At 71.5% G+C, this 92,563-nt stretch carries 81 protein-coding genes (1 of these 81 running past the window's edge); 35 read left to right on the top strand and 46 right to left on the bottom strand.

The genetic code is table 11. The annotated features are described in order from the left end of the window. Positions 1-447: 447 nt before the first annotated feature. The 7 genes from ACYVNR_RS21660 to ACYVNR_RS21630 all read right to left on the bottom strand — a co-directional run bounded on the left by ACYVNR_RS21660 (position 448) and on the right by ACYVNR_RS21630 (position 8,669). Complete coding sequence (locus ACYVNR_RS21660; RefSeq protein WP_045187374.1) at positions 448-1,737, bottom strand: thymidine phosphorylase; 1,290 nt, start codon at positions 1,735-1,737, stop codon at positions 448-450. A 50-nt stretch (positions 1,738-1,787) separates the two neighbouring features. Then, positions 1,788-2,198 carry a cytidine deaminase gene (locus ACYVNR_RS21655; protein WP_045187376.1) on the bottom strand — a complete coding sequence of 137 codons (411 nt, stop codon included), beginning with the start codon at positions 2,196-2,198 and terminating at the stop codon, positions 1,788-1,790. Between the two features lie 135 nt (positions 2,199-2,333). After that, positions 2,334-3,884: an ABC transporter ATP-binding protein gene (locus ACYVNR_RS21650; RefSeq protein WP_461051026.1), complete on the bottom strand. Its 1,551-nt coding sequence runs from the start codon at positions 3,882-3,884 to the stop codon at positions 2,334-2,336. Further along, entirely contained in the window at positions 3,881-4,870 is a 990-nt protein-coding gene (locus ACYVNR_RS21645; protein WP_458802622.1) for an ABC transporter permease, read from the bottom strand. Before ACYVNR_RS21645 ends, ACYVNR_RS21650 begins: the two co-directional genes overlap by 4 nt. Before the next feature lies 1 nt (position 4,871). Continuing rightward, a complete protein-coding gene (locus ACYVNR_RS21640) occupies positions 4,872-6,014 on the bottom strand; it encodes an ABC transporter permease (protein ID WP_461051024.1) in 1,143 nt (380 codons plus the stop codon). 204 nt (positions 6,015-6,218) lie between these two features. Continuing rightward, positions 6,219-7,286: a BMP family lipoprotein gene (locus ACYVNR_RS21635; protein ID WP_461051022.1), complete on the bottom strand. Its 1,068-nt coding sequence runs from the start codon at positions 7,284-7,286 to the stop codon at positions 6,219-6,221. A 123-nt stretch (positions 7,287-7,409) separates the two neighbouring features. Continuing rightward, positions 7,410-8,669: an amidohydrolase gene (locus ACYVNR_RS21630; protein WP_082080650.1), complete on the bottom strand. Its 1,260-nt coding sequence runs from the start codon at positions 8,667-8,669 to the stop codon at positions 7,410-7,412. Positions 8,670-8,739: 70 nt separating this feature from the next. Between ACYVNR_RS21630 and ACYVNR_RS21625 the strand changes: the two genes are divergently transcribed. From ACYVNR_RS21625 to ACYVNR_RS21610, 4 genes are all read left to right on the top strand, one after another. Continuing rightward, the gene (locus ACYVNR_RS21625; RefSeq protein ID WP_461051020.1) at positions 8,740-9,474 is read left to right on the top strand and encodes a (2Fe-2S)-binding protein; all 735 of its coding nucleotides are present in this window, start codon (positions 8,740-8,742) and stop codon (positions 9,472-9,474) included. Between the two features lie 10 nt (positions 9,475-9,484). Continuing rightward, the gene (locus ACYVNR_RS21620) at positions 9,485-10,477 is read left to right on the top strand and encodes a pseudouridine-5'-phosphate glycosidase (RefSeq protein WP_461051018.1); all 993 of its coding nucleotides are present in this window, start codon (positions 9,485-9,487) and stop codon (positions 10,475-10,477) included. Then, on the top strand, positions 10,474-11,355 hold the full coding sequence (locus tag ACYVNR_RS21615) for a carbohydrate kinase family protein (RefSeq protein ID WP_461051016.1): 882 nt from the start codon (positions 10,474-10,476) through the stop codon (positions 11,353-11,355). The genes ACYVNR_RS21620 and ACYVNR_RS21615 overlap by 4 nt, the downstream gene beginning before the upstream one ends. Before the next feature lie 202 nt (positions 11,356-11,557). After that, a complete protein-coding gene (locus ACYVNR_RS21610) occupies positions 11,558-12,445 on the top strand; it encodes a DUF559 domain-containing protein (RefSeq protein WP_461051014.1) in 888 nt (295 codons plus the stop codon). 84 nt (positions 12,446-12,529) lie between these two features. Here ACYVNR_RS21610 and ACYVNR_RS21605 read toward each other — a convergent pair whose 3' ends face one another. Both ACYVNR_RS21605 and ACYVNR_RS21600 read right to left on the bottom strand, forming a co-directional pair. Continuing rightward, positions 12,530-14,122 (bottom strand): acyl-CoA mutase large subunit family protein, encoded by a 1,593-nt coding sequence (locus tag ACYVNR_RS21605; protein ID WP_461051012.1) that lies wholly within the window; start codon positions 14,120-14,122, stop codon positions 12,530-12,532. A 155-nt stretch (positions 14,123-14,277) separates the two neighbouring features. Further along, positions 14,278-14,775: a GbsR/MarR family transcriptional regulator gene (locus tag ACYVNR_RS21600; RefSeq protein ID WP_045187393.1), complete on the bottom strand. Its 498-nt coding sequence runs from the start codon at positions 14,773-14,775 to the stop codon at positions 14,278-14,280. A gap of 78 nt (positions 14,776-14,853) precedes the next feature. On the opposite strand from ACYVNR_RS21600, the gene ACYVNR_RS21595 reads away from it, so the two are divergent. From ACYVNR_RS21595 to ACYVNR_RS21575, 5 genes are all read left to right on the top strand, one after another. Further along, a complete protein-coding gene (locus ACYVNR_RS21595) occupies positions 14,854-15,807 on the top strand; it encodes an ABC transporter ATP-binding protein (protein ID WP_461051009.1) in 954 nt (317 codons plus the stop codon). After that, positions 15,804-17,408 carry an ABC transporter permease gene (locus ACYVNR_RS21590; protein WP_461051007.1) on the top strand — a complete coding sequence of 535 codons (1,605 nt, stop codon included), beginning with the start codon at positions 15,804-15,806 and terminating at the stop codon, positions 17,406-17,408. The genes ACYVNR_RS21595 and ACYVNR_RS21590 overlap by 4 nt, the downstream gene beginning before the upstream one ends. A 103-nt stretch (positions 17,409-17,511) precedes the next feature. Next, positions 17,512-18,597 (top strand): mannose-1-phosphate guanylyltransferase, encoded by a 1,086-nt coding sequence (locus tag ACYVNR_RS21585; protein ID WP_461051005.1) that lies wholly within the window; start codon positions 17,512-17,514, stop codon positions 18,595-18,597. Then, the gene (locus tag ACYVNR_RS21580) at positions 18,594-20,153 is read left to right on the top strand and encodes a glycosyltransferase family protein (protein ID WP_461051003.1); all 1,560 of its coding nucleotides are present in this window, start codon (positions 18,594-18,596) and stop codon (positions 20,151-20,153) included. Before ACYVNR_RS21585 ends, ACYVNR_RS21580 begins: the two co-directional genes overlap by 4 nt. 63 nt (positions 20,154-20,216) lie before the next feature. Next, a complete protein-coding gene (locus tag ACYVNR_RS21575) occupies positions 20,217-21,032 on the top strand; it encodes a GNAT family N-acetyltransferase (protein ID WP_458802600.1) in 816 nt (271 codons plus the stop codon). 6 nt (positions 21,033-21,038) lie between these two features. Here ACYVNR_RS21575 and ACYVNR_RS21570 read toward each other — a convergent pair whose 3' ends face one another. Then, a complete protein-coding gene (locus tag ACYVNR_RS21570) occupies positions 21,039-21,767 on the bottom strand; it encodes an O-methyltransferase (protein WP_461051001.1) in 729 nt (242 codons plus the stop codon). 49 nt (positions 21,768-21,816) lie between these two features. After that, positions 21,817-22,785: an SDR family NAD(P)-dependent oxidoreductase gene (locus tag ACYVNR_RS21565; protein ID WP_461050999.1), complete on the bottom strand. Its 969-nt coding sequence runs from the start codon at positions 22,783-22,785 to the stop codon at positions 21,817-21,819. Between the two features lie 120 nt (positions 22,786-22,905). Here ACYVNR_RS21565 and ACYVNR_RS21560 point away from each other — a divergent pair, with 120 nt between their 5' ends. From ACYVNR_RS21560 to ACYVNR_RS21525, 8 genes are all read left to right on the top strand, one after another. Further along, complete coding sequence (locus ACYVNR_RS21560) at positions 22,906-24,102, top strand: glycosyltransferase family 4 protein (protein WP_461050997.1); 1,197 nt, start codon at positions 22,906-22,908, stop codon at positions 24,100-24,102. 109 nt (positions 24,103-24,211) lie between these two features. Beyond that, the gene (locus ACYVNR_RS21555; RefSeq protein WP_461050995.1) at positions 24,212-25,057 is read left to right on the top strand and encodes a hypothetical protein; all 846 of its coding nucleotides are present in this window, start codon (positions 24,212-24,214) and stop codon (positions 25,055-25,057) included. Then, positions 25,057-26,988 carry a fumarate reductase/succinate dehydrogenase flavoprotein subunit gene (locus ACYVNR_RS21550; protein ID WP_461050993.1) on the top strand — a complete coding sequence of 644 codons (1,932 nt, stop codon included), beginning with the start codon at positions 25,057-25,059 and terminating at the stop codon, positions 26,986-26,988. The genes ACYVNR_RS21555 and ACYVNR_RS21550 overlap by 1 nt, the downstream gene beginning before the upstream one ends. Beyond that, positions 26,985-27,740 (top strand): succinate dehydrogenase/fumarate reductase iron-sulfur subunit, encoded by a 756-nt coding sequence (locus ACYVNR_RS21545; protein WP_461050991.1) that lies wholly within the window; start codon positions 26,985-26,987, stop codon positions 27,738-27,740. The genes ACYVNR_RS21550 and ACYVNR_RS21545 overlap by 4 nt, the downstream gene beginning before the upstream one ends. Before the next feature lie 194 nt (positions 27,741-27,934). Further along, entirely contained in the window at positions 27,935-28,588 is a 654-nt protein-coding gene (locus tag ACYVNR_RS21540) for a succinate dehydrogenase cytochrome b subunit (RefSeq protein ID WP_461050989.1), read from the top strand. Between the two features lie 3 nt (positions 28,589-28,591). Then, on the top strand, positions 28,592-30,613 hold the full coding sequence (locus ACYVNR_RS21535) for a fumarate reductase/succinate dehydrogenase flavoprotein subunit (RefSeq protein WP_045187411.1): 2,022 nt from the start codon (positions 28,592-28,594) through the stop codon (positions 30,611-30,613). An 11-nt stretch (positions 30,614-30,624) separates the two neighbouring features. Continuing rightward, positions 30,625-31,371, top strand: a complete 747-nt coding sequence (locus ACYVNR_RS21530; RefSeq protein WP_045187721.1) for a succinate dehydrogenase/fumarate reductase iron-sulfur subunit — start codon at positions 30,625-30,627, stop codon at positions 31,369-31,371. A 96-nt stretch (positions 31,372-31,467) separates the two neighbouring features. After that, positions 31,468-32,991: a D-alanyl-D-alanine carboxypeptidase family protein gene (locus ACYVNR_RS21525; RefSeq protein ID WP_461050987.1), complete on the top strand. Its 1,524-nt coding sequence runs from the start codon at positions 31,468-31,470 to the stop codon at positions 32,989-32,991. Positions 32,992-33,014: 23 nt separating this feature from the next. Here ACYVNR_RS21525 and ACYVNR_RS21520 read toward each other — a convergent pair whose 3' ends face one another. Genes ACYVNR_RS21520 through ACYVNR_RS21510 form a run of 3 tightly spaced genes read right to left on the bottom strand, consistent with a single transcriptional unit; the run spans position 33,015 to position 35,508 of the window. Next, positions 33,015-33,857, bottom strand: a complete 843-nt coding sequence (locus ACYVNR_RS21520; protein WP_461050985.1) for a class I SAM-dependent methyltransferase — start codon at positions 33,855-33,857, stop codon at positions 33,015-33,017. A gap of 46 nt (positions 33,858-33,903) precedes the next feature. Next, on the bottom strand, positions 33,904-34,974 hold the full coding sequence (locus ACYVNR_RS21515) for a YihY/virulence factor BrkB family protein (RefSeq protein ID WP_461050983.1): 1,071 nt from the start codon (positions 34,972-34,974) through the stop codon (positions 33,904-33,906). Between the two features lie 3 nt (positions 34,975-34,977). Beyond that, positions 34,978-35,508, bottom strand: coding sequence for a 2'-5' RNA ligase family protein (locus ACYVNR_RS21510; protein WP_461050981.1), 531 nt, complete (start codon positions 35,506-35,508; stop codon positions 34,978-34,980). Positions 35,509-35,647: 139 nt separating this feature from the next. Between ACYVNR_RS21510 and ACYVNR_RS21505 the strand changes: the two genes are divergently transcribed. Further along, a complete protein-coding gene (locus tag ACYVNR_RS21505; RefSeq protein WP_461050979.1) occupies positions 35,648-36,844 on the top strand; it encodes a glycosyltransferase family 4 protein in 1,197 nt (398 codons plus the stop codon). Next, positions 36,841-38,067, top strand: coding sequence for a glycosyltransferase family 4 protein (locus ACYVNR_RS21500; RefSeq protein WP_461050977.1), 1,227 nt, complete (start codon positions 36,841-36,843; stop codon positions 38,065-38,067). Before ACYVNR_RS21505 ends, ACYVNR_RS21500 begins: the two co-directional genes overlap by 4 nt. Positions 38,068-38,070: 3 nt before the next feature. Here ACYVNR_RS21500 and trpS read toward each other — a convergent pair whose 3' ends face one another. From trpS to ACYVNR_RS21485, 3 genes are all read right to left on the bottom strand, one after another. Then, a complete protein-coding gene (trpS, locus tag ACYVNR_RS21495; RefSeq protein WP_461050975.1) occupies positions 38,071-39,117 on the bottom strand; it encodes a tryptophan--tRNA ligase in 1,047 nt (348 codons plus the stop codon). Positions 39,118-39,159: 42 nt separating this feature from the next. Continuing rightward, on the bottom strand, positions 39,160-39,984 hold the full coding sequence (locus ACYVNR_RS21490) for an exodeoxyribonuclease III (RefSeq protein WP_461050973.1): 825 nt from the start codon (positions 39,982-39,984) through the stop codon (positions 39,160-39,162). 82 nt (positions 39,985-40,066) lie between these two features. After that, positions 40,067-40,612, bottom strand: a complete 546-nt coding sequence (locus ACYVNR_RS21485; RefSeq protein WP_461050971.1) for a hypothetical protein — start codon at positions 40,610-40,612, stop codon at positions 40,067-40,069. 231 nt (positions 40,613-40,843) lie between these two features. On the opposite strand from ACYVNR_RS21485, the gene ACYVNR_RS21480 reads away from it, so the two are divergent. After that, a complete protein-coding gene (locus ACYVNR_RS21480; RefSeq protein WP_461050969.1) occupies positions 40,844-41,881 on the top strand; it encodes a MauE/DoxX family redox-associated membrane protein in 1,038 nt (345 codons plus the stop codon). Here ACYVNR_RS21480 and ACYVNR_RS21475 read toward each other — a convergent pair. The 7 genes from ACYVNR_RS21475 to ACYVNR_RS21445 are packed head-to-tail and all read right to left on the bottom strand — an operon-like array spanning position 41,852 to position 49,563. Beyond that, positions 41,852-42,130 (bottom strand): hypothetical protein, encoded by a 279-nt coding sequence (locus tag ACYVNR_RS21475; protein WP_461050967.1) that lies wholly within the window; start codon positions 42,128-42,130, stop codon positions 41,852-41,854. The genes ACYVNR_RS21480 and ACYVNR_RS21475 overlap by 30 nt on opposite strands. Continuing rightward, positions 42,127-42,882, bottom strand: a complete 756-nt coding sequence (locus tag ACYVNR_RS21470) for a hypothetical protein (RefSeq protein ID WP_461050965.1) — start codon at positions 42,880-42,882, stop codon at positions 42,127-42,129. The genes ACYVNR_RS21475 and ACYVNR_RS21470 overlap by 4 nt, the downstream gene beginning before the upstream one ends. Then, positions 42,879-44,039 (bottom strand): glycosyltransferase, encoded by a 1,161-nt coding sequence (locus tag ACYVNR_RS21465; protein ID WP_461050963.1) that lies wholly within the window; start codon positions 44,037-44,039, stop codon positions 42,879-42,881. The genes ACYVNR_RS21470 and ACYVNR_RS21465 overlap by 4 nt, the downstream gene beginning before the upstream one ends. Position 44,040: 1 nt before the next feature. Then, positions 44,041-45,060, bottom strand: a complete 1,020-nt coding sequence (locus ACYVNR_RS21460; RefSeq protein ID WP_461050961.1) for a glycosyltransferase family 4 protein — start codon at positions 45,058-45,060, stop codon at positions 44,041-44,043. Further along, positions 45,057-46,211, bottom strand: coding sequence for a glycosyltransferase family 4 protein (locus ACYVNR_RS21455; RefSeq protein WP_461050959.1), 1,155 nt, complete (start codon positions 46,209-46,211; stop codon positions 45,057-45,059). The genes ACYVNR_RS21460 and ACYVNR_RS21455 overlap by 4 nt, the downstream gene beginning before the upstream one ends. Beyond that, positions 46,208-47,563 (bottom strand): O-antigen ligase family protein, encoded by a 1,356-nt coding sequence (locus ACYVNR_RS21450; protein ID WP_461050957.1) that lies wholly within the window; start codon positions 47,561-47,563, stop codon positions 46,208-46,210. The genes ACYVNR_RS21455 and ACYVNR_RS21450 overlap by 4 nt, the downstream gene beginning before the upstream one ends. Then, the gene (locus ACYVNR_RS21445; protein ID WP_461050955.1) at positions 47,560-49,563 is read right to left on the bottom strand and encodes a glycosyltransferase; all 2,004 of its coding nucleotides are present in this window, start codon (positions 49,561-49,563) and stop codon (positions 47,560-47,562) included. The genes ACYVNR_RS21450 and ACYVNR_RS21445 overlap by 4 nt, the downstream gene beginning before the upstream one ends. Before the next feature lie 126 nt (positions 49,564-49,689). Here ACYVNR_RS21445 and ACYVNR_RS21440 point away from each other — a divergent pair, with 126 nt between their 5' ends. Continuing rightward, positions 49,690-51,102 (top strand): tyrosine-protein kinase domain-containing protein, encoded by a 1,413-nt coding sequence (locus tag ACYVNR_RS21440; protein WP_461050954.1) that lies wholly within the window; start codon positions 49,690-49,692, stop codon positions 51,100-51,102. Between the two features lie 3 nt (positions 51,103-51,105). Here the strand turns inward: ACYVNR_RS21440 and ACYVNR_RS21435 are convergent, their stop codons facing one another. Both ACYVNR_RS21435 and ACYVNR_RS21430 read right to left on the bottom strand, forming a co-directional pair. Then, on the bottom strand, positions 51,106-51,375 hold the full coding sequence (locus tag ACYVNR_RS21435) for a hypothetical protein (RefSeq protein ID WP_458802553.1): 270 nt from the start codon (positions 51,373-51,375) through the stop codon (positions 51,106-51,108). Then, positions 51,372-52,262, bottom strand: coding sequence for a nucleotidyltransferase family protein (locus ACYVNR_RS21430; RefSeq protein ID WP_461050952.1), 891 nt, complete (start codon positions 52,260-52,262; stop codon positions 51,372-51,374). Before ACYVNR_RS21430 ends, ACYVNR_RS21435 begins: the two co-directional genes overlap by 4 nt. A gap of 67 nt (positions 52,263-52,329) precedes the next feature. Here ACYVNR_RS21430 and ACYVNR_RS21425 point away from each other — a divergent pair, with 67 nt between their 5' ends. Next, positions 52,330-52,968, top strand: a complete 639-nt coding sequence (locus tag ACYVNR_RS21425; protein ID WP_461050950.1) for a phosphatase PAP2 family protein — start codon at positions 52,330-52,332, stop codon at positions 52,966-52,968. Between the two features lie 8 nt (positions 52,969-52,976). Here the strand turns inward: ACYVNR_RS21425 and ACYVNR_RS21420 are convergent, their stop codons facing one another. Then, positions 52,977-54,038, bottom strand: coding sequence for a glycosyltransferase family 4 protein (locus tag ACYVNR_RS21420; RefSeq protein ID WP_461050948.1), 1,062 nt, complete (start codon positions 54,036-54,038; stop codon positions 52,977-52,979). A 105-nt stretch (positions 54,039-54,143) separates the two neighbouring features. On the opposite strand from ACYVNR_RS21420, the gene ACYVNR_RS21415 reads away from it, so the two are divergent. Further along, positions 54,144-55,325 (top strand): glycosyltransferase family 4 protein, encoded by a 1,182-nt coding sequence (locus ACYVNR_RS21415; RefSeq protein WP_461050946.1) that lies wholly within the window; start codon positions 54,144-54,146, stop codon positions 55,323-55,325. Here ACYVNR_RS21415 and ACYVNR_RS21410 read toward each other — a convergent pair. From ACYVNR_RS21410 to ACYVNR_RS21395, 4 genes are all read right to left on the bottom strand, one after another. Beyond that, positions 55,291-56,862 carry a lipopolysaccharide biosynthesis protein gene (locus tag ACYVNR_RS21410; RefSeq protein WP_461050944.1) on the bottom strand — a complete coding sequence of 524 codons (1,572 nt, stop codon included), beginning with the start codon at positions 56,860-56,862 and terminating at the stop codon, positions 55,291-55,293. The two genes, ACYVNR_RS21415 and ACYVNR_RS21410, sit on opposite strands and share 35 nt — an antisense overlap. After that, positions 56,849-57,802, bottom strand: coding sequence for a hypothetical protein (locus ACYVNR_RS21405; protein ID WP_461050942.1), 954 nt, complete (start codon positions 57,800-57,802; stop codon positions 56,849-56,851). The genes ACYVNR_RS21410 and ACYVNR_RS21405 overlap by 14 nt, the downstream gene beginning before the upstream one ends. 3 nt (positions 57,803-57,805) lie before the next feature. Beyond that, positions 57,806-58,780, bottom strand: coding sequence for a glycosyltransferase family 2 protein (locus ACYVNR_RS21400; RefSeq protein WP_461050940.1), 975 nt, complete (start codon positions 58,778-58,780; stop codon positions 57,806-57,808). Positions 58,781-58,844: 64 nt separating this feature from the next. Next, positions 58,845-59,945 carry a glycosyltransferase family 4 protein gene (locus tag ACYVNR_RS21395; RefSeq protein ID WP_461050938.1) on the bottom strand — a complete coding sequence of 367 codons (1,101 nt, stop codon included), beginning with the start codon at positions 59,943-59,945 and terminating at the stop codon, positions 58,845-58,847. Between the two features lie 41 nt (positions 59,946-59,986). Between ACYVNR_RS21395 and ACYVNR_RS21390 the strand changes: the two genes are divergently transcribed. Together ACYVNR_RS21390 and ACYVNR_RS21385 are read left to right on the top strand one after the other, a co-directional pair. After that, positions 59,987-61,096 carry a glycosyltransferase gene (locus tag ACYVNR_RS21390; protein ID WP_461050936.1) on the top strand — a complete coding sequence of 370 codons (1,110 nt, stop codon included), beginning with the start codon at positions 59,987-59,989 and terminating at the stop codon, positions 61,094-61,096. A 62-nt stretch (positions 61,097-61,158) separates the two neighbouring features. Next, a complete protein-coding gene (locus ACYVNR_RS21385) occupies positions 61,159-62,346 on the top strand; it encodes an acyltransferase family protein (protein WP_461050934.1) in 1,188 nt (395 codons plus the stop codon). On the opposite strand, the gene ACYVNR_RS21380 is transcribed toward ACYVNR_RS21385, so the two are convergent. Next, positions 62,330-62,929, bottom strand: a complete 600-nt coding sequence (locus ACYVNR_RS21380; RefSeq protein ID WP_461050932.1) for a hypothetical protein — start codon at positions 62,927-62,929, stop codon at positions 62,330-62,332. The two genes, ACYVNR_RS21385 and ACYVNR_RS21380, sit on opposite strands and share 17 nt — an antisense overlap. A 55-nt stretch (positions 62,930-62,984) precedes the next feature. Between ACYVNR_RS21380 and ACYVNR_RS21375 the strand changes: the two genes are divergently transcribed. Further along, positions 62,985-64,109, top strand: a complete 1,125-nt coding sequence (locus ACYVNR_RS21375; RefSeq protein ID WP_045187447.1) for an LCP family protein — start codon at positions 62,985-62,987, stop codon at positions 64,107-64,109. Between the two features lie 76 nt (positions 64,110-64,185). On the opposite strand, the gene ACYVNR_RS21370 is transcribed toward ACYVNR_RS21375, so the two are convergent. The 6 genes from ACYVNR_RS21370 to ACYVNR_RS21345 form a co-directional block, all read right to left on the bottom strand. Then, complete coding sequence (locus tag ACYVNR_RS21370; RefSeq protein WP_461050930.1) at positions 64,186-65,172, bottom strand: hypothetical protein; 987 nt, start codon at positions 65,170-65,172, stop codon at positions 64,186-64,188. Positions 65,173-65,288: 116 nt separating this feature from the next. Next, on the bottom strand, positions 65,289-65,930 hold the full coding sequence (locus ACYVNR_RS21365; protein WP_461050928.1) for an arsenate reductase/protein-tyrosine-phosphatase family protein: 642 nt from the start codon (positions 65,928-65,930) through the stop codon (positions 65,289-65,291). Continuing rightward, positions 65,888-66,493: a dTDP-4-dehydrorhamnose 3,5-epimerase family protein gene (locus ACYVNR_RS21360; protein WP_461050926.1), complete on the bottom strand. Its 606-nt coding sequence runs from the start codon at positions 66,491-66,493 to the stop codon at positions 65,888-65,890. The genes ACYVNR_RS21365 and ACYVNR_RS21360 overlap by 43 nt, the downstream gene beginning before the upstream one ends. Before the next feature lie 13 nt (positions 66,494-66,506). Further along, the gene (gene rfbA / locus ACYVNR_RS21355) at positions 66,507-67,385 is read right to left on the bottom strand and encodes a glucose-1-phosphate thymidylyltransferase RfbA (RefSeq protein WP_461050924.1); all 879 of its coding nucleotides are present in this window, start codon (positions 67,383-67,385) and stop codon (positions 66,507-66,509) included. A gap of 46 nt (positions 67,386-67,431) precedes the next feature. Then, a complete protein-coding gene (locus ACYVNR_RS21350; protein ID WP_461050922.1) occupies positions 67,432-67,674 on the bottom strand; it encodes a hypothetical protein in 243 nt (80 codons plus the stop codon). Positions 67,675-68,140: 466 nt separating this feature from the next. Next, a complete protein-coding gene (locus ACYVNR_RS21345; protein WP_461050920.1) occupies positions 68,141-69,484 on the bottom strand; it encodes a UDP-glucose dehydrogenase family protein in 1,344 nt (447 codons plus the stop codon). A gap of 71 nt (positions 69,485-69,555) precedes the next feature. On the opposite strand from ACYVNR_RS21345, the gene rfbB reads away from it, so the two are divergent. From rfbB to aqpZ, 4 genes are all read left to right on the top strand, one after another. Continuing rightward, positions 69,556-70,569, top strand: a complete 1,014-nt coding sequence (gene rfbB, locus ACYVNR_RS21340; RefSeq protein WP_461050918.1) for a dTDP-glucose 4,6-dehydratase — start codon at positions 69,556-69,558, stop codon at positions 70,567-70,569. Beyond that, positions 70,566-71,432: a dTDP-4-dehydrorhamnose reductase gene (rfbD, locus tag ACYVNR_RS21335; RefSeq protein WP_461050916.1), complete on the top strand. Its 867-nt coding sequence runs from the start codon at positions 70,566-70,568 to the stop codon at positions 71,430-71,432. Before rfbB ends, rfbD begins: the two co-directional genes overlap by 4 nt. A gap of 1 nt (position 71,433) precedes the next feature. After that, entirely contained in the window at positions 71,434-73,107 is a 1,674-nt protein-coding gene (locus ACYVNR_RS21330) for a hypothetical protein (protein WP_461050914.1), read from the top strand. A gap of 105 nt (positions 73,108-73,212) precedes the next feature. Further along, positions 73,213-74,025: an aquaporin Z gene (gene aqpZ / locus ACYVNR_RS21325; protein WP_045187468.1), complete on the top strand. Its 813-nt coding sequence runs from the start codon at positions 73,213-73,215 to the stop codon at positions 74,023-74,025. An 8-nt stretch (positions 74,026-74,033) separates the two neighbouring features. Here aqpZ and ACYVNR_RS21320 read toward each other — a convergent pair whose 3' ends face one another. Continuing rightward, positions 74,034-75,350, bottom strand: coding sequence for a DUF1501 domain-containing protein (locus ACYVNR_RS21320; protein WP_461050912.1), 1,317 nt, complete (start codon positions 75,348-75,350; stop codon positions 74,034-74,036). An 8-nt stretch (positions 75,351-75,358) separates the two neighbouring features. Continuing rightward, positions 75,359-76,921: a DUF1800 domain-containing protein gene (locus tag ACYVNR_RS21315; protein ID WP_461050910.1), complete on the bottom strand. Its 1,563-nt coding sequence runs from the start codon at positions 76,919-76,921 to the stop codon at positions 75,359-75,361. Between the two features lie 155 nt (positions 76,922-77,076). On the opposite strand from ACYVNR_RS21315, the gene ACYVNR_RS21310 reads away from it, so the two are divergent. The 5 genes from ACYVNR_RS21310 (at position 77,077) to ACYVNR_RS21290 (ending at position 85,930) form a co-directional block, all read left to right on the top strand. Continuing rightward, positions 77,077-77,727, top strand: a complete 651-nt coding sequence (locus tag ACYVNR_RS21310) for a SatD family protein (protein ID WP_461050908.1) — start codon at positions 77,077-77,079, stop codon at positions 77,725-77,727. After that, positions 77,724-78,581 carry a hypothetical protein gene (locus tag ACYVNR_RS21305; RefSeq protein WP_045187472.1) on the top strand — a complete coding sequence of 286 codons (858 nt, stop codon included), beginning with the start codon at positions 77,724-77,726 and terminating at the stop codon, positions 78,579-78,581. Before ACYVNR_RS21310 ends, ACYVNR_RS21305 begins: the two co-directional genes overlap by 4 nt. A gap of 189 nt (positions 78,582-78,770) precedes the next feature. Further along, a complete protein-coding gene (locus tag ACYVNR_RS21300) occupies positions 78,771-83,357 on the top strand; it encodes a beta strand repeat-containing protein (RefSeq protein ID WP_461050906.1) in 4,587 nt (1,528 codons plus the stop codon). Between the two features lie 340 nt (positions 83,358-83,697). Then, positions 83,698-84,687: a malate dehydrogenase gene (locus ACYVNR_RS21295; RefSeq protein ID WP_461050904.1), complete on the top strand. Its 990-nt coding sequence runs from the start codon at positions 83,698-83,700 to the stop codon at positions 84,685-84,687. Positions 84,688-84,859: 172 nt separating this feature from the next. Continuing rightward, positions 84,860-85,930 (top strand): acyltransferase family protein, encoded by a 1,071-nt coding sequence (locus tag ACYVNR_RS21290; protein ID WP_461050902.1) that lies wholly within the window; start codon positions 84,860-84,862, stop codon positions 85,928-85,930. Between the two features lie 7 nt (positions 85,931-85,937). On the opposite strand, the gene ACYVNR_RS21285 is transcribed toward ACYVNR_RS21290, so the two are convergent. The 6 genes from ACYVNR_RS21285 to ACYVNR_RS21260 all read right to left on the bottom strand — a co-directional run. Then, positions 85,938-86,258, bottom strand: coding sequence for a DUF3017 domain-containing protein (locus ACYVNR_RS21285; RefSeq protein WP_461050900.1), 321 nt, complete (start codon positions 86,256-86,258; stop codon positions 85,938-85,940). Between the two features lie 14 nt (positions 86,259-86,272). Next, positions 86,273-87,127 (bottom strand): bifunctional methylenetetrahydrofolate dehydrogenase/methenyltetrahydrofolate cyclohydrolase, encoded by an 855-nt coding sequence (locus ACYVNR_RS21280; protein ID WP_461050898.1) that lies wholly within the window; start codon positions 87,125-87,127, stop codon positions 86,273-86,275. A gap of 58 nt (positions 87,128-87,185) precedes the next feature. After that, entirely contained in the window at positions 87,186-88,397 is a 1,212-nt protein-coding gene (locus tag ACYVNR_RS21275) for a glycosyltransferase family 4 protein (protein WP_461050896.1), read from the bottom strand. 173 nt (positions 88,398-88,570) lie between these two features. Next, complete coding sequence (locus ACYVNR_RS21270) at positions 88,571-89,830, bottom strand: NAD(P)/FAD-dependent oxidoreductase (RefSeq protein WP_461050894.1); 1,260 nt, start codon at positions 89,828-89,830, stop codon at positions 88,571-88,573. Between the two features lie 307 nt (positions 89,831-90,137). Further along, entirely contained in the window at positions 90,138-92,153 is a 2,016-nt protein-coding gene (locus tag ACYVNR_RS21265) for an ABC transporter ATP-binding protein (RefSeq protein ID WP_461050892.1), read from the bottom strand. Beyond that, on the bottom strand, positions 92,150-92,563 hold the 3' portion of the coding sequence (locus ACYVNR_RS21260; protein WP_461050890.1) for an ABC transporter ATP-binding protein. Its footprint extends 1,482 nt past the window's final position; the window shows 414 of its 1,896 coding nt (coding positions 1,483-1,896); its start codon lies off the right edge, out of view; it ends in the stop codon at positions 92,150-92,152. Before ACYVNR_RS21260 ends, ACYVNR_RS21265 begins: the two co-directional genes overlap by 4 nt.

Genomic DNA, 92,563 nt, shown 5'->3' with positions numbered 1-92,563 from the left:
TGGCATCGATTTTTGACACGCTGTTGAGTTCTCAAGAATCGGACACACACCATCAACCACCTCCACGAGGAGGCCTCCGGGGCAACCCTTCAAACTTACCCGCCTCAAGCTTGGGAGTCAAACCCGCGAACCAGCCTTCAGATCGTCCGGATCGACCCGCTTGGAATCAGCGGTTCTGCCCATCGAAACCGTCCCGATCACTCGGGTCTCGGCTCCAGGGCCGTCCGAAACCTTACCGGATCAACCGGAGTGCTTCGGACCGTTCTCGTTCAGCCCCGGGACCGGCCAGCTTCGCTCGGTGATCTCTCACCGCCGCGGTGGCGTCCGTTCCTCCCTGTCGGGCTGACGAAGAGAACATTAACCGAGCCCTCGCGGATGACACAAATCCGCCTGCTCACATCCCCCGCTCACCGGCCCCGAAGGCCACTGACCTGCGGAAACGTCGACTCAGGACACGCGGTCGATGACGATCGGCGGCAGGTCGGGCCGCGACCCCTCGGGTGCGATGGTGAAGCCACCCTCGAGCGCCTCCAGCGCCCGGGCGAACCGCTCCGGCTCGTCGGTGTGGAGCGTCATCAGCGGCTCGCCCCCACGCACCGTCGCGCCGGGCTTGTGGTGCAGCTCGACGCCGGCGCCGGCCTGGACCGGGTCCTCCTTGCGCGCCCGGCCGGCGCCGAGCCTCCAGGCGGCGACACCCACAGCGAGCGCGTCCAGCTGGACGAGCACCCCGTCGGCCGGAGCGAGCACCTGGTGCGTCTCCTTCGCCGTGGGCAGCTCTGCGTCCGGGTCGCCACCCTGCGCGCGGATCATGCGTCGCCAGACGTCCATGGCGCGCCCGTCAGCGAGCACGTCGGCAGGGTCGACGTCGTCCTTGCCGGCGCCGGCCACCATCTCGCGGGCCAGAGCCAGCGTCAGCTCTATGACGTCGCCGGGCCCGCCACCGGCGAGCACCTCGACGGACTCGCGCACCTCGAGGGCGTTGCCGGCCGTGAGCCCGAGCGGGGTCTCCATGTTGGTGAGCAGCGCCACCGTGTGCACGCCGGCGTCCTTGCCCAGCCGCACCATGGTCTCGGCGAGCTCGCGCGCCTGCTCCAGCTCCTTCATGAACGCGCCCGAGCCGACCTTGACGTCGAGCACGAGCGAGCCCGTGCCCTCGGCGATCTTCTTGCTCATGATCGAGGTGGCGATGAGGGGCACGCAGGACACGGTGCCCGTGACGTCGCGCAAGGCGTACAGCTTCTTGTCGGCGGGGGCGAGCCCCGTGCCCGCGGCGCAGATCACGGCGCCGACGTCCTCGAGCTGGCGCATCATCTGCTCGTTCGTGACGTCGGCGCGCCACCCGGGGATGGACTCGAGCTTGTCGAGGGTGCCACCGGTGTGGCCGAGGCCGCGACCGGAGAGCTGCGGCACCGCGACCCCGCACGCGGCCACGATCGGGGCCAGCGGGAGGGTGATCTTGTCGCCCACTCCCCCGGTCGAGTGCTTGTCGCTCGTCGGGCGCGAGAGGCCCGAGAAGTCGAGCCGCTCGCCGGAGCGGATCATCGCGTCGGCCCACCGCGCGATCTCACGGGGGTTCATGCCGTTGAGGTAGATCGCCATCGCGAGCGCAGACATCTGCTCCTCGGCGACGACGCCTCGGGTGTAGGCGTCGATGACCCAATCGATCTGGGCGTCGGACAGCTCGGCCCGGTCGCGCTTGGCGGAAATGACGTCTACGGCATCGAAGGCTTCGCTCACCGGACCATCATGTCCCAGCGCGACCGCGCCCGGACCACCGACGGGTGCGTTCAGCCCTCGGCGCGACGCAGGTTGTCGGGACCGAACGCCTGGGGCAGCACCGCCGACATCGGCAGCACCCCCTCGGGCGTCATGAGCAGGCAGTCCGGGCCACCGTTCTCCCACAGCAGCTGTCGGCACCGGCCGCACGGCATGAGGGCCTGACCGTCGCCGCCGACGCAGTAGACGGCCGTGAGCAGACCACCGCCCGTGGCGTGCAGCTCGGACACCATGCCGCACTCGGCGCAGAGCGTCACGCCGTAGGCGGCGTTCTCGACGTTGCAGCCGGCGACGACCCGGCCGTCGCCCACGAGCCCGGCCACACCGACCCGGAAGTGCGAGTAGGGCGCGTACGCACGCTCCATGAGCTCGACCGCGCGCACGCGCAGCGACTCCCAGTCGACGTGCGCCCCGGCGGCCATGGGGGCGTCGTCGGACCCCGCCGGCCCGACCCCGGCCGTATGCCGCCCCGCTGGCTGGGCGGCATACGGCTCGGTGGTCGGTGACCCGGCGGGTGCGGTGGCGTCGGGCTCGGCTCCCTCGGACACGGGTGGCACCTAGTGGTCACCCGCCATGAGCCGGCCGATCTCGGTGCGGTCGGCGTCGCTGCCGGGCATCTCGGCGACGACCTTGCCGCCGTGGATGACGGCGATGCGGTCGGCGAGCGAGAGCACCTCGTCGAGCTCGGCGGACACGAGCAGCACCGCGGCGCCCTCGTCGCGGGCGGCGACGATGCGGCGGTGGATGAACTCGATGGAGCCGACATCGACTCCGCGGGTCGGCTGGGCCGCCATGAGCAGCTTGGGCCCGAAGCTCATCTCGCGCGCGACGACGACCTTCTGCTTGTTGCCACCCGAGAGCGAGCCGGCCGGGGCACTCACGCCCGCGGCCCGGATGTCGAACTCCTGGAAGAGGGCCTCCGCGTTCTTGCGCACCTCGTCGAAGTCGCGCACGAACCCGTTGGCGAACGGCTTCTCGGAGAACCGGTTGAGCACGAGGTTGTCGGCGAGCGAGTACGAGGCGACGAGGCCGTGTCGCTCGCGGTCCTCGGGGATGTGGCCGACACCCGCGACGTGCGTGTCGTGGGGGTTGGCCTTGGTGATGTCCTTGCCGAGCAGGTCGATGCGGCCGGACTGCGGCGGCCGCATGCCGGCGATGGCCTCCACGAGCTCGCGCTGGCCGTTGCCCTCGACACCGGCCACGCCGACGATCTCGCCGGCTCGGACGTCGAGCGAGAAGCCGTCGACGGCCCGCAGGTTGCGGTCGTCGAGGACGACGAGGTCCTTGATCGACAGCACGTCGCCGCCGGGCGTCGCCTCGTCCTTGTCGACCCGCAGCACGACGTCGCGACCGACCATCATCGTGGCCAGGCCACGCGCGTCGGTGTCGGCCGTGGCCACCTCACCGACGACGGCGCCCTGGCGCAGCACGTAGACACGGTCGGCCGCTGCGAGCACCTCGCGCAGCTTGTGGGTGATGAAGACGATCGACGTCCCGCTCGCCGCCAGCTCCTTCATGACCGAGAGCAGCTCGTCGGTCTCCTGGGGAGTGAGCACGGCGGTCGGCTCGTCGAGGATGAGCAGGTCGACCCGGCGCGAGAGCGCCTTGAGGATCTCGACGCGCTGCTGCGTGCCGACGGGGAGGTCCTCGACCTCGGCGTCGGGGTCGACCTTCAGGCCGTGCTTGGCCGAGAGCTCGCGCACGAGCTTGCGAGCGCCCTCGATGTCGAGGACGCCCCGGCTCGTCGTCTCGTGGCCGAGGACCATGTTCTCGGCCACCGTCATGACCGGCACCAGCTGGAAGTGCTGGTGCACCATGCCGATGCCGCGGCGGATGGCGTCGCGGGGGTCCTTGACCGGCGAGGCGTCGCCCTTGATCGTGATCGTGCCCTCGTCGGGCTTGACCAGGCCGAAGATCTGCTTGACCAGCGTCGACTTGCCGGCACCGTTCTCACCGAGCAGGGCGACGATCTCGCCCCGTCGGACGTGCAGGCTGATGTCGCGGTTGGCCCGGACGGTGCCGTACGACTTGGACAGCCCGGCGATGTCGAGCAGCCGCTCGGCCTCCTGCTGCGCCTCGTGCTGGGCCGTTGCGGTGGGCTGGCTCATGAGCCCTCTCCCTTCACGAACGGCTGCCCGACGGCTCCCGGTGCCCGCACGCGGCCGGCGGCGACCGCCAGCACGACGAGGGTCAGGAGGTAGGGCAGGAGGGTGATGAACTGCTGCGGGATGTTGATGACGCCCTGCAGCTGGGACGCGAGCGCGTTGGTGAAGCCGAAGAACAGCGCCGCCGCGAAGACACGGAGCGGTCGCCACCCGCCGAAGATGAGGATGGCGAGCGCGAGGAAGCCTCGTCCGGCCGTCATGCCTCGCTCGAAGCCGGCCGTCGCCTCCATGGAGAGGAAGGCGCCGGCCGCGCCGGCGAAGATGCCACCGATGGTGACGTTGACCAGGCGCATCCGGATCACGTCGATGCCGGCGGTGTCAGCGGCCGATGGGTACTCGCCGATGGACCGGGTGCGCAGGCCCCACCGCGTGCGGAAGAGGGCGAAGTGCACGACGGGGACGGACAGGAGGGCGAACAGCGCGATCGGGCCGGTCTGGAAGAACACGTCGCCGATGAGTGGGATCTGCGAGAGCAGCGGGATGTCCCACTGCGGCATGTTCGCCGAGAGGACCTTGCCGGGCCGGTAGAAGAACGACGTGAGGCCGGTCGCGACGATGTTGATGACGACACCGGCGATGATCTGGTCCATCAGGCCCTTGACCGTGGTCAGGGCCAGGAAGGCACCCATGACGATGCCCGAGAGCATGCCGACCAGGATGCCGACGACGAGCGAGCCGCTCGCCGCCGCGGAGAAGAAGGCGGCGAAGGCGGCGACGAGCATCTGGCCCTCGATGCCGATGTTGACCACGCCGGACCGTTCGCCGACGACGCCCGTGAGGGCGCCGAGCACGAGGGGCACGGCGAAGAACCACGCGCCCTTGAACATCGACGTCGCGACGTTCTCGTTGACGGCGTGGAAGATGAAGGCGGCGACGAGCAGGACGACGATCGAGCCGGCCGCGACCTGGTTGCGCTTGAGCCACTCCATGTCAGGACCCCCAGCTCGTCGCGAGCGCGGAGGACTTGGCGGTGTGCCGGCGGAAGATCAGCTTGGCGATGATCGGCAGCGACACGAGCAGCAGCGTGATCGCGAGGAGCATGTCGACGATCTCGGGCTGGATGCCGGTGTTGAACATGAGGTTCGACGATCCGGCACGCAGGGCGCCGACGAGCAGCGCCGCGGGGATGGTGCCGAGCGGACTGGAACGCGCCAGCAGGGCGATGGTGATGCCGTCGAAGCCGAGCGACCCGGCGATGCCGTCCTGGTAGCGGTACGGGTCGATCCCCAGGTACTCGACCGAGCCGGCGAGCCCGGCGAGGCCACCGGCGATCGCCATCGCGAGGACGATCATCCCGCTCAGCTTGATGCCGGCGTACGAGGCGGCGTGACGGTTGCGACCGATCGTCTCGAACTGGAACCCGAGGGTCGTGCGGCGCAGCATCCACGCGACGGCGAGCGCGAGCACGAGCGCGATCGGCAGGCCGATCGGCACGACGCCCAGCGGCACGAAACGGGAGGCCTCGGGCGCCTGGAAGGACGCCGGGTAGGCCGACGAGGGGTCCTTGAGGGGGCCGTTGACGAGGTAGTCGATGAGGCCCGCGGCGATCGAGTTGAGCATGATCGTCGAGATGACCTCGTGGACGCCGCGGGTCGCCTTGAGAGCACCGGCGATCGAGGCCCACATCGCACCGGCGAGGATGCCGGCGACCATCGCGACGATCGCGACGACGACGCCCGGCGCCTCGCGCACGGCGTGCGCCGTGGCGGCGGCGGCGATGGCGCCGGCCATGAGCTGGCCCTGCGCGCCGATGTTGAAGAGGCCGACGCGGAGCGGGATGACGACCGCGAGACCGCAGAGGATCAGCGGCACCATCTTCTCGAAGGTGCCCTGCAGGCCGTCCGCCGTCAGGAAGGAGTACTTGAAGAGCGTCTCGTACGCGAACGTGGGGTTGACGCCCTGGGCGCGGATCAGGACCGCGCCGATGGCGAGCGCGGCCACCACGGCCACGAGGGGCACGATGATCGACTGCTCGCGGACGAGGAGTCCCAGCACTCCGGTGGGTGGCGGCGGTGCGCCGCGCTCGGGCACGACCGGCGGCGGTGTCGCCTCCGTGGTCGGCTGCGTGGTCACGGCGCCGTGGTCGGCGCCTGACGGCTCATCTCTCGGATCGGCCATCTCGGACCTCTCGACTCCTTGTCTGGACCTGTGTCTGTGGTGCACGCCGTCTCACCGGCGCAGAACGACGTCGAGCGGGTGCCCCTGTGGAGCACCCGCTCGACTTTCGTCATGACGGGACTCTAGTGCCCACCCCGTCAGGGGTCATTCGGTTGCGGGTCAGCCCGCCTTGTAGCCCGTCGCCTGCGAGCCGTCCTCGAGCTTCTTGACGATGTCGGCGACCTTGGTCTTCACGTCGGCCGGGACCTTGCTGTCGAAGTCGTGGAAGGCGGAGATGCCGGCGGTGCCGAAGAAGTTGCCCGGCTTGATCGTGTTGCTCTTGATCTGCTTGAGCAGCTCGCCGATGCCGTCCTTCTCGTGCTTCTCGGCCGAGGTGATCAGGCACGGGTGCGCGGCCGGCAGGGTGTCCCACTGGTCGAGGTCGACACCGATGCAGAAGATCTTGTCGCCGGCGCCGGCCGTCTTCGCGGCCTCCTGGAGCGCGCCGTTGCCCGTGTTGCCACCGGCACCGAAGATGAAGTCCGCGCCCTGCGCGAGCATCTTCTTGGCCTCACCGGCACCCCACACGGGGTCGTTGAAGGCGGTGTTGCCGGCCGGGTGGTAGACCTTCGAGACCGTGACGGACGGGTTGGCGGCCTTGGCGCCGTTCTCGTAGCCGGCGGCGTACGCCTGGGTCGGCGGGATCTCCTGGCCGAGGACGACGCCGATCTTGTTCGACTTCGTCATGAGACCGGCGAGGTAGCCGGCGGCGTAGCCCGCCTGGTCCTCGTGGAAGATCAGGCCCGTGACGTTCGGGACGACCGGGTCGGCCTGGAACTGGTCGAAGCCGATGAACTTGGTGTTGGGGTACTGCTTGCCCGCGGCGCGGGTCGCGTCACCCATGAGGAAGCCGACGGTGACGATGACGTCGTACTTCGCGTCGGTGAACTGCTTGATGTTCTTCGCGTAGTCCTTGGGGTCGGTCGTCTCGACGAACTTCGTCTGCGCGCCCAGCTCGCCCTTGACCTGCTCGACGCCCTCCCAGGCGGCCTGGTTGAAGCCCTTGTCGTCGACCTTGCCGACGTCGGTCACGAGGCCGACGCAGAACACCTCAGCGCTCGAGCAGTCGCCCGAGGCGGCGGTGTTCGTGCCCCCGCCGCCGCCGGAGCCGGTGGACGGGCCGGTGGACCCACCACAGCCAGCGAGTGCGGCGACCAGTCCGGCCGCGACGACCGCACTCAACTTCACATGTGAACGCAAGGCGCTCTCCTTCAGTCCGACGGGCCGACGACGACATCGGCCCAGATAGCACGGAACTGTAGACCCCGCCACGACAAGATCTGAGCGCCTCAACGCAAGTCGCAGGAAGTGTTATCGATCCGCGACCGCGCTCAGCGGAGAGACGCCGCCGAGGGCCGGCGTGCCGGCCAGCTGGGCCGCCGCGGAGAACACGACACCGGCCAGAGTGCGGGCTCCGACGACGATCGCGCCCTCGTCGATGACGAGGTCGCCGCGGTGCAGGTCGTAGGTCGGGCCACCCGGCGAGCGGGTGCCCAGGCGGGCCATCGCGCCCGGGATGTGGGTGAGGTACCACGCGAAGTCCTCGCCGCCGAGGGACTGCGGGGTCGGCGCCACGAAGGCGCCCGTGCCGGTCACCGCCGCGGTCAGCGCGTCGATGCAGCCGGCGTCGTTGACGACGGGCGGCACGCCCTTGGTGATCGACACCTCGGCCTGGACGGCATACGGCCTGACGACCTCGTGCACCACGGCCTCGAGGAGGCGCTCGACGCCCTCCCAGATGCCGGCGTCGAGCATGCGCAGCGTGCCGCCGACCTTGCCCGAGGCCGGGATGACGTTGTGCGCGCCGCCGGAGTGGATGGAGCCCCAGACGAGCGCGGCGCCCGCGCGGGGGTCGAGACGGCGCGACAGCACGGCCGGCACGTCGGTGACGACCTTCGCGAGGGCGTACGTGAGGTCCTGCGTCAGGTGCGGCCGTGACGTGTGGCCGCCGCGGCCCGAGAGAGTCACCTCGACCTGGTCGGCGGCCGCGGTGATGGCGCCGACGCGCAGGCCGACCTGGCCCGCGTCGAGGTTGGGGTCGCAGTGCAGCGCGAAGATGCGGTCGACGCCGACGAGCCCGTCCTGCGCGACGACGTCCTCGGCGCCGCCGGGCATCAGCTCCTCGGCGGGCTGGAAGACGAGGCGCGCACCGATGCCGGCGTCGACGAGGCGGCTCTCGGTCGCCTTGAGCGCGAGGGCCGCGCCGAGCAGGGCGCTCGTGTGCACGTCGTGCCCGCACGAGTGGCTGACACCGTCAGTCTGCGAGGCGAAGTCGAGCCCGGTCTGCTCGCGGATCGGCAGCGCGTCGAGGTCGGCGCGCAGCGCGATGCGGTGCTCGGGCTCGGGGGCGCCGAGGTCGGCGACGAGACCCGTACCGCGCAGCCGGCGCACGGCGATGCCCGCGCGCTCGAGGCGCTCGGCGACCACTGCGGTGGTGCGCACCTCGCCGCGGCCGAGCTCGGGGTGGGTGTGCAGGTCGCGGCGGATCGTGACGAGCTCCTGGGCGTGCTGCTGGACGGTTCGGGCGACGGCCTCGAAGGGCAGCGAGAGGGAGCGGTCGGTCACGAGCACGGGATTCTAGCGAGAGGATGGTCGCGGTCCCCGCCGAACCGGTGGCGACGGCGAGGCGGGAGGGGACCGCGTGGAGGTCGAGCGACAGCACGATCGGGTCGACGCCACCCTCGACGCCACCCTCGACGCACCCCTCGGTGCGGACGCCGTGCGGCACGTCGTCGACCGGGTCGACCGCGCCCTGCCCTTCACCACCGCCACCTGCGCCGGCTCGCCCGCCACGGTGTGGTCCGGCGACGTGCTCGCCCACGTGCGCGCCGGCTCGGACCCGCTGCGGCCGTGGCGCGACGCGCTCGGCGGACAGATGTCGCAGCGCCACGGGGTCCCGGTGCGGCCGCACGTGCCGGCGGCCTTCGTGCTGCAGTGGTGGTGCGAGGTCGCCGCCACTCCCCTTGCGTATGCCGCCGCGCTCGGTCCCTGGGTCCTTGCGCCGTCGCCTGCCGGGCTGGGTTTCGAGCTCGCGGTCGGTCTCAACCCGCACCGGGTCGTCGTCGCGCCGGACCGCACGTCCCTCACGGCCGAGGCCGACCCGGCCCGGCGTCTGGAGCTCTGCCGGACGGCATACCTCGGGCTCGTGTCGGAGGTCGTGACGGCATACGCCCCCGACGTCAAGATGAGCTCGCGGCAGCGGTGGGGCGTCGTGTCGGACATGTGGGACACCGCCGTGCGGCTCGCGCACGGCGCCGCCGGCGAGGGCGTCGGGCCGGAGCCGACGCGGGTGTCGTGCTGCTTCATCTACGCGCTGCCGGGGATGCGGGAGTGCGCGGCCTGCCCCCGCAGCGGCCGGGGCGCCTTGCGTCACTAGGGTGGCCGCCATGTCTGCGCACCTGCCGCACCTGCCGCACCTGCCGCACCTGCCGTCGTCAGATCTCGTCGTCGTGCACGAGGACGTGCGTGACGCCCTGGACGCCGGCGTCGGTGTCGTCGCCCTCGAGTCGACCATCCTCGCGCACGGGCTCCCCCACCCCGACAACATCGAGATCGCGGCACAGATCGAGGACGCCGTGCGTGCAGGCGGCTCGGTGCCCGCGACGATCGCGGTGCTCGACGGCGTGGTGCACATCGGCCTCGGCGCGACCGAGGTCGAGCGCATGTGCACCGATCCCGACATCGCGAAGCTGTCGGTGCGCGACGTGGGCGTCGCAACGGCGCTGGGGCGGTCGGGTGCCACGACGGTGGCGTCGACCTCGGCCCTGGCCAACCTCGCCGGCATCCGCGTCTTCGCGACCGGCGGCCTCGGCGGCGTGCACCGGGGCGCCTCCGAGACGTTCGACGTGTCGGCCGACCTCGGCGTCATCGCCTCGACCCCCGTCCTCGTCGTGTGCGCCGGGGTGAAGTCGATCCTCGACGTGGCCGGCACCCTCGAGACCCTCGAGACACTGTCGGTGCCGGTGCTCGGCTACCGCACCGACGCCTTTCCGGGCTTCTACCTCTCGGACTCGGGCCAGCCCGTGCCGTGGCGGGTGCAGTCGGCAGAGGAGGCCGCGCGGGTCGTCGTCGCGCGCGACCGGCTCGGCACCGACGCAGCCGGCGTCGTCCTCGCGAACCCGCTGCCCGCCGACCGGCAGGTCGACCGCGACCTGCACGACCGCCTCGTCGCCGAGGGCCTGGCGCTGCTCGAGCGCGAGGGCGTGCACGGCAAGGACGTGACACCCCGCCTGCTCGAGTTCTTCCACGACAACTCCGGTGGCGAGTCGCTCCGCGCGAACGTCGAGCTCGTGCTCGCCAACGCCCGGCTGGCCGGCGAGGTCGCCGCCGAGGTCGCGCGGCTCTCCGGTCCCGGTGGCGACCGGGACCTGCAGGCATGACCGCTCGTCCGGTCGTCGTGGTCGGAGACGTCGGGCTCGACGTCATCACGAGGCCCACCGGCGAGATCCAGTGGCACTCCGACACGCCCTCGGCCGTCACGCTCGTGCCCGGTGGCGCCGGCGGCAACTCGGCGTCGTGGCTCGCCGGGCTCGGGGCCTCGGTGACACTCGTGGCCCGCGTCGGTGCGGACGCCGCGGGGTCGACGTGCCGACGAGAGCTCGAGGGCTCGGGTGTGACGTGCGCCTTCGCCGTCGACCCGACGCTGCCCACGTGCATGGTCGTGATCCTGCTCGACGCCCACGGCGACCGCACGATGTTCCCCGACCGCGGCGCCAACAAGGCGTTCTCGGTGGACGACGTCGACCTCGCGTCGCTGGGGCTCCCGGTCGACGGGCCACGACCGCACCTGCACCTCAGTGGCTACGTGCTCTTCGACGCGGGGTCGCGAGCGGCCGGGCTCGAGTCGCTGCGCCAGGCCCGTGAGCTCGGGTGGTCGACGTCGGTCGACCCGCAGTCGCCGGCGCTCATCGAGCGCGAGGGCGCCGGCACGTTCCTGTCGTGGGTGTCCGGCGTGGACCTGCTGCTGCCCAACGAGAGCGAGGTCGCGGCGCTCGGCGGGATGGGCAAGATCCTCGAGCACGCGAGCGAGGTCGTCGCCACCTACGGCGCGGCGGGCGCGCGGTGGGTCGGCCACAGCGTCGACGTCTCTACCGAGGCGCCCCACGTCGAGAACGTCGACGCCACCGGGTGCGGCGACGCCTTCAACGCCGGCCTGCTGTCGGCCTGGCTGCGCGGCGAGGACCGCGCTTCGGCGCTGCGTTCCGGGGTCGCCGCCGGGAGCGCCGCGGCCGCCCGGGTGGGCGCCCGACCCACCTAGGGACGGCGGTCCCGGCCGGACGGCATACGGCGTCGGTCGCGGCGCGGTCCCTCGTTCCGGCTGGAGAACCGACGGACCGCCACGAGCCGAGGTATGCCGCGTGCTTCGTGCGCGACCATCCGGGAGGTCCGTCGTGGTGGCGGTCCGTCGGTCCTGTGGAAGACCCCGACCCGGCCACGGCTCGCTCGGGCAGCCTGACGCCATGGACGTCGCCACGGTTCTGGCGCAGTGCGGTGGCACCGCGCGCTGGTCGCAGCTGCGGCCGGTCGTGCGCCGACGGCAGCTGCGATGCGCACTCGCTGACGGAAGCGTCATCCGTCTGGGGCGGGGCCGCTACGGACTGTCCAGCCTGCTGGCCGCACGCGTCACGGCCGAAGGGCTCAGTGCGACGGCGTCGCATCTCACGGCCGCCCTCCACTGGGGATGGGCGGTCAAGCACGAGCCTGACCTCGCCCACGTCACGCTGCCGCGAGGCCGCAAGCTGCGCGCGCCGGCGCGGACCGGGGTGGTGCGCCACTGGAGAGACCTGGCCGCGGAGGAGATCGTCGACGGGTGGGTGACCAGCCCCGCGCGAACCGTCATCGACTGCTGCCTCGACCTGCCGTTCGACGAGGCGCTCGCCGTGGCCGACTCCTCGTGGCGTGCCGGCCTGTCGCCGCTCACCGTCCGAGACCTGGCGCTGCGATTACCGCAGCGGCTGCGGCGGAAGGTCGCGAGGGTGCTGCAGCACGTGGACCGCGGAGCCGCCAACCCGTTCGAGTCGGTGCTGCGCGCCCTGTGCCTGCAGGTCGAGGGACTCGGCGTCGTGACCCAGCACGTCGTCAAGGGGCGCGGCTTCTTCGCCCGGGTGGACCTTGCCGACCCGGCGTTGCGCATCGTGATCGAGGCCGAGGGTTTCGAGAACCATGGCACCCGGGACGCGTTGAAGCGCGACTGCCGGCGCTACACGGGGCTGGGAGCACGTGGCTGGGTGGTGCTCCGATTCACGTGGGACGAGGTGATGTTCGAACCCGACTACGTGCTCGATGCACTGCGTGAGACCGTCGCCGTGCGCCGACCGACCGCCACGAACCTGGCGACCGCCTCCTAGCCGTGCTCAGGACCCGGCCGGCGCGGAAGTCGTGGCGGTCCGTCGGCTCAGGCACACGGCATACGCGGGCGTATGCCGTGTGGGTCAGAAGGTCTCGCGGGGCTGGTAGGTGCCCCACACCTCGCGCAGCGCGTGGGCCACCTCGCCGCCGGTGGCCCGGGCCGCGAGCGCCTCCTTCATCGGGTAGAGCACGTTCTCCGTGCCACGGGCGGCCTCCTGCAGCCGGGCGAGCGCGGCGTCGACGGCGGACTGGTCGCGGTCGGCGCGCAGCGCCTCGAGGCGGGCGCGCTGGTCGGCCTCGATCGTGGGGTCGACCCGCAGCGGCTCGTAGTGGTCCTCCTGGTCGAGGGTGAAGCGGTTGACACCGACGACGGTGCGCTCGCCGCCGTCGATCTCGAGCTGCACGCGGTAGGCGGAACGCTCGATCTCGGACTTCTGGAAGCCCTGCTCGATCGCCGCGACGGCCCCGCCCTTGTCCTCGACCTGCTGGATGAGGTCGAGCACGGCGGCCTCGATCTCGTCGGTCATCGACTCTACGACGTACGAACCGGCAAACGGGTCAACGGTTTTCGTCACGTCGGTCTCGTAGGCGATGACCTGCTGGGTGCGCAGCGCGAGGCGCGCGGCCTTCTCGGTGGGGAGCGCGATCGCCTCGTCGAAGCTGTTCGTGTGCAGCGACTGCGTGCCGCCGAGCACCGCGCCGAGGCCCTGGAGGGCGACGCGGACGAGGTTGACCTCGGGCTGCTGGGCGGTGAGCTGCACGCCGGCCGTCTGGGTGTGGAAGCGCAGCATCATCGACTTCGGGTTCTGGGCGCCGAAGTCCTCCTTCATGATCCGCGCCCAGATGCGTCGAGCCGCGCGGAACTTCGCGACCTCCTCGAGCAGCGTCGTGCGGGCGACGAAGAAGAAGGAGAGCCGGGGCGCGAAGTCGTCGACGTGCAGCCCGGCGGCCTGGGCGGCGCGGACGTACTCGATGGCGTTGGCGAGGGTGAACGCGATCTCCTGCACGGGCGTCGCGCCGGCCTCGGCCATGTGGTAGCCGCTGATGGAGATGGTGTTCCAGCGCGGCATCTCCTTGTGGCAGTAGGCGAAGACGTCCGCGATGAGGCGCAGCGACTCGCGCGGCGGGTAGATGTAGGTGCCGCGGGCGATGTACTCCTTGAGCACGTCGTTCTGGATCGTGCCCGTGAGCTGGTCGCCCGCCACGCCCTGCCCCTCTGCGACGAGCTGGTAGAGCAGGAGCAACGTCGAGCCGGGTGCGTTGATCGTCATCGACGTGGAGATCTTGTCGAGCGGCAGCCCGTCGAAGAGGGTGCGCATGTCGTCGAGGCTGTCGATCGCGACGCCGACCTTGCCGACCTCGCCGTGCGCGATCGGCTCGTCGGAGTCGTAACCCATCTGGGTCGGCAGGTCGAAGGCGACCGACAGGCCGCCGGTGCCCGCCTTGACGAGCTGGTGGTAGCGCTCGTTGCTCTCCTTGGCCGTGCCGAATCCGGCGTACTGGCGCATCGTCCACGGCCGGCCGGTGTACATCGACGGGTAGACGCCGCGGGTGAAGGGGTAGCTGCCGGGGGCGCCGAGCTTGGCCTCGGGGTCGAAGCCGGCGAGCGCCGAGGCGTCGTAGACAGGCTCGATGGGCAGGTCGGACTCGGAGCGCGCGCCAGTGCTGTCAGCCATGGTGCCGAGCGTATCGGCGCCCGGGTCGGCGCCCGCCCCCCGCGTGACGAACGTCGCCGATCTCACGTCACCGAGGGCGTATGCCGCCGGGCGGGCTCCTGGACCAGGGTGGCGTCGGGTGCCGGTGAGGCGGCATACATCGGCCTCTCGACGGGTCAGGGGTCGACGGGCCAGTCGGCGGTGATCTGGGCGCGGCGGCGCTCCCAGCTCGCGTGCATGGTGGCCATCTCGCGGGCGATGTGGTCGAGGAACTCCACCGACACGGCGAGCCGGCGCCCGGCAGCGCTGCCGACGCCCCCGACGGCGTCGAGCCCGGACCGGACCGAGGACTCCATCTGGCTGAGCAGGCGGTCGCGGCTCAGCATCGCGTCGTGCCAGGCGTCGAGGTGCACGACGTAGACGTCGCGCCGCGAGCCGCGCTCGCGCTCCTTGCCGATGAGGTGGGTCTGCGTCAGGTACTGGACCGCACCGGACACGGCGGCAGGGCTGACGTCCAGCGCCTCGGTGAGCTCGAGGGCGGTCATGCGGCCGTCGTCGTCGGCGAGCAGCTGCGCGAAGACCCGCGACGCGAGCCGAGGCATGCCGGCCTCGGTCAGCACGTTGCCGAAGCGCTCGACGTAGGCGGCCACGGCTCGCTCGTCGCGATCACCCATCGTCACTCCTTCGTCGGTCGGCTGCGTCTTGCGCTCATAGTATTCAGGAAAACGTGAATCCTGTGTACCGTCGATCTCATGACCTCCGCGATCCAGGTCCACGACCTGCGCAAGACGTTCGGCCGCACGGTCGCCCTCGACGGACTCGACCTCGAGGTGTCGGCCGGAGAGATCCACGGCTTCCTCGGGCCGAACGGCGCCGGCAAGTCGACGACGATCCGCATCCTGCTCGGCCTGCTCCGCTCCGACGGCGGCACCGCCACGCTGCTCGGCGGCGACCCGTGGCGCGAGGTCGAGACCCTTCACCGTCGCCTCGCCTACGTGCCCGGCGACGTCGCGCTCTGGCCCAACCTCACCGGGGGCGAGGTGATCGACCTTCTCGGCAAGCTGCGCGGCGGGCTCGACGAGAAGCGCCGTGCCGACATGCTCGAGCGCTTCGACCTCGACCCGACGAAGAAGGGCCGCTCCTACTCCAAGGGCAACCGGCAGAAGGTCGCGCTCGTCGCGGCCCTGTCGTCGGACGTCGAGCTGCTCATCCTCGACGAGCCCACCTCGGGCCTCGACCCGCTCATGGAGGCCGTGTTCAAGGAGGCCGCGCGCGAGCGCCGCCGGCAGGGCACGACGATCCTGCTGTCGAGCCACATCCTCAGCGAGGTGGAGTCGCTGTGCGACCGCGTGAGCATCATCCGCGAGGGGCGCAACGTCGAGTCCGGCACGCTGGAGCAGCTGCGCCACCTGTCGCGCACCACCGTGGAGGCGACGCTCGAGCGGCCCATCAGCGCCGACCAGCTGCACGCGGTGCCCGGGCTCGCCGACGTCTCGGTCGCCGACCACCACGTCGTGTGCGCCGTCGAGACCCAGCACCTCGGCCAGCTGCTCGCCTTGCTGGGTCAGCACGGCATCAAGACCCTCACGAGCGCTCCCCCGACGCTCGAAGAGCTCTTCATGGACCAGTACCGCGCCAGACCCGTTGCAGCACAAGGCAGTTTGGCTGGACCCAGCTCGACGGCCGAGGCGGCGACGACGCGATGAGCACCTTCGCCGGCACCGGGTCGCTCCTGCGCCTCGCCTCGCGCCGCGACCGCCTGCTCATCCCCGTCAGCGTGCTCGCGCTCGTGGCCTTCGCCGCGGGGTCGGCCCAGGCCACGATCGACCTCTACCCCAGCCTGTCGAGCGCGCTGGAGATCATCCGCCCGCTCGTGGCCAACCCGGCCAGCGTCGCGCTCTACGGCCCGATGACCAGCCTGACGCTCGACTCCTTCGCCGTCTTCAAGTCGGTGCTGCTCGGTGGCGTCTTCGTGTGCCTGCTCGCGTACATCGTCGTGCGGCGGCACACCCGCACCGAGGAGGAGGCCGGCCGGCTCGAGCTGCTCGGCGCCGGCGCCATCGAACGACGGTCACCGCTGACCGCCGCGCTCCTCCTCGGCACCGCGACGGTGGTGGCGACGTCCGCGCTCACCGCCGCGTCCCTCGCCGCTGTCGGACTCGATGCCCGCGGCTCCTTCGCCTTCGGGGTCTGCTGGCTGGTCATGGGGTTGTCGTGGGTCGGGATCACCGCGGTCGCGGCCCAGCTCACCGAGACCACCCGCGGCACGGCCGCCCTCTCCCTCGGCGCCCTCGGGGCCGCCTTCCTGCTGCGCGCCCTGGGCGACACCGCCGGCGACGACAACCCGGTGCGGTTCCTCACGTGGCTCTCGCCCCTCGGCTGGGGCCAGAAGGTCTCGCCCTACGGCGACAACCGGCTGTGGCCCTTCTGGCTCGGCCTCGCCGCCTTCGTGCTGCTCGTCGCGCTCGCCTACCGCCTGCGGGAGCGCCGAGACCTCGGCGCCGGCCTGCTGCCGAGCCGCCCGGGCCGACCACGCGGCTCGATGCGCAGCGTCGGCGCGCTGACGACGCGGCTCGCGCGCGGCACCCTGATCGGCTGGGGCGTCAGCGCCGTCGTCATCGGGTCGGTCGTCGGCTCGATCGCCGCGAACCTCGAGTCGCTCAACGGATCCGACACCACCCTCGACCTGCTGCGCAAGCTGTCGGGGGCAGCGGGCGCACAGGTGGAGCTCATCGACGTCTTCTTCACGACCGAGCTGCACATCGTCGCGCTCGCCGTCGCCGCCATGGGCATCTCGATCGTGACGCGGCTGCGGACCGAGGAGACCTCGTTGCGCGCGGAGATGCTGCTCACTACGACATCCCGCCTCGCCTGGGCCGTCTCGCACCTGCTCGTCGCCCTCACCTCGACGACCGTCGTCATGGCCCTCGTCGGCCTGGTCGCAGGAGCCGCCGACTCCCAGCGGACCGGCGACGTCGCGGCATCCGTCGGCCGGCTCGTGCCGGCAGCTCTCGTCACGGTGCCCGCCATCTGGGTCTGCGTGGCCGTGGCGCTGCTGCTCGTCGGCTGGGTGCCGCGCCTCACCGGGCTGTCCTGGGCTGCCCTCATCACCTTCCTGCTGCTCAGCGAGCTCGTCCCGGTGCTCGGTCTGCCCGACTGGATGATGAACCTCTCCCCCTTCGGCCACGTGCCGTCGATGCCGGCCCAGGAGGGGCGCGTGCTGCCGCTCGTCCTGCTCGTCGCGGTCGCGGCCGCCGTGGCGGCGGCAGGGCTGGCAGGCCTGCGCCGTCGCGACATCCACGCCTGACGGCATACGCCCGAGGACGTATGCCGTCGGCCGCCCACCCACGTCACCCGCCGGTCGCGCGCGTTCCACCGGAGCGCGCGCCACCCATCGGTACGGTGTGCGCATGACCGACATCCCCGGGCTCTGGGCCGTCATCCCCGCTGGGGGGTCCGGCACCCGGCTGTGGCCGATCTCGCGCCGCCACTCCCCCAAGTTCCTCCACGACCTCACCGGGTCGGGCCAGTCGCTCCTGCGCGAGACGTGGGACCGCCTCTCCCCGCTCGTCGACGACCGCATCCTCGTCGTGACGGGCGCCGCCCACGAGGACGCAGTCCGCCGCCAGCTGCCGATGCTCGGCTACGACGCGGTCGTCGCCGAGCCCTCGCCGCGCGACTCGATGCCGGCGATCGGGCTCGCCGCCGCGATCCTCGAGCGACGCGACCCCGAGGCGATGATCGGCTCGTTCGCCGCCGACCACGTCATCCGCGACACCGAGGCATTCCACCGCGCCGTCACCGAGGCCGCGGCGCTGGCGCGACGTGGCGAGCTCGTGACCATCGGCGTCGAGCCGACCGATCCCTCGACGGCCTTCGGCTACATCAAGGTCGGGGACTCGCTCGGGGTGGACGAGGCGCCCAGCGCCCGCCGCGTGGAGGAGTTCGTCGAGAAGCCCGACCGTGAAACCGCGACCCGCTACCTCGCGACCGGCGAATATCGTTGGAACGCCGGCATGTTCGTCGTCGGCGCCACAACACTGCTCGAGCTGCTGGCGGTCAACCACGCCGACATGGTCGACAGCCTGCGCATCATCGCCGCCGACCCGCGGCGGATGCGCGACCTGTGGCCGTCGCTGCACAAGATCGCGATCGACCATGCCGTCGCGGAGCCGGCTGCGGCTGCCGGCCGGGTGGCGGTCGTGCCGGCATCGTTCGGCTGGGACGACGTCGGCGACTTCGCGTCGCTGACCCGACTCGTCAGCGAGTCGGCGCTCCCGGGCATCACGGCGATCGGGCCCGTCGACGACATCGTCGCCATCGACTCGACCGCGACCGTCGCCACGGGCGGACGTCTCGTGGCCCTCATCGGTGTCGACGACCTCGTCGTCGTCGACACCCAGGACGCACTGCTCATCACGCGCCCCGACCGGGCCCAGGACGTCAAGAAGGTCGTCGAGATGCTGACTGCGCAGAACCGCACCGAGCTGACATGACGTCCGCTCCGCGGGCCCCCGAGGAGACGCACGACCGCGAGGCGTCGCGCCCGCGAGCCGTGAAGGTGACGTCGATCGCGCTCGCCGCGGTGCTCGCGACCGCGATGAGCGCGGTGCGCCTCGTTCCCAGCCCGCAGTCTGATGACCACGGAACCTATGCCAGTGTGGCCGAGCGCCTCCTGAGCGGCGACCGCCTCTACGTCGACGTCTGGGACAACAAGGACCCGGTCTTCTACTACGTCCTCGCGCTCGGGCGGTTCGTCTCGCCGCTCGCCGACTACGCCGTCGAGATCCTCTGGGCGCTGCTCGCGTGCTCCGCCGCATGGTCGCTGGCACGCACGTCCGGCCTCGGCCGGAGCTGGGCCGCGCTGATGGCCGCTCTCGCCTCCGTGGTCCTGACCGGCCCGGCGTACGTCCCGGGCATGACCCACCTGCCCGGCGTCGCCCTCACTCTCTGGGCCGTCGCCGCTGCCACTCGCCGGCAGTGGGTCCTCGCCGGTGCCGTCGTCGGGCTCGTCGTCCTGACGAAGGTCACTCTCGTCCCGGTCGCGGCGGTCGGCGTGCTCACGTGCGTATGGCACCACCGGTCGTGGACCGGCGCCGTGCGCACCGCCCTGGCCGGGCTGACCGCTCTCGCTGCCGGGATCGGACTTCTCGCCGTGCGTGACGAGCTCGGTGGTTGGGTCGCGAACCTCAGAGCCAACCTGCTCTACGCCGACGGGGAGGTCTTCTCGTCCCGCCACGGCGGCCCCGTGGGACACCTGCTGCGGGCGTTTCCGGAGGGTTCCCCGAAAACCGCCCTCTTCACGGTGGTCGCCGTCGTCGCCGTGATCGTGTGGGCCGGGGTCCCGGCCTGGAAGGAACGCGCGCCCCGGCCGCTCGACGTGACCGGTGCCGACCTCCGAGTCCCGGCACTGCTCGCATCGCTCACCCTCAACACGTTCGTCGCGAGCCTGCTCGTCCTCGGCGCGACTGCCACGTGGCCGCACCACGGCCAGACGATGAGTGTGCCCGCGGTCGTCGCACTCGTGCTCGCCACCACCCTGCTCGGATCGCGCGGCGGGCTGGGTGCGGCGAGCAGTCGCGGCCTCGGGCCTCCCACCCGGGTCGCCGCGGCGCTCGTCACGGCGTATGCCGTCGGCGGGGCCCTGCACCCGACCTTCTACGTCCAGGCGACCCGCGAAGCCCCTCTGGCGCTCGCCGCCCTCCAACAGGAGTCGCCCGCGAGCGCCCTCGTCGCGTCGCTGCCCGAGGTGCGCACCTACGCCCGGGTCGGCTCCAACGACACCGAGGCGCACGCGCTCGGCCTCCGAGGGCTCGTCCTCGAGTGCCCGCGGTTCCACCAGTACGCCTTCATCGAGTCCGCGGCGATCCTGGGCTCGACCGCCACCTGCCTGCACGGGGCCGACGCGCTGATCATCGACGACTCGGCCGTGCCGACGGAGGGTGCCTCCTCCTGGAACGACTACATCGAGCGGGTCCGGGTGCTCGTGTCGACCGGCTACGACTGCGTTCCCTCGACGGGCGCGCAGGTCTGCGTGAGGCGCCCGACCTGAGGCGTGCGCGTCGATCTCGTCGTTCGCTCCACGGACGACGGCGGCCGGGTCGACAGTGGACCCATGACCTCGATGCTGCCCGACGAGGGCGAGTACCTGACGAACGGCTGGGAGGACGACCTCCCGGCCGCCGACTCCCTGGTGCGGCAAGGGGTGCTGGCACACGTGTCGTGGGCGCGCGCCCTGACGAAGGCGGCGCGGGGCCACTTCGCCCAGGGACACGGATGGTGCGCCGGTCGGGGTGGCGGCGCGAGCGCCCTGCTCAACTGGGCGATCGTGACCTGCCCGCCCCGCAGCTGGACGGCGACCATGTCCGCCCTTTCGGCGGCATACCCCGACGGCGTCTCCGCAATCGTCATCAGCCCGTTCCCCGCGCCCGACCTTACGGCGCACGGTTTCGAGCTCGTGGGACACCCCCCGCTGATGTTCCGGCCGACCTCGGCGGGCACTCGGGCTCCGACCACCCAGGTGGAGGTGCGGCAGGCGACCACCCCCACCGAGCTCCGGGACGCGGAACGCGTTCTCGTCGAGGGCTACCCCATGCCGGACATGGACGACCTCCCTCCGGGCGACTTCTACCGACCGGACGTCGTGGGTGCCGCGACCCGGGTCTTCGTCGGCTATCTGGACGGACGTCCCGTCGCCACGTCGGCGGCGCACTCGGCGGCCGGGGTGACCGTCGTCGAGAACGTCGCGGTGCTCGGGAGCGCCCGCGGCCGGGGTGCCGGCGCGGCGCTCACGTGGGCCGCGACGACCACGTGGCCCGAGCAGGGAGCCGTACTCATCGCCAGCGACGACGGCCAGCCCGTCTACGAGCGGCTCGGTTTTCTCCGCATCGAGCGGTGGACCTGCTGGCTGAGGACGGAGTCGCCTGCGTGACGGGGCTCAGCCCCTGGGCTGACGCGGCGACGGGTCGAAGTAGGCCGCAAGCCCGGGGGTCAGACGGACGACGGGAAGCTGCAGCTCGTCGACGGCCCTCACGACACCGGGCCACCCGGGTTCGTAGTCGTCCCAGAGAATGACCCCGCCCGGTCGCAGCAGCCGGAGTGCCGCCTGCGAGTCAGCCCGGGCGTTCTCGTACTCGTGGCCCGCGTCGACGAGGACGAGGTCGACCGCGCCCTCCCACGGGGTGTAGTCGAAGGTCGTGCTGTCTCCGAGCAGCTGGGTGATGCGACTGGCCTCCGGGGTGTCGCGGAACCGGGAGCCGACCTCTCCCGCGCCGGCGTGCGTGGCCTCCTGAGCGACCGATGCGAGAACGGCAGACTCCGGTGGCAGGTCCAGCGTCAACACCTCAGCCTCCGGGGCGGAGCGAGCCAGCACGTGCGTGGTGGCGCCGTCGAACGTGCCGATCTCGAAGATCCGGTCGGGCCGGGTCATCTCGACCACGGCGCTGATGCAGTACTGCTCGAGAGGGTCCATGTTCGACCGTCGATAGGTGACCCGGCCGACGTCGATCGCGCGGTGCTCGAGCTCGGGGAAGCGTTCGAACAGGGACCTGAACGGCGCGCGAGGGCGCACCTCGAGACCTGCGCTCAGCCAGTCTCGCCGGAACTCACGGTCCTGCAGCCGGCCGGCGAGAGCCGCAAGGGCGCGCCGCCAGTACTCGAGATCCATGCGCCGGAGCATAGGTGAGGCCGCCGCGCGCCGAGCTCCTTTCGCCGGATCAGGACGTGGACAGCGCCTGGCGGGTCGCGTCGTCCACGAACGTCCTGAACTGCTCGACCTGTTCGTGCGTCTCGACCCCTACGGGCGCGTAGTGCGTGGGTCGTCGTCGGCGGTCGTGCCAGAACCCGCCGGTGCCGGTGACGTCTGTTGTGGCCACGAGCCACACCGCCGTGTCGGCCCCCTGGTCGGCGTCGCGCAGCAGCGGTCCGGTGAGCGCCGCGAAGCGCGGCAGCGACTCCGTGACGCCGGGCGTGGCCGCCCAGCCAGGGTGCATCGAGTTGACCCGGATCCCTTCCGCAGCAAGGTCGCCCGCCCAGAGCTCGGTGAGCACCAGCTGCATCCGCTTGGTGCGGGCGTAGGCCGTCACTCCGGAGTAGTCACCGCTGGTGTACTCGGGGTCGGCGGCGTCGAGCCGCTGCCCGTAGGCGCCACCCGAGGTGACGACGACGACGCGGCCGTCGGCGAGCGCCGGTCGCAGGGTCTGGGTCAGCACGTGCGGCCCGAGCACGTGCGTCGCGAGGGTGAGCTCGTGCCCCTCCGGGGTCGTGCTGCGCCGCGGCGGCATGACCCCGGCGTTGTGGACGACGGCGTGGAGGCGCGGCACGTCGGCCATGAAGTCACGTGCGAACCGGGCCGTGGCGGCGAGGTCGCTGACGTCGGCGACGTGGACGACCACCTCCGCGAGCGGCTCCCGGTCGAGCAGCGACGCTCGAGCCGTGTCGAGCCGCCCGGCGTCACGGCCGGTGAGGTGGACCGTCGCGCCCAGTCGCGCGAGACCCCGCGCGGTGGCGAGTCCCAGCCCCCCGCTCGCGCCGGTGACGAGGACGTGGCGTCCGACGAGCGCACCGGGGGCCGGGTCAGCCGGCCACCAGGCTCGCCGCACTGCGGGACCGATCTTCGTGTAGCCGAGCACGAGGGACTTGTCCATCAGCCAGTCGACGGCCGCCGCTGCCTCACCGAGAACCATGCGCCCACCCTAGGCGTGCCCAGCGGAGAACGCGGCAGTGCACGAGGCTGTCACCGGCACGTCACCGGACACACCCCGAGCCGTCGCCCGGTCACCGCCCTGGATCGACAGCGTGGAGACGTGCGAGTCGCCATCGTCACCGAGTCGTTCCTGCCGAGCGTCAACGGCGTCACCACGAGCGTGTGCCGGGTCGTCGAGCAGCTGCGGGCACGAGGTGACGACGTCGTCGTCGTCGCGCCCCGGTCCCGGGCGGCGCGCCTGGGCGGCTACGGAGGGGCAGACGTGCACCGGGTCGCCTCCCTGCCCGTGCGCCAGTTCGACGTCGGCCTGCCGACACCCGAGATCGAGAGGGTGCTGGAGGACTTCCGTCCCGACGTCGTCCACGTCGCGAGCCCCTTCGTGCTGGGGGCGCGCGGCCTCGCGGCCGCGCGCGCTCTCGACCTGCCGACGGTGGCGGTGTTCCAGACGGACATGGCGGCCTACGTGCGCCAGCACACGCCCGGCGCGGCAGGCACCGCGGCCGCCGCGACGACGTGGCGCTGGATCCGTCGAATCCACTCGTGGGCCGACCTCACGCTCGCGCCGTCGTCGGCCGCACTCGCCGACCTCCGGGCGCACGCGGTGCCGCGGACCGCGCTCTGGGGCCGGGGAGTCGACGCCGCCCTCTTCAACCCCGCCTGGCGGCAGGACGCGCTCTCCCGCGCGCTGCGCCGCGAGCTGGCCCCGGAGGGTGAGCGCCTCCTCGGCTACGTCGGCAGGCTCGCCCCCGAGAAGGAGGTCGAGCGTCTCGCCGCGCTCGCCGACCTCCCCGGGACCCGGCTCGTCGTCGTCGGCGACGGCCCGTCGCGCGACGCCGTCGGCGCCGCGCTCTCCGAGGCGGTCGCCGCCTCCCCCTGCCGCCCGAACCGCCCACCCGCCTTCCTCGGGTCGCGCCACGGCGACGACCTCGCGAGGGCGTACGCGTGCCTCGACGTCTTCGTGCACACCGGCACGGCCGAGACGTTCGGCCAGACGATCCAGGAGGCCGGCGCGAGCGGCCTACCCGTCGTCGCGCCCCGGGCCGGCGGCCCCGTCGACCTCGTCACAGACGGCCTCAACGGCTACCTCTTCGAGCCCGACGACCCGGACGACCTCAGGCGGCAGGTGAGCCGGGTGCTCGAGTCCCCCTCTCACGCACGGGAGCTCGGCCGCCGCGGGCACGAGCGCGTACGCCACCGGTCGTGGTCACACGTCGTCGAGGGCCTCGTCGGGCACTACGAGGACGCGATCGCGTCTCGGGCCCACCGGCGGAGCAGGGTCCAGACGCCAGCGGCCTGACTGGCCGCCGCCCCCGCAGGACGGCCTTGGGGCGAGTCCACCCATCTGTGACGCACGTGACACTAGAGTGGCCGAACGCGCCCAACCAACGACGGTGGAGGTTCGCACGATGAGTGGTACGACGCTCGACCCCGGGTCCCGATCAGGTGGATCCATGGCCGGAGGCGTCGGATCACCGGGTCGGGCGCAGATCCCGTGGCGCACCCTGAGGGGCGACCGCTGGTGGTTCCCGCCGGCGGTGACGTTCACGCTCATCGTCCTGTGGCTGCTGTACGCGCTCGTGCGCACGTCGATGCAGCGTGACTACTTCGTCGCGACGTACCACTACCTCACGCCGTTCTACTCACCCTGCGTGACGGCCTCGTGCCACCCCGACGCGCGCCACGTCGGCACGTGGCTCGGTGAGATGCCACCGCTCGTGCCGTACGCGTTCTTCCTCCTGCCGATCCTGCTCGGCTTCCGCCTCACCTGCTACTACTACCGCAAGGCCTACTACCGAGCCTTCTGGCTGTCGCCGCCCGCCTGCGCCGTGGCCGAGCCGCACGCGAAGTACACCGGCGAGACGCGCTTCCCGCTGATCCTCCAGAACGCGCACCGCTACTTCTTCTACGCCGCGGTCGTCGTGTCGGGGATGAATACGCTCGACGCCTTCGACGGCTTCCACGGCAAGGACGGCGGGGTCGGGGTCGGCCTCGGCACGATCGTCATGCTCGCCAACGCCGCGTTCCTCTGGCTCTACACGCTGTCGTGCCACTCGTGCCGACACCTCATCGGCGGGCGCCTCAAGCACTTCTCCAAGCACCCGCTGCGCTACCGCGCCTGGACCATCGTGTCCCGGCTCAACACCCGGCACATGCAGCTGGCCTGGACCACCCTCGGCACCCTGCTGGTCACCGATCTCTACATCGCCCTGGTCGCGTCCGGGGCCCTGACCGATCTGAGGTTCTACAACTGATGGCAGCGGAGCTCGAGACCCACGACTACGACGTCCTCATCGTCGGCGCCGGCGGGGCCGGCCTCCGGGCCGCCATCGCCGCCCGCGAGGCCGGACTGCGCACCGCCATCATCTGCAAGTCCCTCTTCGGCAAGGCGCACACCGTCATGGCCGAGGGCGGCATCGCCGCGAGCATGGGCAACGTCAACAGCCACGACAGCTGGCAGGTGCACTTCCGCGACACGATGCGCGGCGGCAAGTTCCTCAACTCGTGGCGCATGGCCGAGCTGCACGCCAAGGAGGCGCCTGACCGCGTCTGGGAGCTCGAGACCTACGGCGCCCTCTTCGACCGCACGCCCGACGGCCGCATCAGCCAGCGCAACTTCGGTGGGCACGAGTACCCCCGCCTCGCCCACGTCGGCGACCGGACCGGCCTCGAGCTCATCCGCACGATGCAGCAGAAGATCGTCTCGCTGCAGCAGGACGACCAGCGCGAGTCGGGCGACCCGGAGGCGCGGCTCAAGGTCTTCGCCGAGGTGACGATCACCGACCTGCTGCAGGACGAGACCGGCACGATCGCCGGGGCCTTCGGCTACTTCCGCGAGTCGGGCCGCTTCGTCCGGTTCAACGCTCCCGCAGTGGTGCTCGCGACGGGCGGCATCGGCAAGTCGTTCAAGGTGACCTCCAACTCGTGGGAGTACACCGGCGACGGCCACGCCCTGGCGCTGCGGGCCGGATCCACCCTCGTCAACATGGAGTTCATCCAGTTCCACCCGACCGGCATGGTCTGGCCGCCGTCGGTCAAGGGCATCCTCGTCACCGAGTCGGTGCGCGGCGACGGGGGCGTGCTCAAGAACTCCGAGGGCAAGCGCTTCATGTTCGACTACGTGCCCGACGTCTTCCGGGGGCAGTACGCCCAGACCGAGGAGGAGGGTGACCGCTGGTACACCGACCCCGACAACAACAAGCGCCCGCCCGAGCTGCTCCCCCGGGACGAGGTGGCGCGCGCCATCAACTCCGAGGTCAAGGCCGGTCGGGGGTCACCACACGGCGGGGTCTTCCTCGACATCGCGTCGCGGCGCAGCCCCGAGGAAATCCTCAAGAAGCTGCCGTCGATGCACCACCAGTTCAAGGAGCTCGCCGACGTCGACATCACCCAGGAGGCGATGGAGGTCGGGCCCACGTGCCACTACGTCATGGGTGGCGTCGAGGTCGACCCCGACACCGCCGCAGCCGCAAGGGTGCCCGGCCTCTTCGCCGCAGGTGAGGTGTCGGGAGGCATGCACGGGTCCAACCGGCTCGGCGGCAACTCGCTGTCCGACCTTCTGGTCTTCGGCGCCCGCGCGGGAGCCGGCGCGGCAGCATACGTCCGGGGGCTCGGCGACGCCCGCCCGAACGTGCCGCAGTCGGCCCTCGACGAGGCGGCCACGACCGCGCTCGCGCCGTTCGAGGAGGAGGGTGGCGAGAACCCGTACACCCTCCACCAGGAGATGCAGCAGACGATGAACGACCTCGTCGGCATCATCCGCAAGGCGGAGGAGATCGAGGCCGCCCTCACCAAGCTCGAGGAGCTCAAGGAGCGGGCGAAGCACCTGACCGTCGAGGGCCACCGGCAGTTCAACCCCGGCTGGCACCTCGCGCTCGACCTGCGCAACATGCTCGCCGTCAGCGAGTGCGTGGCGCGAGCAGCCTTGCTGCGACAGGAGTCCCGCGGCGGGCACACACGCGACGACTACCCGAAGATGGATGCCAGCTGGCGCGGACGCAACCTCATCTGCTCGACCGAGGGCGACGGCATACGCGTGGAGGAGCAGCCGATGCCGCCGATGCGGGGGGACCTGCTCGACCTCTTCCAGCGCGACGAGCTGGCGAAGTACCTCACGCCCGAGGAGCTCGCCGCGGTCGGGGCCACCGGAGGCGCGACAGAGGCGACGGACGGGAGCGGGTCATGAGCTACGACGCGAAGTTCCGGGTGTGGCGCGGCGACGCGAGCGGCGGTGAGCTCGTCGACTACACGGTCGAGGTCAACGACGGCGAGGTCGTGCTCGACATCATCCACCGGCTCCAGGCCACCCAGTCCGGCGACCTCGCCGTGCGGTGGAACTGCAAGGCCGGCAAGTGCGGCTCGTGCAGCGCGGAGGTCAACGGCATCCCGCGGCTCATGTGCATGACCCGGATGTCGACGTTCACCGAGACCGAGACGGTGACCGTCACACCGATGCGCGCCTTCCCCGTCATCCGCGACCTCGTCACCGACGTGTCGTTCAACTACGAGAAGGCCCGGCAGATCCCGGCGTTCGCGCCGCCCGAAGGCGTGGCACCGGGCGAGTACCGGATGCAGCAGGTCGACGTCGAGCGCTCGCAGGAGTTCCGCAAGTGCATCGAGTGCTTCCTCTGCCAGAACACCTGCCACGTCGTGCGCGACCACGAGGAGAACAAGGAGGCGTTCGCCGGGCCTCGCTTCCTCATCCGTGCCGCCGAGCTCGACATGCACCCGCTCGACGCCCGCGACGACCGGGCCGACTTCGCCCGGGACGAGCAGGGCATCGGGATGTGCAACATCACCAAGTGCTGTACCGAGGTCTGCCCCGAGCACATCCGGATCACCGACAACGGCATCATCCCGATGAAGGAGCGCGTCGTCGGCAAGCGCTACGACCCGCTCGTGTGGCTCGGCAACAAGATCGGCCGACGCAAGCCCTGAGGGCGGTGACGGAGCATTCTCTCGATTGGGGGGTGAGCCGCAGGTCACAGTGGAAATGGTCACACTCACCCCGTACCGGAGGGTAGGCGGGCGATCCGGCTCGAGCGCGGGGATAAGGTTCCTGCGTGGCGACAAACACTCTCCCGGTCAAGGGATCGAACAGACCTGCTTCGGTTCGCCGGACCACCGTCTTCATGAAGCTCCTCATGGCGGGCTCGGGCGCGCTCTTCGTGTTCTACGTGCTGGCGCACATGTACGGAAACCTCAAGATCTTCGCCGGGGTCGAGGCGTTCGACGAGTACGCGCACCACCTGCGCACGATGTTCACGCCGATCCTGCCGTTCGGCGGCTTCCTGTGGCTCTTCCGCATCGTCCTCGTGGTCGCGCTCGTCGCCCACGCGTACTCCGCGTTCTACCTGTGGAGCCGCGCCCGCGGGGCCCGCACGACGCGCTACGTCGCCAAGGAGGCGGCCAGGGCGACGGTCAAGAGCACGGCGATGCGCTGGGGTGGCGTCGCGATCCTGCTCTTCCTCGTCTGGCACCTGCTGCAGTTCACCATCGTGAAGTTCAACGTCGGCGACGACGTGGTGGGCACCAGCCCCGGCAAGCTCGTCATCAGCTCGTTCCAGGTGTGGTGGGTCGTCCTCATCTACGTCCTCGCCTTCGTCGCCCTGGGCATGCACCTGTGGCACGGCGTCTGGAGCGCCACGCAGACCCTCGGCTGGGCCGGCAGCGCCCGGGCCCGCAAGCGCGCCAAGCTGGCCGCCCTGGTCATCGCGTTCGTCACCTCCGTCGGCTTCGCCCTGCCGCCGCTCGCCATCCTGTTCGGAATCGTCAAGGGGAACTGACCGATGACTGACACCAACGCCACCACCTCCGGCGGCGCGGCCACGCAGGCTGCCCCCAACGCCGGCATCGTCCACGGCCTCTACACCGAGGGCGAGCCCCTCCACGACACCAAGGCCCCGGCCGGCCCGATCCAGGACAAGTGGAGCACCCGCAAGTTCGAGTCGGGCCTCGTCAACCCGGCCAACCGCCGCAAGCTCTCGGTCATCATCGTCGGCACCGGCCTGGCCGGTGGCGCCGCCGCGGCCACGCTCGGTGAGGCCGGCTACCAGGTGAAGTCCTTCTGCTACCAGGACTCCCCGCGCCGCGCGCACTCCATCGCCGCGCAGGGTGGCATCAACGCCGCCAAGAACTACAAGGAGGACGGCGACTCGACGTTCCGTCTCTTCTACGACACCGTGAAGGGCGGCGACTACCGCTCGCGCGAGACGAACGTCTACCGCCTCGCCGAGGTCAGCACGAACATCATCGACCAGTGCGTCGCCCAGGGTGTCCCGTTCGCCCGCGAGTACGGCGGCCTGCTCGACAACCGCAGCTTCGGCGGCGTCCAGGTCTCGCGCACCTTCTACGCCCGCGGCCAGACGGGCCAGCAGCTGCTGATCGGCGCCTACCAGGCCCTCGAGCGCCAGGTCGCCGCCGGCACGGTCGAGATGTTCAGCCGTCACGAGATGCTCGAGGTGATCGTCGCCGACGGCAAGGCGCGCGGAATCATCGCCCGCGACCTCGTCACCGGTGAGGTCGAGACGCACCTCGCCGACGCCGTCGTGCTCGCGAGCGGTGGCTACGGCAACGTCTTCTACCTGTCGACCAACGCGATGGGCTCCAACGTCACGGCGACCTGGCGCGCCCACCGCAAGGGCGCGTACTTCGCGAACCCCTGCTACACGCAGATCCACCCGACCTGCATCCCGGTCTCCGGTGACCACCAGAGCAAGCTGACCCTGATGTCGGAGTCGCTGCGCAACGACGGTCGCATCTGGGTCCCGAAGAAGGCCGAGGACTGCGAGAAGGACCCGCGCGAGATCCCCGAGGAGGACCGCGACTACTACCTGGAGCGGATCTACCCGAGCTTCGGCAACCTCGTCCCCCGCGACATCGCCAGCCGCCAGGCCAAGAACGTCTGCGACGAGGGTCGCGGCGTCGGCCCGAAGGTCGGCGACTTCCGCAGGGGCGTCTACCTCGACTTCACCGACGCCCTCAAGCGCATGAGCGCCGAGGCCGTCGCCGAGAAGTACGGCAACCTCCTCGACATGTACCAGCGGATCACGGGCGAGAACCCGTACGAGGTGCCGATGCGCATCTACCCCGCGGTCCACTACACGATGGGTGGCCTGTGGGTCGACTACGACCTGCAGAGCACGATCCCCGGCCTCTTCGTGGCGGGCGAGGCGAACTTCAGTGACCACGGCGCCAACCGCCTCGGGGCCTCGGCCCTCATGCAGGGGCTCGCCGACGGCTACTTCGTGCTGCCGCACACGATCCGCGACTACCTCGCGAAGGGCCCGTTCGAGAAGCTGCCCGACTCGCACCCCGACGTCGTCGAGGCGAAGGCCTCCGTCGACGCCCGCGTGCAGAAGCTGCTGTCGATCAACGGTGACCGTTCGGTCGACTCCTTCCACAAGGAGCTCGGCAACATTATGTGGGAGTACTGCGGCATGGAGCGCTCCGAGGAGGGGCTGCTCAAGGCGATCGACCTCATCCGCGGCCTGCGTGACGAGTTCTGGCGCAACGTCAAGGTGCTCGGCGCCGCCGACACCCTCAACCAGAGCCTCGAGAAGGCCGGCCGCGTCGCCGACTTCCTCGAGCTGGGCGAGCTCATGTGCATCGACGCGCTGCACCGCCGCGAGTCCTGTGGTGGTCACTTCCGCGCCGAGAGCCAGACCGAGGACGGCGAGGCGCTGCGCCACGACGACGAGTTCGCCTACGTCGCCGCGTGGGAGTTCGGCGGCGACGGCAGCCCCGCCGTGCTGCACAAGGAAGACCTGGTCTACGAAGCCATCGAGATGAAGCAGCGGAGCTACAAGTGAGCGACACCAGCATGAACCTCACCCTCAAGATCTGGCGCCAGGCCAGCGCGAACGCCCGCGGCGAGATGGTGACGTACAAGGTCAGCGACATCTCCCCGGACATGTCGTTCCTCGAGATGCTCGACGTGCTCAACGAGCAGCTCAACGCCCGCGGCGAGGAGCCGATCGCGTTCGACTCCGACTGCCGCGAGGGCATCTGCGGCATGTGCGGCCTGATGATCTCGGGCAAGGCGCACGGCCCCGAGGTGACGACGACCTGCCAGCTGCACATGCGCAGCTTCTCCGACGGCGACGAGATCACCGTCGAGCCGTGGCGCGCCGACGCGTTCCCGGTGATCAAGGACCTCGTCGTCGACCGCGGCGCGTTCGACCGCATCATCGCCGCCGGTGGCTTCATCAGCGCCAACACGGGCGCCGCCCCCGAGGCGCACTCGGTGCCGGTGCCGAAGCCGAAGGCCGACCGCGCGTTCATGGCGGCCGCCTGCATCGGCTGTGGTGCCTGCGTCGCGGCCTGCCCGAACGCGTCCGGCATGCTCTTCATGGGTGCGAAGATCACGCACCTCGGTGAGCTGCCGCAGGGCCAGCCCGAGCGTGACGCCCGCGTGGTGAGCATGGTCGAGCAGCACGACGCCGAGGGCTTCGGCGGCTGCACCAACATCGGTGAGTGCTCCGCGGCGTGCCCGAAGGAGATCCCGATGGACGTCATCAACCAGCTCAACCGCGACCTGCGCCACGCGCTGACGCGCCACGGCGACTGACGTCGATCTCGACGGCTCGTCGACGCACCCGTCGACACCCCGCATCGCCTGACCAGCCCGCCCCGGACCACCGGGGCGGGTTAGTCTTTCTCGGCGATGACGCCCCAAGAACGTGCCCGACGTCGCCCGTGGACGACCCCCGTCGCGGGCGCAGCGCTGGCTGCCGTCGGCCTGACGCTCGCGGTGACCACGCCGTATGCCGTCTCGTCCGCATCGGCGTCACCGCTCCCCCGCGCTGCTGCCGGGTCCCAGCCGATGGTGCTGCCGCAGGCCGCCCCCACGTGCGCGCCCTGGCAGACGACCACGACCGTGCCGCCGGGAGTCGTGCTCAAACCCCGTGTCTTCCCCAGTGACGAGCTCGGCACGCCGGCACCGGCACCCAAGCCCGCGGCGACCTCAGGCTCCGGCGCCAAGGCGGCCACGAAGACGGCCAAGCCCGCCAAGCCACGCGTGGTCTGCCGCAACGCCGCGCCCACCCCGTTCCCCCATGCGGCGTGGGAGCCGGAGACCGTGGTAGGCGGATCACGGCTCGGCGACACCGGTGTCGTCGTGGACCGACCCGCCTCCGTCGTCGCGCCCCCCGAGGTCTACGACGTCTCGTACGTGCTGGCCGACCTCGACTCGGGCGAGATCCTCGCCGCCAAGTCGCCGCACGCCTGGCTGCGGCCGGCGAGCACCCTCAAGGCCCTCACGGCCCTCACCCTCCTGCCCGTGCTGAACCCGCGCGGCGTCGTCGTCGCGAGCGAGGACGCCCAGTCGGCGGCCGGCACCCGCGTGGGCATCCTCGCCGGAAACCGCTACCCCGTCACGAGCCTCGTCGACGCGATGCTCATGTTCTCGGCCAACGACGCCGTCTATGCGCTCGCCGACGCCGCCGGCGGCTATGAGCGCACGGTCGAGCTGATGAACGCCAAGGCGGCCGAGATCGGCGCCCACGACACGCTCACCGTCGACCCGAGCGGGCTCGACGACGGTGGGCAGCGCTCGAGCGCCTACGACCTCGCGCTCATCGGACGTGACGCGATGCGCCTGCCTGCCTTCCGGACCGCCATCACCAAGCGCGACACCGTCTTCCCCGGCGGCAAGGACAAGCACGGCAAGGTGTGGCCGGCCTTCCACGTCTACAACATCAACGACCTGCTGACGCACTACCCGGGCGCCATCGGCATCAAACCGGGTCGCACCGACCGGGCCCAGCACACGTTCATCGGCGCCGCGACCCGTGGTGGCCGCACCCTGGTCGTCTCGCAGATGGGCAGCGTCACCGGCTCGTGGAAGCCGACCGCGGCACTGCTCGACTGGGGCTTCGCGAACGCCGACCGCGTGACACCGGTCGGGCGGTTGGTCGAGCCCGGCGAGGCATCAGCACCGACGCCCGCCGCGACGGTGCCGCCCCTGCCCACCGACGGGGCCGACGGCTCTGCCGGCGCCACGGACGGGGCCTCCACGACGGGAGGCGCCGTGACCTCCGGCACCCCGGCGCCGGTCGCGGCCGCGCCGACGCCGGAGACGGCACAGGACCGCACGCTGTCGCTCGTCGTCGTCAGCGCCGCGGGGCTTGTCGTCACCACGGCGGCGGTGCTGCTCGGCGTCGTGCTGCGCCGACGGCGACGCGCCTGACAGCAGCGGTCACGCTGGTGCGGTCAGACGGGGCGAGCCACGGTGCGCAGATAGCCGCCGAGCCCGGAAGAACCCAGCAGGTGACGGCCGGCGTGCGCGGCCGCCTCGCGAACCCTGCCCTTCCTGGCCGCATCGAGGGCGAGCTCTGCCGAGTGCGGGTAGGGCGTCGAACTCCGGGCGACGTCCCAACCAGTGTGGCGCAGTGCCTTGGCCAGACTGCGCCTGCTGAAGAAGTTGATGTGCTCCGGCGGCCGGAACTGGGCCCAGTCCGAGCCGCGAACGATCCTGCCCGCGCTGTTCCACTGCGGGATCTCGATGACCAGCACTCCCCCGGTGTCGATGGCCCGTCTTGCGTCGGCGAGCGCCTGGAGAGGGTCGATGAGGTGCTCGAGCACGTGGTACATGCTGATCACTCCGAAGGGACCAGCAGCCTCGGAGATGGTCGTCACCGTCCTCAGGCCCTTCTCAGCGGCTGACTCGCGTGCCGTGTCACCGACCTCGCACGCTACCGCCTCCCAGCCGTCCCGCTCGGCGCGGAGTGCGAACTCTCCCGTGGCGGCCCCCACGTCGAGGATGCGCCGAACCGGCACGTCAGCCACCTCCGGCGCCCAGACCTGCAGCTCGTCCCAGGCCCGCACTGCTTGCGCCCCAGCCCAGCTCTCGCCGTCGTAGTCGCCGTATCCGAAGCCGGTGTCGGCCGAGAAGTAGGAGGCGCCGTAGAAGTCGGCGAGGTCCTGCTCGCTGGGACGGGGCAGGACGGTCGCCGTGCCGCACCGCGTGCAGCGCACGACCCGGTACGGTCGGTCGGAGGTCTTGGCGAGCCGCGTCCTACGCGCCTCGCCCTGGCACAAGGGGCAGGCATCCACGAGCGCATCGTATGTACTGCCACGCCCGATGTGGCCGGAATCCGACTCAGCGTCTGAGCGCGGCCCGGACCCCCTTGACGCCGAGAGCGGACGCGACTCCCACGACGACACCCGCCACCACGCTCACTCGATCGGTCGCCCGGGTCGGCCGGCCGGTCGTCCGACCGGCAGCGTCGGCGCGGGCCACCGGGGCAGCCGCAACCGTGGCGCTCGCATCTGGCGGGGCAGCCTCCGGCTGGACGGTCTCGTCGTCGAGCCGAGACAGGTCGACGTCGTCGGCCGACCACGAGGCCGACAGCAGCACGACCTTCGACATGAGGTTGAGCCAGAACAGCAGTCCGACGGCCACCGCGACGGCGCCCAGCAGGGGGTTGGCGCTCGCGCGACCGATGAGGAACCCGCCGAAGAGCTTGAGCACGGTGAGGATCACCGCTCCGAGCAGCGCGCCCTGGCGGACCTTGTGCATCGGCAGCGGCACGCCCGAGAGCATCCGCAGCAGGACCACGAGGATGACGAAGTCGAAGGCGACCCCCAGCAGCAGGCCCACCGCGCCGATGAGCAGGCCGTTGCCGTCGAGGCCGACCCAACCTGCGACGCGCTCAGCGAGGCCGCCGATGACGCTCGTGAGGATCGCGGAGACGGCGATCGCCAGCCCGAGGGTCACGAGCACGTAGAGGTCGTGCGCCTTCGTGCGCACCGCGTTGCCGGTGGAGGCCTCGAGGCCGAAGACGCCGCGTATGCCGGTGCGCAGCGCCCCGACCCAGCCGAGCCCCGCGAGCAGCAACGTCACGAACGAGACGAGGCCGGTGACCGTCAGCGTGAGGCTCGCCGGTGCTGCGACGCTGATGACGCCGTCGGGGTGGCTGGGCGTCTTCACCATGCCGGGCAGCAGACCGTTGAGCGACTCGGCGATCGTGTCGACGAGGTCGGGACGTCCCTGCAGCACGAAGCCGAAGATCGCGAACGCGAGAGCCAGGGCGGGGAAGACCGAGAAGAAGGCGAAGTAGCCGACACCCGCCGCGAGCAGGTCACCGTTGGCGTCGCCGTAGCGCTGCCAGGCGGAGTACGCGCGGGTGGACTTGAGCCGGTCGATGATGCGCGTCAGCCTGGCCGGCACGGGTCAGCCTCCTGTGAGCTCGAAGGTGTGGACGGGGCGCCACACCTCGTCCGTACCCTGCTCGTAGAGATGAAAGGCGTCGACCGTGAAAGCGATCGCGTAGTCGGCCAGCTCTTCGAAGGCGCGGTCCATGGCCTGGGGCGTCACGTTGTGGGCCACCGTGACGTGGGGGTGGTAGTAGAAGTCGAGGTCGCGGCTCACGGGTCCGGATCGGAGCGACACCTCGAGCGACTCGCAGTTCGAGACGCCACGCGCGACCTGGATGAACACGACGTCCGACAGCGGGCGGAACGTCCCCGTGCCACGCAGCACGACGTCGAAGGACTCGTGCGAGGCGGCCACCTCGTCGCAATGACGGCGGAAGGCGGCATACGCCTCCTCGTCGACCTCGGTCGGCGGCAGCAGGGTGATGTGGGCCGGGATCTTGCGCGCCTGCGGGTCGCCGAAGTCGGCCCGGCGTTCCTGCAGGTAGTCACCGTGCGGAGCCGGGATCGGGATGGAGACACCGATCGTCGTGGGGCGCGCAACACTCACGACCCCGACCGTACCGAACTCTCCCGTGGTCGAGTGGCGTGGGTCCTGTGGCTTCACCGTGGAGCGGTGGTTGCGTAGGCCCACGGGCATTTCCGTCGTCCGACGGAAGACCGCACGAGCCGCGGATACTCTGGCGCCGATGCCCTCGCTCCCTCACCTCGCCCACATCCCGATGCCGCTGGCCGGCGACGGGAGCTCGGTCGCGCACGTCGTGCGCGCCCTGACGCGTGAGCACGCGCTGGCCGGTGGGCGCTCGACCGTGATCACCTCACACAACCGGGAGGCCACCTACCCCGACGCGGAAATGGTGCCCGTCGACTACACCCGCAACTGCCCGAGGACCCACTTCACAGAGGCGGAGTACCGCCGGGACTGGGCCATGGGCGCCCTGCTGCGCGAACGGCCGTACGCCGCGAGGCTGTTCGAGCCGGCCGGTGAGGCCGTCGCACAGGTCAAGCCGGACTGGGTGCTGCTCCACGAAGGCCACTACGCCGTCACGGCGCTGCCCCTCCTCCGGCGCATGCTGCCCCCCTCGACACGGATCGCGCTGCACGTGCACAACGCGATCTCCTCGTCGGTGCTACGACCCGAGCTGAGCCGGCTGCTCCACCACGCGGACCTGGTGGTCGGCGTCAGCAAGTTCATGGCCGACGGTGTCCGACGCCGTGCCTGGGTCGATGCCCGCAAGGTGGCCTGGGTGCACAACGGGGCCGACACCACTCGCTTCCACCCGGATGTCGAGTCGCTCACGGACGACCCGGGTCGACAGCGCCCGGGGGTGCCCCTGCGGCTGCTGTACGTCGGCCAGGTCGCACCACACAAGGGCGTGGACCTGCTGCTTCAGGCACTCGGCGCGATGGGCCGACACGCCTCGCGCTTCGAGACGCGCATCGTCGGCAGCTCGGAGCTGCGCGAGACCCAGGAGAGGTCCGCCTTCGAGGAGCACCTGCGTGGGCTCGCTGGGCGAGTGGCCGGCCCGGTCACGTTCGAGCCCTACCAGCCGCAGGAGGCAGTTGCGGGCCTCTACCGGTGGGCCGACGTCGTCGCGGTGCCGTCCGTGGCGGAGCCCTTCGGCATGGTGCCCCTCGAGGCGATGGCCTCCGGCGCGTACGTGCTCGCCAACGACGCAGGCGCCCTTCCCGAGGTGCTCGGCGATGCGGGCCGACTCGTGCCACCCACCGTCGCTGGCTGGGTCGGCGCACTGACGACGCTCGAGCGCGGCGACGTCGTCGCCGGTCGCCAGCCTGCCGTGGACCGTGCTCGCCGGTTCACCTGGAGCAACAGCCACCGCTCGCTGCTGGCATCCCTCGGTCAGCACACCGTCGGTGCCGCGTGACGGCAGTACCGCCGGGCCGCCTCCGGGTGCTGCTGATGAGCGCCGTGCCCACCCGGGACCCGCACTCGGGGGACGTCACGTACACCGAACAGCTGCTGGCCAACCCGCCTCCCGGCGTCGAGTACACCACCTACGACAGCGCGGCACGCGACGGCACCCTGCGCGAGATCGGTTCCCGTTCCGAGCTTGCCGCAGCGGCAGGACGACACCGGGCGGGCCCCCTGCTCCGCGGACTCGGCGCCGCGGCCCTGCGAAAGGTCGAGTCGGGAGTCCGGTCGACAGGTAGGGCCTTCCGCGAGCCGATCCGCGTCATGGAGGCCGATCCCGACGCGTTCGACCTCGTGCACGTCCACGTCTTCAACACGAGGTTCGTCGGCGCCTCGCCGCCGGTCGTGATGAGCGCTGCCGGACCGCTCGAGTGGGTCTATGCCGACGCCTGGGGATGGTCGCCCGACCGAGTGAGGCGCGCGAACCAGCTCGACACCGGACTGGCCACGATCCTCGATGCGACCCTGCACGCCCGTCGCCTCGGCCGCGCCCGCAGGTTCATCGCCTTCTCCGAGCACCTGCGTTCCTGGATGCGCGACCGTGGCGTCGACAGCACCCGCATCGACGTCGTGCCCAACTACGTCGAGCCGCCGACCACCGCTCCCGCTCGATCGGCCGGTCAGGTGCCGCGACGGCTCGGGTTCATCGCCAAGGACTTCAACGCCAAGGGCGGACCCGACGTGCTCGCCGCGTTCGAGATCCTGCGTCTGGAGCGTCCGGACCTCGAGCTCGTCATCGTCGGCAGCGAGACTCCGCCCCGCCTCACCCTCCCGGACGGGGTCGACTGGCGTCCCTTCGTACCCCGCTCCGAGCTCCTGACGTCCCTGCTGCCCACCATCGACGTCCTGCTCCACCCGTCGCACTTCGACGGGCTGCCGTATGCGCCGATGGAGGCGCTGGCCCTTGGGATCCCGCTCGTGGTGTCCGAGTACCGAGCGCTTCCGGAGCTTGCTCGGGACGGCGCGGGCCGCGTCTGCCGTCTCGGCGACGTAGCCGGCATCGCTGCCGCCACGCGCGATCTGCTCGAACCCGAGGTCCACGCCCGTGCCCGAGCCTCGGCAACGCGGCGCTTCACGGCGGCATACTCGTCCGAGACTCAGGCGCCCGCCCTCAGACGCTCCTACGACCGAGCCCTGGGAACGCCCTCGGGTGGGCGTCCAGTGCGCGTTCGCTGACGATCAGCGCGCCGACGACGGCAGCAGCCCCACCTTGTCGTACACACGACGCACCGTCGCCTCGGCAACCTCGCGGGCCTTCTCGGCGCCGTCGGCGAGGATGCGGTCGAGCTCAGCCCGGTCCGACATCAGGGCAAGCGTGCGCTCGCGGAAAGGCGTCACCGCCTCCACGACGACCTCGGCGACGTCCTTCTTGAGGTCGCCGTAGCCCTTGCCGTCGTACTGCTCCTCGAGGATCGCCACCGGGGTGCCCGAGAGCGCGGAGTGGATGGAGAGCAGGTTGGAGATGCCGGGCTTGTTCTCCTCGTCGAAGCGGATCTCGCGCTCGGCGTCGGTGACGGCGGAACGGATCTTCTTCGCGATGCGCGACGGCTCGTCGAGCAGGCTGACGAGGCCTGCGTCGGACGCCGCGGACTTGCTCATCTTCGCCGTCGGCTCCTGCAGGTCCTGGATCTTGGCCGTGGCCTTCATGATGTGCGGCTCGGGCACGACGAGCGTCTCGCCGAAACGCTGGTTGAAGCGGCCTGCCAGGTTGCGCGACAGCTCGAGGTGCTGGCGCTGGTCCTCGCCGACCGGCACGACGTTGGCGTCGTAGATGAGGATGTCGGCGGCCTGCAGCACGGGGTAGGCGAAGAGCCCGACGTTGGTGTTGGTGCCCTTGGCGGACTTGTCCTTGAACTGCGTCATGCGGCTCGCCTCGCCGAAGCCGGTGAGCGTGCCGAGCACCCAGTAGAGCTCGGTGTGCTGGGCGATGTGGCTCTGGACGAAGAGCGTCGAGCGGGCCGGGTCGACACCGCCGGCGATGAACTGCGCGGCCGTGATACGGGTGCGCTCGCGCAGCACCTGGGGGTCGGGCGCGACGGTCAGGGCGTGCAGGTCGGCGACGAAGTAGAACGCGTCGTGGGTCTCCTGCAGCTTGACCCACTCGACCAGCGCGCCGATGTAGTTGCCGAGGTGGAGCGAGTCGCTCGTCGGCTGCATGCCCGAGAGGCTGCGAGGCGTGGCGGTCGGGAGGGAGGGCGTCGAGGACATGGCTGCATTCTGGCCCATTCGGCGACTGGGCCCCCAACCGACCTCGTCCCCGTCGGGCGATCAGGCGGTCGCGTGGCTCTCGAGCGCGGTGAGGTCGTAGTCGGCGACGACCGGCGCATGGTCGCTCCACCGCTCGGCATACGTGGGGGCGCGGTCGACGTACGCGTGCCGCGCCGTCGCGGCGAGCCGCCGGCTCGCGATCTGGTAGTCGATGCGCCAGCCGGCGTCGTTGTCGAACGCCTTGCCCCGCCACGACCACCACGAGTACGGGCCGGCGACGTCGCCCGCGTGGCGCCGCTGCACGTCGACCCACGCGTCGGCCTCGAACCAGCGGTCGAGGTAGGCACGCTCGTCGGGCAGGAAGCCGCTCTTCCTGAGGTTGCCCTTCCAGTTCTTGAGGTCGGCCTCGCGGTGCGCGATGTTGAGGTCGCCGGTGACGACCATGGCCGCACCGTCCGCGGCGGCCCGGTGGAGGCGGCGCGTCATGGCGTCGAGGAAGGCGTACTTCACGACCTGACGGTCGGTGTCGGCCTCGCCGGTGTGGACGTACGCCGACACGACCGTGAGCGGCCCGGCATCGGTCGCGAGGTCGGCCTCCACCCACCGGCCGTCGTCGGCGAACTCGCCGTCGATGCCGACCCGGACGGCTGTGTGCGGGTCGCGGGAGACCACGGCGACCCCGGCCCTGCCCTTGGCAGCGCCCTCGGTGTGCGCCACCGACCAGTGGGCGAGGCCTGCGTCAGCCAGCACCTTGCCGAGCTCGACGTCGTCGGCTCGCACCTCCTGCAGCGTCAGCACGTCGGGCTGCGCCTGCGCGAGCCACTGCACCATGCCCCGCCTGGCGGCGGCCCGGATGCCGTTGACGTTGACCGTGACGAGACGCATGCGCCGATTGTGCAGGAGCCTGAGGAGGCAGCGAGACGCGCCCCACCGGCTGGGCGGGGCGCGTCTCGGCGGTCGTGAGGCCTCAGGGACCCGATGTCGCGTGCGGCGGGTTGTCCTTCGGCTGGTCCGCCACGGCCCCGTTACCCGTACCGCAGGGGTTGAGGTTCGTGTCGGCGATGGTGCCGCCGGAGATCGACCCGGTCTGCGTCGTGCCGCCGAACGGGTACGAGAAGGTCAGGATCGCGCCGCCGTTCGCGCTGTTGTCGAACAGGCCGGCGTCGACATACATGCAGATGTTGGTCTTGGCCCCGACCGTGAAGCTGTTGGTCTGTGCTCCGTTCACCGAGACGAAGGCGGGCTTCGAGGTGCTGCCCACGCTCAGCGTCCCCAACGTCACGACGATGGGAGACAGCGTCGTGTTCTGGAAGCAGAAGACCGCGTGGTAGTACTTCGGCTCGCCCGGGTGCTTGCAGAACGTCCCCGGCGTGAACGACGGGATGATCGGTGCGGAGGCAGCGGCCGTTGGGGCAGCCGCAGCCACCATCACCGCCGGCGTTGCCCAAGCGGCACCCTTGACGACCGCGCGGCGGCGGACTCCGGGCGCAGCACTGCTATCGGTTTGAGTCATGTGGTTCCCCCCACGAAAGTGTGTCTCAGTACCCCCCGAGACTCTCGAACTGTATCGCTTCCCAAGGGCCGCGAATGGGGGAATCCCCCTGCGAATAAACAGGTCTGGACAAAAGAGACGTCGTCTTGCGGTGGTATGTCCCGGAGTGCCCCGAAAAGTTCGCGGACATGCGAGGTGCCGTCGCTCCGTCGATTTCAGGTGCTGGACGTGGCCGCTCGTTAGACTCGCGACGTGCCGGATGCCCTCGTCGTCGTCGTCCCCACACTGCTGGCTGGCGTCCTTGTCCTCAGCGGCGTCGGCAAGCTCGGTGACCGCGACCGACTGACCGGATGGCGCGATCTCGGTGTGCCGGAGGCGCTGCAGAGACCGGCCCTCGCCGTCGCACACCCCTGTGTCGAGATCGTCCTCGCTGCCGCCGTGGTGTTGACCGGTGGTGTCGCCCGGGTCGTGGCATCCGCCCTCGTGCTCGCGCTGATGCTTGCGTATGCCGCCCTCGTGGCCGTCGCGCTGCGTCGGCCCGGCCCGGTGGAGTGCAGTTGCTTCGGGGCGCGCCGCTCGGCGCCGGTGACGCTCATGACCCTGTGGCGGAACGTGTGGCTCAGCCTGCTCGCGGTGACGGGCCTGGCCACGGCGGTGCTCGACGGCCGCCCCGCGTGGAGCGTCGTCGCAGCCTCCGGCGCGTGGTGGTGGGTGTTCGGTGTTGCCTCAGCGTCGGTGACGGCGGTGCTCGTCCTACCCGGCAGCCCGGCGACCGCCACCGCGACCGCGACCCAACCCTCGGCGACGAGCGCGGCGACCGACGCAGCCCCCGAGCTCGACTACGTCCGGAGCCGCACCCCCGACGTGCCCGTGACCTTGGCCGATGGTTCGACGGCGACCCTCCGCGAGCTCAGCGCCGAACGGGCCGTGCTGCTGCTCGAGGTGTCCGAGGCGTGCGGCGGCTGCGTCGAGGTCATCCGTTCGATCCCCACCTGGCGTGAGGACCTTCCGGAGGTCGACGTCCGGGTGCTCGTCACCGCTCCGCCCGCCGAGAGCGGGCTCACCTCCACCACCGAGCCGCAGTCGCTGCACGACGCTCCGTTCCACGTCTCGCGCTCGCTGGGCTACGGGATGACCCCGACGGCTGTGCTCCTGGGCGCGGACGGTCTCCTGGCCGGAGGGCCGGTGATCGGTGACGCGGCGATCCGCGAGTTCATCGCGGAGATCGACACGGAGCTGCACGGGTCGACGGGCGAGCCGTCACCCGTCCACGCGTACGAGCCCGGCTGACTCCAGCTCGCGCACCAGCGTCGCCACCGCGTCAGCCGGGTTGTCGCCAGCAGCACCGAACCGCTCCACGAGCTCGCCGGTCAGGCGGCTCAGCGGCACTCCCGAGAGGGCGAGCTCGCGGACGGCCTGCCCCATGGCGGAGAGCCGCAGCACCCGGTGCTGGCCACCCGCGTCGACGAGGACCACGGCGCCGTCGTCGGCGACGAGCTCGTCGACGACCGCGGTGGCCGTCACCGTCACGTCCTTCATCGCGACCTCCTGAGGACCTCGCCGACGAGCGGTTCGAGCTGGGCCGCGTCCGCGAAGTGCACGACGCTGAGGCCTCCAGCCATCTCGACGACGTCGGCCAGCCGGCGCAGGGGGCGCTCGAGGCGCGCGAGGGACGACGTCTCAGGTGCGAGCATGACGAGCGCGTCGAGCAGGGGAACGTCGACGACGTCGACCGGCGCACCCGGCGCGAGGTCCCTTCGCAGCGCGACGAGCCCGGCGATCCAGGGCGTGGCGCAGGCGGGCGTGAGCCGCATGGCCCCGGGCGCCGTCTCGTCCTTGATCGCGCCCTCGGAGCGGCGTACGGACAAGGGCTTCGGATAGCAGACGATCGTGCCGTCGGTTCCGACGGCGATGGTCTCGTCGGAGAGATACCCGCGTCCGTGACCCAGCGTCGTGGTGACGGTCGTCTTGCCGGTGCCACCCGGCGCGACGTAGACCATCGACGCCCCGGTGGTCGGGTCGCTGAGACCGCCCGCGTGGAACATGACGTCGCGCCCGGCGCGGGCGCCGATCGCCGCCAGCGTGACCCACTGGGTCAGCAGCTGCAGGCTCCGTGCGACGGAGTCGGGCGATCCGTCGTGGTCAGGCACGGCGACCTCGACGTCCGCCGGTCCACTCTCGACCGTGCAGAGGTGCCACGCGTCCTCGATCGACGGCACCAGCCGGGCATCGTCGACTGCGATGCTCACGAGCACGTCCAGCGCGCGAACGGTGACCGTCGCAACGCTCATCGGGTCACCCCGCTGGCGAGCCTGCCCAGCACGTCCGCGACCTGCTCGACGCGTCGTGCCCAGTCGACGCCCGCCAGACGCTCGACCGGCGACGACGACGACGCGACCCCACAGGGACGGCCCTTCGGCGCGTCGAGCGCGTCCACCAAGGCCGCCGGGAAGCGCTCTTGCGCGACGACCTCGACCAGCTCGTCGGCGACGTCGCGGAACCCGGCCACCGCGGTGGAGAGGACGGGGCGACGCGCCGCCTGGTACTCGTAGAGCTTGATCGGGTCGAGGCTGTCGGTGAACGGCGTCACGACGTGCGGGACGACTAGGACGTCAGCGTGCTGCAGGTAGGCGGGCACCTCCTCGCTCGCACGAGGACCGAGGAGCACCACCCCGGCGTCGGCGAGCCGTGAGTGCTGGCTCCCCGACAGGGCATCCGGGCCCACGAGGACGAGACGACCGAGCCCAGCGAGCGCCCGGGCAGCATCCACGCACAGATCGAGGTCGAGCCGGTCGTCGTGGAGCGTCCCGACGTAGACGGCCACGCGACCCTCGGGAAGGTCCGCAGGGCGTTCTCGGACCGTCGCGTACGCCGCCGTGTCGACGCCGTTCGGCACCAGCGTCACCGGGCGTTCGGCCCCCTTGCTCCGTGCCAGCGCGGGCGAGCACACGACCACCTCGTCGCAGCGTCGAAGCAGCACCGCCTCCTGTGCCTTGACCCGCTGGGTCTCGGCCGGGGCGCGCTCGGCGAGCGTCCAGTCGTCGGTGACGTCGTAGAGCGCGGGCCATGAGGTCGCCTCCAGGAGGAGCGCCCCCGTCGGGTCGTTGACCCAGAGCAACGGCTCGGTCATCCCTTGCGTTCGTGCGGCCTTGAGCACCTGACGCGCCCAGCGCTCGTCGACGCGCCGGTCGACGCGGCGGGGCAGCCACTTCGTCGGTTCGAACAGCCAGAGCGCGTCCGGCGCGACTCCCTCGACCGCGGGCGCCGCGCGCAGGCCACGTCCGAGTCGCGCCTCGCCCTCGCCCAGCGCGGCGTGCAGAGGATCCGATGCGGGTTCGACGAACAGCACGCGCAGGGAGGGGTCGCGGCGCAGCAGACCCGTCACCAGGTGCTGGTTGCGGCGCCAGACGCCGTCCCACGCCTCCAGCGAGGCCACGACGATCTCCACGTCAGACCACCGACTCATAGACGGCGGCGGTCTCGCGGGCTTGGTGCGCGGGCGTGAACGCGGCCCGTTGGGCTCGCTGCAGGCTGGCGGCGTACGCATCGCGGCGGCACGGGTTCAACACGAGGTCAGCGAGCAGCCGGGCGGCACGGTCGACGTCACCCGGCGGGTGCAGCGCTGCGTCGGGAACGCTGCCGACGGTCTCGAGGTGGCCGCCGGCACCCACCGCGACCACCGGCAGAGCCGAGGCCATCGACTCGAGCACGGTGAGGCCGAGGCCCTCGATCCGGCAGGGAGCGAGGAGGACGGCCGCGCCCTCCATGAGCGAAGCGACGTCACTGCGATGACCCAGGAAGCGCGTCGACGCGCCGATGCCCAGCTCGCCGGCCAGAGCGGCGAGCCGGGTGCGTTCGGCTCCGTCGCCCGCGACGTCCAGACGCCAGCCGTCACGGGCGAGGCCCGAGCGCGCGAAGGCACGTAGCGCGACGCCGCCCTCCTTCTCGGGTTCGAGCCGCTGGGCCAACAGCACCACGCGCTCGCGCTCACCCGCGGTGCGCGTCGTGCTCGTCGAGTCCACCCCGGGGTGGATGACGACGCTCGTGCCTGCGATGGCGCGCGAGACGTAGTGGCTGATGGCTATCTGCGCGTCGACCCGCTGTGCCGCACCGTCGGCTGCCCACGTCGACAGCGGGTTGCTGCCGCGGTCACGAGCGAAGTGCCTGGTGACCACTAGCGGCGTGGAGATCCCGAGAAGTGCTGTGGCACAAGCGATCTCAGCAGCCGTCATGTGCGCGTGCACGATGTCAGACGTCGGCGCCCACGTTCGGACAGCGGTGAGCACCTGCGTCACAGTGCTCGCAGACGTGACCCGCACCCGCGGGCCCACTGCAGTCCTCATGCGCGCCGGGTCGCCGCCGACGACGTGCACGTCGTCACCGGCCTCGGCCTGGGCACGAGCCAAGCGCGCGACATGGCTCTCCACTCCGGCGAAGGCGTCGGAGCGAACCGCGTGCAGGATCCTCATCGGACGGCTCCACCCCCGCTGGGGACCGTCCGCACCGCGCGCGCCTCTGACAGCACCTCGAGGTAGCGGCGGGCGACCTCGGACCATGCGTGGGACTCCGCGCTGGCACGAGCGGCAGGTCGCGACACCTCGGGGTCGAGGTCGAGCACCCGACGGAGACCGGCGGCAAGGTCGGCCGGTCCACCGCCGACGACAGCACCGTTGACACCGTCCGTGACGACGTCGGGGACGCAGCCGGTCCGGGTCGCGACGACCGGCACCCCGCAGGCGAGCGCCTCGAGCACGACGAGGCCGTAGGACTCGTACGCGCTCGGCATCGCGAGCACGTCGGCTGAATGCAACCACGGTCGCGGGTCGGCGTGGGCCCCGACGAAGCGCAGCCGCCCACCGAGGCGCTGTGCCGGCGGCCGGGATGCTTCCGCAGCCACGAGCTCGGGGGTGCCGCCGACGACGACCAGCTGGACCTCTGGCCCGAGCAGCTCGAGTGCCTCCACGAGGGCTGGGAGGCCCTTGCGGCCGAACTCGTTGCCGATGAAGAGAACCATCCGGCCCTCCGCTGACAGTCCAAGCGCCGTACGGGCCTTCTCGCGCTCGGCAGCCGTGGGGGGACTGAACCGCTCCACGTCGACGCCGTTGCCGATGACCACGGTGGGCAAGGCCAGCCCCGGGTAGGTCCTGCGCAGCAGGCGTTCCTCCTCGTTCACGAGGTTGACGACGAGCCGGTGCCGACCTGCGCCCGAGTACCGCCGACGGTCGCGCGCCGTCGTGAAGAGGTGCAGCGGGTTGCGCACCATACGCAGCCAGTAGTGGCCGCGCGCGCGCATCGCCGCCTGGACGAGGCCGTGGTTGACGTAGACGTCGCCGGCGAGGGCATCGTTGTGGCAGACGGACAGCTGGTCCGGGTGGTCGCGAAGATACCTGCGGGCTCGGTGGGTGCCCACCGTCGAGAACCACACCACACGGGCGAGCAGCGCCAGCCGACCGGCGACTCCCCCGCCGGCCGTCGGCAGCCACGCCCCTCCGGCCTCGCGGAGCGTGAACCGACGGACGTCGATGCCGGCCCTGCGCCACTCCTGCTCGAGGTGGAAGGCCACAGCGCCGACCCCTGTTCCGGGGCCGATCTCGGGAGTGATCTGGACGACGGTGGTCACGAGGTCGTCACCGCCCGGCGCCGAGCGGTCTCGACAGCATCACCGGGCCTGGTCGCGTCTGCCGACCGGTCGGCGTGCGCCTTGGCGCCGAGGCAGATACCGAGCACGACGAACGGCAGGGAGCCCATGACGGCGGCCCAGAAGAGGTCGAACTGCCCCTGGACGAGACGCGAGACCAACACGGCCAGAGCGAGCGAACCGAAGGTCGGGTCGAGGCGCCTCGCCACTCCGACGGACACGATCATCAGCGCGACGAAGGCCGCCAGCCCGAGGACCCCCGCCGAGGTGAGCACCTCGATCTCGGCGTTCGGGGGCTGGAACCGGAAGTCGAACCGGTCGGTGTACCACCAGCGCAGGCCCACTCCGAACCACGGGTCGGTCTGCCACACGGTCATGGAGTCCTGGAACCAGGTGAGCCGCTGCAGCACCGAGTTGAACCTGTTGTCGGACTGGAGCTGGTCCTGCACGAGGTTGGTGACGAAGAGGACGAAGGGGCCGAAGAGCAGGAGCAACAGCTTGGGTCGCTTGCGCTCGCCGTCGGAGCGCAGCACGAGCAGGAAGACGCCGGCCACCGCCCCCAGCACGGCCTGGCGGGACTGCGTGAAGAGCACGGCGAGGAACGTGAGGCCCATCAGGGAGTACGCGGCTCGCCTGGTCAGTCCCACCCACGAGGGACGGGCGCAGGCGATGACGGTGCCGAGCGCGCAGACGGTGCCCGCGAAGTTCTTGTGCATGCCGTAGGGGAAGGAGGGGTAGACGGGCTGGAAGTCACCCTGGGCGAAGTGGACGACACCTTCGACGACCGTGATCAGGGCCAGCACGGCGATGGTGCCGAGAAGCAGCCGCACCCCGGTGCGCGCGCGGCCGTTCGCGCCGACCGCCCAGCCCACGAGAAGCGACCCGGAGACGAGCAGCCAGGTGTGGGCCCACTCGATCGCGTTGGCGGCATACGGGTTGTTGACCACTGTCGCGAGAGTCGCGAACTGGTAGACGGCCGACGCCCACAGCACCGCCCGGAGCCCGGGTGAGAACGGGCGGCGGGCGAGGAAGAGAGCCGGCAAGGTTGCCGCGGCCAGCGCGAAGTCCGAGAGCGACAGGTCCACGCCACCGCCTCCGACCCTCAGCACGACCAGAAGGATGGGCAGCACCGCGAGAGGGATGAGACCGGGGTGCACGGCGGTGACGCCGACCGCGAGCACCGCGGCCGTGATGACGACGGCCGCACTCGGCTGGTCGGCCGCCAGGCGACCGACGACGAGCAGGAGGCCCGCACCGGCGACGACTAGCCCGACCCGGACGAGCGCCTCCCGACTGGTCAGGTCACGGAGCCGGTGCAGCACGACGTCCGTCACGGGACGCTCGCACGTTCAGACGACAGCTCGCGCGGCTTGCGGGTCCAGTCGGCAGGTCGGACCTCGGAGGCCGCCGGCCCTCGGCTGTAGAGACGCAGGCGGTCCCGGGCCGCCCGACGGCGCTCGCGACCGCCCGCGACGGCCCGCACCGCCGAGCCGGCGAGCTGTCCGGCTCGGCTCACCTGCCACCCGAGGGCGCCGTGGTGCTTGCGCAGGTAGATCTCCTGCGCCGCGTGGAAGTACCCCTCGCGACGTGTCGGGTCGGTGCTCGTCGCCGCACCCACGTGCATGGCGTGCGCGTCCGGCACGAGGGCGTGCCTCCACCCCAGCAAGGTGGCGCGGTAGGCCCAGTCCGTCTCCTCGGCATAGAGGAAGAACCGGTCGTCGTCGAAAGCACCGACGTGCTCGATCGCCTCGCGTCGCAGGAGCAGCACCGAACCGATCACGTAGCGGTTCCTGCGCAGACGACCGAGGCCCAGCGCATCGACCCATGTGGCCAGCGGTGCCGGGAACGGCCACTCGACCCGCGACGACTCTCCGGTCGTGTCAACCTGCGACGGGCCGACGCTGGCCAGGTCCGGGGCGGACAGCAACGCCGTGCGCAGTCGGTCGACGTGCTCGGGAAGCACGACCGCGTCGGGATTCACGAGGAGCACGTCCGCGCGCGGGTCCACGTGGCGCAGTCCCTCGTTCACACCGGCCGCGAAGCCGCCGTTGCGCTGAGGGTCCATGTAGCGCGCCCCTGACGCCTCGACCACAGCCCGGACCTCGGCCGAGGACGAGTTGTCGACGACGGTGACCGGCATGTCGCTCAGCGGCTCGAGGGCGCTTGCCAGCAGCTCGGGCTGGCCGTACGCGACGACGACGACCTCGAGGGGCCGCTCGTGGGTGCCGGGCACGACCGCGGGCGTGTCCCACGTCTTCGTCGCGGCGCGGTAGACGTCTTCGTGCCTGGCGGCCACGACGTCCCACGAGGTCGCAGCCGCCCGAGCGAGTCCTGCCTCACGCAGGTGGCGTGCAACGTCAGGGTCACGGACGATCGCGGCGAGGGCCTTGGCGAGCGCCGCCTCGTCCCCCTCCGCGACCACGACCGCCGCGTCGCCGACGACGTCCGGGAGAGCCCCGCTGTCACTGACCACGACGGGGACACCGCAGGCCATCGCCTCGATCGCGACCCTGCCGAACTGCTCGACCCAAGAAGGCGTGGTGAGGGACGGGACGGCGAGCACGTCGAGGGAACGGTAGAAGTCGGCTAGCCGGCCCGGTTCCAGGGCACCGACGAACTCGACGCGGTCGGACACCCCGAGCGTCACCGCGAGCTCTTCCAGCCGCCGACGGTCGGGCCCGTCACCCGCCAGGCGACAGCGCAGGTCGCCCTGGAGTGCGACCGCCCGAAGCAGCACGTCGGCACCCTTGGCGTGGTCGAGACGACCGGCGAAGCCGACGACGGGCGCGTCGTCCGGCGAGCCGGCGTGCGCGGTCGGCGACGGAGTGAACAGGTTGAGGTCGGTGCCGAGGTCGATGGTGCGGGCCCGCCCCGGGAAGCCCTTGCGCTCGACGATGCGGCCGGCCGCGTCGTTGCACACGTTGACGCCGCCGGCGTGGCGCAGGGCTGCGCGCTCGAGCCAGCGGAAGGGCAGCGGGTGCCGCTTGTCGAGGTTCTGGGCGGAATAGAGGACGTAGGGAGCGCGCTGGCGACGCAGCCACCGCAGGGCCAGCACCTCCGCGGTCGCCAGGGCGTACGGCTCCTCGTGGATGTCGATGACGTCGACGGGTCGACCGAGAGCCCGCCACAGGGGTCTGGGATCGTAGACGAAGAGAGCCGGGTGCGAGCCGAAAGTCTTTGCGGCGGAGACGTTTTCATCGTCTCTGGGCTCGAGACGAACCTGACGCCCGCCTTCCGTCCACGACGCGGCCGACACCAGCTCGACCCGGTGCCCAGCGCGGCGCAGTGCACGCTCGCGCTCACGCCACGCGTCGACGACCGCACTGTGGCTCACTCGCAGAGCCCACATGACCCCCCACCCCGCTCTCACTGCCCCCGGCCGATGTCTCGGACTCGGCACAACCATTTGGATGATATGGGAGGATGCGCCTACGTACCGTGGAGTTGGCCGGGGGGGTCAATGACGTTTCGAGAGTTCCTCAGCGTGCTGGGGGCTCGGTGGCGGATCATCGCGCTGAGCCTGCTCGTCGTGGTTGCCGCGACGGCTGTCCAGACGATGCTGACCCCTGCCGTCTACACGGCCAGCGCCAAGATCTACCTGCGCGCGACGCAGCCGCCCACAGCGGGGAGCGGCAACGAGGTCACCACGTATGCCGTGTCGGCCGCTGACCTCGCGACGTACCTCGACGTCCTGACGTCACCCTCGGTGATGGATCCCCTGCGCGCCCGCCTCGGTCTTGCGCCGGGCACCCCGCTGTCGGTCTCGGGCGAGGTCTCCCAGACGTCCAACATGATGACCATCACCGCGACGGGTGGCGACCCCCAGCTGGTGGCGCGCGTCGCCACCGAGGCGGGTCCCGTGCTCGCCGACGTCGCCAAGAAGTTCTCGCCGCTGCTGGCCTCCAACGGACAGTCGGTCGAGGCCGACACCATCGTCCCGGCGTCGGTCCCCGGTGATCCGACCTCGCCCAACGCGAAGCGGAACCTCGCTCTCGGCGGGCTGCTGGGTCTGGCACTCGGCATCGGGCTCGCGCTGCTGCGCCACACCCTCGACACCAAGGTCCGCACGGCCGACGACATCAAGGCCATCTCGAACCGGCCGATCCTCGGCGACCTCCCCATCGTGAAGTCGGTGAAGGACGGCCTGCTGTCCGTCGAGACCGACCCCCATGGCCGGCATGCCGAGTCCATCCGGCGGCTGCGCACCAACATCCTCTTCGTCGACGTCACGACCGGGGGACACTCGTTCGTCGTGACGTCCTCGGTGCCGGGCGAGGGCAAGACGACGACCACGATCAACCTGGCTCTCGCCATGGCCGACGCGTCGTCCAAGGTGCTGCTCATCGACGGTGACCTGCGCAACCCTTCCGTGGCGCGCACCATGGGCCTCGACGGCTCGTTCGGTCTCACGACGCTGCTGCTCGGCCAGGCCGACCCCGACGACGTCATCCAGCGCTGGCGCGAGACCTCGCTCCACGTGCTCCCGGCCGGGCCGGTGCCGCCCAATCCGAGCGAGCTGCTGGGCTCCGAGCCGATGGAGGCGCTGTTCGGCAAGCTGTCGCACGACTTCGACTTCATCCTCGTCGACAGCCCGCCAGTGGTCCCGGTCGTCGACGCGGTGCTCATCAACAAGCTCACCCACGGGCTCATCATGGTGGTCGGTGCGGAGCGAACGAGGAAGCGCGACCTCGCGAGCGCCGTGCAGTCGCTCGAGACGGTCGACGCACCCGTTGCAGGCTTCGCCCTCAACATGGTGTCGGCCGGGTCGTCGATCGCCCACCGTTACGGCTACTACGGACTGGCTCCCGAGGCCGAGCACAAGCCCAACAGGCGAGAGCGCCGGCAGCGTCGCCGCGAGGGCAAGCACGCCTGAAAGTCAGCTCGGTCGCAGCAGCCCGCGGGCGCACAGGTCGGCGACGAAGGTCTCGGTGTCCGCTGCGATCTCCTCCTCGGCGCGACCGACGGCGTCGGCGACACGACCGACCCAACCGACGGCGGGTCCACCGGTGGCCTCGCTCCAGATCACTGCGGCAGGGCCCTCGAGGACGACGAGCGGTCCCCCCGGGAGACTCGCCACGTAGACAGTGAGATCGTCGGCGCCGAGGGTGACCCCGACGTCCTTCGCGACGCGGAAGGCTGCGGTCATCGGCCCGCTCCGGGCCGGCGGCCCAGGACCTCTCGCAGCCCGCGAGCCGGTCGACCGAAGAACTCCGCGACCACCTCGCGCCGCGTCACGGGTCGCCCGCGGACGAGCGTGAGGTGCTCGACGTTGACCAGCACCGAACGTGCGGCCACGACCGCCGAGGCACGGAGCCCACGAGCCGCCCGCACACGCGCGCGCCACTCCTCCCAGCGCGTCCCTCCTCGGGACGCCACCCGCCACAGGTCGTATGCCGGGTCGTCACGGTGCTCGTCGAGGGTGCCGGTGATCACGGAGAAGGCGAGGCCGGCGTCGAGGCGCTGCACCCAGTCGACGATGCGGACGCGCTGGTCCTCAGGTGCCGCGGTCCACACGGACTCGATGTCGTGAGCGCTCTTGGGGTCGCCACCACCGCGGGCGGCGTGGAGCAGGAGGAGGGCGGCCTGGGCGTCTCTGGGGGGCACGGCACAGTCGACACCGCCGAGCACCATCGTCTGGTGCTCCTCCCAGAGGCAGGCGAAGGCAGCGCCCGGCGTGGGCCCGGCACCTGGGTAGGTCCGGTGCAGGTCGAGGAGGCCGAAATCCCTGTGGCGCAAGGTCGCCGAGTGCTCGAACGACGACCCGTAGGCGAAGGTGTTGATGAGGTCCCAGCCGTGGTGGCGCAGCTCGGTGAGCAACGCATCGACGTCCTGTGGGCGGGCCAGCACGTCCGCGTCGGAGTAGCCGCGGCCCGGCACGAGCGTCGGATCGAGGGCGGCGCCCTTGACGTGGAGCACGTCGACGCCGAGGCGAGCTGCCACGCACTGGGCGGAGGCGTGCGCGAACCCGATGCGGACCTCCAGAGGCACCGTCGCAGGGACGTCGGAGTCCTGCGTCGTCTCCTGGGCTGCCATCGCGCGAACCCCTTTAGACTGCATAGGGACTGGTCGATGGCACCCTAACAGCCGGGTGGAGGCGCAGATGCTGCGACGGGAGCGCCTTCGGTGGGCGTCGACCGCTGTCGTCGCCGCGTGTGCCCTCGCCGCGACGGGCTTCGTCACCTTCCGCACCGGCTGGGGTGTGAGGTCGGACGAAGCTGTCGACGCGTGGGTCCTCAGCGCGCTGCCCGAAGGCCTGCGCCTGCTGCTGAGCGACGTCGCGCGGCCTCTGGTCATCGTGGTCCTCACTCCGGTCGTGACCGCGCTCGCCCTGCTGGCCCTGGCTCGGCGGGCCTGGCGCCGGGCGATCGCCGGCGCGGTGATCCCCGCCGCGGCGACGGTCACCGCGCTCGGTCTTCCCTTGCAGGACGTTCTCGGCACCGGCACGGATGCCTTTCCCTCCCACCACGCGACGGTCGGCATCGGGCTGCTCGTGGGGCTCAGCGTGGTCTGGCCCCGACCTGTGGGCAGACGCTGGCTCGTCGCCCTCGGATTCGCCTGTCTGCTGGTCGCCCTGGGAAACGTGTCATGGCACGCCCACCAGCCGCGCGACGTCGTCGGCAGCGCCCTCCTCGTGGCCTTCGTCGCCGCGACCACCTTCGCCCTGGTGGGTGGCGACGGCGCGAACCTGGCTCGACCTGCTGGCGAGGCGAGGTCAGTGGAGACCGATCCAGCACGCTAGCGCTGCCGTCAGGCCGACACCGACCGCCAGACTCGTGCGTGCCCCTCGGCGCTCGCCTCCCAGGTGAACTGCCGCGCCCGCTCGAGCCCTCGGCGCGCCATCGCCTCGACGTCCGCTCCCCCGGCCAGCACGTCGAGCACCGCGGCCGCGAGGGCAGGCCCGGTGGGTTCCACGAGCAACCCACCGTCGGCTACGACCTCGGGCAGCGACGAGCGGTCGGCTGCGACGACGGGCACACCCGTGGCCATCCCCTCCAGCGCCGGCAGACCGAACCCCTCGACGAGCGAGGGGACGACGACGACAGAGGCGGCGGCGTACAGCCCGGGGAGGACGCCGTCGGCGACCCTGCCGACGAGGCGGACCCCGGGCAGGGACCGGAAGAGCTCGTTGCGTCGCGGGTGGGGTGGCCCGGCCAGGACCAGCGTCAGATCGGGCCGCGCGGCGTGCACCTTGGGCCACGCCTCCGCCAGGGCCTCCAGGTTCTTCCGCTCGGAGGCGCCGCCCGCGGTCAGGACGTAGGGGCCGGTGACGCCGAGTCCGGCCAGTGCGTCAGGCGTCAGCGGATCGGCGCCGAGGTAGCGCTGCTCGACCCCGTTCGGCACGACGACAGGGTCGGTCAGGCCGAGCAGGTCCACGGCCTCCGCGGCCGTGTAGGCCGACACGCAGACCACGGCCGCGGCGCGCCGCAGCTCCTCTGCGGCCGCCCGCACCGGGGGCGACTCGTCCGCGTAGCGCCAGGCGACGACGTCGTGGAGCGTGACCACCTCTCGGGGTGCGGGGGGCAGCTCGAGGGACATGCGGTGCACGAGCCCGCCGCCCGCGTACGCCAGGCGCCCAGCGGCAGCGCGAGCCCGCGGTGAGGCTCCCGAGAGCCAGCCCATCGGCAGGCGACGCGTGCCGGCGAGTGATGACCGCAGCGACCGTGTCACGACGTGCCGCACGTCCCACGACTCGTCGGGCCCGGAGAGAGCGGCGAGCGCCGCCGGGGCACGGGAGATGACGTGTCGCTCGTAGGCCTGGGCGCCCATGGGCACCGCGGTGGCCGTCGTCACGATCGAAAGCCGGGGCACGCGTCATCCTGCCTGTCGGAGTCCGGGACGGGGCTGCCCTCGCATCGTAGATTGAGAGCGCACGCGTGCCGTCGGGCCACGCGCGAACGACGGGGAGGAGTCGCGGTGGGTCGTCGCGTCGCCCTCGTCACCTCGTCGTACCACCCCTATCTCGGCGGGGTGGAGTCCCACGTGCGCAACGTCGCCGGAGCGCTTCGGGGCCAAGGCGCCGAGGTCGAGGTGTGGACCGTCGACCGGGGCGAGCGCCTCGGTGTCACCGAGCTCGACGGGACCGTGGTGCGCCACCTGCCGACGCCGATGCCCGCCCGCTCCGTGAAGGCGCTGACCGACTTCGCGCTCTCCGCCCCACGCGCGTGGCACGCCTGGCGGGCCGCTCACCGCGCCTTCGGGCCGGAGGTTCTCCACGTCCAGTGCTTCGGGCCGAACGGGCCGTATGCCGCCGCGCTGGCCGGGCGCACCCGCACGCCTCTCGTGCTCTCTGCGCACGGCGAGACGTTCATGGACGACCACGACGTCTTCGGCACCTCGGCCCTCATGCGGCAGGGTCTGCGCCGCGCCATCGCGTCGGCTGCCGTGACGACGGGCTGCTCGGAACAGGTGCTCGCCGACCTGCGTGACCGCTTCGGCCTCGAGGGTGGCGTGGTCGTGCCGAACGGCGTCGGGCCGGTGCCCGTCGACCCGACGACCACGACCGCACCCGAGGACGTCGACCTGCCGGACGGGCCGGTCGTCTTCGCCGTCGGGCGGCTCGAGTCGACGAAGGGGTTCGACCTGCTCATCGAGGCGATGGCTTCAGAGGGCGACGGCCCTGCTCCGACGGTCGTCATCGGCGGCGTCGGTGCCCAGCACGACGCCCTGCTCGCCCTCGGCGCGCGGCTGGAACTGGACGGCCGCCTGCGGCTCGTCGGACCGCTCGACGAGGCAGGGGTCCACGCCTGGATGCGGCGAGCCGACGTCGTCGTCGTGCCGAGCCGCAAGGAGGCCTTCGGCATCGTCGCATTGGAGGCATGGCGCGCCGGAACCCCCTTGGTGGCAACGACTCTCGGCGGACCAGCATCGTTCGTCACCGACGGCGTGGATGGCGTTCTGGTCGATCCGGTGAACACTGCCGCCCTCGGCGTTGCCATCGGCGGTCTGCTGCAGGACCCGGTGCGCGCAGCCGCCCTCGGGACGGCCGGGCACGAGGCGGCGAGACGCTTCACGTGGGAGGGCGTGGCTGCAGCCTATGCGTCGCTGTACGACCGCGCGCTCGCTACAGGGGCGACCGCTCCTCCGGTCGAGCCGTGAGCCAGCCGAGCAGGAGCGGACCCACGCGACGGGCCGGGCCCGGGATGCCTCGGGTGACGGCTTCGGAGTCTGCAGCAGTGAGCCCCGAGTGCGTCACGCGCAGCAGTACCCCGTAGAGCAGCGCACCCATCCCGGCGGCAGCCACCGCCAGCACCCACGCGTTGCCCGCCACGACGTCGGTGGCCAGCATCAGCAACCCCGCGAGCGCCGCGCCGATGAAGCACGGAAGGGCGTCGCGCAGCGCCTGCCGTGCGCTGATGCCGAGGCCGCGAAGCTCGGAGCGCGCGAGCAGCAGCAAGCTGGTCAGCGAGCCGGCGATGTTGGCCGCGACGGCGCCCCAGATGCCCATCGGTGGGATGAGCGCCACGGCCAGACCCACGTCGACGACGAGCGCCACTGACGTCGCCTTGAGCATCTCGCCGGCCGAGAGCCGCGCCGAGACGAAGGCCACCACAGGGCCGCCGACGGTGGCGAAGCCCGCGGCCACGCCGAGCGCTACGACGACGGGACCGGCCGCGGCGAACTCCTGGCCGTACAGCACGGGCACGAGCACCGCCAGCGGCACGACCGCGACCGCCTCGACCAGGCCGACGACCGTCGCACCCGCCCGCATCACGCGTCTGAAGGCGGGTCGTACGGCGGGCGCGTCGACCTCGAGCAGCCCGGAGATGGCTGGGACGAGAGGTCCGACGAAGGCCTGCGCCGGGGCGAACACGTGCCCCGCCAACCCGTACGCCAGTGCGAAGACCCCGACGGCGGCGGGCGCCGCCAACCAGTTCATGAGGAAGATCTCGCTGCGCGACATCACGAGTCCGCCGATGACGCCTGCCGCCCCCACCGGGAGCGCATAGCGCCAGAAGCCCGTGGGCATCCCGGTCGGCAGCGCGGGCCTCAGCACGGCGCGGCGGTACGCGGTCGAGATGGGCACGAGGCAGAGGGCAACGGCGACTCCGGTGACGATGAGTCGCGTGGTCCAGACCGCGTCAGGAGTGCGCGCCAGGAGCACGACCGCGACCACCGCAGCCTGTGTCGCCAACGAGGTGACGAGAGCGATCTTGGCACCGTCGGCGGTCTTGTTCTCGATCGCGAGGCACGCGACCGCCCCGTCCAGGGCGGCTGGGAAGACGATGCCGAACACGATGGCGACGGCGACCGCACCCGCAGGGACGTCGGCGAACAGCAGGACGACGAGCGAGAGCACCGGGGTCACCACGAGCAGCCGGAACCCCTGCGACTGCGAAAGGAGCCGTGCCACGGCGTCGGTGCGCCCCGCGGCATGCGCCTTGGCGCCGAACTGCACGACGGCGGAGCCGAACCCGGCCGTCAGGATGCGCGCGACGACCTCCATCAGAGCGGTGAGGAAGGCGAGGCGGCCGTAGTCCGCGGCACCGAGCACCCGGGCCATGAGGAGGTTGACGAGGAAGGCGACGGGGATCGCGACGAAGGTGTGCACGATGGTCCAGACCGCCCCGCGCACCGCGCTGGCCTGCAGCCCGCCGCGGCTCAGCGCCCCGGTCGGCTGCTCACTCCCTGTCACGCCGCACCCCGTTCCCCCGATCGAGCGCATCCATCAAGGTCGCGCTGCGCTCCGGGTGGACCTTACGGCAGAACGGCGAGCCGGATGCCCGGATCTCGTCGAGAGCGTCCAGCGTGAAGGTCCTCGTCGAGTCCTCCGCGGGCACCCACACGGAGTACGACACCGGCAGAGCGGGCCTCGGCGCGGTCGCGCCCGCCAGCACGGTCTGCAGCGCCGCCTCGTCGGGGATGACGGAGCGCTCGAAGATCGTGCGGAGCGCCGTGCCGCGCGCCAGCTCACGCAGCACCAGCTCGTTGTGCTCCCGGTCCATCGCGAGCCACTGGGACCCGAGGTGGAAGCGGACGCCCTGCCCGCGCATACGACGACGGACCCCCATGTGGGCGCCGCGGCCCCGGTCGACGAGACGCAGCGCGACCAGCGGTTCGACGCGGTTCACGATCGCCTGCGCGACGCGCGCGGGCACGCCTCCGGTGCGCAGGTGCCGACTGAGCCAGCCCACCCGGAACCAGCGATAGGTGTAGCGGGTGAGCTCGTCGTCCCCGGTGCCCCGCCGCCTTCCCCAGGTCGGCGTGTAGTGCAGCGGCCGAGCCGTGCCCTGCCAGCCCGCACCTCCGGCCAGCACCTCGCGCTCCCACTCCTCGAGCGGCTGCACTGGATAGCACTGGCCCGATACGAGCACGAGGAGGTCGGGGTCGGTCATGTCCCGCGCCTCGCGCAGGGCGTCGAGCGTCACCTCGACCAGTTCCCACGAGCCCCAGTCGGTGGCACGCCCGTGGGTGCGCACTCGGACCCGGCCGTCGTCGACGACCGGCGGCGGGTGCCGCCTGCCGTCGTGCGTGACGAGCACTGAGGACCCGGGGCTGGAGGCCAGGATCGCGCGGACGAGGCGGAGGACCTGATCGGGTTCGGTGTGGCTGAGGACGACGTAGGCGGCTGGCACGGGTCAGGCCCGTGACGGTCGCCGGTCGCCGAGCCGGTTGCGGATCGCTGCGGTAGTGCCGGCGGCCAGGCCACCGAAGGCGGCGGAGGCGTGCAGCGCCCTGCCGCCGACGGCGCGCGCCCGCTGCCGCGGCGTGCGGCCGCCGGCCACGACCGCCTTGGCGCCGTCGAGGACGATGTCACCCACCTGGCGCAGAGCCACCCCGTAGTAACGGCGCAGGATGGGGGCGTCCATCCCGAACGCGTGCGACAGCAGCACGACGTGGTTGCGGTTGCCGTAGAAGGTGTAGCGCACGTCGAAGCGGCGTCCCTTCGTGTAGGGCGCCGCCACGTGCTCGACGAGGGCCGTGGGCGTGTAGACGACGCGATGACCGGCGCGGCCGAGCCGGAGCATGATGTCGCTCTCCTCGCGCAGGCAGGTGCCGGGGAAGAGGTCGACGATGCCGCCGATGTCCTCGAGCGCCGAGCGGCGCACCGACATGTTGGCCCCGAGCACGTGGTCGACGTCGAGGTCACGGCCGGTGTCGGCGGCGAAGTTGCCGGTGAGCGTCCCGTCGGGCAGCAGCCGCCCGACGGCGTCGTGCCCCTCGTGCTCCTCCCCCGGACGGCCGTTGCTCGCGCGGCCGCCGACGGCTCCCACGGACGGGTCCGAGTAGCGGGCGAGGATGTTCTCGAGCCAGTCGGGCTCGGCGTAGGCGTCGTCGTCGATGAACGCCACGACGTCCGACCTCGTCTCGGCGACGCCGATCGCCCGTGACGTCGCGAGCGTGCCGGGGCCGGCGTCGTTTCGGATGTATCGGATCCCTGGGAAGTCGGCGACGACGTCGGCGGTCAGGCGGTGCGGGGACGAGTCGACGACGACGATCTCGTCGGGGGTGCGTGTCTGACGGGTCAGGTGCTGCAGGCAGATTCGCACGTTGTCCGGGCGGTTGAAGGTCGCGACGACGACGTCGACCGACAGGGACGGGGCCTCAGGCATGGCCCGAGTATCGCAACCGGATCGATCTGGCGGGGCTGGACCGGAGAATCCCGTTCGTCCCCCTTCAGACCTTCCAGCCCGCCTCTGCGAGCGCCCGCTCGAGCAGGTCCGCCGAGCCGTCCCACGTGTATCGCTCGGCGTTGCGCCGTCCCGCCTCGACGAGCGCCGCGCGACGGCCGGCGTCCGAGGCGATCCCCAGCACCGCCTCGACGACCTGCTGCGGTTCGGCCGGGTCGCACAGCACGGCGCCCTCGCCGGCGACCTCGACCATCGGCCCGGCCCGCAGCGCGACGACCGGGCAGCCGAGCCGCTGCGCCTCGACGACCGGGATGCCGAACCCCTCGTAGAGGGAGGGGAACACGAGGGCTGTCGCGGCGCGGTAGAGCCACACCAGCTCGTCGTCCGAAAGTCGCCCGGCGAAGGTCGCCCGGGTCCAGCGTCCCTGCCCGGCGTCGGCGAAGACGCGGCTGTCGCCGCGCGCGCCGACGACGACCGAACGGATGCCGGCCTGCTCCAGGGCGTCGAGCGCCGGGGCGAGGTTCTTGTGCCGGGCGAACGTGCCGACGCAGAGCACCCACGGCGATCCCTCGTCGGGGAGCCCCTCGACGCCGGCCAGGTCGGGCCGCCTCGGCGTGAACCGGTCGACGTGGTCGCTCCCGTTCGGCACCACGCTGACGCGGTCCGGCTCGAGGCCGAGCACGGCCGCCAGCTCGCCGGCACTGAAGGAGGACACCGTGAGCACCCGCCCGGCCCGCCGGGCCAGCAGCCGGTACATCAGCCGGTACCACGTGCGGAACCCGCGGCTGTACGTCTCGCCGTGGCGGAAGGCCGAGACGTCGTGCAGGGTGGCGACCTGGTTGCGGGCGAGCACGGGAGCGGGCCCACCGAGGCTGAGCAGCAGGTGGCGACGCGCGAGCCAGGGCAGCACCAGCTGCTCGAAGACCTGCCCGGTCGCGCGTGACTCGCGCACCCGGGCGACGCCCGCGATCGGATCGGGAACGACGGTTCCCCTGGGGACGTGCACGACGACGCGCTCGCCGTGCCTGGCCGCGAGCCGGGTCACGAGCTCGAGTGCGTAGCGCTGCGTGCCGGTCGTCATCTGCGACAGGAATCTGCCGTTCACCGCCAGGACGCCGCTGCGGTGGCTCAGACTGAGGCTCGGCACCTGCCCGAATGTAGCCGTACGTCCCCCTTGGATCGGAGACCATGACCGATCGACCGCGCGTCGCGATCGCCCACGACTACCTCACCCAGCGCGGCGGCGCCGAGCGCGTCGTGCTGGCGCTGCACCGCGCGTTCCCGGACGCTCCGATCCACACCACTCTCTACGACCCTGCAGGCACCTATCCCGAGTTCCGCGACGCCCACGTCGTCGTCTCCCCCATCGACCGCCTCGCGCCGTTGCGCCGCAAGCACCGTGTCGCGCTGCCCCTGCTTCCGTATGCCGTCTCGAGACTTCGCGTCGACGCGGAGGTCGTGGTCGCATCGAGCTCCGGGTGGGCGCACGGCGTGCCGACGACGGGTCGCAAGCTCGTCTACTGCCACGCGCCTGCGCGGTGGCTCTACCAGGCCGAGGCCTACCTCGGCGGTCCCGCGAACCGGTCGCTCCGCGGTCATGGACTCACCCTGCTGAGCGGCTGGCTGCGCCGCTGGGACCGGCGCGCGGCCGCGTCGGCAGACCGCTACCTCGCGAACTCGACCGTCGTCGGCGAACGCATCACGGCGGCATACGGCATCAGGGCCGAGGTCGTGCCGCCGCCCTTCGGCGTCGATGCCGGTCAGCCGCAGCACCCCGTCGAAACGCTCGCCGGCTGGGCCGACCACCGCTACCTGCTCGTCGTCTCGCGCCTGCTGCCCTACAAGAACGTCGACGTCGCGATCGAGGCGGTGAGGGGGCTCGGTGAGCGACTCGTCGTGGTCGGCTCGGGTCCGCTCGCGGCACAGCTCAGGGCCGCAGCCCCCGACAACGTGCGCATCCTCAGCGACCTGACGGATGCCGAGCTGAGGTGGACCTACGCCCACGCGCACACGCTCCTCGCCCCCAGCCTCGAGGACTTCGGGCTCACGCCGCTCGAGGCGGCAGCCTTCGGCATGCCCACCCTCGCACTGCACGGCGGTGGCTACCTGGACACGATCGACGAGCAAGTCAACGGCACCTTCTTCGACGCGCCGACCGTCGGGGCCGTCCGTGCGGCAGTCGTCGCCAACCGCGCCAGGCGCTGGGACGCCGACGCGATCCGCGCCCACGCGGCGCAGTTCTCCGAGGCCCGTTTCCACGAACGCATGCACCAAGAGGTCGATCGCCTCCTACGATGACGCGAGCTGGACACGAGGCTGGGCGCGGGGGCGTGGTCCACCTCGCGAGGTGAGGGGGGACCATGGAGGGCTCGAGCACACCGGCACCGACGGTGGCGGCCTCGTCGAAGGCTGCCGTCGCCACGCGGCGGCTCGCCTACGTCGACACGTTGCGTGGCTTCGCCGCTCTGTGGGTGTTCCTGCTGCACATCCACGGCTACTGGCTCGACAACGTGCGACCACCGAAGCTGTCCGCTGACGGCGTGCTCGTGCGTGCCATGGGCTTCGGCGGGGCGGGGGTCGACATCTTCATCGTGCTCTCGGGCTTCTGCCTCACACTGCCGCTGATCCGCGACGGCCGCGTGCGCCGCCTCGACCCGCGTCGCTTCTTCCGCCGCCGGGCCTACCGTCTGCTGCCCGCCTACTACGCGGCGGTCGTCCTCGTCATGGGACTGGAGCTGGTCCCGCCGCTGCGCGAGCGGCTCGTCGCCAGGGACCTCTCGCCCTTCGATGCGTGGACGCACCTGACCCTGACCTTCCCGCTCTTCGGCGAGACGCTGGGGGCGGTCAACGGCTCCCTGTGGTCGATCTCGCTCGAGGCCACGCTCTACCTCGGCTTCCCGTTGCTGCTGCTGGTCCACCGGCGCTGGGGCCTGCGCGGCGTCGTGCTCACCACCGGCGTCGTGGCGCTGGCGTGGGCGGCGTTCGGTCTGTGGTGGGCCGGGCAGGGGCACCCCGCCGGGCTGATGCCGTCGACCGACAAGCTGTTCCCGGCCCGCTGGTTCCAGTTCGCTCTGGGCATGTGGGCGGCCACGCTCGTCCGGTCGCCGCGGCCTTCGCACCCTGCCCGCGCGGCGCTCGCGCTGCCCGTCGGGCTCGCCGTGGGCCTGGCCGGGTATGCCGCCGGGTGGGGTCCGGTGAGCGCGCTGGGTTTCGGGGTGGTGGCCGTCTGCCTGCTCGTGCTGCTGGCTCGCGTGCCGGCTCGCGTGTTCGAGGCGGGACCGTTGCGCTGGCTGACGGCGCTGGGTGTCATCTCGTACAGCTTCTACCTGCTGCACCAGCCGGTGCTGCTGCTCACGGCGCAGCTCGGGCGGCAGGTGGAGTGGGGCATCGGGCTGACGACGCTGCTGGCCCTCGCCGTCGCGGGCACCGCGACCGTGCTCGTGGCCGCACTCTTCTACCGCTTCATCGAGAAGCCGTTCCTCGTCAGGGGCAGCATGCGCAGCGTGGTGCGCGAGACGAGGGGCGAGTCGACTAGCGGATCGAGTTGACGACCAGCACCCAGGCGACGACCGGCGCCCCGACCGCGAGGATGATCGCGAGCACCCGCAGCGCCGCCGCGTGGGAGTAGACCTTCGCGATGACGGCCGCGGCGATGCCGACGGCGAAGACGGCGAGGGAGTAGTTCGCGAAGCGGGCGCTCAGCTCGACGATCTCGGGCGACTTGGTGATGTTGGCGATCGTGGCGGCCTTGCCGACCGGCCCCCAGGGCGCCGGCAGCGGCACCTGGGCGAGCAGGAAGGCCGCGACGCCGAGCACGTCGGTGCGCACGAAGGACGTTCGCCGCGACGACACCTGGCTGCGGCTGCGGGCCGAGGGCACGACCGTGGGGGCGGGCGGGGTGAGGGCTGGCGGCAGGGTGAGCAGCAGCCCGGGGAGGCCGGCGAGCACGGCGATGAAGCCGGCATACAGCTTCGGGCGGCCGTCGGAGGCGAAGGCGAAGACGGTGACGAGGGGCTCGGTGGCCCGCATGAGCAGCCACACCCAGACGACGAAGAGGACGGCGCCGCCGACGGCGACGGGCACGTCCGAGCCGAGACGTGAGCCGATACGTCGTCTTCGTCCTGCAACCACGGGTCCACAGTGTAAGCGGCAGTGCGAGCCGATCCTGACACCTAGACTGGCCGCAATGGACGGCACCCGCGCACGAGACACCGACCTGTTCGAACGTGACGAACGTGACGAACGCGACCAGGTCGATCCCGGCGACGGCTCCGGCGGCGGGGGCGGTGGAGGCGACGGCGGCGGCTGGGACGGCGGCTCCGGATCGGACGGTCTCCCGAACCGCCGCGAGAAGCGGCGCAACCGCAAGGTGCTGGTGGCCGCGCTCGTGCTGCTGCTCGTGCCGGTGCTCGCCGTCGGCGGCTACCTGGCGTGGCTCAACCACATCGTCACGAACAACGTCAAGCAGGAGCTGCTGCTGCCCGACTCGGCCGGCAGCGGCGCCCAGCCCACCGACAAGAACGGCGACGTGGTGGCGCAGCCGGCCGGCAACGGCACCAACTACCTCATCATCGGCAACGACGCTGGTCCCGACCGCGTCGGCGCCCGCTCCGACGTCATGGTGCTCGTCCACGTGCCCGACGACCACTCGAAGGTCACGCTCATCCACTTCCCGCGAGACCTCTACGTCTCCATCCCCGGCAAGGGCAAGAACAAGCTCAACGCCGCGTACGCATTCGGCGGGGCGCCGCTCCTCGTGACGACGATGCAGAACCTGCTCGGCGCCCGCATCGACCACGTGGCGATGCTCGGCTTCGAGGGGTTCAAGTCGATGACGGACGCGGTGGGCGGCGTCGACGTCAACGTCGAGGAGGCCTCGACGGGCGACGGCAAGGTCTTCCGCAAGGGCATGATGCACATGGACGGCGAGACCGCCCTCGTCTTCGTGCGCCAGCGCAAGCAGCTGAGCGAGGGCGACATCTCCCGCGGCCAGCGCCAGCTCGCGTTCATCAAGGGGCTCATGCTCAAGACGCTGAGCCGTGATGTGCTGACCAACCCGATCAAGCTCAAGGACTTCACCGAGGCCGCGACGAGCAACCTCACGGTCGACCAGAAGCTCGACGTCGGCACGATGCGCTCCGAGGCCTTCGCGATGCGCAACCTGCGCGGCAGCGACATCCGGTTCATCACCGCGCCGTTCACCGGCTTCGGCACGAGCCCCCAGGGCGCGTCGATCGACATCGTCGACGAGGTGAAGATGGACGAGCTGGGCAAGGCCATCCGCGAGAACGCGCTCGACACCTACAAGTAGGTATGCCGCCGGGCGTCCTGCCGCCTCGTCGCACGTGCGCTCCCGAGCAGGTATGCCGTCGGGCGGGGTTCGTCTGTCAGGCGGGCTCCCACGAGGTCAGGTCGCGTGACGACACCCACGTCTGGTCGCCTGCCACGATCCACGCGGCCGTTCCGGTGACCGAGAGGCCGACCTGACCACGCGCAACGCTCTCGCCGCGCACGCACGCGACCGGCTCGGCGCCCGAGTCGGCGACGACCCGCACGACCTGGTAGCCCGGGCACGCCGGGACGACGCGGACGGCATACGTGCTCAGCGTGCCGCTGCCGGTGAGTCGGGTGCCGAGCGCGACGGCGCCGGGCGCGCTGCCCGCGTCGGCCCAGGTCTGGCCGCCGTCGTCCGTGGCGACCACCGATCCGCTCGCGCACAGCGCCTCGGCCCGGGTGGCCGACGAGCGCGCGAGGTCGACGACCGCCGCGACCCCGCACGGGGTCGCCCGCGCCGCCCTCGGCGCGAGCACCTGTGTCGGCTCGTCGAGCCGTCGAGCCCACCCACCGCTGACGGTCGTGGGCGGGTCCCAGCGCTGGCCGGCGTCCTTGGTCGCGAACTGCCTCGGGGTGCACTCGGCGCCGGCGCCGATGACGAAGGCGCCGGACCTGCTGAGCGGCTGCACGCGGGCGACGGCGCGCGCGGGTGAGCGCAGCCGCGTCCAAGTGGCCCCACCGTCGGTGGTGACCTCGACGCGGGCTCCCCCGGCCACGCACGACCCGGCGGAGGCGCGCCACGCCGTCGTCGCGTCGAGCGCCGAGACGAGCCGGGCCACCGGCACCCCCGCGGGCGCGGCCGACGGCCCGCTGGGCGCCGACGTGGTCGAGGTCGTCGATGAGCCTGTCGGCGCGGGCGTCGTCGGGGTCGGCAGGATGGTCGTCGTGGCCACGGGCGTGGTGAGGGTCGTGGTCACGGTCGTGGCGACCTGAGGCGAGGCGGTCGGCGCGTCACGACCCGACCGCAGCGCCATGAAGACGAGGCCGATGTCGATGGCGAGAAACGCCACGAGCCCGACCGCGGCCACCCGTCTGTGCATAGCTCGAACTCCCCCTCCACCGCACGAGGCGGCACGACGTCCCCTTCCCCCGGGGACATGTTAGGGGCGAATCGCCTTGCGACAAGGGCCTGTCCGGCATCGAGTCAGGCTTCGAGTCAGATGGACGGCGGTCGCAGCGCGTCGGCGACGACGCTGATCTGCGACTCGATTTCGTGCGACATCCGGTCATATGCCTCAGGCCCGCGCCCGTATGGGTCGTAGATGTCCGCTTCGTCCGCCGTGCGTGCCGGGTTGAGCCCGCGACGGCCCCGGGCGACGTCGGCGACGACCGCGGCCCACGGCACACCTTCTGGGGCCGACCGGGCCTCGGCTGCGAGGTCGGCGCCGCGCACGAGGTCGGCGAGCTCGCCGAGCGTGAAGGTCTTGCGCAGGGCCCGCGGGTGCAGCGCGACGGCGTCCCCGCGGTGCTGCTGGGTGGCGGTGATGACGATGTCGGCCTCGTCGAGCATCGCGGGCACGAGCTGGCGCGAGGCGAAGCCGGCCGCGTCGGCGCCGACGGCCGTGAGGACCGCCGACGAGCCGGGCTCGAGGTCGGAGCCGACGAGGGCCCGCGTGCCGGCGCTCTCGACGACGGCGTCGGTGCCGGCGAGGAGCTGGCGCAGGCGGCGCTCGATGTAGGGCGAGCGGCAGACGTTGCCGGTGCAGATGACGAGGATCCGCCCCACGCTCGCCGGGCTGGCCGGGCCCTGCAGGCTCACCGGCCGGCCCGCACGAGTTGCGCGGTGAAGGCGTGGCACGCCTCGAGCGTCGGGAGCAGCCCGGCAGTGACGGCGTCGTCGAGGCTGGGAGCGGCGGCATCCTTCGGCGAGATGATAGGCGTACTGCCGGCCGGCAGGTCGAGGGCGACCTGCGGGTCGAGCGGGTCGATGCCGCCGTCGGTGGCGGGATTGAACACCTCGGAGCAGAGGTAGACGGCGGTGCCGTCCTCGACGCAGGCGAGCGCGTGGCCGAGGCCCTCGGCGACGTAGACCGAGCGCCGGTCGACGGTGTCGAGGAGCACGGAGTCCCACTCGCCGAAGGTGGGTGAGCCGACGCGCAGGTCGACGACGAAGTCGACGAACACGCCGCTCGTGGCGGTCACGTACTTCGCCTGCGAGGGCGGCACGCTCGCGAAATGGATGCCGCGGAGGGCGCCGGCCCGCGAGACGGAGATGTTGGTCTGCCGCACGGTCATCTCGTGCCCGAGCACCTCGGCCAGGTGGTCGGCCCGGAAGCCCTCGGCGAACAGACCGCGGGCGTCGGGGAACTGCCGCGGAGTCACCTCGTAAGCGCCGGCGATGCGCAGCGGTCGGATGTCCATCAGGTCTCGGCCCTCACGTGTCGTCCCTGCCCTCGGCGATGAGCCCGTGCAGGTAGAGACCGTAGCCGCTCTTGGCCAAGGCGTCGGCGTGGGCCCCCAGCTCGGCGTCGTCGAGCCAGCCGTTGCGCCAGGCGACCTCCTCGACGCAGCCGACCTTCTGGCCCTGCCGGGCCTCGACGACGCTGACGAACTGGCTCGCCTCGATGAGGCCACTAAAGGTGCCGGTGTCGAACCATGCCGTACCCCGCGGTAGAACGCTGACGTGCAACGTCCCCCGCCGCAGGTACTCGGCGTTGACCGCCGTGATCTCGAGCTCGCCCCGCTTGCTTGGGGTCAGCCCGCGAGCGATGTCGACGACGTCGTTGTCGTAGAAGTAGAGGCCGGGGACGGCATAGCTCGACTTGGGGCGTTCCGGCTTCTCCTCGATGGAGATGACGTTGCCGTCCGGGTCGAACTCGACGACGCCGTAGGCCGTCGGGTCGGCCACGCGGTAGGCGAAGACGTGCCCGCCGACGATGCTGGTGTTGTCAGCGAGCCGGGTGCCGAGGCCGGGGCCGAAGAAAATGTTGTCGCCGAGCACGAGCGCGACGCCGTCGTCGCCGATGAAGTCGGCGCCGATCACGAAAGCCTGGGCCAAGCCGTCAGGGCTCGGCTGGACGGCATACGTGATGCTCATCCCCCACTGGCATCCGTCGCGGAGCAGTCGGCTGAACTGCTCCGCGTCATCGGGGGTGGTGATGACCAGGACCTCACGGATGCCGGCCATCATGAGGGTGGACAACGGGTAGTAGATCATCGGCTTGTCGTAGACCGGCATGAGCTGTTTGCTGATGCCAAGCGTGATCGGGTGCAGCCGGCTGCCGGTGCCCCCGGCGAGGATGATCCCCTTCATGCAGCGCAGCGTAGGCGCCGGGCTGCGGCCAGACCGGGCAAACGGCTCAGGCGGTGGCGCGCCAACCGGTGAGGTCGGCGCCCGAGCGCCACGTCGCGTCGGCGACGGTCAGCCAACCGTCCGTCTCGACGACGCTGAGCGACACGCGCCCGTCGGAGAGGTCGGCGTCGGTCTCGACGCAGGCGACTCTCGTCGTGATTAGGCCGATGACGCGGGTGACCTCGACGCCCTTGCACTGATCGGTCGTGCGGGCGACGTAAGCGGTCGGGCCCGCCTTCTCGGAGCGCATTGCCCTGGCGTTGGTGGCGTACGCCCCTACGGCGCAGTCGGGGCGGGCAGCGACGATAAAGCCGCGGCCGGTCTCCGTCTGCTGGACGCGTCCGAGGGCAGGCGGCGCGCCTCGTCCACGTCTTGCCGCCGTCGCTGGTCGTCTGGAAGGCGGCGCCGCCTGCGGCGCAGGTGCCGAGCACAGCGCGCCACGCGCGCTTGTCTCTGGCCGCTACCATGACCTCGATCAGCGGCTGAGTAGCGACCTTCCTCGCCGGCTCGACTGTCGGCGACTGTCTGCCCACAGACGTGATCGGCGCAGCGGTCGGGGCGGCCACAGCCCTCGTCGGGCCGGAAGGCGAACGCCACGAGGACGGCATCGACGAGAGGGCCAGTTCGTGGAACCCAGGACTTAACTAGGAGATCATCAAGCGAATGTAGAGTTCACCTTCAAGTGGCCTCTTATCCGGGACTATCGCGAGTCATGCTCAGATGGGCGGCCCCGCCCGTCGACCCATACCGCGGTAGTGCCAACCGGCATCGGTCCACCTCTGAGGGTTCAACACGTTCCGACCGTCGATGACCCGCGGCGTGGCGACGAGCGACTTGGCACGAGCGGGGTCGATCGCGACATACTCCTTCCAGGCCGTGAGCAGCATGACGAGGTCGGCGCCGTAGAGCGCCTCGTCGGCGGTGTCGACGATCTGGAGGTCGGGCCGCAGCGCACGCACGGCGTCCGCGCCCGCCGGGTCGGTGGCCACGACGTTGGCGCCTCGACCCCAGAGGCGTCCGGCGATGTCGAGGGCGGGCGAGTCCCGCACGTCGTCGCTGTCCGGCTTAAACGTAAGGCCCAGCACCGCCACCTTGACGCCGACCAGCCGGCCGCCCGCCATGGTGCTGGCCAGCTCGACGGCGTGGTCGCGGCGCCGCATGTTGATGGAGTCGACCTCGCGCAGGAAGGTGAGCGACTGGTCGACACCGAGCTCGCCGGCGCGCGCCATGAAGGCGCGGATGTCCTTGGGCAGGCAGCCGCCGCCGAAGCCGATGCCGGCCTGGAGGAACTGTGAGCCGATCCGGTCGTCGTGGCCGATGGCCTCGGCGAGGCGTGACACGTCGGCGCCCGAGGCGTCGCACAGCTCGGCCATGGAGTTGATGAACGAGATCTTCGTCGCGAGGAACGAGTTGGCCGCGACCTTGACCAGCTCGGCCGTCGGGTAGTTCACGAGAAGGCGTGGGATCCCAGCCTGGATGATCGGGGCGTAGACGTCGTCGAGGACGGTCCGCGCGACGTCGCCCGCGTCTCGGTCGTCGGGCAGTCCGTAGACGACGCGGTCAGGGGCCAGCGTGTCCTGGACGGCAAATCCCTCTCGGAGGAACTCGGGGTTCCAGACCACCACGGCGTCGAGGCCGGCCGCGGCGACGCGGTCGGCGATGGCTTGCGCTGTGCCGACGGGCACCGTCGACTTGCCGACGATGACGAGCGGCCCGTCAGGCTGCGGACGGGCGTGGGTGAGGATGTCGTCGACGGCGGTCCACACATAGCTGAGGTCTGCGGCATAGCTGCCGCCGCGTTGCGGCGTGCCGACGGCGATGAAGTGCACGCGCGCCCGTCCCAGCGCCGACTTGTCGGTGGTAAACGTCAGGTCGCCGCTGTCGACGCCCTTGCGCAGCAGGGGCTCGAGACCGGGCTCGTGGAACGACGGGACGCCCGCAGCCAGCTTGCCCACCTTGTCGGCGTCGACGTCGACGCCCACCACCTCGTGGCCGAAGTCAGCCATGCTCGCGGCGTGGACCGCTCCGAGATACCCGCATCCGATGACTGAGAGCTTCACGCCCGGCAGCATATCGAGGCTCGTGGCGCGGTTTTCCGGGGATGCGATGCCCGATTGGTAGCCTCGGCTGCGTGCGTGTGCTTGTCACCGGCGGTGCCGGATTCATCGGTTCTAACTTCGTCCTGCGCGCGCGCGAGACCCGTCCCGACTGGGCGATGACCGCGCTCGATGCCATGACGTATGCCGCCAACCGCGACTCCCTCGCGCCAGTCCTGGCCGATCTGGGCGGCGATGGGTCGGTGCAGCTCGTCGAAGGCTCCGTCGCCGATGCAGACCTCGTCGACAGGCTGGTCGCCGACCACGATGTCGTCGTCCACTTCGCCGCGGAGTCGCACAACGACAACAGCCTCGACAGCCCGTGGCCGTTCGTCGAGAGCAACGTCGTCGGCACCTTCACGCTGCTCGAGGCGATCCGTCGGCATGGCAAGCGGCTGCACCACATCTCGACCGACGAGGTGTACGGCGACCTCGAACTCGATGACCCGGAGCGGTTCACCGAGGCGACACCCGTCAACCCGTCGAGCCCCTACTCCGCCACCAAGGCGGGCGCCGACCTGCTCGTGCGCGCGTGGATCCGTTCCTTCGGCATCCAGGCGACGGTGAGCAACTGCTCGAACAACTACGGCCCACGCCAGCACGTCGAGAAGTTCATCCCGCGCCAGATCACCAACATCCTCCAGGGCATCCGACCAAAGCTCTACGGCTCCAGCCTCAACGTGCGCGACTGGATCCACGTCGACGACCACAACGACGCCGTCGTCGCGATCCTCGAGCAGGGCCGCCTCGGTGAGACCTACCTCATCGGCGCCGACGGGGAGCGCAACAACCTCGACATCGTGCGCCTCCTGCTCGAGATCATGGACAAGCCCGCCGACTGGTTCGACCACGTCGACGACCGTCCGGGCCACGACCTCCGCTACGCCATCGACTCCTCGAAGCTGCGCGCCGAGACCGACTGGGTGCCGCGCTACGGCGACCTGCGCGCAGGGCTCGAGGCGATCGTGGACTGGTACCGCACCAACGAGGGCTGGTGGTCCACCGCGAAGGTCGAGGCCGAGCGCACCTACGCACGCCTGGGCCGATGAGCGACGCCGGCGCCGGTCGCGCACTCGTGACCGGGGCCGGAGGGCTGCTCGCGCACGATCTTGTCCCTGGCTTGAAGCAGGCGGGATGGGTCGTAACTGCTCTGGGCCGGGCGGACCTCGACATCACCGATCCAGCCCAGTGCCTAGCCGCAATCGAGGGTCACGACCTCGTCGTCAATACGGCCGCCTACACCGCCGTTGACGCCGCAGAGACGGACGAGGCCGCGGCCTTCGCCGTCAATGCGGTCGGCGCCGCCAACGTGGCGAGAGCCTGCTCCCGGGCCGGAGCGCGCGTCGTCCACCTCTCGACGGACTACGTCTTCGACGGCACCGCCACCGAGCCGTATGCCGTCGACCACCCGGTGGCTCCGCGTTCTGCCTACGGTCGCACGAAGGCTGCTGGGGAATGGGCGGTGCGCGCACTCCAGCCCGACTCGTGGATCGTCCGGACCGCGTGGCTCTACGGCGCCGGCGGTCCGAACTTCGTCGCCACGATGCTCACGCTCGCTGCGCAGCGCGACACGCTGTCGGTCGTCGACGACCAGGTCGGCCAGCCCACCTGGACCGCCGACGTCGCCGAGCTCATTGTCCAGCTGCTGGCTGTCGACGCACCCTTCGGCACCTACCACGCCACCGCAAGTGGCTCGACGACCTGGCACAGGCTGGCGCGGGCCGTTTTCGACGCCAGCGGTCTCGATGCGGCGCGGGTCGAGCCGACGACGACGGCCGCGTTCCCGCGCCCGGCGGCGCGACCGGCCTACGGCGTGCTGGCGCACAATTCGCTCGTCGCCGCCCGCGTTGCCCCCATCGGTGACTGGCGAGACCGCCTTGACGCCTACCTGGCGCACGCGGCGGTCAACTGACGTGCGTAAGCGCGCGACGACCGCCGTCACGGTCGTGCTCGCTCTCGCGTTGCTCGCGTGGCGGCTGCCCCTCGGGGCCAGCACCGACGACGATGCCCACGTCGTCACCCTCGCGCTGCGGCTGGCACGGGGGGACATCGCCTTCGGTGACGAGATGAACCTCCAGGTGACCGGAGCCTTCCTGGCAGTGCCGTTCGTCTGGGTCTGGGACCACATGGTCGGGCCGACCGGCATTGCGCTCGCGGCCCGGGTCTGGTTCGTCGTCGTGGCTCTCGCCGTCGGCGCCGTCACGGTTCGCGGTCTGCGGACGCGGTATGCCGCGTGGCCGGCGACCGCGGCCACCGTCGCTGCGCTGCTCGGCCTTCCGTACCAGCTGCCACTCCTCAGCTACGCGTCGGTCCCGGTGCTCGCTCTCGTGCTGGCGACCGCTGCCGGCATCGCCCTGAGGGAGACGCGGTCGACCCGCTGGGCGGTGACGCTGGGTCTCACCTCGGCCGCCGGCGCAATCGCCAGCCCCCAGCTCACCCCGGCCTTCGCGCTCGCCCTGCTCACCGCACTGGCGCGCGTGCCCGACCGACGAGCGCGAGTGACGACCAGCATCGCCGCGCTGACCCTCGGGACGGCGGTCTCGACGCTCGTGCTGCTCTCCGCCGGCCCGACAGCTGTGGCAGAGTCGCTGCGCTTCCTGCTCGACAGCCGGGGCAGTGGCGAGCTGTCCGGGATCTCCAGGGCGGGTCGCGCGCTCGGCACCTACGAGGGGCTGCGGTTTCCGCTCTACTGGCCGCTCCTCGTGTGCCTGGCGCTCTCGCTGCTGGGCGTGTGGCGCGCCCAGTGGCGGGCAGTTGGGCTCGCCGCGAGTGCGGCTGCCGTCCTCTGGGTCGCGGGAGTCAGCGCCCTGGCCGCAACCGGCGTGCTGCCGCAGCTCTGGTTCGGCAATACGGCGGCTGCGCTCGAGTCCCTCATGGTCTTGGTGCTGACCGTGCCGGTCGCGGCCGAGCGGCGCTGGCGGCGCGTGCCCGGCGCAGCCGGCGAGCTCATCGCGGCCCTGCTCCCCGCCGTCGTCGCTGCCGCAATCGTCGCCGCCACGACGAACTCCGGACCGGAGTACTCCGTGCACGGGGCCACCCTGGCTGGATTGTTCCTGGTCCTCGTCTGCCAGTGGTCAGTGGCCGTCGTCTCCCTTCCCCCGTTGCCGGCCGCGGTGTCGGCAGTGCCCGCGGCAGGCATGGCACTCGTGCTGCTGGTCCTGCCCTTCGGGGGCGCGAGCTCGCTGGCGGTCGACACTCGCCTCACGTCCGGTCCGTGGGCAGGACTCGTCACCACGAGCAGCAAGGCAGTGACGCTGTCCGCGGTCGGGACGGCGGTCGAGGGCGCCACGCGAGGCGGACGGTCCATCCTCGTGCTCGGCGCCTCGGGCGCCTACCTCGCCGCCCGCGGGCCCATCGCCACCCCGTCCGTATGGCTGGACCAGCGTCCTGGTAACGAACGAGCGCTCCAGTGGTTCACCCGCACCGGCACGCGCCCCGACGTCGTGCTCATCATGGCCCGCACCGAGCAAGCGGCCGGTGGCAGCAGGGCATGGTCGGCCCGCGACCCGCTGCGAGCGTGGGTCGATGACGCCTATAGGCCGGTCCGCGTCATCGAAGGGGTCGGGACCGAGTACGCCCGGCGCTGACGCGCGCCGCCACGCGTTCCCCCGTGTGGACGTGGAGGCGCACTACGCTGCGAGCACCGGGAGACTCCCGGGCGGAAGACGTCGACGTCCTGGTGGAGGAGCCCGATGTACACCCCCAAGCTGAGCTCACGACTCGCGGTCGAGGCCCTCGGGACGTTCTGGCTGGTCTTCATCGGCTGCGGCTCGGCGATCTTCAACGCGAAGTTCGCAGTCCAAGGCCTCAGCGGGCAGCCGGTCCAGCTCGGCATCGGGCACCTGGGCGTCGCGATCGCCTTCGGACTCGCGGTCACGACCATGGCGTATGCCGTCGGGCACGTCTCCGGCGCGCACTTCAACCCCGCAGTGACCATCGGCATCGCCATCGCGAAGCGCTTCGAGTGGCGTGAGGTGCCCGCGTATGTCGGCGCCCAGCTCGTGGGCGGCCTCCTCGCCGGTGGCGCGCTCGCCGGCCTCGTGTCCTCGAAGGGCTTGCCGACGACCGGCAACCTGGCCGCAAACGGCTACGGCAGCCACTCCCCTGGCGGCTTCGGCCTCGGCGGCGTGCTCGTCGTCGAGGCGCTCGTGACCGCCTTCTTCGTCTACATCATCCTGGGCGCGACCAAGGACGACGCACCGAAGGGCTTCGCGCCGCTCGCCATCGGCTTCGGACTGCTGCTGGCCCACCTGGTCGCCATCCCGATCAGCAACGCCTCGATCAACCCGGCCCGCTCCACCGCCGTCGCCTTCTTCAACGGGAACGGCGCCGTCGGCCAGCTGTGGGTGTTCTGGGTGGCTCCGATCGTCGGCGGCCTCATCGCCGGCACGACCTACGCGTGGATCACGGGCGAGCAGCGAGAGCACCTCGACATCAGCGGTTCCACCGACACCGTCTCCAACGCCGCCGTCGACGACCAGGGACGCCCGATCCTCGACGACTGAACCGACGCTCAGACCTTTGCCGCGAACATCCCGAGCCGCCCGGTCGCGAGCCCCGGGAACACAGTGGTGGACGAGAGCTTTGCGCGCTGCTCGAGGGCTTCCGCGAGGACGGTGCGGTATTCGGTAGTGCCGGCGAGGTCACCGTCGACGAGGTTGGCCGTCGCCAGCCCCGGCCAGCGACCGTAGACCCTGCCGCCGCGCACGCCCCCACCCATGACGAGGGACACGTTGCCGTGCCCGTGGTCCAGGCCGCCTGAGGCGTTCTCCGCGACGCGGCGCCCGAACTCGCTCAGCGTCACGAGCGTGACGTCAGCCATCTTGGGCCCGAGATCCTGGTTGAAGGCGCCGAGGGCCTGGCCGAGCTCGGTCAGCTGCCGGAACATCCAGCCGGAATCGCTCGCGCCGAGGCCCGTGTGCATGTCCCAGTTGCCGACGTCGATCGTGGCCGCACGCAGCCCGATGCCGGCCTTGATGAGCCTCGCCAGATCACGCAGCGCGTCGCCGACCGCTCCCTTGGGGTAGACGGCGCCACTGGCCGGCACATAGCCCGCCGCCTTCAGGCCGGACATCGTGGAGACAGCCGCCATGGCAGCCTTCGCGGGAGCCGCAAGGGCGGGTGCCGCACCGGCATACAGGGCGTTCATGGCCGTGGCCCACCGAGCCTCCTCGGTGGCAGTGCCGGCACCCGAGAGCACGAAGCTGTCGACGGACCGCACTGCCAGTTCCGGGCTGGGCCCGATCATCGACGGCGGGGTCGTCGCGGCGCCGACGGCTGTCGAGCCGAAGGTGGAGACGGGGCCGGTGAGGCCGATCATCCGGTCGAGCCAGCCGGTGCGGATGGTGGAGCCGGGTGCAGCGTTCTCCATCGTGGCCATCGCCTCGAAGTGCGAACGCGTGGGGTTCACCTGACCGACGGCGTGCACGGCGGCGAGGCCGCCTGAGTCCCAGATCGGCTTGAGCGGAGCGAGCGCCGGGTGGAGCCCGAACATCGCATCGAGCTTGATGGCACGTGACGCCGGGATCGCGATCGAGGGCCTGGCGGCGAAGTACGCCGGGTCACCGACCGGCGCCACGGCAGACAGGCCGTCGAAGCCACCTCGCAGGCTCAGGACCACGATGGTGTCGCCCGTGTACGAGTCGCCGGCGAAGGCGAGCTGCGTCGCCGCGCTCGGGCCGGCGACGCCGACCACGGCTCCGAGCGCTCCGAGAGCCCCGGCGCCCGCGAGCAGGGTGCGCCGCGACACCATCGACGCTGCGGCCTGCCCCTGCGGGCAGCTGCATTCCGGCACGCCGGTGCCGGCGGCTGGGATGAACGAAGTGGTCATGGTGGTCCTCAACGGGTCGCGAAGTTCGGGGAGTCGAGCATGAGCGCCACGAGGTACGGCAGTCGCCAGGTCACCGCGGCCGCTCCCGCCGTGAGCGCGTCGGTGGGCGCGTGGTCGACGAAACGGCAGATGGCGTCGCGCTGGGTCGTGCTCAGCGTGATGAGCAGCTTCGCCGCGAGCGCGTCGACGAGGGCGGCATACGTCGTCGGGAGTGGCGAAGGCACCCAGGTGGCGAGGGCGGGACGCGTCATCGTCGTCAGAGACCAGTTGCCGGTGAGCCCGAGGTGGAAGTTCCAGCGATTGACCATCCCGGAAGCACCACCCCAGGCGGCGGCCACGTCGGGGTAGCCGTTCGGGGCCGGCCAGCCCATCGGTGCCTGTCCGAAGGTTCCAGTCAGCCACAGGAGGCTCCGCAGCTCGCTCTTCCCAGGTGCCGGAACGGGCTCCGGCGTGAGCCCCATGATCCGGATGCTGGCGAGCGCATCCTCGTAGGGCGTCCTGACCTTCTGACCGATCGAGGCAGCGAACTCAGGCGACAGGAAGAGGACGCGCAGGACCGGCGCGATCGCGGTCCCGTTGGCCAGATAGGCCTGCGCCAATTTGCTGACGAGGGTCGCGGGCGGTGCGTCCGACACGTAGCGGATGGCCAGCTTGGTCGCGATCCGGTTGGCCGTGGCCGGATGGGTGGCGAGGTAGTTGAGGTAGGACGTCGCGACGGCGTCACCGCCCTCGGGAGAGGTGTTGGCGTGGGTCCAGCCCATCACCTTCACGGCCCCGACGAACCGTCGCTGCGGCTTGTAGGAGTACAGGCCCGACTCGGAGTCGACGCTCAAGCCGGTGAGGGCGAGCGCCGACTGCTTGACGTCGGCCTCCGTGTAGTTGCCGACGCCGACCGTGTGCAGCTCGAGCAGCTCGCGACCGTAGTTCTCGTTCGGAGCCTTCTTGTGGCTGTCGGAGTTGTCGAGCACCTTGAGCATCGACGGGTGCCGGGCGGCCGCGTTGAGCATGTCGGAGTACTTGCCGAGAGCGTGCTTGCGGATCACGTCCCGCTGGAACAGGTGCGCGCTGTCCCACACCTCGCTGCTCGGCACAGGGACGACGAGGTGGTTGGTCCAGAAGTCCACCGCGGTCTCGAAGACCTGCCGTCGCGAGAAGAGCGCTCGCGCGAGGTGGCCTTCGAGGAGGTCGTACATGACGTCCCACGAGCCGAACTGCGTGAGACGCTCGCGCACCTCCCAGGTCTTCCAGCCGAGTCTGGGCCAGCGCGACATCATCGCGTCCATCGCCGTGTCCGGCACCTTGGTGAGTGGCGCGAGCTGGGCGTCGAGCCAGGCCGTGGTGCCGGCAGCGCGCACCTCGGCAAGCAGAGCGGGTGTAGGGCCGAAGGTCGCCCGCCGGAGGAGGTGCAGCACGGGATCGGACGTCGTCATCGCGGCGGCCAGTGTCGGGGTCGTCGCCAAGGTGGCCGCGGACGCGGAGCTCGCTGCGGCGGACATCGCCAGGACGGTTCCGCCGCCGAGGCCCGTGAGCACGCGACGGCGCCCGGGCGCGGAGGCGGGGTGTGCGGTCATGCCGAAGACGGTACGTAGTCGTTCGTGCTGTGACTCCGTTTTCGGACATTTAGGTCATTCAGCGCGCAACGCTGCGGACGCGTCGCCACAGGGCTTCATTCGTCTGATCTGAAGCAATCACGTCAAGAAACCAACATTGAAGATATGCTCTTCATATGGCCGAGAAGAAGATGTCTCGTGGAGCGGTGGCGCTCATCGGGGACATCGTCGAGTCCCGGACCCACCGTGACCGGCAAGCACTGCACGACGCCGTCGAAGCCGCGCTGCAGCGTGCCAACACCGACGTGCCCGTCGACGACGCTGCCGTCATCACGCTGGGCGACGAGTTCCAGGGGGTCTACCCAACGCTGGGCGACGCGCTGCGGGCCAGCTTCCTCATCCGCGCCGAGCTGCACGGCACCGCCGACGTCCGCTTCGGCGTCGGTCGGGGTGCGGTCTCGACGCTCGATCCGGTCCGCGGCATCCACGACGGCCCCGCCTACTGGGCCGCCCGTGACGCCATCGTGCTCGCCGAGGAGAAGGCGGGGCGCGCGCAGACTCGAACGTCGCGGACGGCGTACCTCGCCCCCGACGAACCCCCCGAGCAGGTGGCGGCGGTGCAGGCCGCGCTCGACTGTCTGGACTTCATGGTTGGCTCGCTCTCGACCACCTCACGCCGGATCCTTGGAGGACTCATGCAGGGCCACGCTCAGCACGACCTCGCCGCCGCCGTCGGCATCAGCCCGTCGGCGGTGTCGCAGCGCGTGCGCCGCGACGGCATCGGGGTCGCGCTCGAGGCCATGACGACGCTCGGCGGCCTGCCGTGACGTGGCTGTCGATCGCCCTCGTCGGCATCGGGGTCGGCGACGTCATCCGGTCGACGTCGTGGCGGCCGGGTCGGGTCGTCGCGCACGTGATCGCGCCCGTCGCCATCGTGGCCCTCGGGCTGCTCGCCGGCATGAGCTCGTTGGCGGACTGGCTCGCACTGGCCTTCGCGGCGGCGGCGGGCGCCAGTTGGGCGGAGCTCTCGCGCCATACCCAGATGACCGGCCGGCGTGCCTTGGCCGGCCTCGCCTGCTTCGCTGTGATCGTCGTCGGGTTGCTCGCCTTTTCGGGTGCCGCCAGCCCGGCTGCCGGACCGCTCTCGACCTGGCTGCACTGGGCCGACCTGCCGGGCAACGGCTCCCTCGCCCCCGGGCGCGTGCTGCTGCTCGCGGGTCTCGCCTTCTTCAACGTCGCGACAGCCAACACCATCGTGCGGCTCGTGCTGCTCGCCATCGGCGCCCTGCGGCCCTCCGACGTCACCGATGCCAACACGGCCGCCGCGGCCGCCGCGTCGCGCGCAGGACAGCCCGCTCCCCCGACCACCGGCCAGCCCGCCGACCGCCTCAAGGGCGGCCGCCTGCTCGGGCCGATGGAGCGCCTCGTCATCCTCGGCCTCGGTCTAGCCGGCGAGTTCGGCGCAGCGGGGCTCGTCATCGCCGCCAAGGGTCTGCTCCGCTTCCCCGAGATCCAGGCGGCCGCCCGCGGCGCCAACGGCAACCCGGCCAACCCGACCGATCCGAGCGGTGCGGCATACCAAGGCGGCCCCGCCGGCATCGACGACGTCACCGAGTACTTCCTCGTCGGCAGCTTCGTCAGTTGGCTCATCGCGCTCGGCTCCCTCGCGCTGACCGCCTGAGCAGTTCGCCCCGGGAGAGCCGCGATTCCCTTGACGGAGAGATGACGGCTTCATGACGAGCTGCTGACACCGATCCGTGCTCAGCGACCGACATCTACCGAGAATTCGCTGTTCACCCGCGCTCGGCACGGCTGCTGGCTACCTTCGAGGCAGGGGATCAACGTCACGCCTGGGGGGATTCCAGTGACCATGTCGCTGCGCGCGCTGCCGTCCGACCGCTCACCGGTCCGGCACCGCCTACTGCTTCTGCTGACCGTCGTCGCGCTGTTCGTCGGGCAGGGGGTCGCGGGCTCCGCTCCGGCGCGCGCCGCCCTCACCGCTGGCGCGCCCACGGTCGCGAGCGCCCAGCCCGCCACCGCACAGCCCGCCGCCGGACAGCCCGCCGCCGCGCAGCCCGCGACCGCCTCGGGGCAGGTCAGCGCGGCCGACGGCTCCGGCCCCGTCGTTGGCGTCGTCGTCAAGGCGCTCGTCCACGGCTCCGCCGACTTCACGCCCGTCGCGACGGCGACGACGGGCTCCACCGGCTCGTGGTCGATGACCGACCTGCCGCCCGGCGACTACGACCTGCAGTTCGACGCCTCCGACACGGCCTACCTCTCACAGTGGTGGTCCGGCGCGGCGAGCCGCGACACCGCCGGCATCCTCAGCGCGAGCGCCGGAAGCACGCTCCCCGGCCTCAACGCGTCGCTGACCCGAGGCGCCACCGTCTCCGGCCGCGTCACCGATGGGGCCGGCTCACCGCTGGCCGACGTGCTCGTCACCCCGCGCGAGAAGGCCGCCGGCGCCGTCACGAGCAGCGCCGTGGCCACCGCCGCCGACGGCACCTTCACGGTGCGCGGCCTCAGCGCCGGCACCTACACCCTCGCCTTCAGCGCCGCCGGCCGCGTGTCGTGGTCCTACGGCATGAAGGCGGCCACCGACGCCCCGACCTACTTCGCCGTGGCCGAAGGCGTCGCCGTGACCGGCCGCTCGATGGCGCTCCCGGCCGGCAGCACCAGCACGCGCAGCCTCCTCGCCGCTGCCGCCGACACGACCGTCACGGTAAGCGGCCACGTGTATGCCGGATCGACCGCGACCCCGCTGGAGGGCGCCCTCGTCGTGGCCGTGGCCGCCGACTCCGACGTCTTCTCGAGTGGGTTGCTCAACACGACGACCGACGCCGCCGGCGCCTGGACGATCGCTGGCCTGCCCGCCGACGTCTACACCGTGCACGTCCTCCCGCCGAGCGCGAGCCCCTACACCGAGCAGTGGTGGAACGGCGCGCAGACACGGTCACGGGCCGCGTACGCCGTGCTACCCGGCGGCACCTCCCGCACCGCGATGGACGCCACCCTCGATCTCGCCGGTGCGATCTCCGGCCGCGTCACGACCTCGGACGGGTCGGCTGGTATCGCCGACGTCGTCGTCCAGGCCGCACCGGTCGGCACCGACACGTGGAGCTCGACCACGACCGACGTCGACGGCAACTACACGCTGGGCGGCCTCGCCCCGGCGGCCTACGTGCTGCAGTTCGACGGACAGTTCCTCGGCTTCCAGACGCCCTGGTGGTCGAGCACCTCGCCGTCCGGCGTCGCCACCCGCGACGCCGCCACACCCATCACTGTCGGCGCCGGGGCCACGGTCAGCGGCCGCGACATCACGATGGCGCAAGCCGGGTCGATCACCGGCACCGTCGTCGACCAGAGCAACGCCCCCGTGGCCGACGCCCGCGTCGACATCTGGTCGGCGGACCCCGCCGTCACCGACACCGCCTTCGCCGTCACCGACATCGGCGGCAACTTCGACTCCATGGGCCTGCCCGCGGGGCACTACATCGTGCGCGTGACCCCGCCAGCCGGGTCCGGCCTCGCCACCCAGTACTACGACACCGCCTTCTCCCCCACGACAGCCACACCGTTCGAGGTCCTCGACGGCGTCACGGGTCGTGCCGACTTCACGCTCGTGCCCGGCGGCACGCTCTCCGGGAAGGTGCTGCGGCCGGACGGCACCCCGGTGCCGGGGACCGGCAACCTCATGGTGGCGCCGGCGTCCGACCCCACCTTCAAGGACTTCCACCCCATCGCCAACGACGGCACGTTCACCGTCAGCGAGCTCGGGCCGGGCGGCTACGTCGTGTCGGCCGTCGCCGACGGCACCGTGGTCACCTACTACGGCTCCGCTGGCTCGACGACCGACGTCGGCGCAGCCACCGCCGTGTCGCTCGCGGCCGGAGGCACCGTCCCGAACCTGTCCATCAGGCTCGCTGCCGGCGCCACGATCTCGGGCCGCGTCACCGAGGGAGGAGCCGCCGCCTCCGCCGGGCAGCTCTCCGTCATCGACGTCAGCACCGGTGCGCAGCTCGGCAGCGCCGACCTCGGCGGGGGCGCCAGCTACACGGTGAGCGGCCTGCCGGCCGGCACGTACGCCGTCCTGGCCACCGGCTCCACCGGCGCCACCCGCTGGTTCGGCGACACGACGACGTGGGCCGACTCCACCCTCGTGACGCTCTCGGGCGGAGCGACCCGCACCGGCATCGACATCGCGCTCCCCGCCGCCGGAGCCGGCTCCACGCCGACGAGCACCGTGTCGGGACGCATCGTCCTGCCGCCAGGCGCCGCGACGACCGACTACAACAACCTCAGCGTGAGCCTGGAGGACGCGGCCGGCCAGTCCTACACGACGTTCAGCATCAACGCCGACGGCACCTTCGACATCCTCGACGTGCCGGACGGGACGCTGAAGGTGCACCTGGCCGACCTCACCTCGGAGCTCGTCCTCCAGGCGCCGCTGACCGTCACGGCACCGACCACCAGCCTCGAGGTGAGGACGGACGTCGGTGGCTCCGTCGTCGGCTCGCTCGTCAACGAGGCAGGCAAGCCGCTGCCCAACGTCGACGTCACCGCCTTCTACTCCCCCGGCGTCACGAGCTCGACCCTGTCCGGCGCTGACGGCACCTTCCGCATCGGCGGCCTGCTCGCCGGGCAGGTGCGCCTGCACCTCGGACCGGCCAGCCCGTATGCCGGCACGTGGGTCGGCGGCAGCCAGGCCCCGAGCAGCGGCACCGTCTACGACGTCGTGCTCGGCACGCCCACGAACGCCGGGCAGCTGACCGTGCCGCTCGGCGGCACCGTCGCGGGCACCGTCACGGCACCCGCCAACGCCCAAGGCACCGAGGTCACCATCGAGGCCCTCGACGCGAGCGGCAACATCGTCGGCGCCACCACCGTCGTCGGCACCCACGCGTACGAGCTCGCCGGACTGCTGCCCGGCACGGTCCGGGTGCGCTTCTCCGGCCACGGACTCGCCCCCCAGCTGTGGTCGGCCACCGCCGGCGGGTCAGCCTCGAACGTCGCGGTCGTCGCCGGCCAGACGCGCGCCGACGTCGACGCGACCCTTGCTCCCCCGCCCAGCGGGACGGCATCCGTGGCCGGCATCGTTACAGCGCAGGGGAACCCGGTCTCGCGTGCGATCGTCACGGTCGTCCGCACCGGCGACGGCCAGCCCGCAGGGTCGGCGACGACCAACGCCTCCGGCGGCTACCTCGTCTCGGGCCTCCCGGCCGGCGCCTACCGCATCGAGGTGGACGCGTGCCTCACCAACGGTGGCGGCGGCGCCCGCGTCGCCGGCCCGCTCTGCGTGGCCTCGACGCCGCTGCCGGTCTCGCTGACCGACGGCGAGAACCTGACGGCGCAGAACGTGGAGCTCTCGAGCGTCAACTTCTTCACGGCCGCGCCGCAGCCCACCATCAACGGCACGGTCCGTGTCGGCTCGCAGCTCAGCGTCGCGGACGGCACCTGGACCCCCACCCCGACCACGCTGGCCCACCGCTGGCTCGTCGGCGGGCTCGTCGTCTCGACCAGCGGCACGTACACGCCCGGCGTCCTCGACCAGGGCAAGACCGTGACGGTGGAGACGACCGCCACCCTCGCCGGCTACGCCCCGCGGACGACGTCGCAGACCACCCCACCGGTCGGGCCGGGTCTCCTGACGCCGGCGCCGACGCCCACCATCAGCGGCACCGCCCAGGTGGGCCTGCGCCTCACCGCGAACCCCGGCACCTGGGGGCCGCTGCCCGTCACGCTGAAGTACCAGTGGCTGCGCAACGGCGTCGCGGTCACCGGCGCCACGGCCTCGAGCTACGTGCCCACGCCGAGCGACCGCACCGCCAGGATGTCGGTCACCGTGACGGGCCTGAAGACCGGGTACAGCGCGGTCGCCCACACCTCCGCCCAGACCCTCGCCGTCGCCACCGGAGTGCTCACACCCACACCGGTCCCGAAGATCACCGGCACCGTCAAGGTCGGCTACCGCCTCACCGCGACGGCCGGCACGTGGGGTCCGCTCCCGGTGACACTGAAGTACCAGTGGCGCCGCAACGGCGTCGCCATCACCGGAGCCACGGCGTCCACCTACCTGCTCGGCGCCGGCGACCGCACCGCGAGGATGACGGTCACCGTGACCGGCATGAAGACCGGCTACACGACGGTCGCGAAGACCTCGCTCGCGACACTCGCCGTCGCGACCGGAAGCCTCACGGCCACACCGGTGCCCAGGATCACCGGCACGACCCGGGTGGGTTCCCGTCTCACCGCGACCGCCGGCACGTGGTCGCCGGCGCCGGTCACCCTGAAGTACCAGTGGCGCCGCAACGGGGTCGCCATCACCGGAGCCACGGCCTCCACCTACGTGATCGCCAGCTCGATGCGAGGCGCGCGGATCACGGTGACGGTGACCGGCGCCAAGACCGGCTACACGAGTGTGGCCCGCACGTCGACGGCGACCGCCGTCATCAGCTGAGGCGGCCCGAGCACTCGTAAGGACTGCGGAGCGGCGGTGCTGGGGGCGGCACCGTCGCTCCGTGCCGTGCCGTGCGGAAGTGAGCACTCGACGTGCCCTTCTCGTCGAGTGCTCACTTCCCGACGTGCCCTTCTCGTCGAGTGCACACTTCCCGACGCCCCGCGCCCCTTCTCGTCGAGTGCTCACTTCCCGACGCCAAGCGCCCCACCTCGTCGAGTGCACACTTCCTGATAGCCCGCCGACGGGTGACCAAGCCCGCACCCGGGCGGGCACGGGACGGCATACGCGCGCTGGTAGCGTCGGAGCGTCCAGCGCCACACCGATGTGAAGGGTCCATCCCGTGAGCACTACCCCCGTCAAGGTCGCCGTCACCGGCGCAGCCGGCCAGATCGGCTACTCCCTGCTGTTCCGCATCGCGAGCGGTGCCCTGCTCGGGCCCGACACCCCCGTGGAGCTGCGACTCCTCGAGATCACCCCGGCGCTCAAGGCGCTCGAGGGCGTCGTCATGGAGCTCGACGACTGCGCCTTCCCGACCCTCGCCAAGGTCGAGATCGGCGACGACGCCAACAAGGTCTTCGACGGCGTCAACCACGCCCTGCTCGTCGGTGCCCGCCCGCGCGGCCCCGGCATGGAGCGCGGCGACCTGCTCGAGGCCAACGGCGGCATCTTCGCCCCGCAGGGCAAGGCCCTCAATTCCGTCGCCGCTGACGACGTGCGCGTCACCGTCACCGGCAACCCGGCCAACACCAACGCCCTCATCGCCATGAGCAACGCCCCCGACATCCCGACCGAGCGCTTCTCGGCCCTCACGCGCCTCGACCACAACCGGGCCATCAGCCAGCTCGCCGCCAAGCTCGGCGTGCCGGTCACCGAGATCAAGAAGATGACGATCTGGGGCAACCACTCCGCGACGCAGTACCCCGACCTCTTCCACGCCGAGGTCTCCGGCAAGAACGCCGCCGAGACCGTGGGCGACCAGGACTGGCTCGCCGGCACCTTCATCCCGACCGTCGCCAAGCGCGGCGCGGCCATCATCGAGGCCCGTGGCGCGTCCTCGGCCGCCTCCGCCGCGTCGGCCACCATCGACCACGCCCGCACGTGGGTCGAGGGCACCGCCGACGGCGACTGGGTCTCGATGGCCGTGCGCTCCGACGGCTCCTACGGCGTCGAGGAGGGGCTCATCTCCTCCTTCCCCGTCACCGTGAAGGACGGCCGGTGGAGCATCGTCCAGGGCCTCGACATCGACGAGTTCTCCCGCGGCAAGATCGACGCCTCGGTCGCCGAGCTCGCCGAGGAGCGCGACGCCGTCAAGGGTCTGGGCCTGATCTGAGGGGCCTGATCTGAGCCCACCCCGCACACGTCGAAGGGCGTCGGTCACCACACGGTGACCGGCGCCCTTCCGTCTTCCCAGGCCACCCGGCATACGCAGTCGACAACAGCAAGCACAGGTCGCCTTGAGCGAAACGCGATCCAGCCGAAGATCCGCTGGCACGATGGGCGGCATGCAGGGAGGCCGCGTAGCGGGGCTCGATGCGATCAGGGGGCTGGCCATCCTGCTCGTGATGATTCGCCACGCCTGGCCCGGCCAGTTCGGGGGCGCTGGAGTCGTGGGTGTCACCGTCTTCTTCACGCTCTCCGGCTATCTCATCACCGGCATCATCGTCCGGGATGTCGTGCTCCGCGGAGGTGTCGACTACCGGCGCTTCTACGTCAACCGCGCCTTGCGGCTGCTGCCAGCCCTCGGGCTCATGCTCGTCTTCTTCGTCGGAGTCGAGCTACTCATCGGACCCGACGGTGGGACCGTGCATCTGTTGGTCGGCACCCTGACGGGGCTGTTCTACATCCAGGACTTCGTGCCGTTTCTCAGCTACCCGGGCATCAACCACCTGTGGACGCTGGCGGTCGAGGAGCAGTTCTACCTCGTGTGGCCGTTACTGCTGACGTTCTTCCTGCGCCGCGGGCGCGTGAACCGCCTGTTCGCGGCGGCCGCCGGCGTGTGCCTCGCGAGTGTCGTGGCATCGATGCTGGTGCTGACACGCTGGTTCAACGTCGAGGCGGTCTACCCGCTGCCCAACAACTGGGCAGTCGCGCTGCTTGTCGGAGGCGCCTCCTACGTGCACCGGGACCTCCTCTTCGAGAGGGTCTTCACTCCCGCGCGACGAGGGCCGTGCGCCGCTCTGGCGTTGCTCGTGCTGACCGGACTCAGCGTCTGGCCGGATGCCAAGGCAAACCCTGCCACCTACCTCGTGTGGCCGTCGCTGATCGCGGCGTGCACCGTCGCCTTGGTCTTCCTCGCCCTGCGCGACAAACCGACGCCGAGGGTGCTGCGGCCGATCGTCGGACTGGGTGTCATCTCGTACGGCGCCTACCTGTGGAACGGGCCCCTGAGCACCTGGACGCAGGAACGGCTGGGCTGGCCGCAGCAGTGGCACTGGATCGGCATCGTGCTGACGGTGGCGGCAGCCATCATCAGCTGGGTCGCCGTCGAAGGGCCGGCGCTGCGGTGGAAGGCGCGGCTCAATGGTCGCCGGCGTGAGCTCGCCGAACGGGAGTCGTCGCCGCTCTCCCGGTGATCGAGGGTCAGTTGGCAGTGCGGGTGACGGCCGTGCGCGCGGGCACGTCGGCGTTCAGGTTGACTGTGGCCGACGCGATGAGGACGCCCAGGCCGAGCGCGACCAGGATCGCGACGTCGAGGGAGCGCGAGCGCACGTTGAGGCCCCCGGCCTTGCGGGCGGGCCGAGCCACGAGCCGGATCACCGCGCCGATAAAGAACGCCACCGCGACGATGCGGCCGCCCCACCGCACGTCGAGGAACGAGATGACGAGCACGCCCGCCGCGGCGAGACCCGCGACGAGATACCACCAGCTGAGGACGACGAAGCCGCTACCTCGCCACTGCACAGGCGGTCAGGCCCTCAGGCGCCAGCGGCGCGCGAGGCCTCGGCGGCCTCGACGATGTTGGTGAGCAGCAGGGCTCGCGTCATCGGGCCGACCCCGCCCGGGTTGGGGCTGACCCAGCCGGCGACCTCGGCGACGTCGAGGGCCACGTCGCCCGCGATCTTGCCGTCGACGCGGCTCACACCCACGTCGAGCACCGCGGCACCGGGCTTGACCATCTCCTTGGTGACGATGCTCGGCACGCCGGCCGCCGCGATGACGATGTCGGCCTGGCGCACCTCGGCGGCGAGGTCCTTGGTGCCGGTGTGGCACAGCGTGACCGTGGCGTTCTCGCTCTTGCGGGTGAGGATGAGGCCGAGCGGGCGGCCCACGGTGAGACCACGACCGATGACGACGACCTTCGCGCCGGCGATCGGCACGTCGTGGCGGCGCAGCAGCTCGATGCAGCCCATCGGCGTGCACGGCAGCGGCGCCGGCTTGCCGAGGGCGAGCCAGCCGAGGTTCATCGGGTGCAGGCCATCGACGTCCTTGCTCGGGTCGACGCGCGAGAGCAGCGCCATCTCGTCGAGCCCGGTCGGCTGCTGCACGAGGAAGCCGGTGCAGTCGGGGTCGGCGTTGAGCTCGTCGATGACGGCCTCGACCTCGGCCTGCGTGGCCGTGGCGGGGAGGTCCCGGCGGATGCTCGTGATGCCGATCTCGGCGCAGTCCTTGTGCTTGGCGTTGACGTACCAGTGACTGCCCGGGTCGTCGCCGACGAGCACGGTGCCGAGGCCCGGGACGATGCCCTGCTCGCGCAGCCGAGCGACCCGCTGGGTCAGCTCGACCTTGATCGCCTTGAGGGTGGCCTTGCCGTCGAGGATCTGTGCCGTCACGGTGCACATCCTGCCACCCCGGACCGTGCCCGGTCCGCACGACCTCGGGAGGCGGCGCTCAGTCGCCGACGAGCCGCATGAGCTCCTGCACGTTGCGCTCCCACGTCATCGACTCGGCGCGGCGGCGTAGGGCTCGGCCACGTCGCGCCCGCTCCCCAGGGTCGGTGACGAGGTCGTGCAGCGCCTCGGCGAGCCGGTCGGCGCGACGCGGGTCGACGTAGACACCCTCGGGGCCGAGATACTCCGGGATGCCACCGCTGCAGGCCGCCACCACCGGCAGCCCCGACGCCATCGCCTCGGTGACGACCTGCCCCGCCGGCTCCTGCCAGTCGACAGGCATGCAGAAGACGTCGGCGTCGGCATAGACGGTGGGCAGTGCGTGCCGGTCGACGAAGGGGGTGAACTCGACGAGGTCGCCGAGCGGGGCCGCGGCCTGCCGCAGCTCGCGTTCGTACGCCGAGAGCCCCTCGGTGGGGCGCAGCCCGGACGAGCCGACGATCCGCACCCGGAAGTTGCGCGTGGTCCGAGCCAGTACGCGTGCCGCCGCGACGAGGTTGTGAGCTCCCTTGTGCGGCACGACGTTCCCGACGAAGAGGATCGTCGGCGGCATACCTTGTCGGTCGGCCGGCCGGCCTGACGGGGAGAAGCAGCCCGTGTCGACGCCGTTGCGCAGGACATGGAGGTTGTCGGGTCTCGAGCCGAGCCGCTCGACGACGGTCTCAGCGAGGTAGTCGCTCACGGCCACGGTCACGTGGGTGCGCGCGATGACGCGACGGACCTCCGCGGGACGCCACGACCGGAAGACGTCGTTGCCGAGGTGCAGCACGATCTTGCCGTCGAAGTCGCGAGCGAGCCGGTGGGTGATCGCGCCGGCGTAGTTGTAGACGACGAGCGCCTTCGCGTCGGCGGGCACCGCGCCCAGGGCGTCGCGGTGAAAGCGGGCCACGAAGGGACGACGCCCCAGCGTGAGACCGCACGCGGCGTCGAGCCGGCGTTCGACGTCGGTGAACCACTCGCGCGCCGGCGAGCGGGTCGACGCGTAGCGCACGAGCGTGCCCTCCGGATAGTCGTGCCGGCGCCGATCGCTCACGACGACGTAAGTGCGCCCACCCATCGCCTCGTGCGCCCTGGCCTGCGCGCGGATCTTCGTCGACATCGCGTTGCCCGTCTTGGCGGAGTACTCCGAGAAGACGTAGGCGAGCTGCGCGATGGGAGTGACGACGGGCACCGTGGCAGCCGCGGCGGTCTCCCCCTTCCTGGCGTGCTCCATCGGCCTCCGTCCTGCCCCTCCCCGCCCCGAGCCACGTGGCACCTCGGCGACGCTCCGAGGCCACGCTCCGAGGGTAGGAGACGACGGCCCGCGATGGGTGCAGAACGGACGACCGGGCCACCTCCGCACCTCGGCGGACGTGGCCCGGACGGCCGGAGCCGAAAGCGCTCAGGTCACTTCAGGTCACTGAGCGGGACGTCGGGATCGGTGAGGCGGGCGCGGTCGACGATCGTGCGGTCGCGCACGAGCCGCTGCACGTCGTCGATGGTGTCCCAGACGTTGACGTGCATGCCCGCGAGCACGCGCACGCCGTCACCCTCGGGCAGCACCCAGAACGCCATGAACTCGTTGCCCTTCGGGTCGCCACGGAGCACGACCTCGGCGCCGCTGCCGCGCGGCACGTAGCCGGCGTACTCGAGGCCGATGTCGTACTGGTCGGAGTAGAAGAACGGGATGGGGTCGTAGGTGACGTCCTGGCCCGCCATCGACCGTCCGGCCGCGAGACCGCCGTCGTGTGCGTTGGCCCAGTGCTCGACGCGCACGTTGGTGTCGAGCGTGGTGCTGCGCCAGTTCGCGACGTCGCCGGCCGCCCACACCCCGTCGGCCGACGTGCGCAACCCCGGGTCGGTGACGATGCCGTTGTCGGTCGTGATGCCGGCGCCGTCGGCGAGCCCGGTGTTGGGCGTGATGCCGACGCCCACGACCACGGCGTCGGCCGGCACGGTGTCACCGGACTTCGTCACGACGCCGGTCGCGGAGCCGTCGCCCTCGATGCGCTCGACGCCCTCGCCGAAGCGGAACTCGACGCCGTGCCCGCGGTGCAGGTCGGCGAACCACCCGCCGACCTGCTCGCCCATCACGCCGAGCAGCGGGGCGGCCTGCGGCTCGATGACCGTGACGCTCGCGCCGGCCTCGGCCGCAGCGGCGGCCACCTCGAGCCCGATCCAGCCGGCGCCGACGATGACGATGCGAGCGTCCTTGGTGAGGTGCTTCTTCAGCTCCTGCGACTCCTGCAGCTCGCGCAGGTAGAGCACGCCGTCCAGATCAGCGCCCGGCACGTCGAGCGCGCGCGCCGACGAGCCGGTCGCGAGCAGCAGCTTCTCGTAGCCGAGCGTCTGGCCGTCGGCGAGGCTCAGCGTGTGGTTGGCGGCGTCGAGCGACGTCGCCGCGGTGCCGAGGTGCAGATCGACACCGTTTTCGTCGTACCAGTCCTTGTCGTGGGTGAAGGCGCTGTCGGGCTCGTCGTCGCCCTTGAGCACACCCTTCGACAGCGGCGGCCGCTCGTAGGGCAGCCGGTCCTCCTCGGCGACGAGGGCGATGCTGCCCTTCGTGTCGCTCTCACGGATTCCCTCGATGGCCTTCGCCGCGGCCAGCCCACCGCCGACGAGGACGTATGCCGTGCGGTCCTGCTCTCCGGACGTGTCAGTCGTCATGTCCACACCTTCACACGCCGACCGCCCCGCGGGAAGCGAACGCCCCCACCAACTCGAGTGCTCAGTGCCCGACCCCACCAACTCGAGTGCTCAGTTCCCGACACCTTGCCAACTCGAGTGCTCAGTTCCCGACGTCGCTCCGCGTCGGGAGATGAGCACTCGACGTGCGTTGTGCATCGAATGTTCAGTTTCCGGCGTCGCCCCGCGTCGGGAAGTGAGCACTCGAACAGGACCTACCGTCGAGTGCTCACTTCCCGACGGCGGCCGCACGAAGGAAACTGAGCAGTCGACTGGGATTACGGCCGGGTCAGGAGGTCCAGGCGCGCCAGAGGGCGGCATACTCCCCGCCGCGAGCGACCAGCTCGTCGTGGCTGCCGAGCTCGGCGACCCGACCGTCGATGACGACGGCGATGCGGTCGGCGTCGTGGGCGGTGTGCAGCCGGTGCGCGATGGCGACGACGGTGCGCCCGGTGAGCAGCGCGTTCATCGAGCCCTCGAGGTGGCGGGCCGTGCGCGGGTCGATGAGGGACGTCGCCTCGTCGAGCACGATCGTGTGCGGGTCGGCAAGGATGAGTCGTGCCAGCGCGATCTGCTGGGCGCGACCCGGCGTCAGCGCGTGGTGACCCGACCCGAGCTTGGTGTCGAGCCCCTCGGGCAGCCGCTCGACCCAGTCGAGCGCGTCGACGGCACGCAGCGCGTCGCGCACCTGGTCGTCGGTGGACCCCTCGCGGGCGAGCACGACGTTGTCGCGGACCGAGCCGATGAACACGTGGTGCTCCTGCGTGACGAGGGCGACCTCGGTGCGCAGCTGGTCGAGCGGCAACGACGTCAGCTCGACCCCGCCCACGGTGACCGAGCCGGTGCGCGGGCCGTGGATGCCGGAGAGCAGGCGCCCCAGCGTCGATTTGCCCGAGCCGCTCGGGCCCACGATGGCCAGCCGCTCACCCGTCGACAGCGACAGGTCGATGCCGTGCAGCACGTCATGGTCGGCGCGGTAGGCGTAACGCAGGTCGGAGCCGACGAGCTCTGGGCCGGAGGGCTGCTCGTCGCCGGGCTCGCGGTCGGGCGGCACCGTGGCGATGCCCAGCAGGCGCGTGGTCGACGCGATGCCGACCTGCACCCGGTCGACGGTGTGGACGAGCATGTCGAACGGGCCCCACAGCGCCTCGGTGTAGAGGATCGCCGTGGTGATCTGCCCGAGCGAGGCCCAGCCCTGTGCGTAGCCCACAGCACCGAAGAGCAGCACGAGCACGCGCGGCAGGCTGAACGCGACGTCCATGACGGCGAAGAGCAGGTTGCGCAGCGTCATCGTGTAGCGCTCGGCCTGCCCCGACACCTCGATGTCGTCGTCGCCGCGGCGCAGCCGGTGGCCGGCCAGGCCCAGCGCCTCGACGGTGCGGGCCCCTTCGACGGTCTCGGTGAGCGTCGTGTTGATGCGTGAGTAGGTGCCGCTCTCGGTGAGGTACCCCTTGGGCGCCCGCCCCAGGTAGCGGCGCACCTGGATGAGCGCCAGACCCATGAGGATGATCGACGGCAGCGACAGGGCCACCGAGTTGCTCACCATCGCGACGAGGGTCAGCACCACCGTGATGGTGGCGACGATCGACTCGGGCAGCGCCCAGCGCACGCTCTCGCTCATCGTGCCGACGTCGCGGGTCACGCGCGTCACAAGGTCGCCCGAGCTCGCGCTCTCGACCCGCGAGAGCGGCAGGCGCAGGATCGCGCGCACGACGTACTCGCGGGCCGCGGCGAGGACGCTCTGCCCCAGCACGGCCGAGGACGTCTTGGCTGCGAGCGTGAACACGCCCTGCACGAGGACGAGCCCGGCGACCACCAGGGCCGCGGTGTTCGCGCCGGCGAGCGCCGCGTCGACCCGGCCGGCCTGCACGTCGGTGACGGTCGAGTCGACGAGCTCGCCCAACAGGCGCGGCACGAGCAGGCCGGCCGTGGCCGCGAGGGCGTTGGCGACGACGACCGCGACGACGAGCAGCCGCTCCTGGCCGAGCAGCCGGCCGATGAAGCGCACGACGCTGCGGTTGTCGGCGATGGGCAGGCCCTTGCGGGCGTTCATCGTGTCGGCGACGAACTCCTGCGCCCGTCGCTCGCGCAGCAGGTGCCGACGCCGCAGCGCCGACAGGCGTTCGGCGACGCTCGCCGCCTCGGGCGGGCGCAGCTCGTCGGGCACCGCGGGCACGTTCGCCGCACCGTCCCAGGTGCGCGCCGACTCGGCGGCGAGCTCTGGCGGCAGGAGCGAGACGTGCGTGGGCGACGGGTCGGGCGAGACGGCATACGTGCTCGTCGCGGTGCCGTCGGGGCGGCTCATCGGGACTCCTCGGAGTGGTGAGCGAGGACCGACACGTCGCCTTCGCCGCGCACGACGACCGAGCGGTATGCCGGTGAGTCGGCGAGCAGGTCGGCGTGCCGACCGCGCGCGGTGACGACGCCGCCCTCGAGCAGGACGATCTCGTCGGCGTGGTGGAGCAGCAGCGGCGAGGCGGTCATCACGACGGTGGTGCGCCCTTCGCGGTGGGCGCCGAGACGCTCGGCGATGCGGGCCTCGGTGTGGGCGTCGACGGCCGACGTGGGCTCGACGAGCACGAGCACGTCGGGGTCGGCCGCGAGCGCGCGCATGAGGACGAGCCGCTGACGCTGCCCGCCGGACAGGCCGCGCCCGCGCTCCTCGAGCTCGCCCTGCCAGCCGCCAGGCAGCGCGTCGAAGACGTCGTCGGCAGC

Source organism: Terrabacter koreensis, from assembly GCF_054783315.1.
The sequence above is the reverse complement of the archived record's forward strand: the minus strand, read 5'-3'. Positions and strand labels throughout refer to the sequence as shown.

What these genes read in the sequence shown, in the direction of transcription:
- ACYVNR_RS21655 (WP_045187376.1), bottom strand. Translation starts at nt 2,198, where the DNA reads ATGGCCGCCGGGGCGCACGTCGACTGGGAGTCGCTGCGCGTGCGCGCG.
- ACYVNR_RS21650 (WP_461051026.1), bottom strand. Translation starts at nt 3,884, where the DNA reads ATGAGCCAGCCCACCGCAACGGCCCAGCACGAGGCGCAGCAGGAGGCC.
- ACYVNR_RS21645 (WP_458802622.1), bottom strand. Translation starts at nt 4,870, where the DNA reads ATGGAGTGGCTCAAGCGCAACCAGGTCGCGGCCGGCTCGATCGTCGTC.
- ACYVNR_RS21620 (WP_461051018.1), top strand. Translation starts at nt 9,485, where the DNA reads ATGTCTGCGCACCTGCCGCACCTGCCGCACCTGCCGCACCTGCCGTCG.
- ACYVNR_RS21615 (WP_461051016.1), top strand. Translation starts at nt 10,474, where the DNA reads ATGACCGCTCGTCCGGTCGTCGTGGTCGGAGACGTCGGGCTCGACGTC.
- ACYVNR_RS21610 (WP_461051014.1), top strand. Translation starts at nt 11,558, where the DNA reads ATGGACGTCGCCACGGTTCTGGCGCAGTGCGGTGGCACCGCGCGCTGG.
- ACYVNR_RS21605 (WP_461051012.1), bottom strand. Translation starts at nt 14,122, where the DNA reads ATGGCTGACAGCACTGGCGCGCGCTCCGAGTCCGACCTGCCCATCGAG.
- ACYVNR_RS21600 (WP_045187393.1), bottom strand. Translation starts at nt 14,775, where the DNA reads ATGGGTGATCGCGACGAGCGAGCCGTGGCCGCCTACGTCGAGCGCTTC.
- ACYVNR_RS21595 (WP_461051009.1), top strand. Translation starts at nt 14,854, where the DNA reads ATGACCTCCGCGATCCAGGTCCACGACCTGCGCAAGACGTTCGGCCGC.
- ACYVNR_RS21590 (WP_461051007.1), top strand. Translation starts at nt 15,804, where the DNA reads ATGAGCACCTTCGCCGGCACCGGGTCGCTCCTGCGCCTCGCCTCGCGC.
- ACYVNR_RS21585 (WP_461051005.1), top strand. Translation starts at nt 17,512, where the DNA reads ATGACCGACATCCCCGGGCTCTGGGCCGTCATCCCCGCTGGGGGGTCC.
- ACYVNR_RS21580 (WP_461051003.1), top strand. Translation starts at nt 18,594, where the DNA reads ATGACGTCCGCTCCGCGGGCCCCCGAGGAGACGCACGACCGCGAGGCG.
- ACYVNR_RS21575 (WP_458802600.1), top strand. Translation starts at nt 20,217, where the DNA reads ATGACCTCGATGCTGCCCGACGAGGGCGAGTACCTGACGAACGGCTGG.
- ACYVNR_RS21570 (WP_461051001.1), bottom strand. Translation starts at nt 21,767, where the DNA reads ATGGATCTCGAGTACTGGCGGCGCGCCCTTGCGGCTCTCGCCGGCCGG.
- ACYVNR_RS21565 (WP_461050999.1), bottom strand. Translation starts at nt 22,785, where the DNA reads ATGGTTCTCGGTGAGGCAGCGGCGGCCGTCGACTGGCTGATGGACAAG.
- ACYVNR_RS21555 (WP_461050995.1), top strand. Translation starts at nt 24,212, where the DNA reads ATGAGTGGTACGACGCTCGACCCCGGGTCCCGATCAGGTGGATCCATG.
- ACYVNR_RS21550 (WP_461050993.1), top strand. Translation starts at nt 25,057, where the DNA reads ATGGCAGCGGAGCTCGAGACCCACGACTACGACGTCCTCATCGTCGGC.
- ACYVNR_RS21545 (WP_461050991.1), top strand. Translation starts at nt 26,985, where the DNA reads ATGAGCTACGACGCGAAGTTCCGGGTGTGGCGCGGCGACGCGAGCGGC.
- ACYVNR_RS21540 (WP_461050989.1), top strand. Translation starts at nt 27,935, where the DNA reads ATGAAGCTCCTCATGGCGGGCTCGGGCGCGCTCTTCGTGTTCTACGTG.
- ACYVNR_RS21535 (WP_045187411.1), top strand. Translation starts at nt 28,592, where the DNA reads ATGACTGACACCAACGCCACCACCTCCGGCGGCGCGGCCACGCAGGCT.
- ACYVNR_RS21530 (WP_045187721.1), top strand. Translation starts at nt 30,625, where the DNA reads ATGAACCTCACCCTCAAGATCTGGCGCCAGGCCAGCGCGAACGCCCGC.
- ACYVNR_RS21525 (WP_461050987.1), top strand. Translation starts at nt 31,468, where the DNA reads ATGACGCCCCAAGAACGTGCCCGACGTCGCCCGTGGACGACCCCCGTC.
- ACYVNR_RS21505 (WP_461050979.1), top strand. Translation starts at nt 35,648, where the DNA reads ATGCCCTCGCTCCCTCACCTCGCCCACATCCCGATGCCGCTGGCCGGC.
- trpS (WP_461050975.1), bottom strand. Translation starts at nt 39,117, where the DNA reads ATGGGCCAGAATGCAGCCATGTCCTCGACGCCCTCCCTCCCGACCGCC.
- ACYVNR_RS21490 (WP_461050973.1), bottom strand. Translation starts at nt 39,984, where the DNA reads ATGCGTCTCGTCACGGTCAACGTCAACGGCATCCGGGCCGCCGCCAGG.
- ACYVNR_RS21485 (WP_461050971.1), bottom strand. Translation starts at nt 40,612, where the DNA reads ATGACTCAAACCGATAGCAGTGCTGCGCCCGGAGTCCGCCGCCGCGCG.
- ACYVNR_RS21475 (WP_461050967.1), bottom strand. Translation starts at nt 42,130, where the DNA reads ATGAAGGACGTGACGGTGACGGCCACCGCGGTCGTCGACGAGCTCGTC.
- ACYVNR_RS21470 (WP_461050965.1), bottom strand. Translation starts at nt 42,882, where the DNA reads ATGAGCGTTGCGACGGTCACCGTTCGCGCGCTGGACGTGCTCGTGAGC.
- ACYVNR_RS21460 (WP_461050961.1), bottom strand. Translation starts at nt 45,060, where the DNA reads ATGAGGATCCTGCACGCGGTTCGCTCCGACGCCTTCGCCGGAGTGGAG.
- ACYVNR_RS21440 (WP_461050954.1), top strand. Translation starts at nt 49,690, where the DNA reads ATGACGTTTCGAGAGTTCCTCAGCGTGCTGGGGGCTCGGTGGCGGATC.
- ACYVNR_RS21435 (WP_458802553.1), bottom strand. Translation starts at nt 51,375, where the DNA reads ATGACCGCAGCCTTCCGCGTCGCGAAGGACGTCGGGGTCACCCTCGGC.
- ACYVNR_RS21430 (WP_461050952.1), bottom strand. Translation starts at nt 52,262, where the DNA reads ATGGCAGCCCAGGAGACGACGCAGGACTCCGACGTCCCTGCGACGGTG.
- ACYVNR_RS21425 (WP_461050950.1), top strand. Translation starts at nt 52,330, where the DNA reads ATGCTGCGACGGGAGCGCCTTCGGTGGGCGTCGACCGCTGTCGTCGCC.
- ACYVNR_RS21400 (WP_461050940.1), bottom strand. Translation starts at nt 58,780, where the DNA reads ATGCCTGAGGCCCCGTCCCTGTCGGTCGACGTCGTCGTCGCGACCTTC.
- ACYVNR_RS21390 (WP_461050936.1), top strand. Translation starts at nt 59,987, where the DNA reads ATGACCGATCGACCGCGCGTCGCGATCGCCCACGACTACCTCACCCAG.
- ACYVNR_RS21385 (WP_461050934.1), top strand. Translation starts at nt 61,159, where the DNA reads ATGGAGGGCTCGAGCACACCGGCACCGACGGTGGCGGCCTCGTCGAAG.
- ACYVNR_RS21375 (WP_045187447.1), top strand. Translation starts at nt 62,985, where the DNA reads ATGGACGGCACCCGCGCACGAGACACCGACCTGTTCGAACGTGACGAA.
- ACYVNR_RS21370 (WP_461050930.1), bottom strand. Translation starts at nt 65,172, where the DNA reads ATGCACAGACGGGTGGCCGCGGTCGGGCTCGTGGCGTTTCTCGCCATC.
- ACYVNR_RS21360 (WP_461050926.1), bottom strand. Translation starts at nt 66,493, where the DNA reads ATGGACATCCGACCGCTGCGCATCGCCGGCGCTTACGAGGTGACTCCG.
- rfbA (WP_461050924.1), bottom strand. Translation starts at nt 67,385, where the DNA reads ATGAAGGGGATCATCCTCGCCGGGGGCACCGGCAGCCGGCTGCACCCG.
- ACYVNR_RS21350 (WP_461050922.1), bottom strand. Translation starts at nt 67,674, where the DNA reads ATGCGCTCCGAGAAGGCGGGCCCGACCGCTTACGTCGCCCGCACGACC.
- rfbD (WP_461050916.1), top strand. Translation starts at nt 70,566, where the DNA reads ATGAGCGACGCCGGCGCCGGTCGCGCACTCGTGACCGGGGCCGGAGGG.
- aqpZ (WP_045187468.1), top strand. Translation starts at nt 73,213, where the DNA reads ATGTACACCCCCAAGCTGAGCTCACGACTCGCGGTCGAGGCCCTCGGG.
- ACYVNR_RS21320 (WP_461050912.1), bottom strand. Translation starts at nt 75,350, where the DNA reads ATGACCACTTCGTTCATCCCAGCCGCCGGCACCGGCGTGCCGGAATGC.
- ACYVNR_RS21315 (WP_461050910.1), bottom strand. Translation starts at nt 76,921, where the DNA reads ATGACCGCACACCCCGCCTCCGCGCCCGGGCGCCGTCGCGTGCTCACG.
- ACYVNR_RS21310 (WP_461050908.1), top strand. Translation starts at nt 77,077, where the DNA reads ATGGCCGAGAAGAAGATGTCTCGTGGAGCGGTGGCGCTCATCGGGGAC.
- ACYVNR_RS21300 (WP_461050906.1), top strand. Translation starts at nt 78,771, where the DNA reads ATGTCGCTGCGCGCGCTGCCGTCCGACCGCTCACCGGTCCGGCACCGC.
- ACYVNR_RS21290 (WP_461050902.1), top strand. Translation starts at nt 84,860, where the DNA reads ATGCAGGGAGGCCGCGTAGCGGGGCTCGATGCGATCAGGGGGCTGGCC.
- ACYVNR_RS21275 (WP_461050896.1), bottom strand. Translation starts at nt 88,397, where the DNA reads ATGGAGCACGCCAGGAAGGGGGAGACCGCCGCGGCTGCCACGGTGCCC.
- ACYVNR_RS21270 (WP_461050894.1), bottom strand. Translation starts at nt 89,830, where the DNA reads ATGACGACTGACACGTCCGGAGAGCAGGACCGCACGGCATACGTCCTC.
- ACYVNR_RS21265 (WP_461050892.1), bottom strand. Translation starts at nt 92,153, where the DNA reads ATGAGCCGCCCCGACGGCACCGCGACGAGCACGTATGCCGTCTCGCCC.